Source organism: Pseudomonas sp. GM_Psu_1 (assembly GCF_026544185.1).
GTDB classification, from domain to species: domain Bacteria; phylum Pseudomonadota; class Gammaproteobacteria; order Pseudomonadales; family Pseudomonadaceae; genus Chryseomonas; species Chryseomonas oryzihabitans.
This window is the reverse complement of sequence record NZ_JALNUX010000009.1, coordinates 1-115,019: the sequence shown is the minus strand read 5'-3', so window position 1 is coordinate 115,019 and position 115,019 is coordinate 1. Positions and strand designations below refer to the sequence as shown.

General features: G+C 60.4%; 107 protein-coding genes and 3 pseudogenes (1 of these 110 running past the window's edge). 36 read left to right on the top strand and 74 right to left on the bottom strand.

Annotation, left to right across the window (positions count from 1 at the left end):
* The 8 genes from OXS31_RS16325 to OXS31_RS16290 form a co-directional block, all read right to left on the bottom strand.
* Positions 1-117, bottom strand: the 5' portion of a protein-coding gene (locus OXS31_RS16325; RefSeq protein WP_267400465.1) for a hypothetical protein. The gene continues 945 nt to the left of window position 1, outside the view; 117 of the gene's 1,062 nt are visible here — the first part of the coding sequence; its start codon is at positions 115-117; the stop codon falls past the left edge of the window.
* The gene (locus OXS31_RS16320) at positions 114-389 is read right to left on the bottom strand and encodes a hypothetical protein (RefSeq protein ID WP_267400464.1); all 276 of its coding nucleotides are present in this window, start codon (positions 387-389) and stop codon (positions 114-116) included. Before OXS31_RS16320 ends, OXS31_RS16325 begins: the two co-directional genes overlap by 4 nt.
* Complete coding sequence (locus tag OXS31_RS16315; protein WP_267400463.1) at positions 389-823, bottom strand: DotD/TraH family lipoprotein; 435 nt, start codon at positions 821-823, stop codon at positions 389-391. The genes OXS31_RS16320 and OXS31_RS16315 overlap by 1 nt, the downstream gene beginning before the upstream one ends.
* 224 nt (positions 824-1,047) lie before the next feature.
* Positions 1,048-8,721, bottom strand: coding sequence for an N-6 DNA methylase (locus OXS31_RS23470; protein ID WP_267400461.1), 7,674 nt, complete (start codon positions 8,719-8,721; stop codon positions 1,048-1,050).
* Between the two features lie 161 nt (positions 8,722-8,882).
* Positions 8,883-9,251, bottom strand: coding sequence for a hypothetical protein (locus OXS31_RS16305; protein ID WP_267400459.1), 369 nt, complete (start codon positions 9,249-9,251; stop codon positions 8,883-8,885).
* Between the two features lie 399 nt (positions 9,252-9,650).
* Positions 9,651-11,138: a hypothetical protein gene (locus OXS31_RS16300; protein WP_267400457.1), complete on the bottom strand. Its 1,488-nt coding sequence runs from the start codon at positions 11,136-11,138 to the stop codon at positions 9,651-9,653.
* A gap of 11 nt (positions 11,139-11,149) precedes the next feature.
* Positions 11,150-12,628, bottom strand: coding sequence for a YqaJ viral recombinase family protein (locus OXS31_RS16295; RefSeq protein ID WP_267400455.1), 1,479 nt, complete (start codon positions 12,626-12,628; stop codon positions 11,150-11,152).
* 92 nt (positions 12,629-12,720) lie between these two features.
* A complete protein-coding gene (locus OXS31_RS16290) occupies positions 12,721-13,320 on the bottom strand; it encodes a hypothetical protein (RefSeq protein ID WP_267400454.1) in 600 nt (199 codons plus the stop codon).
* Between the two features lie 76 nt (positions 13,321-13,396).
* Here OXS31_RS16290 and OXS31_RS16285 point away from each other — a divergent pair, with 76 nt between their 5' ends.
* Together OXS31_RS16285 and OXS31_RS16280 are read left to right on the top strand one after the other, a co-directional pair.
* Entirely contained in the window at positions 13,397-14,074 is a 678-nt protein-coding gene (locus OXS31_RS16285; RefSeq protein WP_267400453.1) for a hypothetical protein, read from the top strand.
* Positions 13,986-14,891: a DNA replication terminus site-binding protein gene (locus OXS31_RS16280; protein WP_267400452.1), complete on the top strand. Its 906-nt coding sequence runs from the start codon at positions 13,986-13,988 to the stop codon at positions 14,889-14,891. Before OXS31_RS16285 ends, OXS31_RS16280 begins: the two co-directional genes overlap by 89 nt.
* 12 nt (positions 14,892-14,903) lie before the next feature.
* On the opposite strand, the gene OXS31_RS16275 is transcribed toward OXS31_RS16280, so the two are convergent.
* The 11 genes from OXS31_RS16275 to OXS31_RS16225 all read right to left on the bottom strand — a co-directional run bounded on the left by OXS31_RS16275 (position 14,904) and on the right by OXS31_RS16225 (position 28,557).
* Positions 14,904-15,194 (bottom strand): hypothetical protein, encoded by a 291-nt coding sequence (locus tag OXS31_RS16275; protein ID WP_267400451.1) that lies wholly within the window; start codon positions 15,192-15,194, stop codon positions 14,904-14,906.
* Between the two features lie 482 nt (positions 15,195-15,676).
* Positions 15,677-18,808 (bottom strand): hypothetical protein, encoded by a 3,132-nt coding sequence (locus OXS31_RS16270; RefSeq protein ID WP_267400448.1) that lies wholly within the window; start codon positions 18,806-18,808, stop codon positions 15,677-15,679.
* Complete coding sequence (locus OXS31_RS16265) at positions 18,808-20,880, bottom strand: ATP-dependent helicase (protein WP_267400446.1); 2,073 nt, start codon at positions 20,878-20,880, stop codon at positions 18,808-18,810. The genes OXS31_RS16270 and OXS31_RS16265 overlap by 1 nt, the downstream gene beginning before the upstream one ends.
* A gap of 12 nt (positions 20,881-20,892) precedes the next feature.
* Complete coding sequence (locus tag OXS31_RS16260) at positions 20,893-22,230, bottom strand: hypothetical protein (protein WP_267400444.1); 1,338 nt, start codon at positions 22,228-22,230, stop codon at positions 20,893-20,895.
* Entirely contained in the window at positions 22,227-22,937 is a 711-nt protein-coding gene (locus tag OXS31_RS16255; protein ID WP_267400442.1) for a hypothetical protein, read from the bottom strand. Before OXS31_RS16255 ends, OXS31_RS16260 begins: the two co-directional genes overlap by 4 nt.
* 9 nt (positions 22,938-22,946) lie before the next feature.
* Complete coding sequence (locus OXS31_RS16250) at positions 22,947-23,360, bottom strand: hypothetical protein (RefSeq protein WP_267400440.1); 414 nt, start codon at positions 23,358-23,360, stop codon at positions 22,947-22,949.
* Positions 23,361-23,372: 12 nt separating this feature from the next.
* Positions 23,373-23,915 (bottom strand): hypothetical protein, encoded by a 543-nt coding sequence (locus OXS31_RS16245; protein ID WP_267400438.1) that lies wholly within the window; start codon positions 23,913-23,915, stop codon positions 23,373-23,375.
* A 110-nt stretch (positions 23,916-24,025) separates the two neighbouring features.
* Entirely contained in the window at positions 24,026-25,531 is a 1,506-nt protein-coding gene (locus tag OXS31_RS16240) for a hypothetical protein (RefSeq protein WP_267400436.1), read from the bottom strand.
* Positions 25,532-25,538: 7 nt separating this feature from the next.
* Positions 25,539-26,813: a DotG/IcmE/VirB10 family protein gene (locus tag OXS31_RS16235; protein ID WP_267400434.1), complete on the bottom strand. Its 1,275-nt coding sequence runs from the start codon at positions 26,811-26,813 to the stop codon at positions 25,539-25,541.
* 5 nt (positions 26,814-26,818) lie between these two features.
* Positions 26,819-27,805: a DotH/IcmK family type IV secretion protein gene (locus OXS31_RS16230; RefSeq protein ID WP_267400432.1), complete on the bottom strand. Its 987-nt coding sequence runs from the start codon at positions 27,803-27,805 to the stop codon at positions 26,819-26,821.
* A complete protein-coding gene (locus OXS31_RS16225; protein ID WP_267400430.1) occupies positions 27,802-28,557 on the bottom strand; it encodes a DotI/IcmL family type IV secretion protein in 756 nt (251 codons plus the stop codon). The genes OXS31_RS16230 and OXS31_RS16225 overlap by 4 nt, the downstream gene beginning before the upstream one ends.
* A 372-nt stretch (positions 28,558-28,929) precedes the next feature.
* Here OXS31_RS16225 and OXS31_RS16220 point away from each other — a divergent pair, with 372 nt between their 5' ends.
* Positions 28,930-30,189: a hypothetical protein gene (locus OXS31_RS16220; RefSeq protein WP_267400428.1), complete on the top strand. Its 1,260-nt coding sequence runs from the start codon at positions 28,930-28,932 to the stop codon at positions 30,187-30,189.
* A gap of 20 nt (positions 30,190-30,209) precedes the next feature.
* On the opposite strand, the gene OXS31_RS16215 is transcribed toward OXS31_RS16220, so the two are convergent.
* Genes OXS31_RS16215 through OXS31_RS16195 form a run of 5 tightly spaced genes read right to left on the bottom strand, consistent with a single transcriptional unit; the run spans position 30,210 to position 38,293 of the window.
* Positions 30,210-34,694 carry an LPD1 domain-containing protein gene (locus OXS31_RS16215; RefSeq protein ID WP_267400426.1) on the bottom strand — a complete coding sequence of 1,495 codons (4,485 nt, stop codon included), beginning with the start codon at positions 34,692-34,694 and terminating at the stop codon, positions 30,210-30,212.
* A 19-nt stretch (positions 34,695-34,713) separates the two neighbouring features.
* Positions 34,714-36,147 (bottom strand): hypothetical protein, encoded by a 1,434-nt coding sequence (locus OXS31_RS16210; RefSeq protein ID WP_267400424.1) that lies wholly within the window; start codon positions 36,145-36,147, stop codon positions 34,714-34,716.
* A gap of 11 nt (positions 36,148-36,158) precedes the next feature.
* A complete protein-coding gene (locus tag OXS31_RS16205) occupies positions 36,159-37,220 on the bottom strand; it encodes a hypothetical protein (protein WP_267400422.1) in 1,062 nt (353 codons plus the stop codon).
* Entirely contained in the window at positions 37,210-37,821 is a 612-nt protein-coding gene (locus OXS31_RS16200) for a hypothetical protein (protein ID WP_267400420.1), read from the bottom strand. The genes OXS31_RS16205 and OXS31_RS16200 overlap by 11 nt, the downstream gene beginning before the upstream one ends.
* On the bottom strand, positions 37,811-38,293 hold the full coding sequence (locus OXS31_RS16195) for a hypothetical protein (RefSeq protein WP_267400418.1): 483 nt from the start codon (positions 38,291-38,293) through the stop codon (positions 37,811-37,813). The genes OXS31_RS16200 and OXS31_RS16195 overlap by 11 nt, the downstream gene beginning before the upstream one ends.
* A 76-nt stretch (positions 38,294-38,369) precedes the next feature.
* Here OXS31_RS16195 and OXS31_RS16190 point away from each other — a divergent pair, with 76 nt between their 5' ends.
* The gene (locus tag OXS31_RS16190; protein ID WP_267400416.1) at positions 38,370-38,831 is read left to right on the top strand and encodes a hypothetical protein; all 462 of its coding nucleotides are present in this window, start codon (positions 38,370-38,372) and stop codon (positions 38,829-38,831) included.
* A gap of 10 nt (positions 38,832-38,841) precedes the next feature.
* Entirely contained in the window at positions 38,842-41,148 is a 2,307-nt protein-coding gene (locus OXS31_RS16185) for a DotA/TraY family protein (RefSeq protein WP_267400414.1), read from the top strand.
* A gap of 58 nt (positions 41,149-41,206) precedes the next feature.
* On the opposite strand, the gene OXS31_RS16180 is transcribed toward OXS31_RS16185, so the two are convergent.
* On the bottom strand, positions 41,207-42,067 hold the full coding sequence (locus OXS31_RS16180) for a hypothetical protein (protein WP_267400413.1): 861 nt from the start codon (positions 42,065-42,067) through the stop codon (positions 41,207-41,209).
* A 119-nt stretch (positions 42,068-42,186) separates the two neighbouring features.
* Between OXS31_RS16180 and OXS31_RS16175 the strand changes: the two genes are divergently transcribed.
* Positions 42,187-42,618: a hypothetical protein gene (locus tag OXS31_RS16175; RefSeq protein ID WP_267400412.1), complete on the top strand. Its 432-nt coding sequence runs from the start codon at positions 42,187-42,189 to the stop codon at positions 42,616-42,618.
* A gap of 608 nt (positions 42,619-43,226) precedes the next feature.
* On the opposite strand, the gene OXS31_RS16170 is transcribed toward OXS31_RS16175, so the two are convergent.
* From OXS31_RS16170 to OXS31_RS16155, 4 genes are read right to left on the bottom strand one after another with little or no spacing between them, the layout of a single operon-like run.
* Positions 43,227-44,273, bottom strand: coding sequence for a ParM/StbA family protein (locus OXS31_RS16170; RefSeq protein ID WP_267400411.1), 1,047 nt, complete (start codon positions 44,271-44,273; stop codon positions 43,227-43,229).
* Positions 44,274-44,284: 11 nt separating this feature from the next.
* On the bottom strand, positions 44,285-44,590 hold the full coding sequence (locus tag OXS31_RS16165; RefSeq protein ID WP_145156336.1) for a hypothetical protein: 306 nt from the start codon (positions 44,588-44,590) through the stop codon (positions 44,285-44,287).
* On the bottom strand, positions 44,574-45,782 hold the full coding sequence (locus tag OXS31_RS16160) for an ATPase, T2SS/T4P/T4SS family (protein ID WP_267400408.1): 1,209 nt from the start codon (positions 45,780-45,782) through the stop codon (positions 44,574-44,576). Before OXS31_RS16160 ends, OXS31_RS16165 begins: the two co-directional genes overlap by 17 nt.
* The gene (locus tag OXS31_RS16155) at positions 45,770-46,534 is read right to left on the bottom strand and encodes a type IV secretory system conjugative DNA transfer family protein (protein ID WP_267400406.1); all 765 of its coding nucleotides are present in this window, start codon (positions 46,532-46,534) and stop codon (positions 45,770-45,772) included. The genes OXS31_RS16160 and OXS31_RS16155 overlap by 13 nt, the downstream gene beginning before the upstream one ends.
* 631 nt (positions 46,535-47,165) lie before the next feature.
* Here OXS31_RS16155 and OXS31_RS16150 point away from each other — a divergent pair.
* The 16 genes from OXS31_RS16150 (at position 47,166) to OXS31_RS16075 (ending at position 65,950) form a co-directional block, all read left to right on the top strand.
* Positions 47,166-48,629 (top strand): hypothetical protein, encoded by a 1,464-nt coding sequence (locus tag OXS31_RS16150; protein ID WP_267400404.1) that lies wholly within the window; start codon positions 47,166-47,168, stop codon positions 48,627-48,629.
* 3,091 nt (positions 48,630-51,720) lie between these two features.
* Positions 51,721-51,939 (top strand): hypothetical protein, encoded by a 219-nt coding sequence (locus OXS31_RS16145; protein WP_145156332.1) that lies wholly within the window; start codon positions 51,721-51,723, stop codon positions 51,937-51,939.
* On the top strand, positions 51,936-52,856 hold the full coding sequence (locus OXS31_RS16140) for a Fic family protein (protein WP_267400402.1): 921 nt from the start codon (positions 51,936-51,938) through the stop codon (positions 52,854-52,856). Before OXS31_RS16145 ends, OXS31_RS16140 begins: the two co-directional genes overlap by 4 nt.
* Positions 52,857-54,664: 1,808 nt before the next feature.
* Positions 54,665-55,216, top strand: coding sequence for a hypothetical protein (locus OXS31_RS16135; RefSeq protein WP_267400400.1), 552 nt, complete (start codon positions 54,665-54,667; stop codon positions 55,214-55,216).
* 205 nt (positions 55,217-55,421) lie between these two features.
* A complete protein-coding gene (locus OXS31_RS16130) occupies positions 55,422-56,474 on the top strand; it encodes a hypothetical protein (protein WP_267400398.1) in 1,053 nt (350 codons plus the stop codon).
* Entirely contained in the window at positions 56,471-56,782 is a 312-nt protein-coding gene (locus OXS31_RS16125) for a hypothetical protein (protein WP_145156327.1), read from the top strand. Before OXS31_RS16130 ends, OXS31_RS16125 begins: the two co-directional genes overlap by 4 nt.
* A 230-nt stretch (positions 56,783-57,012) precedes the next feature.
* Positions 57,013-57,315: a hypothetical protein gene (locus tag OXS31_RS16120; protein ID WP_267400388.1), complete on the top strand. Its 303-nt coding sequence runs from the start codon at positions 57,013-57,015 to the stop codon at positions 57,313-57,315.
* Positions 57,316-57,495: 180 nt separating this feature from the next.
* Entirely contained in the window at positions 57,496-59,247 is a 1,752-nt protein-coding gene (locus OXS31_RS16115) for a DNA cytosine methyltransferase (RefSeq protein WP_267400696.1), read from the top strand.
* Between the two features lie 60 nt (positions 59,248-59,307).
* Positions 59,308-60,318, top strand: a complete 1,011-nt coding sequence (locus OXS31_RS16110; protein WP_267400386.1) for a hypothetical protein — start codon at positions 59,308-59,310, stop codon at positions 60,316-60,318.
* A 292-nt stretch (positions 60,319-60,610) separates the two neighbouring features.
* Positions 60,611-61,270, top strand: coding sequence for a hypothetical protein (locus tag OXS31_RS16105; RefSeq protein ID WP_267400384.1), 660 nt, complete (start codon positions 60,611-60,613; stop codon positions 61,268-61,270).
* Between the two features lie 422 nt (positions 61,271-61,692).
* Positions 61,693-62,253 carry a hypothetical protein gene (locus tag OXS31_RS16100; RefSeq protein WP_267400382.1) on the top strand — a complete coding sequence of 187 codons (561 nt, stop codon included), beginning with the start codon at positions 61,693-61,695 and terminating at the stop codon, positions 62,251-62,253.
* A 12-nt stretch (positions 62,254-62,265) separates the two neighbouring features.
* Positions 62,266-62,595 (top strand): hypothetical protein, encoded by a 330-nt coding sequence (locus OXS31_RS16095; RefSeq protein ID WP_267400381.1) that lies wholly within the window; start codon positions 62,266-62,268, stop codon positions 62,593-62,595.
* 118 nt (positions 62,596-62,713) lie between these two features.
* Positions 62,714-64,855: a hypothetical protein gene (locus OXS31_RS16090; protein WP_267400380.1), complete on the top strand. Its 2,142-nt coding sequence runs from the start codon at positions 62,714-62,716 to the stop codon at positions 64,853-64,855.
* 56 nt (positions 64,856-64,911) lie between these two features.
* Positions 64,912-65,385 (top strand): hypothetical protein, encoded by a 474-nt coding sequence (locus OXS31_RS16085; protein WP_267400379.1) that lies wholly within the window; start codon positions 64,912-64,914, stop codon positions 65,383-65,385.
* A 10-nt stretch (positions 65,386-65,395) separates the two neighbouring features.
* Positions 65,396-65,617 carry a hypothetical protein gene (locus tag OXS31_RS16080; RefSeq protein WP_267400378.1) on the top strand — a complete coding sequence of 74 codons (222 nt, stop codon included), beginning with the start codon at positions 65,396-65,398 and terminating at the stop codon, positions 65,615-65,617.
* Between the two features lie 36 nt (positions 65,618-65,653).
* Positions 65,654-65,950, top strand: coding sequence for a hypothetical protein (locus OXS31_RS16075; RefSeq protein WP_267400377.1), 297 nt, complete (start codon positions 65,654-65,656; stop codon positions 65,948-65,950).
* Between the two features lie 258 nt (positions 65,951-66,208).
* Here the strand turns inward: OXS31_RS16075 and OXS31_RS16070 are convergent, their stop codons facing one another.
* The 19 genes from OXS31_RS16070 to OXS31_RS15980 all read right to left on the bottom strand — a co-directional run bounded on the left by OXS31_RS16070 (position 66,209) and on the right by OXS31_RS15980 (position 76,895).
* Complete coding sequence (locus OXS31_RS16070) at positions 66,209-66,469, bottom strand: hypothetical protein (RefSeq protein ID WP_267400376.1); 261 nt, start codon at positions 66,467-66,469, stop codon at positions 66,209-66,211.
* A gap of 115 nt (positions 66,470-66,584) precedes the next feature.
* Positions 66,585-67,037, bottom strand: a complete 453-nt coding sequence (locus tag OXS31_RS16065; RefSeq protein ID WP_267400375.1) for a hypothetical protein — start codon at positions 67,035-67,037, stop codon at positions 66,585-66,587.
* A 229-nt stretch (positions 67,038-67,266) separates the two neighbouring features.
* Positions 67,267-67,452: a hypothetical protein gene (locus OXS31_RS16060; protein ID WP_267400374.1), complete on the bottom strand. Its 186-nt coding sequence runs from the start codon at positions 67,450-67,452 to the stop codon at positions 67,267-67,269.
* A gap of 161 nt (positions 67,453-67,613) precedes the next feature.
* Entirely contained in the window at positions 67,614-68,057 is a 444-nt protein-coding gene (locus OXS31_RS16055) for a hypothetical protein (protein WP_267400373.1), read from the bottom strand.
* Entirely contained in the window at positions 68,050-68,730 is a 681-nt protein-coding gene (locus tag OXS31_RS16050) for a hypothetical protein (RefSeq protein ID WP_267400372.1), read from the bottom strand. Before OXS31_RS16050 ends, OXS31_RS16055 begins: the two co-directional genes overlap by 8 nt.
* A gap of 500 nt (positions 68,731-69,230) precedes the next feature.
* A complete protein-coding gene (locus OXS31_RS16045) occupies positions 69,231-69,509 on the bottom strand; it encodes a hypothetical protein (RefSeq protein ID WP_267400370.1) in 279 nt (92 codons plus the stop codon).
* Between the two features lie 82 nt (positions 69,510-69,591).
* Positions 69,592-69,789: a hypothetical protein gene (locus OXS31_RS16040; protein WP_267400368.1), complete on the bottom strand. Its 198-nt coding sequence runs from the start codon at positions 69,787-69,789 to the stop codon at positions 69,592-69,594.
* Positions 69,790-69,850: 61 nt separating this feature from the next.
* Positions 69,851-70,108: an antirestriction protein ArdR gene (locus OXS31_RS16035; RefSeq protein ID WP_267400366.1), complete on the bottom strand. Its 258-nt coding sequence runs from the start codon at positions 70,106-70,108 to the stop codon at positions 69,851-69,853.
* A gap of 184 nt (positions 70,109-70,292) precedes the next feature.
* Positions 70,293-70,469 carry a hypothetical protein gene (locus OXS31_RS16030; protein WP_267400363.1) on the bottom strand — a complete coding sequence of 59 codons (177 nt, stop codon included), beginning with the start codon at positions 70,467-70,469 and terminating at the stop codon, positions 70,293-70,295.
* On the bottom strand, positions 70,470-70,796 hold the full coding sequence (locus OXS31_RS16025) for a HigA family addiction module antitoxin (protein ID WP_267400361.1): 327 nt from the start codon (positions 70,794-70,796) through the stop codon (positions 70,470-70,472). It lies immediately after the preceding gene.
* A 214-nt stretch (positions 70,797-71,010) separates the two neighbouring features.
* On the bottom strand, positions 71,011-71,307 hold the full coding sequence (locus OXS31_RS16020; RefSeq protein ID WP_267400358.1) for a hypothetical protein: 297 nt from the start codon (positions 71,305-71,307) through the stop codon (positions 71,011-71,013).
* 301 nt (positions 71,308-71,608) lie between these two features.
* Positions 71,609-72,187, bottom strand: a complete 579-nt coding sequence (locus OXS31_RS16015; protein WP_267400355.1) for a hypothetical protein — start codon at positions 72,185-72,187, stop codon at positions 71,609-71,611.
* 123 nt (positions 72,188-72,310) lie between these two features.
* Entirely contained in the window at positions 72,311-72,616 is a 306-nt protein-coding gene (locus OXS31_RS16010; protein ID WP_267400352.1) for a hypothetical protein, read from the bottom strand.
* A 24-nt stretch (positions 72,617-72,640) separates the two neighbouring features.
* Positions 72,641-73,783: a phosphoadenosine phosphosulfate reductase family protein gene (locus OXS31_RS16005; protein WP_267400349.1), complete on the bottom strand. Its 1,143-nt coding sequence runs from the start codon at positions 73,781-73,783 to the stop codon at positions 72,641-72,643.
* A 320-nt stretch (positions 73,784-74,103) separates the two neighbouring features.
* Positions 74,104-74,286, bottom strand: a complete 183-nt coding sequence (locus OXS31_RS16000) for a hypothetical protein (protein ID WP_267400347.1) — start codon at positions 74,284-74,286, stop codon at positions 74,104-74,106.
* A gap of 291 nt (positions 74,287-74,577) precedes the next feature.
* Complete coding sequence (locus OXS31_RS15995) at positions 74,578-75,057, bottom strand: hypothetical protein (RefSeq protein ID WP_267400346.1); 480 nt, start codon at positions 75,055-75,057, stop codon at positions 74,578-74,580.
* 150 nt (positions 75,058-75,207) lie between these two features.
* Positions 75,208-75,426 (bottom strand): hypothetical protein, encoded by a 219-nt coding sequence (locus OXS31_RS15990; protein ID WP_267400343.1) that lies wholly within the window; start codon positions 75,424-75,426, stop codon positions 75,208-75,210.
* 159 nt (positions 75,427-75,585) lie between these two features.
* A complete protein-coding gene (locus OXS31_RS15985; protein WP_267400341.1) occupies positions 75,586-76,479 on the bottom strand; it encodes a DUF6685 family protein in 894 nt (297 codons plus the stop codon).
* Positions 76,480-76,574: 95 nt separating this feature from the next.
* Positions 76,575-76,895: a hypothetical protein gene (locus OXS31_RS15980; protein WP_267400340.1), complete on the bottom strand. Its 321-nt coding sequence runs from the start codon at positions 76,893-76,895 to the stop codon at positions 76,575-76,577.
* Positions 76,896-77,132: 237 nt separating this feature from the next.
* On the opposite strand from OXS31_RS15980, the gene OXS31_RS15975 reads away from it, so the two are divergent.
* From OXS31_RS15975 to OXS31_RS15960, 4 genes are all read left to right on the top strand, one after another.
* Entirely contained in the window at positions 77,133-77,378 is a 246-nt protein-coding gene (locus OXS31_RS15975; protein WP_267400339.1) for a hypothetical protein, read from the top strand.
* A 31-nt stretch (positions 77,379-77,409) separates the two neighbouring features.
* Positions 77,410-79,230 carry a phosphoadenosine phosphosulfate reductase family protein gene (locus OXS31_RS15970; protein ID WP_267400338.1) on the top strand — a complete coding sequence of 607 codons (1,821 nt, stop codon included), beginning with the start codon at positions 77,410-77,412 and terminating at the stop codon, positions 79,228-79,230.
* A gap of 262 nt (positions 79,231-79,492) precedes the next feature.
* Positions 79,493-79,846, top strand: coding sequence for a hypothetical protein (locus tag OXS31_RS15965; RefSeq protein ID WP_267400337.1), 354 nt, complete (start codon positions 79,493-79,495; stop codon positions 79,844-79,846).
* 115 nt (positions 79,847-79,961) lie between these two features.
* The gene (locus OXS31_RS15960; RefSeq protein WP_267400336.1) at positions 79,962-81,122 is read left to right on the top strand and encodes a hypothetical protein; all 1,161 of its coding nucleotides are present in this window, start codon (positions 79,962-79,964) and stop codon (positions 81,120-81,122) included.
* A gap of 575 nt (positions 81,123-81,697) precedes the next feature.
* On the opposite strand, the gene OXS31_RS15955 is transcribed toward OXS31_RS15960, so the two are convergent.
* The 8 genes from OXS31_RS15955 to OXS31_RS15920 form a co-directional block, all read right to left on the bottom strand.
* The gene (locus OXS31_RS15955) at positions 81,698-82,087 is read right to left on the bottom strand and encodes a hypothetical protein (RefSeq protein ID WP_267400334.1); all 390 of its coding nucleotides are present in this window, start codon (positions 82,085-82,087) and stop codon (positions 81,698-81,700) included.
* A gap of 507 nt (positions 82,088-82,594) precedes the next feature.
* Positions 82,595-82,993: a hypothetical protein gene (locus OXS31_RS15950; RefSeq protein WP_267400332.1), complete on the bottom strand. Its 399-nt coding sequence runs from the start codon at positions 82,991-82,993 to the stop codon at positions 82,595-82,597.
* A 15-nt stretch (positions 82,994-83,008) separates the two neighbouring features.
* Entirely contained in the window at positions 83,009-83,233 is a 225-nt protein-coding gene (locus tag OXS31_RS15945; RefSeq protein ID WP_267400330.1) for a hypothetical protein, read from the bottom strand.
* A complete protein-coding gene (locus tag OXS31_RS15940; RefSeq protein ID WP_267400328.1) occupies positions 83,233-83,613 on the bottom strand; it encodes a hypothetical protein in 381 nt (126 codons plus the stop codon). The genes OXS31_RS15945 and OXS31_RS15940 overlap by 1 nt, the downstream gene beginning before the upstream one ends.
* A gap of 223 nt (positions 83,614-83,836) precedes the next feature.
* A complete protein-coding gene (locus OXS31_RS15935; protein ID WP_267400326.1) occupies positions 83,837-84,079 on the bottom strand; it encodes a hypothetical protein in 243 nt (80 codons plus the stop codon).
* Positions 84,080-84,191: 112 nt separating this feature from the next.
* Positions 84,192-84,566, bottom strand: coding sequence for a hypothetical protein (locus tag OXS31_RS15930; RefSeq protein ID WP_267400324.1), 375 nt, complete (start codon positions 84,564-84,566; stop codon positions 84,192-84,194).
* Between the two features lie 99 nt (positions 84,567-84,665).
* Positions 84,666-84,878 (bottom strand): hypothetical protein, encoded by a 213-nt coding sequence (locus tag OXS31_RS15925; RefSeq protein WP_267400322.1) that lies wholly within the window; start codon positions 84,876-84,878, stop codon positions 84,666-84,668.
* 31 nt (positions 84,879-84,909) lie between these two features.
* Entirely contained in the window at positions 84,910-86,013 is a 1,104-nt protein-coding gene (locus OXS31_RS15920) for a hypothetical protein (protein WP_267400319.1), read from the bottom strand.
* A 201-nt stretch (positions 86,014-86,214) separates the two neighbouring features.
* Here OXS31_RS15920 and OXS31_RS15915 point away from each other — a divergent pair, with 201 nt between their 5' ends.
* The 4 genes from OXS31_RS15915 to OXS31_RS15900 all read left to right on the top strand — a co-directional run bounded on the left by OXS31_RS15915 (position 86,215) and on the right by OXS31_RS15900 (position 89,158).
* The gene (locus tag OXS31_RS15915; protein WP_267400317.1) at positions 86,215-87,042 is read left to right on the top strand and encodes a class I SAM-dependent methyltransferase; all 828 of its coding nucleotides are present in this window, start codon (positions 86,215-86,217) and stop codon (positions 87,040-87,042) included.
* A 141-nt stretch (positions 87,043-87,183) separates the two neighbouring features.
* The gene (gene yejK, locus OXS31_RS15910; RefSeq protein WP_267400314.1) at positions 87,184-88,188 is read left to right on the top strand and encodes a nucleoid-associated protein YejK; all 1,005 of its coding nucleotides are present in this window, start codon (positions 87,184-87,186) and stop codon (positions 88,186-88,188) included.
* 21 nt (positions 88,189-88,209) lie between these two features.
* Positions 88,210-88,419, top strand: coding sequence for a hypothetical protein (locus OXS31_RS15905; protein ID WP_267400312.1), 210 nt, complete (start codon positions 88,210-88,212; stop codon positions 88,417-88,419).
* 607 nt (positions 88,420-89,026) lie between these two features.
* Entirely contained in the window at positions 89,027-89,158 is a 132-nt protein-coding gene (locus OXS31_RS15900) for a hypothetical protein (protein WP_267400310.1), read from the top strand.
* A 749-nt stretch (positions 89,159-89,907) separates the two neighbouring features.
* On the opposite strand, the gene OXS31_RS15895 is transcribed toward OXS31_RS15900, so the two are convergent.
* The 3 genes from OXS31_RS15895 to OXS31_RS15885 all read right to left on the bottom strand — a co-directional run bounded on the left by OXS31_RS15895 (position 89,908) and on the right by OXS31_RS15885 (position 92,045).
* A complete protein-coding gene (locus tag OXS31_RS15895) occupies positions 89,908-90,159 on the bottom strand; it encodes a PapB/FocB family fimbrial expression transcriptional regulator (protein ID WP_267400308.1) in 252 nt (83 codons plus the stop codon).
* Between the two features lie 108 nt (positions 90,160-90,267).
* Complete coding sequence (locus OXS31_RS15890; protein ID WP_145156281.1) at positions 90,268-90,576, bottom strand: hypothetical protein; 309 nt, start codon at positions 90,574-90,576, stop codon at positions 90,268-90,270.
* A gap of 866 nt (positions 90,577-91,442) precedes the next feature.
* A complete protein-coding gene (locus OXS31_RS15885) occupies positions 91,443-92,045 on the bottom strand; it encodes a hypothetical protein (RefSeq protein ID WP_267400301.1) in 603 nt (200 codons plus the stop codon).
* Positions 92,046-92,172: 127 nt separating this feature from the next.
* Here OXS31_RS15885 and OXS31_RS15880 point away from each other — a divergent pair, with 127 nt between their 5' ends.
* The 4 genes and pseudogenes from OXS31_RS15880 to OXS31_RS15865 form a co-directional block, all read left to right on the top strand.
* The gene (locus tag OXS31_RS15880; RefSeq protein WP_267400300.1) at positions 92,173-92,436 is read left to right on the top strand and encodes a hypothetical protein; all 264 of its coding nucleotides are present in this window, start codon (positions 92,173-92,175) and stop codon (positions 92,434-92,436) included.
* Between the two features lie 41 nt (positions 92,437-92,477).
* Complete coding sequence (locus OXS31_RS15875) at positions 92,478-92,945, top strand: hypothetical protein (protein WP_267400299.1); 468 nt, start codon at positions 92,478-92,480, stop codon at positions 92,943-92,945.
* A 186-nt stretch (positions 92,946-93,131) separates the two neighbouring features.
* A pseudogene (locus OXS31_RS23465) lies at positions 93,132-94,064 on the top strand (DUF4145 domain-containing protein); the annotation flags it as partial.
* Positions 94,065-94,742: 678 nt separating this feature from the next.
* A pseudogene (locus tag OXS31_RS15865) lies at positions 94,743-94,823 on the top strand (SEC-C metal-binding domain-containing protein); the annotation flags it as partial.
* A 55-nt stretch (positions 94,824-94,878) separates the two neighbouring features.
* Here the strand turns inward: OXS31_RS15865 and OXS31_RS15860 are convergent.
* The 8 genes from OXS31_RS15860 to OXS31_RS15825 form a co-directional block, all read right to left on the bottom strand.
* Entirely contained in the window at positions 94,879-95,094 is a 216-nt protein-coding gene (locus OXS31_RS15860; RefSeq protein WP_267400298.1) for a hypothetical protein, read from the bottom strand.
* 157 nt (positions 95,095-95,251) lie between these two features.
* Positions 95,252-95,821, bottom strand: a complete 570-nt coding sequence (locus tag OXS31_RS15855; protein WP_267400297.1) for a hypothetical protein — start codon at positions 95,819-95,821, stop codon at positions 95,252-95,254.
* A gap of 186 nt (positions 95,822-96,007) precedes the next feature.
* A complete protein-coding gene (locus OXS31_RS15850; protein WP_267400296.1) occupies positions 96,008-96,655 on the bottom strand; it encodes a hypothetical protein in 648 nt (215 codons plus the stop codon).
* A 184-nt stretch (positions 96,656-96,839) separates the two neighbouring features.
* Positions 96,840-97,865, bottom strand: a complete 1,026-nt coding sequence (locus OXS31_RS15845) for a hypothetical protein (RefSeq protein WP_267400295.1) — start codon at positions 97,863-97,865, stop codon at positions 96,840-96,842.
* A 242-nt stretch (positions 97,866-98,107) separates the two neighbouring features.
* On the bottom strand, positions 98,108-101,203 hold the full coding sequence (locus tag OXS31_RS15840) for an error-prone DNA polymerase (RefSeq protein ID WP_267400294.1): 3,096 nt from the start codon (positions 101,201-101,203) through the stop codon (positions 98,108-98,110).
* Positions 101,179-102,594 (bottom strand): DNA polymerase Y family protein, encoded by a 1,416-nt coding sequence (locus OXS31_RS15835; protein WP_267400293.1) that lies wholly within the window; start codon positions 102,592-102,594, stop codon positions 101,179-101,181. The genes OXS31_RS15840 and OXS31_RS15835 overlap by 25 nt, the downstream gene beginning before the upstream one ends.
* Before the next feature lie 12 nt (positions 102,595-102,606).
* Positions 102,607-103,239, bottom strand: a complete 633-nt coding sequence (gene imuA, locus OXS31_RS15830; RefSeq protein ID WP_007162493.1) for a translesion DNA synthesis-associated protein ImuA — start codon at positions 103,237-103,239, stop codon at positions 102,607-102,609.
* On the bottom strand, positions 103,232-103,687 hold the full coding sequence (locus OXS31_RS15825; protein WP_267400292.1) for a hypothetical protein: 456 nt from the start codon (positions 103,685-103,687) through the stop codon (positions 103,232-103,234). Before OXS31_RS15825 ends, imuA begins: the two co-directional genes overlap by 8 nt.
* Before the next feature lie 367 nt (positions 103,688-104,054).
* On the opposite strand from OXS31_RS15825, the gene OXS31_RS15820 reads away from it, so the two are divergent.
* Positions 104,055-104,456 carry a hypothetical protein gene (locus OXS31_RS15820; protein ID WP_267400291.1) on the top strand — a complete coding sequence of 134 codons (402 nt, stop codon included), beginning with the start codon at positions 104,055-104,057 and terminating at the stop codon, positions 104,454-104,456.
* Between the two features lie 307 nt (positions 104,457-104,763).
* Here the strand turns inward: OXS31_RS15820 and OXS31_RS15815 are convergent, their stop codons facing one another.
* The 7 genes and pseudogenes from OXS31_RS15815 to OXS31_RS15785 form a co-directional block, all read right to left on the bottom strand.
* A complete protein-coding gene (locus tag OXS31_RS15815; RefSeq protein ID WP_267400290.1) occupies positions 104,764-106,008 on the bottom strand; it encodes a site-specific DNA-methyltransferase in 1,245 nt (414 codons plus the stop codon).
* Between the two features lie 1,263 nt (positions 106,009-107,271).
* Positions 107,272-107,577 (bottom strand): hypothetical protein, encoded by a 306-nt coding sequence (locus OXS31_RS15810; protein ID WP_267400289.1) that lies wholly within the window; start codon positions 107,575-107,577, stop codon positions 107,272-107,274.
* 143 nt (positions 107,578-107,720) lie between these two features.
* Positions 107,721-108,620, bottom strand: coding sequence for a phosphoribosyltransferase (locus tag OXS31_RS15805; protein ID WP_267400288.1), 900 nt, complete (start codon positions 108,618-108,620; stop codon positions 107,721-107,723).
* Between the two features lie 77 nt (positions 108,621-108,697).
* Positions 108,698-109,699: a hypothetical protein gene (locus tag OXS31_RS15800; RefSeq protein ID WP_267400287.1), complete on the bottom strand. Its 1,002-nt coding sequence runs from the start codon at positions 109,697-109,699 to the stop codon at positions 108,698-108,700.
* A gap of 861 nt (positions 109,700-110,560) precedes the next feature.
* The gene (locus OXS31_RS15795) at positions 110,561-111,100 is read right to left on the bottom strand and encodes a hypothetical protein (RefSeq protein ID WP_267400286.1); all 540 of its coding nucleotides are present in this window, start codon (positions 111,098-111,100) and stop codon (positions 110,561-110,563) included.
* A gap of 1,394 nt (positions 111,101-112,494) precedes the next feature.
* Positions 112,495-112,692: pseudogene (locus OXS31_RS15790) on the bottom strand (shufflon system plasmid conjugative transfer pilus tip adhesin PilV); the annotation flags it as partial.
* Between the two features lie 362 nt (positions 112,693-113,054).
* Complete coding sequence (locus OXS31_RS15785; RefSeq protein WP_267400285.1) at positions 113,055-114,212, bottom strand: site-specific integrase; 1,158 nt, start codon at positions 114,210-114,212, stop codon at positions 113,055-113,057.
* Positions 114,213-114,509: 297 nt separating this feature from the next.
* Here OXS31_RS15785 and OXS31_RS15780 point away from each other — a divergent pair, with 297 nt between their 5' ends.
* The gene (locus OXS31_RS15780) at positions 114,510-114,899 is read left to right on the top strand and encodes a hypothetical protein (protein WP_267400284.1); all 390 of its coding nucleotides are present in this window, start codon (positions 114,510-114,512) and stop codon (positions 114,897-114,899) included.
* Positions 114,900-115,019 lie beyond the last annotated feature (120 nt).

Genomic DNA, 115,019 nt, shown 5'->3' with positions numbered 1-115,019 from the left:
GCGCTCACTGGAAACCATGGGTGATCCCTCCAGTGAGAAGCCTGCGTGGGCAGCTCCGGTGCCGAGCAGCATCACGGCGGTTACCGCCGGCAGGACCGGTCGGATACGGCGGCTCATAGCTGCGCCTCTTCAGCGCGCCGCGCCTTTACCCAGGCCTCGAGGGCGTCGAGCAAGCGTGGATCACGCAACGGTGCCCGGCTTTCGGAGAACTGAGCGATCGCTCTGGCGACGTATTCGTTGCGCGCAGCGGAACGGAAGAACTCCTGCGACCGGTTCATGCCCGGGGCATCGAGCTCCTCCAGATAGGCGACCAGCGCCTGATCGCATTCGTCGATCAGCGGTATGCGGACGGATTTGCGATAGAGCGAGGCGGGTTGGATTCGAGACATCAATGAGCGCTCCGGACGTCCCGATAGCGGACGACGATCTGGCGAAGAGAACTGTTCACCGTGACGTCTGCCTGGGCGCCGGCCTGATAGCCAGCGTCGGCGATCCAGAGAATCGGCGGTCGGCGCTGCTCGGTGAAAGACACGATCACGGGCGAGGACGGCGCAGTGCCGAGGAAAACAGGCGCTGGCCAGCCGACGGCGTCGGCGATGGAGCGTAGGAAAGCCTCGAGGTCACCGTTAAAGCCCCGTTCCAGCAGCAGTGGCTGGCGCATTTCCGGCGGCACCCGGTTGAGGTCGATCTGGAAGTCCTGCGTCACCCCTGATCGCCTGGTATTGGCGCTGATGGCCAACGCAGCCTGCTCGGAGGCCCTGGCGACACGCATAGCCGCTTCGTTCAGCGTGCGAACTGCCGGATCGGATTCCGTCATGGTCATCTGCGCAGGCTTCTGGGCGCACCCTGTTGCGAGCGCCGCCATGACGAGAAGAGGTATCAGCCGAGCTTTCACTGCTTTGCCCTGAAAATATACGGTAGAGAATTATTCTATCGTATATGTGTCGCTGTCAACGTAAAGCCTGTCGTCAGCGACAATCGCACTGTCGCTGGCGACAGCAGGGCAATAAAAAGCCCCGCTAGTGCGGGGCGTTAGGAGTAAACCGGTTAGCCAACGGCTGGAAAACGCATATCAGGATAGTGCGATTCACTATCACGCGGTGGTGCTTCTTCGAAGTCGACCAGTATGTCGCTCTGGGCCGGCTCCATTTCATCGAGCACGTCGGTATCCACGCGCTCGTAGCCATCATGCGGCGCGAGCGCATGGCGCATGGCGTACGCCGCCACCATCGCCGGGAACGGATCCTCTTTCGGAAGGCCCGCCTCGCCCTGGCTCATGAACCAGGCGTCCAGCTCACGCTTGCGCGAACGCGCGTCGTCCAGCTCAGCCTGGCGCTCCCAAACAGCGTTCTCTGCAACAGGGCCAATCATCTTGATCTGGTGTCGCAAGCGGTCCAGATCCGCTCGGATTTCGTTGATATGGCCGGCTGCTCCAAACAGCATCTTGGTGACTTGATACCCCATGTTCACGGGCGATTTGCAAGCAACAACCGTGTAGCCGCGCATTACCTCACCGTTCACATAGGCGCGTATCTCGTCCTCTGCCTTGAACGAATTACGGACATACCTCAGCTCGACGCCACCTACGAAAGCGTTCAGAGATTCGGAGTCCGACCGTTCCCGGCCCATGGCGACTTCTGCCTTTACCAACCGAGCTTTAAGTGCCTCCCCGATCTCAGTCGATCGTAGCCAGGTCGTCGATCCATCCTGCAGGTTGGCGATGGCACCTCTGACCTCGACACACTGGTACGTCGCCTTGGGCAGCGCTTCAAGGACTTGCTGAGACGCCTGAATGAAGCGCTGGCGATCCTGCACGTCCTTGTTGAGGGACCTGAGCGCCATCCGCTTGTGGGCGCCATCGCTCAGCCAGGCGCGGTACCGCCGCTCCAGCTTGACCACCTCATCGTCTACCTCGACCTTCTCGCGGATCATGGGGTTACCGGTCGTTACAGCCATGACTGCGGCGTAGCCAAGATCCATTTCCTCGGAGATCTCCCGGCCGGCGGCATCCGGTTCCGAAAGCGCCTGGTTCATGAATCGGGCCTTGCGCTGATTGGTCTCCCACATGAACAGGTCAAAGCTGTCCTTGGTGGTATAGCGATACTCCTTGACCTTGTCGAAGTGCAGGTTTCCCTGGCGCTCGATCCGTCCCTTTCGCTGCTCGATGTCTGCCGGCCGCCATGGGCAGTCGGCATGGTGGATGGCGCACAGGCGCTCTTGGACGTTGGTGCCAACGCCCATCTTCTCGGTCGAGCCGAGCAGCACCCGTTTAGCGCCAGACCGCACCTGGGTGAAGAGCGCCTCCTTCTCGTCATCCGTCTTCGCGTCGTGAATGAAGGCGATCTCGTCGGCCGGCATTCCGCGACCAGCCAGAAGCTCTTTGAGCGCCTCATAGGTCGAGAATGGTTTGCCCTCCCCCGGCGTTCCCAGGTCCATGAAAACGAGCTGGGTGCCCTTTACGCCGGCATGCTGCAGGTATTCCGCGTAGACGTTGTCTGCCACGGCTGCAAGCTTCAGCGACGCCTCAGCGGGTAACTCGGGCACCACAAGGCGCAAGTCCAGCGCGGCCTTACGTCCGGCGGTCGCGATTGCCAGCATGTTGTCATCGCGAGGGTCTACCCGGGCACCGGTGCTCCCACGGATCGCTTGCGCGCGGATGGAAAGGTGCGCCATGAAGGCTTTCTGCAGATCGCTCTGCTCGACGCTTTCCACGAGGGTCTCGACCTCAGGCGTCGGAAGCTGCAGGTTCTCGCGCGTCTGCACATCCACAAAGGAGCGAAACAGCTTGAGCATCTCAGGGACATTCACGAACTTCGCGAAGCGCTCGTTGACGCGGAAACCGCCGCCCTCCGGGAGCGCCTCGAGGCCGGTGACGACATCGCCGAAGCGCGACGCCCAGTCGTCGAAGCTGTAGATCCCTACCTCCTCCATGAGGTCTGGACGGAAAACCTTGTTGTGTACGAAAGCTTCGGCCATTGAGTTGGAGATGATCGTACCGGTTGCACCGATCAGCCCGAACGACTTGCCATGCAGCTCGCGCAGGTACTCCGCCAGCCCGTCCAGATTCGCGGCACGGGCCGAACCTGCCGTTGGAATGCCGAGCAAGTTCATGCTGGTGGCCAACTCCAGGTTCTTGTAGTTGTGCAGCTCATCCACCAGCAAACCATCTACGCCAAGCTGGTCGATGGTAAGCACCGGGCCCTTTTTCTCCTGAGTCTCGAACCGTCGCTCCAAATCCGAGCGTTTGGCCTGGACGGTCTTCAGTTTGGCGGCAAGCCGGCGCTTGCTCCGCTCGTTGTCGGACGTGTCGATCGCAGCCTCCAGCTGCATCGTCAGCACGTCGAAGCGGGCACGCTGCGTGTCCAGGGGCGCCTGAATCTGATTAAGCATCGAGTGGGTACATACCACGACGTCCCAGTCGTTGTTGCGCGCGATCGCAAGGAAGCGTTTCCGGGCGTTGCCCCTGAGGTCGTCCTTGCTGACCATCAGCACGCGCGCGCCGGGGAACATCTGTTTGGTCTCCCGCGCGATCTGGCCAAGCATGTGGTTTGGCACTGCAATCATGGGCTTGGTCCACATGCCCAGCTGCTTCAGCTTGATCGCGATCGCTACCATCTCGAACGTTTTGCCAGCGCCAACGCAGTGCGCGGCTACGCAGTTGTAGCCGAGCAATGCGGTACCGACCATGTTCAGCTGGTGAGATCTCGGCTTCCATGAAGACGACATCCCCGGGAAGGTCAGGTGAGAGCCGTCGATCTTCGGTAGCACGAAGACGTTCGTGGATTCGTTGTACAGGCGAGCGTACCGCTCAGCGCGCTCACCGTCGCCGGCCACCCAGGCCTGGAAGCGCTCTTCGATTAGGTCCTGCTTGCTGCGCGAATTGAGCGTCGCCTCGTCATCGACGATTTTGCGCCCGTCCACCTCGTGATAGTGAGTCGGACGCTGATTGTTCAGTAGCTTCTCGAGCAGTTGCTCGAAGCCCATCAGCTCCGTCCCGTAGAGGGTTTTGCGCGCAGCCTCGTGCTCGGACTTGAACCGGTTGGACGCGTCGACGACCCAGCTTCCCAGAGTCCGGTGATACTGAACGTCGAAGTCCGCCACGGGTATGAACTTCGTGTCAAAGAGGTCGAGCGTAAACTCCCGGATATCGGCCTCCGGCACCCAATTGGCACCGATCTTGATGGTGATGTCCGCAAAGGAAATCGGCGCAGGCTGTACGACGCGTAGCGCCTGCACATTCCCCTCCCAGGCCTCGTCGAGCTCTGCGGCCTGCTCGGCAATCAGCAGCTTCTTGCGTACGTTGCCGCTGAGGTACTGATACGCCGGCTCAGGCTGGCCCGACTCGGGGTTGATGAACACCAATGTGCCCAAGAGGGCCTGGCGCACCTCGTCTTCGGGCTGGCCCACCAGGGCCGCCATCTCTGCAAAGTCGACCTTTCCACTACGGTCCATCACGACGTAGAACGCATCCTCGGCGCTGGCGACGGATACCGCTGCCTCACCAAGCACCACGCGACGCACCAGGGCGTCCGCTGTGCGCTCAAGCCGATCCTCAAGATCGTTCCACACTTCCAGCGCCAGAACCTCGGCGCTGCCGGCATCCTCGGCAAAGGCGCGTTGGTTTTCGGCCTTGTTCAGTGCGCCAAAGCGATCGGAGAATTCGGTGTAGAGACTCTGCACCTGCTGCTGGATCGCTGCGAGCTCGGCATCGCTGCCTCGCAACTGCATAGCCATCAATTCACGCGTGGCGTCTCGCAAGGGAATGTAGGCTCTGACCACCTCCTCGTTGCGCTTACCCTTAAGCGCGAGCGGCACGACGACGTGACGGGAGCCCGTGAGTACACCGTCGGCGTCGAAGGTGTTCTCGATGTCGAGTACCTCTGAGAGACGGCCGTCCAGGATGAACCAGTCGCCAACAAAGCCTTGGTAGTCGGACAGGAATTCCGAGTCCGCCGGCCGGGGCTCGCGATCAAATGCCGGTACCTGGCTATCCTTGGCCTGCGGCCTCCACTGTGTCCGGCTGACCAACTGCGCCGGAAGCTCCTTGGCGAGCTCGGAGAGATCGGCGCTGATTTCCATGAGCTTCTGGGTATGCAGCAAGTCGTGACGCGAAGGCGTGGCCGCAACATGGAGCTTCGGACCGAACGCGGACGAGCGCACTTCCCAGGCGCCTATCACGTGACGGCGGTTGTCGTGCCAGTAACGGTTGACGTTGAAGGTCTGGCCGTCGACAACAAATGGAACACTCTCACTGAAGTCGACGTCAGGTGCGGTCCCATCCGGGCGGCGCTGCAGGATCAAGATATCGGTGGTGACGGTTGCGCCGAGCTGGCTGAAGACGTCCTGAGGCAGCCGATAGGCCGCCACGAGGTTCGCACGCGACATGATCTGCTCGCGGACCCGCGAATCGACCTTGTCCATCGTGCCGCTGGAGGTGATGACCGCCATCACGCCACCAGCAGCCAGCTGGTCCAGGCTGCGGACGATGAAGTAGTCGTGAATGTGGCTAGCGTTCGGGTAGCGGCTGTCGGTAATGACGGTCTCGCCAAACGGTACGTTACCCATCACGACATCGAAGTTCTTATCGAGCACAGCCTGCTCATAGGGCAGGTTGACGATCTTCGCATCGGGACACGTGACCTTGGCCAGGCGCACGGCAATCGGGTCGACCTCGACGCCTACCATGCGAGCATGCTGCTGGAATTCGGATGGGGCGCCAATGAAGAAGCCCGCTGTTCCGCACCCAGCATCCAGGACCTTCGCGGAAGCGGGGACACCGAGCTGCTGCACCATCTCCCACATGGGTTTGATGATAGCCGCGGGCGTGTAGTAACTCTCCAACCGATGGGTAAGCAGGTGCCGATTGAATTCGGCGGCCGTCATGTCCAGAAGACGCGCCACACTCAAGCCCATTGTGTTTGCACTGGATTTGGAGTGGTCCACGCGCAAACCTTGCGCCGCGGCACCCCAGCCCATGAAGCGCAGGAGCTCACGCTGCTGCATCATCGGGAGTACCGTGATTCCTTCGCGTTCGGCGCGGATCAGATTTTCTAGAGAGATCTGCGCGCCCCGGCTGCCGACGTTTCCAAAGCCATCATGGTGCGCCGCCCAAAGGTCGTTTGCGGTAAAACCGCGCCACTGCCGGTCGACGCCGGCGGGCACTTCAGCAGTAACGTCGGGCGGCACTGCCGCCGGCGTTACCAGGCCGGGCGCGTCAGCGCCCTTGGTATCTTCCAGGGCCTGCTGCTGCTGAGCGTTCGCGCGCTCGGCCTGGGTGACCTGGCGGGCCGCGAATTGGACCAGCTCCTCGGCGAAGGCCGCGGTGGAAGTGGTGAGCGAATAGTCTTTGTGGTCCAGCGGACCCAAGGTTTGGGACCGTATGTGGAAACGGATCGCGTACTGCTGAACCTCTGCATCGACTTGAAGGGCGAGCGTTGCGTGTTGCGGTATCACCTCATCCAAGGATTCGGTGAACTGCCGGATGACCTCCTCGCTTTGCGTGCTTGCCCAACGCTCACCCTCGCCGCCGAGACTGGGTATACCGTATTGGGCAAGTCCAGAGATGGCACCTACGGAAAGCCCGGAGAGGAACAGCTCCGCACGTTGGCCGGCAGACAGAACGTTCTGCACGGTCGGTCCGCCAACGCGCGCGGCGCGATCGCGCTTGAACGCTTCGAGGCTGTTGATCACCGCGTCCGGACCGGTGTGATACAGCTCGAACGCTTCCGCGTACTCGCGGCGCTCGAAGACAGCCTGCACCTCGTGATCCCACTTCGCTGGAGACCACAGTTTGCGCGCGGCTCTGATCATGATCGGATGGTTGGACGGACCTACAAGCCAATCGGCTGGAGCGTCGTCCAGGGCGGGTCTCTGAACCAACGCCAGCCCAGCGTCAATCTCGGCCTCGCCGAAGCGTTTGCTATCCTCCAACGATACGATGTGGACTTCACCGTCGTCAGGCACCAGCAACGCCGCCGGCCGAGATTCCACGCTCACAAGCGCAGCGAGGGATCGTCCACGTAAAGCACGTAGCTCACCAACCGATAACGTGATGAGCTTCGGGATCGGTTCCACCGCCTCATACAGCTCCTTGCCTTCAAAGCGCTCTAGGTAGCGCTCGCGGTACTCGTTATCCGCGAGTGCCAGGCGCAGTTGCTCGTCCTTCGACATGACGATCACCGCACGGGCGGCGAGATCTCTGTTCATCTTCAGGTAGCGCTGCGCCATCGACGACGTTGGATCGATCGCCGCATAGAAGCGCCCGGCAAGCCAGGGCCCGTTCTCAAGGGTCTGATCGCCCAAGAGCGGCCGTGCTGCATTGAGTACGAGCCAGTGAGACGGGACGTCGAGCGGAGCGTCTTCCGTAATGCGCAGCTCCATCTCGTCGTAGTCGGACATTACCGCTTGGTAGGCCTGACGCTCGGCCGGCGTGAGAATCTCCGGATAACCGAGCAGCGCAGTGCGCACATCGCGAAAATCGAGATGCTTACTCACTTCGTCGAACGACGGACTACCGGCGAGGGGATGCTCGAGGAGTCGCTCGACCAGCGCTGCGTCTGTCGTCTCAACCTCTGAAATAACGCGCCGGCGATCCTGCTCGCTGTCGTCGGCGCCCGCGGCCGGCTGCTGTCCCGAAAGGCTGAGGAAGGCGGCAAGCACCGGTTCAATATCGTCCGGGTGCTCCCCCCACAACGCCTTGCGCTTGAACTCAGCCGACTGACGCTCGCCGGCGAGGCCTGCGCGAGCATAGAGCTTGTGCACCTGCTCATCATCCAGGGCACGCAAGGCTTCATCGATCTTGGCGTGCCGCTCATCAAGCGACTGTTCAGTAGGTGACCCTGCTGCAACGGCCAGCGTAGATCCGGTACCACGACGAAGCAGCACGTCGACGGCGGTCTCAGTTCTACCGATGAGCCACTCGGTGAGCCCCGCTGCGGTAACGGCATCCTGCAGGGTGCCACCGGCTTGACTGAACGTGTCCTGAATACGCTGCGTCAGGTTGCCCAGGGTCGGGGCCGATAGACCGGGGGCGCTGGTCGGCATTCCGTTGAGACTAATCGCTCCGGCGCGATCAACCTGGATACCGATCGGATCTGCATCCGGCCGGCGAAGCACAGTCGCTTCGACACCATCGCTGTCTTCCCAGGCATCGACCTCTGCGCCGGCTACCATTGCCGCTCGCGCGACCAGGTCCTTGGCGACGGTAGTCGGCGTAGCCTCACTAGCGGCCTGGGCAAGTTCCGTGTCCAGCTCGCGCCACACCGCCTTCAACGAATAGCTGCCGTGGCCATCGACGCTAAACAGGTGGGAGTTCTGTTTGTTGATGCGGCTTTGAAAGACCCGATTGCCGTAGACGCCAGGCATCACATCTTCCATGCGCGCAATGCCTTCGCTGCGGCGCCAACGCACGTAATCCTTGAACGCCTCGCGATAGGACGGTGCGGCGTTCGCTGGCATCAGGTCAGCCGACTCTTCCGTAGCGGCAGCACCGGTGTCCAGTAGGAACCCATCGCCGTTCTCGGGCTCTTCCTCAGGACTGTTGTCTGGCTCTGGCTCGGCAATAGCCTGCGGCGCAGGATCTGCAGGCTCGGGCTGCTGACTTTCAGACCCAGGCGCGGCTTTAAGCGCAGGCAGTGCTTTGGCAACGGCGGCACTCACCTGCTCAATCGTGGTGATGAAACCGCCGTCAGGCGCGTGGGCGCTACCGCCCACGTTGATCACGCCACCACTGCTCACCCCAACGTGGATCGTTTTGCCGCCGCGGCTGAAGGGCGCGCGGAGCCAACCGCCGAGTTGGGTTCCGGGGGTCCACGCCGGCTCTGGAAATCCGTACTCGGCGGCGAACTGCGATACAAGTGCTTGGCCAGCGAGCTGCGAAGCGCTTACGGAGTCGCTGTCGTCATCAGATCCTGCGACAGCTGCTCCCTCAGTACTTCCCGTGCGTACACCTGGGCGTCCCGATTCCGTTGAGCGCTCTCTTGCATCTGCGCGGTCGGCGGCAGGGGATTCTTCAGCTTCCACTCTCGCTCGAGCTTGCGAGCTCGCTCGGTCAGCTCCGCGTCCTGCTTCTCCAGGTACGCCATCAGTTGCCCCTGGGCCTCCAACTCGTTGATCAGGCCGGGATTGAGCTCCATCAACATCTCGTGCACCGCTCGTCCCCAGAACGGAAGCTGCTGGAGCTCCGGAAGAAGCATCGCGTGAAGGTCCATTTCCAGCAGCGCTGCCGGATGGTTGTTCGTTGGGCTCTGCATTCGGTGTGTCCTCAGGGGTGACGTTGGAGCGAGGCGCCGTGGCCTCGCGTTTCTTAGCCTGGCTGACCATCGAGTTCCAGCTAGGCATGATGACTTCGATCGGGGTTTCTTCCACGGTCGCCTGGGCAAAGGCCTCGGCGATCACCCTGTTGGAGATTCCCTGCAAGGGGCGAGTCCAGTACTCGTTCTTGAGCTGAGCGCCAGATTCGCGAGCGAACCCGAGCTGCTGCAGCGCGTCGGCGTGCTCACCGACCCGGGGCCCCCCTGCCACGAGCTTGTGGTCGAGCGACGATCCTGCCGCCCGAATGAGAAATATGCGGAACCCATAAACGCTCGTATTGACCCAGAGCTTCTTCATCTTGCCTACCTATCCTTCCGGTACTTCAGGCGGAAAAAAACCTAGCCACCCATACGAGGGAGCATGCCGCGACGAGCGGCGCGCGCGTCGACCTCCGCGAAAAGCTCTTCCATTTCATCGTCGGTAACCGCCTCGGGTTCGCTATTCATCATCTCGATCGCCTTGAGGTCGTGAGATAGGTCCTCGCCCATGAAGGCAAGGTCGTCCCAGCTTTCAGCGTCGTCAGGCTCCGCCTGGCTTTCGGCGGTGCCGGCCGGCCGAGTGGCGAGGGCCTGGTCCGAGGTACGGGCTGGGGACTGCGCCGACGCCGCAGGTTTCTGAGCCTGGGCCGTGCGAGGCTTCTGGCCTTCAGGCGCGACGGGCGTGCGCTGGGCCGCGTTAGGCTCTGCCGCCGGTGCAGGACTTGGGCGCGCAGGAGCGCTCAGCTGCTGCTGCGCCTGGAGTGCCTTCTCGGCCGCCTGGCGAAGCTCGACCTCAGGGCGCGTCTCTGGGATAGATTTCGTCAAGCCGCCAAAGAGGTTGTTGGGGCGCACGTCGGTAACGATCAGCCGGCCGTTGGGAGACATCTGAACGTGCACCCAAGCGCCTTTGAAGCCGCGCGTGACTGCGGGAGGCTGCCCGCCCGCTGCACCGCCTGGAGCTACGGTCTTGTAGTCGAACGCATCGCGAATCTGCAGGTAGCTTTCGTTGGCCAAGCTGTCCCGTCCGACACTGAAAGCGGTCGCAGGAATGAGCACGACCTTGTACTTGCCCAGGTCTTCGGGGTGGTTCGTGGCGACGGCCGCCAGGGCTTGCTTGAATTGGCTTAGGCTCATGTTTTTCTGAATGTAGGCCCGGATCTCTTCGGGATTCGGGCGACGGGATGTCCCATCTTGGAGCGCCACCGCCCCTATCCCGCTGACCCACCGCGATGTCTCCATCCCGGGAACGCGCAAAATCACCTTTGGTACCGCGCCTTTAGTCGTACCGTCTGCACTCCACACCGGGGTGCCCTGCGCGTCGTGGGTAATCGAGCTCTTGTTCCTAAATGCCCAGGGCTGGAGGAGCATGACCAGGTAATCGTCGATGCGCGCCGCTGCATCAGCCATGCTGATCGCCGTCACATTGACCTCAGTGTCGACGGCAGTCACCTCGGCGGTGATCATGGTGCTATTCGGGATTGTGCGAACAGGCGATGGCCGAACGATCGCCTGCATGCACAGATCACCGGCTGAGTACGCGTGGAAGTACTCCGCGTTGTAGATCGGAACGTCCGGGTAACGCTCGCTCTTCGCTGCGTGTGCGCTGGCCTTGTCCGCGCGGATGACTCCGCCCTCCTCCGGGAGACGCTGGCCGGCAGAGGCCTTTTTGCTGACGAGGAAAACCTGCTGCCCGGTATCGAGGCGGCGGCCGAGCAGCTTGAAGCGCTCCTTGCTCTTCGGATCGACCGCTACGCGCTCAACCTGGACTAGGAAGTGCCGGGCTTCATCAGCCTTTTTGGCGGCTTGAAGTGAGGAGCCGAAGGTCTCCAGAAAGTTGTTTTGAGACACAGCAAATCTCCTTACCGTGGGCCTGCAGATGGTTTGGGTAACGGCATAGCGTCTTGGGCTTGCAGCGCGGTGTCGTGCTCGAGGAAAGCGTCGAGATCGGCGAACGAGTCGTTCTGCTCGTCCAAGAGTGCGGCTAGTTGCTCAGGCGCATCGAACTCAGCCTCGGTGGCGGGGCACAGCTCGGCCATCCAGCCCCCGTAGACACGCTCCGCGCTCGCCTTCATCTCTTTGATCGCAGCCTTGGCCTCGCCTTTGCGCGAGATACCAACGCTGAGGCTGAGCTTCTCGAACTCTTTCAGGTCTCGGCCCTGAGCCGCGAGGTAGCCTTCGGCCTTTTCGGCGCTGTAGGTACGCTCGAACAAGTGCTCGGCGTTCGGATTGCCTTTCAAGGCCTCGATCTCGCGAAGCAATGCGGGAACGTTGTAGGTGGACGGCTCGGCCAGGAGCTCAGCTTCAGTAGCACCAAGCGCACGCGCCTCGGCGATGATGCGATCGGGATCCAGCGTCTTTTTCTGAGAGACGTTCGTTACGGTGACCGGGAGGCTGTATTTGCTGACGTCGACGCCGTCGAGCATCTTGGTGATCTTGCCGGACAGGTCCTTCTTGACGTCCTCCAAGTGCCCCAGCCCGGCATGGGCTATCGCGTACTGCTGCTGATAGCGCCCCAAGTCTTCGAGCTGAGCGGGATTGAGCTCAATCCTTGGAAGCGGTGCCATGTCAGGCACCTGGCCGGCCAGCACATAGTCATTCCAGTAGGTTCGGCCCACATCCAGGATGTCAGCTTTCAGAGAGCGAACCTGCTCGACAACGTGCGCGACAATCCGAAGGCCTGGAACGTCGGTATCGGCAATCATCTTCGCCACCGCGCGCACATCCTCCAGCGGCGCGTTGCGCAACTTTGTCATCAGGCTTTCCTGAAGCTCGGGCGCAAGATCCAGCTTCGCAAGCACGAGACCGTCCAGAGGTATGTGTCTGAGCTGCGCACCCAGGGCGTAGTGATGGAGTTGGGCGGTGTAGTCGTAGTCGATGCCTTCCGAATAGGTCGCCGGCACCTTGTAGTCGGGGAGAAACCGCTTTCCGCCGATCTTCAAAATATCGTCTGGATTCCCCACCAGCCATTCGTAGCCCGGACGCTGGTGTGGCTTCGCCATAGCCGCCAGGGCTTCTTGATCCTGCTCGGCACCATAACGATAGGCGAAGGCAAGCCGGGCAAGATGTTCAAGCTCATTGCCGCGGCGCATATGGTGCGTTTCGCGCTCTGGCAACCGCCGGCAGAGCTTCTGCTCGATTACTCGCTGGGCGTTCCCAAAGCCGGATTCGGATAGGTTGAGCTCGTGGCGCAGGAGCGCGCCGATCTCAGATCCACCAAACCCCTGGAGCCGTTGGACGTGCCACTCCGCACGGTCACCGTGATATCTGACGATTCCATCCAACCAGCGCTGCCGAGCCTCAGGGCTGATCACAGCGCGCTGAGGCAGCGCATCGATCATTTTAGATAAATGCATCATATAATATCACTGTACCGTATAGCTTAGGGGCCCAAAAAAAGTGGGCATCGCTGCCCACTCTCTAATCGGTGATGCTATACCTCGAAGGTCACGCCCTGCAAGTCGGCGCCGCCTTCAACCGCCATGATGGCGTCGAGGTCAAACACAGTTGCGGCCTGGAACTGCCCCTGCAGCTCTTCGCTGTAAACGTGATAGGAAATCACTGCCAGGTGCCTAAATTCAGGCAGCTCTATCACTTGATCGAGCAAGTGCGGATGCTTCGTGGCACCTCGCAAGGTGTCATCCTTGGGCAATCCAGCCTGCGCCAGCGCTTCCTTCCACTTCTCGTCCAGGCGCTCCAACAGGCCGACCTTGGCCCGGGGCACCGACATGAATCGGGTGTGCTTGATGCCGCTCTCCGGGTCGTCGGAAATATCGACCTTCTGCCGCAGCCAAACGCCGATCTCAACTTCTACGTCGACGACAGCACGATGCAGCCGCGCCCCGGCGTGAGCTTTTAGCAGGTAAGGAAGGGCTGGGTTGCGGTGTCCGTAGAGAAACGTCCGGCCCTTGGAGGGAAACGTCAGGGACGGAAACAGCTTGTCGATACCCTCTAGCGCGAGCGTAGAGGACGTCGGACGAAGCTGCTCATCCCCTTTGTAGAGCAGAACGGTATTGAGGTTGACCCGCGACATAAATTAGCCCAAACACGTCCATATGATGATATTGTAAGGCATAGATTTCAGCACAACAATTCGCTTGTAGGTGAACATGACGACGAAAAGCCCATTAGAAATGAAACTGGCGCCGGAGTCATCAAAAATGGGGCAACCCGTTGCCCTCAGCGGCCGTGACATTGACATCTTCTCCGAACTGCACGATCTGCAGCTCGCTGAGCTTTGCAATGCTTTCGGCGTGAACTCCTCTGCGCTCTACACGCAGCGATCCAGCAATAAGACGCTCAATCCCAGCGTCGCTATGTTGCTGCGCCTCTTCTCGGCTTTCCCAGAATGCATTCCACGCATAGACACGCCGGATCCGGAAGTGTTGCTTGCCAAAATTAAGAGCATCGACCCGAAATTTCGTAAAAGTCACTTCGGACCACTGCTCGGTATGGCCAAGAACAGCAGTTTCCGCCTGAGCAAATCTGAACAACCCGGCAATCAGAAAGCCAATCAGCCGGTGCGCATTTTGATGTGGCTGATCGACAAGCTGATTGATGCAGATCCGAAAAACTGGTTTGTGATCAAGGATACCGTTCTGATCGAAGCGAAGGCCCAGGGCGTCCAGGATCATCAAAGGATCTTCACCGATGGCCGCTGGCCAGGCGTGGGCCGGGGCAAGACAGGAGGTGCTGGCGATGACGACGAACAGCCTGAAGAGCCGCAACCGCAACGAGGAAACCTTGTTCGGCGCAAAGATCGGCGAGATGCAAACGTCGCAGACTGACCTTAACGAAACCTTAGTGCCCGTGCTGCAGCGCATGGGCGCACTCGTCGCCGATATGCGGGAGTCGATGCTCGCCGGCGGCGAGATAGATCGTTCTGTATTCTTCTGCGGTGAGACGGGCGATGAGCTCGATGTTGATCCAGCCGCGCATCTCGCTCAGGCGATAGGCGATTGGAATTGCCTGGATGATGAAGCCGCCGGCGCAGTTGCCCGTTACCCCGGCGTCGTCGAGGTTAGCCCCGCGCTCTTCCAGACCGTGCAAGAACTAAACGCCGAGAAAGGCCGGCTGGAGATGCTGGTGACCAGCCTCAACGTTGGCCAGTCCCGCTTCGCCGCGCTGCGCCGCGCCTATGCTCTTGCCGGCTATCCCAGGCTCCATCCACTGATGGCCTGGAGGCGGGTGTTTGTCATGGATGCACCGGTATTAAGCGCCGGCTTCACCGTCGCAACCAAGGGCGCAAGCTCCGAAGTTCTCACCCGAGAAGATGTACTCACGCGCCTGAATGATGCCAACGCATCAGACCTTGCGGCGGAAGTGAGCGGCTTCGGTGACGGCTGTCAGTACCGGTGGCATGAGCCGGTTAAGCGCCATCTGCGCTGCAATCTTTCGTGGGGCGCTGACGGCGAGGTGATTAGACGGCAGATGCCGGCCAACCTACCCTTCGTGGTACTCAAAGGGTGTTGGCCGTCGAAGAGGATCAGATTCAACCCTGGTCGCTCGCATCAGGAGCGGAGCGACAAGATCAGGGGTATCCGACTTGCTTTGCCTTTCCGCGACGGTGGCTATCTGAGCGTGACCGACGCGACACTGCCGTAGCAGCTCGAGGTATCAGACCAGCCGCGGCCCGCGCTTGGCGGATACGGTGTCACCGTTGCCAACGCTCTGCACCTTGTCATGCAGCTCTTGGAACAGCTGCTGCATAGATGCCCGCGGCGAGGGGATGAGGTCGAATAGCTTGTCATTGCGCATGTCGACGCAGGGGCGGCCAGCCAGGACGTCCGTCCAATCCACTTCCTTCTGGCGGATGTCGATCTGAGCACCATTAACGCTGATCAGCGAAGCGGCTTTCGGCCCGCGCCGCTCGAAGGTCCTGCAACGATCGATAGTTTCTTGTGCCATTGCTGCAATACTCTTGAACCCAACTACACTCATTTTGGCCCCGCTTACAGGTTATGACTCAGACGCTTGAGTCCTGTACAGGTTCACGTTCCGTGACGCAATTATTACCGGAAACGTGCTGACGCGGCCTTCCATAGCTAACTGCACTCAGGCTCCATGCCGTGCAAGTTTAGTTGGGGCGATACGAGCCATGACCCGGCTCTTGTCACTGCAGTCAACAACAGGGATCGCAGTACCGCCCTGGAGTAATTCGATCACATCCGCGGGCAAGTCGGGGAAGCACAGCCACTCCGCCGGGCCATTGTCTTCATCGAGAAACTCGAGCACCAAGTCCTGCCTTGCGACTTTGGGCAACAGTTCGGCACTGCCAACTTTGCAATCACGGGGCAACACAGATTGCACAATCAGGCATGGTACGTCTGTGGCGTCCTCGGGGCCGGACCGGCCAACGAGATATTCTGTCACTAGCATCTTCGTGTCCTTTACGCCGAACGTTTGACGGCTTTTCCTTCGAGCAAGTCTTTGGCAAGCTCCCGAACCAGGTCAGCTTCCGGTTTGTGTTCGTTACCCGGTTGCTCTCGCCGGTACGCGAGCGTTTGGTGCAGATCGGACACATTGTCCGCCAACGCTTTGCGTGCCCAGCGAGTACTCGGACCTTTCTCGTAGAGATAGCGCCGTAGAGCCCGCTCGTTGCCGCCGGTGGCGTAGGCCCAGAGCTTGATCCGCCCGATGTTCGAGTGGAGCTTGAGACGCTGGGTACCGGAGTCGACCTTGTGAATCACGAAGACTTCAGCACCCTTTCGGGGGTCTGGTTTTGTGATGTCGAGCACAATTTGCCGTTCGTCGTCCGACAGGTCAAACAGATTCTGCAATACGGTCGCATTTTCTGATGATTGACCGGCGCCGTACATGAAGACGCTTGTTGCAAGCTGTAAGAGGGCGGCAGGAATGTGCTGGGGCAACTGGGTGCCGAGCATCAAACCTACAACATACTTTCGTGCTTCGAGCGCCAGACTCTCAAGTATTGACAAAGCCCCTTCCACAACTCCTAGGCGATGTAGCTCATCGGCCCAGAACAGCTTTGTGATCTGATCTTGGCGCTCCAAGTAGCTGGCATACCACTTCAGCATCCTGTCGGAGATGCCCAGTTTCTGCTGATGCTCTCGGAGCTCCTGGCCGGTTTCGATCGCTTTGATGAATAGGTCTTCGGTAAGAAGGCGTAGCGCAACAGCAAAGTAAACGGCGCGCTCCCAGTCCGCCAAGGGCCCTACGCCACGCCCGAATACCGAACTCATGTCGTACACACAAACCCGAGACTCCGAGATATCGGTATTCGTAATCCCGTTGAAACATTTGAACATCTGAAACGCGTTGGTAAGCGAGTTGGTGATCGCTCTCACAAGCGGTATGCCGTTCAACTCAGGGGCATCTTTGAACTGGCTTTCCAGGGCAGCGACTGCCGCTACCAGATCCGCACCATCCGGTACGGCGTGGCGCTGCACCAGGCGAGCGGCATGCATGAGCGACTCGTCGTTGGTGTCAAGCGACCGCTCAATGAGCGCATCGACTACCTCCCAATAGGTGCTGTGCTCGTCCAAAACAACCTCGGCCCGGTCGACGGCCGCTTGGACATCGGGCCCCATCAGTGCCGATAGGTAGCGCTTAAAGGTACTGCCAGGATTGCGGGCGTCGCACGAGTAGTAAGCCCGATCGATGCCGGCGGCGATGATGGGAGCAATCGCACTAGCGCCCGCTTCCTTGACCAGGTCTTCGCAAAGCAGCATGAAGACGTTCTTCAGAAATGCCCGGTGATCAGCGAGCGGATACCGGCACCCGGGTCGGGTATCCATCAGGTTTTTGACGATACGACCGTCGTTGTCAAAGTCTTCAAAGACAGCCTGGTGGCGCTGCTCAGGCGGCAACGAGGAACGAATGATATCGATCACGCCAGAGGAGCTTGCGCCGAAGTCGATGCCGCGAATGTACGGCATCTCTGCAAGGTTTGGGTTATTTGCGCAGTAGAAGATCGTGTCACTGATGTCAGCCGACTTACCGTAGCCCATGCTCCCCAAGATGATTTTGATCATGGAAGATTGGCGGCTAGACATCGGGGTGTAGGGCGTGAGGATGCCGTCGGATGTTCGCATCCAGATGGCTTCCCTCGGGTCCCATAGCTTGGCGGGCCGCATCAAAGGCAGCTGGGTACACGCATCACGCTCGGTCTGAGGCGCGAGCGGCGATGCCGGCGGAATCATGTAGCCGGGCGTGGCGCTGAACAGCGATTCGACCCCATCACCGTAGACGGAGGTCAGCTGCTGGCCACCCCACTGTTGCAGTAGGACCTCTACGTCGCTCGCACGCTGCTGAATGTGCTCGACCTTGTAGGCAGCAGCTCCATCTTGGTCGTAGGTCACCTCCGTAGCCGCCCAGGTCACTGCGGCAACACCGAACCCAACGGTCGCACCGTCGTGGGCTCGCCATTGCTCCAGCCCCTTATCTGCCAGGTTCATCTGCTTGTTCGTTTGGGACATGAACGAAAAAGCGTTTGCGAAGAAACGGTTCCAGTAGTTGGCCTGTTTGTGGTTCGCCGTAAGGCTAAAGACCATCCTGACTGGCAGTCGCCGCTGGTAAAGCATGGCCAGCAAGTTCTCGATAGGCTCTGGATCCGTCGCCAGCTCGTCGACGAATAGAGGTGCGTATGTACGCTCGCCCACCACAACAAACTTGCCCAGGTCGATAACACCGTCCGGCACCATCTGTTTGAAGATCGGCGGGGGCATACAGACGCTCCAGTCAGCCGGCTTCAACCGGCTTTCCACCCGAAGTCTTTCTGCAGCGCTCACGGTCTCGGTGGACCGCATTTTCGTGTCCTTCATCGTCAACCGAGCGCGCCACCCGCGTTTGGTCGTCGCCGGAAGGAGATGGTGCCGCATCGAGAAGAGCGCATCGTAGGCGTTAAGCCGGGAGAAGTCGTAGTGCTGTCCAGCCTTGCCCAAATGCGTCAGGACCTTCATCACGTGCTGCTCATGAGTCACGTCCAAGGCGCGAAAACCTACGCCGGTCCGTGCTGCATTCGAACCCTTGATCCGCCTGGCACGATCCTTTTTCGCATCGCCTTTTGCCTTGCTGTGGCTGGCTTTCGGCAGAGAATCGATGTGCGTCACGACCATGAGCAGCTGCGTTTCGCGTGCGCAGATCGAGCCATATAGCTCAGCCTCCTCGTCGAGAATGTCGCTGATATCGAGTCCGCGGCGCTCAGCCGCACGCTTCATGGGCACCCGCTGTTCGCGGGTGAAGTCTTTCATGCCATCCGGATCGTACTCGTAGGACCAGAAGAGATCGAAACCCGCGCTGGTCTTGTCTTTCGCATTGATCTGGAAGAAGCGCTCCCACTCTTTACGTAAATTGACGAAGTCCGATTTGAAGTATTGGCCGAGATAGCCATTGATCTTGATCACGCTCAGCAGGGACCCGTTGTGCAAGGCGAGCACATTCGCGTTGTGGGCGCATACGATCGGCCAGAACTGCGTGTGGTCCCGCTTGGTCCAGCCGCGGACGCCCCGAACGAATTCATCCACGCCGTCCATGAAGCGATCGATCTTGGTGTACTGCATCAGCTCATCCTTAGCGCGGACGGGAACATCGCGCGAAATTCGTCTGCAAACTCGTCGTCGGTGGAGTCGTCCGAGTAAGCGGTATTGAGGGTGCTGGCCAACGCTGGCTGAAGGCCGAGCTCGGCTATGAAGCGGGAAGGCGCGTAGGTGCGCGCATCATTGCCGCCGGGAAAGAAGTAGCGATCGGCGTGATACAGCGTGCATCGCTGCTTTGCCCGGGTTACGCCAACGAAAGCGAGTCGCCGCTCCTCCTCGACTTGCTGGGCCCCGACGTCGTCGTCCAGGGTCTCGCCGCCCGCCTCAAGAGGAAGGAGCCCCTCGCTGACGCCGGCGATGTGCACCTCGCCGTACTCGAGTCCTTTGGCGCGGTGCAGCGTGCTCAGGGTGATCTGTGGCCGACCCGCCTCGGTCTGCCTGGCGTCACGGAGCGCGACCTCCATAAGGATGTCCTGCCACGTCAGCTGCGGCTCCACTTGCCGGCGTTCTGCGAGCTCAGCGGAAAGGTCTTCAACGAGAGCCTCCAGCCGCTGCGCTTTACGCTCGCGCAGCTGCTCGTCCTTCTCCCGATCAAGGAGGGCCATTGGCCCGCTCACGCACCAGCGGACAAAGTCTTCAACCGTGTCATTGAGCACGACCTCGTCGTGGATCTGTTCGAGGAAAAACTGGAGTGCGGTGTAGGCCTTCCTTGTCATGCTGCCACCGGGCAACGTTTCCGGCCGGTGCAGATCGATGGTGGGATTTGTGCTCATCACATCGGCGACCTGGTGGTAGCTGCTTTCGCCAAACGCGTCGATGTAGGGGACCAGATTGTGCAGTGCGAAGACGTCCTTACCGTTGCGCGCCAGCCGCAAGGCAGAGGTGACGGCAACGATCTCCGAATGGGCGAATAGAGACATGCCCCCTACCACGTGATAATCAACGCCGGCGCGCCGTAGGTTCGACTCCAGCACCTGCGCCATTCTGTTGGTCCGGTAGAGCACGGCGATCTCACTGGCCGGCGTCCCGGCCGCCAGGCTTTGCTTCACGCGCTGCGTGATCTGATCAGCCATCGCCCGGCTGTCGTCCGCTTCCAGAAACTCTGGCTTACAGCCGTCAGCGCCGTTCGAAAAAGGGGTTTTGTCCAACCGGTCCTGGTTGTTGTCGATCAGCCGGTTGGCGGCCGCCACTATCTCTCGGGTCGAGCGATAGTTCTCCTCCAGCCGTAGCTCGATCGCGCTGAAGTCTCGGATGAAGCGGCGAAGGTTGGAAACTTCAGCTCCTCGCCACGAGTAGATCGACTGATCGTCATCGCCGACCAGGGTGACACCGCAGTGGCCCAGTGCGAGCCGCTTGCAGAGCTCGTACTGGATCCTATTTGTGTCCTGAGCCTCGTCCACGATGATGGCGCCTATGCCAGCGCGCAGCTGATCCCGGTAAGCCTCATCGTGCGCCACGCGAAACAAGGGCAGGAAAAGTAGGTCGTCGAAGTCAATGGCGTTTGCCCGACGTTTCTCCACCTCGTAGGCCAGCAGCGTGGATAGCGCGATCCCCTCCTCCTCGTTGCTCAGCGAGTGTGCAGCCGCAAGCCGACCCGCCAGCGCCGCGCGATTCTGGACATTCATGACGTTGTAACCGGCCTGCTTGGCCAAGCTCCACGTCTGATACCAGTTCATCGGATTCAGCCGCCGGCGATCTCCAGCCGCGATGTCTTTCGGAAGCCCCGCAGCCCTGGCGCTCGCACGGATCGAGCGCTTGACGTCGCTGTCATTCAGCAGCGTGAAGCCCTCGTGCAAGTCATAGCCCTGAGGGTCCTGCTTGAGCAGCTTCATGCCAAAGCTATGAAATGTGTCGAACCGCAGGGCCTCGATGTCCCTGGCCGCGCCGAGGCGCTTTACGCGCGCCTTCATCTCGGCCGCGGCCTTGTTGCTGAAGGTCAGCATCTGCAGCACGGTGCCTGGCTGGAGACGGGCAAGCAGCTCAAGAGCGCGATGGGCGATCACCGTCGTTTTTCCAGACCCGGGGCCTGCCATCACGATTCCGGACATTTCGATCGGAAGTTTTACGGCAGCGTCTTGCTGAGGGTTGAGCGCCATAGCGGGTGTCCCTTAAGCGAATTCTTTGCGAGCCTGCTCGAGGCCCTGGAGCACCAGCGCGTTCGCCCGGCTCATGTTGCTGTAGTCGTGCCGCGTGAGTAGCTGCTGGGCAACATCCAGCGGTGACCGGCGATCGAAGGTCGGCAGGGGCAGGTCCTGCAGGCGAGCCGGGTACAACAGGTTGTTCTGTTGCGCGACGGTTGGAATGAGGTTTCGCACTGACGGCGCACAGGTCACCTGGATACGGCCGTAGCCGAAGCTGAAAACGTCAAAGCCCTCGGCGTCGAGAATCTCGGCAATGCGCAGACAGCGCATGCGGTCCAGCGCCTGGATCCAGGCTGATCCGAGAGAGGCACCGGTTCCGTATCCATTGCGCGGGCTGCGCGTAAGGCCCACCCAGAGGTTTTCCGCCACGATCCCGTAGGAGTGGGAGATCTGGCTGAGCTTGGTCTCGTACAGGTTGAGTCCTGACCTCAACCACCCAGAAGCGATAGCGACGCGCTCCAGCCGGACATCACCTGCGGCGGCAAGGACCTTGAGCTCAGGCAACGCGCACCACTCGCGCATGTTCCTGGCGTCGTAACCAGCATTCAGGGTGTCCGCCCCTGAACCGTAATTCAGCAGCTTGCCCGTCTTCTGCTCCAGTCTCTCGACGGATATCTGAGCGAACAGCGGGAGCCGCTCTTCCTCAGCCCAGCAAGCCACTTCGAGGGCATCCCTACCGCTTCCTGGAAGCCGGTGAAGCGCAACCTCTGAGATGTCGTCACTGGCCGGCAACGGCAGGTTCAGCAGTGACCGAGCAAAGTCGAACCGAGGGATCCAGAAGGTGAGTCGCTCGACACCCTGCTGCAGGTCGCGGTCCCGGGCGCAGGCTGTGTACCGCTGCGCGGATGCTTTCGCTATCTGGTGCATGCGGGACTCGGCCGGCGGCTCCTGAAGGCCATATCGCTGGCCAACTGCGTTGGCTATCCCGAAGGTCGGATGCTGGGTGAGGCCGAGCTGAACCTTCGCCATCGCCGACGCGGTACCTAGCATGTCGGCTAGCAGGCGCGCCTGGTGCTCAAGATCCAATTCACCGATGCCGAGCTCGAACCCTAGCTGGCTGAGCTTGGTGCGAAAAAAGCCCTCGTGCGCGATGTTCGGCTTTCGGTGAAGGCCGGCGTCTCCTATGAGGCCGTAGTCGGCATTGGTGACCCAGAGCGTGTCGCCCGGAAGGTCACTCGCCGATTTGAAGGCGAACGGGCTGCCCTGATACTCACAGGCCCAGTTGCCATCGTTGCTGAACGGTGATGCTCGATCGAACAGCGCGACGCCCAGCTTTCCGTGAAACTTCCGCGCTGAGTCCATCACAGGTCCTCCAGCAACGCCGCGTATTCACGATGCACGGACGCGAACGAGGCCTGCATCCAGTACGCGCCGTGAGCCTCCCAATACGCGAGCGCTGGCCAGAACCGCACGTGTTTGATGAGCTGAGCCCGCTGTTTGTAAAGCGGCTCCGGCAACATGGATAGCGCACGAGCAAACTCGCTGTCCTTACCGCGGTAGATCGGCAGCGTTGCGCCCAGGGAATGGTTCAGTCCCTGGACAGAGGCGTCGAAATCCCGGGCAGCCGCGTCGAGCGCACTGGATTGGCCAATCTTGCGAGAGGCGTTGATTGAAATGGCGTGCAGCCCAAGCAAGGAGACTTGCGCCTGAGTGAGCCACGGGCAATAGATCAGCATGCCAGGTGCGCGTGCCGCCTTTCCCTTCTCGCCGCGGGGATCCACTGACCAGTTGATGGAGAGGCTTGAAGCACAAACCGGACAGAGGCAAACCGATTGCTCCACATCCAGTGGTAGCAGACCCGGATGGTCAACCCATACCGGGACCATATAGCCGCTGGGCACCTGCTTGGATGCCCGGCTCTGGAACCCACAACCTCGGCACCGGTACTGGTCGCGCTTGAGCACCTTGTGCCCGAGCGCCGCCAGCTTGTCGTTGGATGCCCATCCTCCCAGGATCAGCCGTCCAGCCAACTCAGCGTTTTTGACAGTGCCGATATCGAGGTCGAGGCTCATGACATGCCCTTACTGACTGATGCCCAAATCGTTGAAGGTCTGAGCAGCGCCACCAGCACCGCCGGAGATCGAACCTGCTACTGCCAGCATGATCAGTGGCGCGATCAAGATAACGCCCCCGATTACCATGCCCCACATCTGCCACTTGGCGGGTTCCTGATTTTTCTTCGCGATCATGAATGACACCAGTGAGAACACCCCGATAAGAATGCCGGCCGCGGACGCAAGAAGCAGCCCGAACTTCATTCCGGCACTGAGTTCCGACGTCATGTTATTGAAGAAGGTGGAAAGCTGTACTGCGTGAGCCGAAGGCGATGCAGCAATAAACACCACCGGCAGAAGCGCCTTGAATTTCATTAGGAAACGACCAAATAACCGGAGGCTGGACTTCTGGCTGTCCATTTTTTGCTTCTTGATAAACATCGTTACTACTCCTTAGTTGGGCAGCCAGTTGAAGCTGGCAGAGTTATCAAACAATTTTGCTACATGGAAGGATGAAATCATTAGTGAGCCCGCGATAATCCGCGATATCACGTTCCATCCCAGGGTACTGCGGTCCCTCCCAGACACTGTCCCTATCTGCGCGGCGGACATATAGGCGCGCCCCATCGTTATTACGCCCGCGATGACGATGATACCGAGTGCCGCCATTAACGCTGCTTGGCCGTAATCGCCTCCGCCACTAGCGACATAGGATTCCATCCCGATGTCGCTCTTGTTCATCCAGAGCGTATCCGACCAAACACTGCACCACAGAGAAAGATCAATTAGGGATGCGCCGCCGAACAGCTTCCAGAGAACTTTCTTGACTGATACCGGCTCTTCACCACTATTCCGATTGCCTATCCCGAACAGTTGAAAAAGCCCTATCACGCCAATGGCCACGCCGATCGCCCCGAAAACGACGTATATAAACTGGAGCATCGCGGGATATTCGCTGCTCAAGCTGATGAACAGATCGGCGATGCTCTTGCTCACGCCGACCATTCCATCCAGGCCAGATAGCCCATCAGCGTTGGCGAACTCACTGGACCCTGCGAGAAACAGGAATAGCGCATTACGGCTATAGCTAGGCATCTATCAGGCCCTCAACGCGGTACAGTGCCGTCAGTTGTGCAAACGGAACGAGTTTGCGGATCAAAGCCTGTTACCGTGCCGAAGCCGCTTACTGGAGTGCCTTTGCGTACATACAAGCCCGTGCCATCGGTACGCACCAAGTACGCCGAAGTTTCATTGACGCCCTTCACCCTCCAGTTTGCGGACACAGAGCGGCTACCAGCGGCGCAGCCAACTGCGCGGGGCGCCTCAACTGCTGCCGGTTGCACTGGCTGAGCAACTTCACGCTCTTGGAAGCGCGGCTGGATGGGATCGATAGCCGGTGCAGGTCCAGTGGCGGCGAGCGGTCTTGGCGCAGGCTTGGGAGCGACCGGCGCGGGGGCTACGTCAGCGATCGCTGTACTGTTGGCCTGGTGCGCAGTGGGTGCAGGCGCTTGACGCCGTGCGGCCATGCGCTCGCGTACTGCCGCGCGGTCCGAGGCTTGCAGCTCTTTAAGCTCAGCGCCGTAGCCTTTGAGGGCATTACGCACCTCTTCAACGTCTTTACTCTGCCTGGCCTGGCTCGCGTTCTGCTCCTTCAGGGCAGCGGTAAGGTTGTTGACCGACTGCTGGAGTTCCTTCTGCGCGTTGTCACGTTCGCCGATTGCTGCGCCCAAGGTTCCTATCTGATCTTTGAGCGAACCGACTACCTGGCGGATCTGATTCAGATCGCCGCGAGTTGCGTCCACGGTGGCCCGCAGCTCTTTCATGTCGTTCTCGCGCGCTTGCTCCCTGACCACGCCGGTATCGATTTTGATGGCTGCAGCGGGGACATTCGTGTCCTTAAGGGAGTTGAGGGCTTGGTCATAGATCTGCTCCTCGCTGTCAGGCTGCGCCGATACCGGAGCCGCGGAGGATGCGGATCTGTCTGCTCCATAGGTGACGACCAGGTCGGTCGGACGGCTGGCTGCCGGAGCAGGTGCGCGATCCTGAGCGACAGCACCTTGGCTGGCAGCTACCCCGCCCTTGCCAGCTGCCGCGTCGGCGACCGGCTCGGTCACCGGGGTGCCGTTGGCCTGCCTGCTGCTGCCGACTTGGTTTGCATTGAAGTTGGCCAGAGCCCCGTCGATGGAACCTTCGTTATGAATGTCGCTGGCACTCATCGGCGCCATTCCTTGTCCGGTCGCCTTCTCCGGAAAGACTACCGTGTAGGCGAAAACGCCCAAGCCCCCGAACATGAGCACTGCCAGGGCGACACCACCACCGATGAGCTTCCAATCCAGACCGGATTTCGCTACGGGTTGCCCGGCAGGCTCTTGGTCGTCCACCTCGAGATCCAGGGTATCGAGCGCATCCATCTCGTCCTGGGTGTCATCGTCGGAATAGCGATGTGCTTCTGCTACCGGCTCCGCCGCAGGCGTACGAGAAGCGGAAGGGGCTTCGCGCTCGTTCGACGCACCTTCAAGCTGGTGCAGATCAGACGGAGGGATATCGGGAAGCTCATCGAAAAAATCGAAGTCCTCTTTCGGACGGGTTTGCTCTTGTGTATGTGCGTTCATGGGCTACCTACCGGCTTTTGACTTTGCGCGAGCAAACGTCATCCAGGAAAAAGATTCCGACTTGATCAGTCTTTTTGAGCGATACCGTAATGGGGCGCTTAAGGCGCTCCTGAAATGCACTGCCCATATCGTTGCCTAACGATCCCAAGGCCATCTTCATTTCACGAGCAGTGTCTTGAGCCGTAGTTGTTACAACCGCGCCGTCCGCAATGATCACGCTTTGATTGCCATTGCTTCGCGCTGCTTCGCCAATCGCTTTGAGTACGGTACCGACACCCCACCAGCCGTAGCGGTAAAGAATATGGCTGTCCAAATCGCCCTCTACCGCACTCATGCTGGTGTTGATATCGAGCGCAATAGCATGGGTCTTAAGGGTCTCGGTCTTAGTTACCATCTTGTCCAGCTGAATGCGCAACCAAACGTCTTTGCGCTCGAACTTGCCCATGAGCTGACTGTTGGCATTAGGACCGGAACGGATCGTGAAAGAGACATCGCCGCCGATATCGCTATTTACCGCAAAATCAGGTGTTGCGAACTCGGTCTGCCCGGCGCGCTGCACCACCGTACATTTGGGCTCGGTAGTGTCCGCGTTTTCTGCTCCGTCGGACCCAACACCATCGCCACTGTTTTTCTGCACTTTGCCGTCGCGATCCGCACTGGCGTAGTTCCAATCAACCTTAAGTGCCTTGGGCTTTTCATCCTCATTGTCAACCAGCTTTTGAATCAAGTCGTCAGTTGCTTTGTAATCGACAGGCTGTTTGTTAGCCGCTTTGACGGTACTTGGCTGCCCGTGCTGAGTGGTTCCGATCTCAGAGACTTTCTCCGGGCTCTTGAAGTCGCTTTTCGGTTCATACGGGTTTTCATTTATCTGGCGATCGGGCGTGGGCTCAGTCACCATCATGGGATGCGCGGCCGGATTGAGCCGTTGCTCTTCCGGAAGCACCCGATTGTTGTAGTCCTGAGCCGTCTCTTGCTGCTGGAGCGACGCGGCACCGTTCTGTGCGGTTGCAGGCATACGGCCAGCACGCGTGACACCCGCTTGACCACCTTGCGGCGCATCGGTGGTATTGACGTCATAGACGGCCCAGATTGCGGCGCCTATTAACAACAGCCCGGCGAAGATAGAGAAACCCAACCGCTTCCGATTGGACTTTGCAAATATCTGCTTTGCCGCATTCAATCCGCGCGGTGCGCCGACATGGGCAGTATCACCCCCAATCCGATCCCGCCCGTCAGTATCCAAGCGAAAGCCGTCATCAAACTCGTCGTCTTTAATATCCATTCGGCTTACTTCGTGACGTTACTGCTTAGAATGTCTGCGCCGGTCGGTCGGGCGATGCGCAGCGTTATGGTGCGACCTTCGTCGTTGGTGGCCATGACCACTGACGATGGGACGAGCTTGTAGGCGTGGTACCTGCCATTGCCGGGAGACGTCCGCAGGATCTGGGGCGAGAAGACAGCCAGAGGGGTCTGCAGGTACAACGCGTCCTTGGTGCTCCAGGCACGGCCCTCTCCACCCTCGACGACCATCAGCTCCGCACCGTCCGGGGATACCCCGTAAAGGGCATGATTGAGGCCTTCATCTGCCTCTGTGCCCAACGTGATGCCGCTGTCCCGGAAGAGATCCGCTTTGCTCGTCTGCGGGCCAGGCGCACCGACTCGCATCGTGGCCAAGCGGTGGTACATCGCCGGCTTGGTCACCAGGGTGATGCTGATAGGGGTGGGGTTGTTCACCAGGAAGACGGTGAAGTTGCCGACGAAGCCCTGCTGCAGTGCTGTGACCGTGATCGAACCCGCCTGGGGGTCGTTGATATCGATCCCACCGGTGGAACCTGCGTCGTCTTTACCCTTCGCCTTCTCGCCTTCTGGGACGGCCTTCTCGATCAGCACCTTGCCGTCCAGAAAGCTGCCAATGTGTCGGATCGGCCAAGGCTTGCCGTAGGCGTCGACGAACGAGATGGCCGTGCTCTGCCATTTGCTGATGAACACCTGCGGCGGCCGGGCGTCGGGCTCGAGCTTGATATCGAAGAGGTCCTCAATGCTCAGGACATTCTGGTCGATGGCCTCGTCGTAATCGTGCTGGACAGGCGCGGCCTTCGCGGCTTGCCGATCCTGAAACTTCCCTCGGATCCGCAGCACTTCTGCCGGGCTTGCCATCAGCATTTCGTCCGCGCGCTCAGAAACCTGGCCCCGGTCTGCTGCTGCAGGTTGATCTTCGGCGAAGACAGAGTGGGCCGCGATCGCGAGCACCGCGGTTAGCAGAATCCGGCTCATCGGGACAGCATCCCTGGGACGATCGTGTAGGTCTCGATCCAGACGCCCTTTTCACGCACGTTCAAGCTGACGCGGCGGATCTTCATGATCATGGTCAGCTCGAGCGCGCCGGTGCGCTTTCCGTCAATCGAGAGGCGATACGGCACGGCCAGGATCCACTGGTAGTAGCCGTCCTTGTTCCGCTCGTGACTGCGCAGAATGGTCCGGCGTGGCGACGCGCTGAGCACGCCCTGGTACTCGGTACTGAGGTAGCTCAATACGCCGATCTGTTTGAGGGAGTCGGTGAAGCCCTTGCGCGAGACGTCGGAAAGACACAGCGTCCTTTCGCTCTGCAGATGAGCTGCCCAGTTCGTATAGGCCAGGTCGTACATGTCCACGACGCAGCGCTCCGCCCAGGAGATCACCTCTGGCGTCGTCATCAGCGGCTGGTCCAGGGTGGGAAGCTCCCGAATCCTTCCGTCCACTGTCTCCGATATCACCTTGGGCTCAGGCCGGAACTGGTATTGGACGATGTTTCCTATCACGCAGGCGGTGAGCAGCACGACCAGCACCACGATCAGCCGATGCTTTCGCGTCAGCTCTTCGCGAGCGACTGCAGCAAGCCTCAGCATGTACTCAAAGCCGTAGATATTGACGAGTCGGTCGATAAGGGCCTGCATCTCGGCATCGCCTGCACCAGCCTTAGCTGCTGCAGCAGATGCCTTTTCCGATGTCGGCTTTTGCCCGTCTTGCTTTGCCGCCTGCTTACTCATCCTGCTGCTACCTCTACCGGCCAAACTTCTGGCCTTAAGTCCTGCCTGCTCACCTGGTGTCCAGTTGCCCGCTCCGTGATCTGGATGCTCTGCAGATCAGAGGGGTGACGCCTACTCATGCGCCGAACCTTCTCCGCGTCCCAGTCCGCGGGCGGCGGGTCGTTCTCCCACTTGCGGATGAGCGCGACCGATTTCCCGTGCGCTTTCGCCAGCTCCACCCGGAAGCGCTGTCGCTCTCCGTGGGGCAGCGAGGCAACAAAAGTCCCTAGATGCATGACCGGCCTCATTGATTTGCTACACATCGTAGCAGCGAATTTCTATTCGGTGTAGTATTTTTCTACCGTGTACTTTTGCAATCAAAGGAGGCCTTCGATGGCTGCAGGTAGTGGAGAAGACAAGCGTCCAGAGTCGGACGGTGCAGGCGTAAGGTCCGGGTACCTGAAGCCATTGGCCTTTGGGGTGCTCATAGGCGTTGGCGTGTGCTTTTCGGTGGGCGGCATCGGCTACCTGATCGGCCGGCATGAGACGCCGCCAACTGCGCTAAACCTCGCAGAAGGCCTCCCGGCCCTGGTGGCCAAAGATTCCCCGGCTCACCCTCGGATCGTGCAGGTTCAGAGGCCGACAGAAGCAGACGGCGCGATCGAGACGGTCAAAGGCGGATCCGCAGAATCCAGCTGTGATTTCATCGCCGACCAGGCGGAAGCAGAAGCACTGCTTAAAAGGCTGTTGCCCAAGATGAAGGTCATCGACGCGACGTCTGAATATCCGCTCGACGCCGGCGTGTGCCTGCGCGAGGTCGAGCTGTTTGCCGATGAGGCTCAGCCTGCTTCCCGTGGCTTCGTCTACGTCCTGCCCGACGGCCAACATTTTCTAAATGGCCCCCTCATGGACAAGCGCAGCAAGATCGGCGTCGAGGCCATGGATGACGTCCAGGCCGCGCTGCAGGCGCAACGCGAGCAATTGCAGGCGAGTGGGCTTCTGCCGAAGCAAGACAGCGCCGTACCAATGCCGCCGCGCCAGCAGCAATCTGACAATACGCGGGTAGTCCCCCGTCAACCGCTGGCGCAGACCTCGCCACCGCCAGCCGCCGCACCGACGACCACAGCCCCTGTGGATCAGCGCGAGCAGCTGATCGCGGATATGGAACAGCTGCCGGCTATCACAGAGAAGGCGCCTGGCAAGCAGGTGAATGTGCTGCTGGATCCCAACTGCCCGAGGTGCCGCGAGCTGTACGCGAAGCGGGAGACGCTGGCGCAAGCCTACGGGATCCGCTTCAACTGGATTCCGCTCTATACCCGTGAGGAGACATGGCCAATCGTGGCGTTGATCCTAAAAGCCCAGCAAAGCGACCCGGCACAGGCGGCTGTACTGCTCGACCAGGCCATGACGGGCAAACTCGCCGGGATCGATCATGCTGAGGCGCTCAAGGCCCTGACCCCAGACGACTATGCCCGCGCCAAGAAGGCGTTGCTCCTCTATCACCAGGTGAGCAGCTCCAACCCGGGCCTCGGCACTCCTCTCGTTACCTTCCGCAAGCCGGATACGAAGGTTGAGGTGATTGCTGGACTTCCCATCGGGGAAGACTGGGATCAGCTCGGCAGCACGTCGGTACTGCCGAAGATCGTTCAGTAGCCACCGACGTAGCCTGGTGGCTACCGTAGCCCTGGGCCTTCATGACGTGTTGATGTGGGTAGGTCCCATACCAACACGTCGGCGGCATCCCACTCCATATCTACCAGGGGCGCCATAGCTGGCGCGGATGCGGCGGCCGCACCGTCCCGTACCTTCAGCTCCCCTTCCGCAAAGCGCTTGAACAGTTCCTCCGCGGCTTGTTCTCCGCCCAGCAAATCGACTACGTCCGCGCAGCCGGCGATAAAAGCATCCACCTTCTCGAAGGATTGGCCCTGCTTCGCCCGGTCGAAATGGAAGTGCCCTGCCTTCCAAAGCTGGAAGGCGTAGGCCTGGACATCGCGTGTGTCTTCCAAGCCAGCCAGAGCTTGGGATTGCCCATGCTCGACCATCAGGCTGGCCACTCTGGACGCGAGCTTGCCGGAGGGTGCGAATAGCTTCGCCAGGAGCTGCTGCTCTGATGAGGTCAGGAGCACGTCGTGCGCCGCGTGCCAGGCCTCGTGATAGAACGTGTCCCTATCCGCGCAGGCTGAGTTCAGCTCGATGAGATGCCGCCCCAGATGGTACGCGCCGGCGGTGCCGCTGGTGGTCACGCGGAAGTCTGGTGCCCGCTCGCCGAAAAGACGCTCCAATTCCACCGCGGCGAAGTCACGCAGGTCTGCCGGTGCCATTGGCGTGCGGCTTTGCCATTCAGAATTGAGGATGGGCATGCTGAGCTCACCCAGGAATGGGTGCTGGATCAGTCGGTGCTCAGTCTGGATGGCCGTTACCCAAGCCTGGATGTAGGGCTCGAGGACCTCGAGGTGCTCCCGCGAGGGGTATACCCCGCCTGGGGATTTGGAAGCGGAAACAAGGTAGTCGTTGCGCTCGCTCTTGTTCGCCACCGTCTCCTTGAACCAAGTCTCCATTGTCCGTGCGAACAATTCGGCCGGCTGAGCCCAATAGTCTTTACCTGGACCATCGACCTCTTTCGAAGCGGACAGCAGCGCGCTTTGCTCCGTAAAGCTTCCGATACTGCTCGCATCAGCGCCTGGCGCAGGCGAGCGCATGATCGCCACCAGGAGCTGATGAAACGCCTTGAGTACAGGCTCCCGCAGCGCCAGCGTAGTCGGAACCTTCGGCACCGCGCCTTCTTTACGCAGGCTGTAGCCGAAGGTGTCCATGATGTCTTGCGGGGTGCCTGTCGCCAATCGGCCAAAGTGGTTGGCGACTGCATGGATGTACTCGTGGACCAGAAATCCATCACCGCGCATACGTGTCAGATTGATCGCCTGGTTGACGGTCTCGAAGTGAGCATTGGCAGGGTTTGCCCCGCCTTTGCCCCGGGAGCCGATGCACAGCCCGAGCCGGCCTCCGAGGCTGAGCGCAAGGGGATCCCAATCCATGACCCTTGCGAAATCCATCATCGAGTCGTAGGCCAGGTTGAGGTGGCGCTCTCTCTCCTTCTGGGTCGTCCAGTTGCCATACTCCACACCGGAGAATCCGAACGTCCTGATGAAATCCTCGCCGGTGACCGACTTTCCGGCGCGATAGTCCGGGCCGACGCGCACCACCTCATCTTTCTGCACGCGGCTTGCCGGCGTTCTGGATGCCACACGGGCGGGCGTCTTGATCAGGTCAGCCCAATCCAGCTTTTTCAGGTCGCGGAACAACCTGGAGTCCATCTCAGGGACGAAGTTGCTGAGCCACAGGCCGTACCGGCCGACGCGCACGTCCCGCACTGAGTAAGCCTGGCCGACGGAAGATCCCTGATTGAACGCCAGCTCACCAGCTTTCTTGATCACGTGCAGGAAGGTCCCACTTCCGGTGTGGATTCCAAGCGGCAGGTCGAGCGACGCAGTGAGTTCTTCACGGAACGTCGTCACAAGGTGCACAAACGCCTCAACGTGCAGCCAGCTGACTGACTTCGGGGCTTTCGGCAGTGCTTTCCACACTAAGTCGTAGAGGTACGCGACGCCGATTTCGACGCCATTCTCTCGGAGCTCTGCCATCGCCTTGCGCGGCCAGATGAGATCTTTCGACACGTACTTCAGCCGTTGCTGATCGTTCATCGCCGACGCTTTGTCGAGCAGCTCGTGACGTTTGAACCCCCTAATGTCCTTGGCCGCCAGGCCCGCCACGTCGCCGGTGTCCTGGTAATCGCCCGTTCGACCCGGCCGCGGACCTTCCGGCGATTTGAAAGTAATGGGATCAGCGTCCAGCCGGGCTACGAGCTGCGGTTGTGCGATCGCTATGCCGTCGATGAAGCAGTAGGTGCCCCGCTTGCGCTGGCCGCTCTTGAAGGTGGCCAGGGCAGAACCCATGACCGCCAGGCGACTCGACGATGCAATGGACGGGTCGATCCGCACCGGCCTCATGTAATAGCGATTGGTTGTCATCAGGATCACGGCACCCTGAACGCCATCTACCGTGATTTCCTTTGCGATCGCCGCTGCGATCCGGCCCTGGAAGGCGATCGAGAATTTGGAGAATCGGGGCCCCTGGCGAGAGAGCTCCGCCGCGACGCGCTCCTCGAGCTCCATGCGCGGAATAGCGCGCAGAATTTCCGGAGACTTGGCAGCTTCGTCGTAGAGATCGCGCCCGGAAACCGCCTGCACGGCGAATTTGATAACGTTCTGGGCAGCCGGGGTCGCCAACGGCCGGAGGCCTTCCAAAGCTTTCACGTAAGCAATCTGGGCCTCGCCCTCCGAATCGAGCAACGCTCGGGTCTGCAGCTGGTTGTAGGTACGATCCTCGAAACGCAGCGAGACACCTGCGAGCGCTGGCATAGCTCCAGGATGGAGCGTCGCCGGGCACACCACTTGAACCTCATGACGCGATGCTGCGGTGCGGGAAATCGCTCTAGCGTCCTCGCCCTGAAGCGATCGGCCCGCCGCCGAATGCGCAACAACTTCGTCGAGATCAATTAGCTGAACCTTGAGCGCATGAATCGCGACGTCGACGTTGTGGATTAGACCTGCAGCCTGGACCTGCACGGACTGGAAGAAGTCGCTGCGCATACCTCGTACGGAAAGCTGAGCGGTCAGATCCGGCGTTCCCCTCAGCTTGATCGAAAGCGCCTGCAGCATTGCCTCCCGCGTCAGCTGCCCGCCAGTGGCGCGCTCGAACGGTGCCCAGAAACGATCTCCATCGACCGTCAGCTCTCGATCCGGGACCATGATCCCCTGCTTACCCGCGATCCTCGCCAGCTCGCGGGCGCTGGACTCGATGGCCTGCTGTCGCTCAGCACGAAGCGCTTCCGCTGCATCCGCGGCGCCAACGATATCCAGCGCGCGGCCGAGCTGGCCGCCCGGCGCTGGTGAATGGTCCATTTCCGCGGGCGCTGCCAGGTCCGGTGAGAAGGCGGTCATCCCAACAGACTTGAGCTCAATCATAGGCGCGACGAAGTAGCGAATGGCGAGCGCACCGTCGGCGGTCTCGACATGCCGGCCGATCAAGCCAAAGCCGATTGGCCCGGGCCCGTACACCTTCTGGCTCAGGGTCGAAAGGTCATCTTCAAGCTGGTTGACCCACGCGACCAGGTCGCCGAGCGGTTCCCCACCCTGGTCCAGGCGCAAGCGCTCGACTATGGCGTTGTTGCCACGATTCCAGTGGTCGAAAGACAAGTGCTTGCTGGCGCTCTGAAGCGCCAGCTGCTCGAGCAGACGGAAATGGGTGGGCCCGCCCACGACAGGAGCTGCAAGGCTCCGGTCCGGGTCGACTGGAAGCTGTTCTTGTTCCACAGTGCGGGGCGTTTGGGTGTCATAGCCAGGATGGATCACAGCGCTGAGTGGTACCCAGATCGGCACTGAGAGCGGGTATCCACCTACCCAGTTGACGGCATCGCTGTGCACCCACATCCCGCCGGCTGCCGCGGTCTTGGCTGAGGAGGCGACACGGCCCTCTCGGGTTTCAGTACCCACGGTCCATCGAATTCGCGCGCCTGGTGCCGGCCCTGGTGTTTCGGTCGGCGACTCTACGCGAAGGGAAGCCACCTCAGCAGTCAGCCCAATTTTGAAAAAGAACTGGTCAGCGGGTGGCGAGTAGGCATTTGCTCGACGAAGGTCGGCTTGCGCGAGGCCGTAGATCGTCTCAGTTTCCGGCGTGGCAGCGCCCTCCAACGCGGCTTCCATCACCGACCAGGCTTCTGCACGACTGAAGGTTCGGCCGTGCTCCATCGATAACAGCCTGCTGACTGGAGCGTCGGCACGCTGCCAAAGACGCAACAGAGAATCTTGCACGTCGTATGGCACGCTCTGGTACCCCGGCGATACGGTGGCCATTTCCTCTAACTGCTCGGTGCGGAAGCCGATCAGTTGAATGTCCGGAGACAGATACTCGTAATCTGCTTGGCCGAGCACGCCCTTGCGCGCCCAGCCATTCTGCAGGCGTCGGAACTCGAGCGCTGCCAACCGAGGTTCCCAGCCGGCGGGCGCGTCCGCCACCAGAGTGATAAAGGTATTACGCACCAGAAAGGCATCAAAACGTGCTTCTCGGTGCGTCCCCCATAGTGACGGAAGCTGGCTCATCGCCCTGCCCTTCTATTGATCAGTGAGGCGCAGGGCCGGTAGCGACATCAACGGCTTTCTGCTGCGGCATAGAGTCCTGGATCATTCGAGCAATGCGAGTCAGGCCGCTACCCAGCACCTTGAAGATGTTGTTGACCATGCTGTCGAAACGTTCGAGAAGGGTCTTGCCGTTGTGATCGATCGCTTCCAGAAGCTGGCGATTGCGTTCGGTGAGATCGGCAATCCGCGAGGCGGTCATGCCGAAGATTTCGTCTTCATCTTTTCCGCTATTAATCCCCGCCCGTGTCAGCGCGCGCGCTGCTTGCTCGAGATCATTCGACGCGAGCACCAGCTGCTGCAGGCGCGCCTGACCATCCTCGCCGGCGAGGTAGCCTTGAAGCCCTTGCTTCCGTTGCGCCAGATCATCGGTAGGCACGACGCTGTCCCTGGTAGCGTCGTTGATAGCGAGCAACGCTGCCTCGACCTTCTCGAACGTGTCGTTGAACGCTGTTGCCTGCTTTTGAAAGCGATGCGCATGTACTCGCTCAATGAGAGCGTCGGAACCCGTCTTGGTGAGGTTCGCCAGGTTGTACAGCGTCTTCGCACCGAGGGTCGCGATGCCACTGATGAGCGACATCGGCTGCAAGTCCTGTTGCGTTTGGGGCGGCACGCTCGCCCCATGCGACGGCGCAATCGCCGCATGGGGAATTGCTCCCCGCAGTGACTGCGCAGGGTGACTGGGGAAGTCAGCATCGGAAAGCGGTGCATGGCTCGCCGCCAGTGTCTCGTGCATTTCTTTGAAAGATGATCCCGACTTCGCGAACTCTCGCGCTGTGGCGTATCCGCCGAACCCGCTCAACAATGCCTGCAGGTTGGCATGATCTGCCGCGGCTTCCGCTTGCGCCGGCGCGCCCTGGTCCGCTTCATCGGCCAGCAGGGCGTCGAACTCGTCAGTGGTTGGCCCGATATCGGCAGTGTGCTCCAGGCCCATCTCGTCATCGGGACCACCCTGCTCCCCCGTCTCCTGACGAAAGAGTGCCTGAATCGCCGCAACGTCATACTCGGCGTCGGCGTCACCCAAACCGAGATCAAAGTCGTTATCCATGACAGCGAGAGCTTCCTCTGGAGTGAGCACTTCCAGGAGCTCACGTGCCAGCGCCTCGACGCGATCCTCAACCAGGGGGGCGTCAGGCACCAGTGCAGGCGTATCCTGCAAGGCCTCTACCTGCTCCTCCTTGGGCTGCGTTTGAAGAGACTCCGTCGGGTTCGTAGCCAGCTGCTCATCGATGAAAGCGTATTCGGCTTCCAGGTCATGGAGTTCGGGCCCTGGCTCGCTAGCGGGATGATTCACAGGAAGTTCGGTTATCTCCGGGTCCGGCTGAATGTGGGCCTGGGCGTCTTCCTCCATCAGCATCTGCTCCAGCTCCACCAGACTTTGTTGGAATGGCGCCTCAGTCTCGGCTCGCGCGTTCATACGATCTCCCATCATTGGCTAGTCAATCCGGCCTGCGACGCCGTTCGTCCTTCGGTCATCGACAGCATTCGCAAGATGTCATCGAGCAGTCGTTTGCTTTGGAACGTTTGGTTCAGTTGCTCCGCCGCGATCAGCATCGACTCCTTGGCCACCGCCTCAGGCGAAGGGGTAGCAGTCATCGCCTTGGTCCACCGGGGCGAGCGAACGCGGTAAGTGGCGAGGAGTTCATCGAGCTGATTAGGCGAGATTTTGCCGGCCAGCTTGGCCTTGTCCTCGTCGCTGAGGTACGGCTTGATGTCCTCGATGAGGTACTGGATACCTTCCGGCGTGATGCGCTGCGTGTTCGCTTCGAACGCACGCATGATTGGGTATTGAGCGACCTGCTGGCGCTTTACCAAGGCGATCTGGCGCGCCAGGCTTTCACGTTCGCCCTGGGAGCCACTCTTCTTGATACGCTCGATCTGTTCAGCCGAGGGCATCTCGACCGGGAATGGGTTGGTGGCCATCAGCGTGTCAGTTAGCTGCTGCTGGTAGCCTGATGCGTTGGCCGCGCTGATCGGCTCGTTCTGCATGACAAGCTTCGCAGCGTCGTAGGTAGGTTGATCCATCCGCTCCATGATGTTGCGGATCACGTATTCGCGCCGGGACTCCGTGGGCGCCAGGCCGCGCGTTTGGTTGTTGTAGCCAGCTGCGGCTTTGTTCAGCAGCGCTACCGTTTTCGAGCTCGCACTGGCCGTAGCACTACGCAGGCCGGCCGCGGCGCTCTGGCCGCACGCCGATCGGGGCTTAGCTCCAAGACTGGGCTCAAGCGCCTTTGCGTTTGCGATCTTCTGGTCGGCTTGCTTGCTGATCATGTCGAGGGTCTTCTCGGTACGCATGACGTAGTCCATCCCGTTAAGGAGGGCCTCCGTCTGGCTCCGGATAGCATCGATGATCGAGTGCGCCGCGTTGAAGCTGGCATCCTGGCAGTTGTAGCAATAGACCGGGATGCCGGTGGCAGCTGCTGGCGCGGCCTGATAGGCCGCGGCAATGCCGATGGCAAGCGCCCAACCGCGAGCGCGATTAAAGGCCATTGACCACCCCCTGCACGGCATCATTCACCGTGTTCTCGATTCGGGGGTTTCGGTTCGTGGGACCCTTGGGTAACTGGTTGAGGATGTCGTTGGCCGCACCAGAGCTGGCGTTGCGCCCGGCATTTTCGACAGCCTTCCCGATCACCTCGGTGACGTCATAGGTTTCGATGCCGGAATTCTGTCCGCCCGTAGCACCCACCTGAACGCCGACAATACCGAAGGGGTCGCTCACGTTGGCGGTTGCGCGCTGCGCAAGGCTGGCGAGGAATCCGTTGGCCGTCTTACAAGCCATATCGCGGATCTTGGCCATGAGTCCGCCGATGATCGAGCCGGTGGACGGGATCCGCATCCGAATCAACGTGTCCAGGGTGTCCAGCATCGGCAGACAAGACGCTTCTTTTACGGTCGGGGCGCTGCTGATGGCGGAGCCCACCGCCTTCTCGTAAACGGCGGTCGTCATCTTGTCCATGCTGATCCGGTTGCTGGTCATCATGGCGTCGATGTCGCACTCGGAATCGTCGGCCTGCGCGATGCCGGCGCTGAGCAAAAGTCCGGCAGCGATGGCGAAAGCCAAGCGCTTACGCTTCAGATCAAACCTCATGACTCAACGCCTCCAGGTCGACCCGGATACGCTCCGCGCGCTTTGCACTGAAAATCTGTCCCAGCAGCTCGCCACGCATCACCACGGCGAGCCGCTCGTAGAAAAGGTTTGCTTCGACCGCGAGCGTGCCCCCCACCGAACTCATCTGCATAACGAGCTTCGATACCAGCCCCGGGCGACGGCGATCGGCCATCTCCAGGACGCGCATGAACCGGCTGGTTGATAGCAGCGCCAGCGTCTGCGTGAGCAAACCAATTTTCTGAGGGCTAAGGACGCGCTGCGCGAACTGCTGATCCTCGAGCAGCTCCAGCAGCTGGGAAAGCAAAGCCAGTACCTCGGTCTCCGGCTCAGCGACCCAGTCCTCACGCGAGTCCATCAAGCGAAGGAGCCTCGATAGCGCCTCGCTAACGGATTGCCAGTGCGCGTCGATCGCAGCTTGGCTCAGGCGATCTGCCACATTCACACCGTCCACATCGATTCCCTCGCGCTACGCCATCAGAAAGACTACGATACAGTACCACTATACCAGATAGTCTATGGAGCGCGTCATGTCCACCAACCAGGACACACAGGGATCTAGCCAGGCACCGGCACGACCTTTCCACCGAACCCGGAAGGTCGTTCGCTTCCTCTCGGCAGTCGATTACTGGAAACGGCGCGGCGGGGATCTCAAGTACCGAGCTTCGTTCCCTCTGCTCCGCAAGGTCCTGCGAGATGAATGGCAAGCATCCCGGCAGTTCCCGGCGCTTGCACAATTCACCAGCGATGAGTTGGAGCGGAGCATCTTCCTCCACTGGCTTCTGATCGTCCTGATGGTGCCGGTGGCGCTATGGGCCCTGATCTGCACGGTGAAGGGCGTGACGGTCCTGGTGCGCTTCGATTACTGGCACGTTTGGCTGCTGTTTGGTGTTCCCCTGCTGGTCTACTCGTGCGCGCGCATCTTCCTGAGCTGGAAGTCCATCAAGGCACAGTCCGCGTTTCTCGCCGCGCCCAGTGCTGAGCGGAAGTGAGAGGCAATCCATGAAGCGTTCCTCTGCGTTCTTGTGGGCCCTCGCTCTCTTTGTCGCAACCCATGCGGCGTCAACTTATGCCGTGGATGCAGCTCCGGCGGTTAACCAGAACTCGGACATCGGGAAGCAGCTACTCAATTGGGTGGCCTATGGAACAACAGCGCCTACCTTCGGCGCGGTAACCCTGCTATCAACTGTCTCGGCCGTACTCAACGTTCTGGCCTTGGTGGTGATGGCAGGATTGGCCGTCATGGGTGGTGCCACTTATGTCATCCAGACCGCCAACAAGGGGACTCCGGGAGGCGAAGTTATCTCGTCGTTCTGGATGCCGATCCGTATCGTTGTCGCCACGATCTTGCTCATCCCACTGACTAGCGGGTACAGCACTCTTCAGTATGGCGTGATAAAAATTGCTGAGAAAGGCAACAGCCACGCAAACTATTTAGTCGGTAAAACAGTAGACTATCTTTACGCATACGGTATCTACCGAAGCCCGGCGCTTGAAGATGGGCGTAGCGTCATCCTCAACTGGGTGAGCAATGAGGTATGCCGACAATACATAAATTCCTATACCGGTCAAAACACCATCTCGGTAAATACAACGCAGACCTCGAGCGTGGCTTTTTACCGCAAAGTTTTATCCTACAACTATAACGAAGTTAAGGGGACCGCGCGCGAGAATAACCCTCGTATCGGTTACTGCGGCTCTGTTAGTGTTTCAATACCAATGCAGAATGCCGACGCCCAGCAAGGCTCCCTTATGAAGGGGCTATTCGATCGCGTCTCAAGCGATTCGCAAAAGCCGTCGGCTATTACGCAGGCCATGGGCAAAGTCCTTAGTGATACGCAAGTTAAAGTCGCAGCAATAGCAACAAAGTTGCTTCAGGACGAAGCCTATCTAAAACAAATGCAAGCAAATGGTGCATCTCAGCAAGGAAACTTTGAGAGAGCTGCATCGCAGGTAACAGACAACATTGCTGGCGGCACAGACGACTTGGAAGCCGCAATTACATTCTACAATACTTCTGTAAGGGCAATCGTCACAGGTGCAGTAAATGCTGCCAATGGTGAAACGACTGAAAACAATTGGGCCAACCAAGTCAAACAGGCGGGTTGGCCTGCTTACGGCACCGTCTATTGGATAGTAAATAAGCGTCAATCCGAGATAAATAAGCTGGCCGCGGCACTGACGCTAACTGTGACGCTTCCGGATATAGACGAAGAATGGGACAAAGATCCTCGCTTCGCAGACGTGTACTCGCGTGTAGGCGCAATCACGAAATCGTACTATTCGGCCAATAGAGGCAACCTTGACGCTACCTTTGACCTTGCCGCAATCGCATCTGTCGCCGTTAGCGAAGGGGGATGGACAAGCGCGGTAAAGAAAGCTGTCTATGACGTTTTTTCCTCTATCTTGAAGGCAGGTCTTTTCCGCAACGGTGAAGATGATCTAATCATCAATATTCAATACTTTGGATCAGCAATAGGCACCTTCGCTGAAGCTTTGTTTTGGAACAAGATGTTCGGCATAGCTCTCGGCAAGGGCATTGCCTTACAGGCCAGTGACGAAAGCAACAACGTTGCTAATGCTGGGGCGGGGTTAGGAAATGTCCTTAAATTTGCAACTGCACCTGCCGGAGCAGCAGGGAAATCCATCGCTTTCTTCTTCGATGAGTTGAGCCCTTTCCTAAATTACCTCCTGATCATAATGATCATAGTCGGTTTTACTCTCGGTATTGTGCTTCCAAGCATCCCTGTTGTGCTGTGGTTGATGGGGGTCTTGTCTTGGCTGCTTTTCTTTATCGAGTGTCTACTCGTTTCGCCCTTTTGGATGGCGGCTCACGGTACAGCGGAAAAAGAGGGTTGGGGCAGCGAGCATTCACGCCAAGGCTATATGCTCATGATCGGGCTCTATCTCAATCCCATTCTTAGAGTCGCAGGTTTTTCAGCTATCTTTTTGGTATTGAAGCCAGCCGGCATCCTTACAATGATTTTGATGGACTACATCAGTGGTGTGATTACCAGCGGGTTCGCTCTCCTTTTTAACAACATGGGGGCAATGGTATTGCTATCCATATTCCTCTATACCGCCCTAGTTCGGATATTTTCCTTGCCCGCTGAGCTCTTCGAGAAAGGTCTGCGCTGGGTCAATGGTGGTCAGGAAGTGACAGGTGATAGCCGTAGCGAAGAGCAGGCCCGGCATAACGTGACCGTTTTTGCTGGTGAAGGTAAGACAGCCGCTAGCATGGCAAACAAAAGTCGTCCTGGCGCGTTTCCCACCACGCCGAAATCCGAGGGCGATCCGAAGAAATCCTAGATTTGTGGCTCCAACTTTACATTCTGCGCAAAATAAAAAAGGCCCTTTCGGGCCTTTTTTATTTCCACCACATCGGCCAAGTAGCCAATATCAAAGCAGCACACCAGTAGACCAGTAAAGCCATCCCGCGCCCTATTTGTGCCGGCTGCTCAACTACACTCGCAACACCGCTGTGGTACAGGGATTGAGTAACCGGGGAGTTGTGACCGAGCTCGAACACTCTCGACACAGCGATTTTGTTGCCGATTACGCCGAGTAAACCCCAACATATAAATCCGACGACAACCACCAGCCCGTAGGCAAGCACTACATCGCCGATCAACTGCCCAACGATGTATTGGGTGTTCGCATCCTCCCAGCGGTTCCCCCTGACCATAGCGGTAAACAGAGGTACACGGCTCCCCCCGCCTGATATGCCCGAATAGCCAGCGATAGCAGACCCGATACCGGCAGCAGTCATCAACACGTTCACGACTCCGGTCGGACCAGCGAAGCCCTTGTGAACGTTGGCCAGGGCGCTGTGAAAGTTCTGGTAGAACGCTCTAGGAGCAAACGCTATCAGTGCAAGCAGACCGCTCACGAGCGCCAACCACGCCCCGCCGTAGCTGAGGTGGGCGTACTTGTTCCCATAGCAGAGACCAACCACGATGGGCGCGGCGATCAGCGCTGCCTTCCATACGCTCATGACCTCGAAGAACCAGTTGCCCGCATGATTCTGGCCATAGTAGATCCGGAAGCGGCCACCCTTCGTTGCCACACCCAGCGAGCGGGTTGCAGCGGCAGAGATCAAGCTCAGCCGGCCAAGGGCATTCAGGGTATGGCCTTTGATCCAGGGCACCACCACTACCTGATCGGCCGGAGCAGTCATGCACACGCGGAACGCATCTTCCACGACTTCGTTGCACGGCTTGTAGCTCATTTCGTTCTCCTACGGGTCTCCAATGACCCTATGCCTACATCATGCGCCTAAACAGCTAGCTTGTAAATACCGTATTCATAAATTAATATGCGTGCATTCTCTAGAGCCGGTGGTCCCCAATGTCCAAAGCAGTCGGTCGCCAACGCGTCTACACCGATGAAGGAATCACGATCCGGTTCAATCCCTCTGCACTCTCGACATTGGAAGAAGGCACGCACGCGCTTTCCCGGCGAAATGGGTTAGCACCGAGCCGCGCAGCTTGGTTCCGATACCTGCTCGACGAATGCTTCCAGCACGTCGCACCTTCCATGCTGATTGCAGCTGAGGACCTGGCTACGACCTGGACGGATGACTGGTTGAATGAGGGGCCAGTGCAAAAGGTGGTGCTACGGATCTCGACTGAACAGCGCATCTACCTGCGTCAGTGGGAATGCCACGTACAGTCGCTCGACTGGACGCGGATACTCGAAAGAAACGAGACCGTGCAGATCCTGGTAGCCGCTCAGGGACCGATCGTGAATAGGCTGCTGGGAATGGGGAGCGAACGCTGAATCCGTTGCGGATCTCAGGGTAGTCTGCGACCGGCGCTTGATCGCCAGCTTTACAGGCCGCTAGCGCGTATGGCCTGTACCTCTCTACGGCCTCACCCGGGGATGAGGCCGCAGCAATAGGCCGCCGTTGCTACATGACTTGAAGCGATGACAGTTTGCCGAGTCTGGGCGCACTGGCCGCCGGCGGCGGCGAGTCAATCTCAGATAGCTTCTCTGCCCGCCCTTCCGTTTCGACCCCCCCCTCCTCCGCGGGGATCACAGTTGCTACGTTCTGCTCTTGGACCTCACGCGTAGGTACGGTGACCCGTTTCTCAGCCATCCCAGCTACCACGGGAGCCGGATCAGGCTGTTCCGGCTGATGCGCAACCGGTTGACCAGCCTTCGCCAAGCCGGACGCATCGAGAGACGCGCCAGCCTGGTCCCGCGTGAACTTCTCGAGGATCGCAGTCATCACGAAGTCTCGGATAATCCCGAGACTGCGCTTCTCCTCGAGCAAGGCCACCAGGTTGCGCATCGCGATGTCGGCGTCCGTGGCACCGTCGAAAGCGTCTACCCGGATTTGCAACCTGTCGCTGAAACGGCTGTGCAGTTTCCGCCTTGCCATAGGATCACGCCCCGGAGGCTACGTAGCGCAGGTATTTAGCAGCACCCTTCGCGTTAGCCCACTCGTCGCCGAACTCTGCGTGGGGCAGTAGGGCTTGCAGGGGGTCCTTGTAGACCACCGCGCCACCGCCGACGACCAAGATCAAACCATAGTTGCCCAGGGAGCCCAGCGTCTCGGAGATATAGTCGTTCAGCTTGCGCGAGTGGGCTGACAGCACTTGGTCACGGATGTCTTTCATCTCCCATTTTCGCCCTGCGAAATTGCACGCGCCGCGCTGCAGCAGCTGCTCGCCAGCCAAGGTGGGAAGCTCGTCCATCGACTCGACTCGTCCTCCCTCTTCCCGAATACGATTCAGCGCGTGGGTTTTGACCTCGCGCAGGGCATCCAGGACGCCGATCCGCTTGGTGCCGGACGACTTGTTGTCGATGACCAGCCGGCCCTCGTGGTAGGAGACACTCAAGATGTCCGTGGTCTCACCGCCAATGTCGACGATCGCCATAGCGCCGATCTCCTCGATCTCGTCCTTCAGATCGCCCGTATCAGTCAGCGCCCAATCAAACCAGGCGCTCATGCACTCAGCCAGTACTGCCACGCTTTCGATTTCCGGCTGCGCTTCTTTGCCGACCACCTTGACGGGCACATTGAGGTAGTTGTCGCGCACGTCGTCTTTGCGAGCAGCATTGATCTGGCCATTGGCCTGGTAGAAGTCTCGCAGCGGCAGCGTAACGGCCAGCTGAACCGGAACGCCCAGCAGGCCACATTCGGACAACCCATGAGCCACCAACACGCGATTGGCGTCGGACAGTGGATAGTCCGCGTTTCGCACGTTGATCGGCTTCGTAGCAGCTGGCGTGCAGCTATAGGTCGACCCTGCCGTTTCATAACGCCACATGACGTTACCTTCAGCGTCCGAAAAACCATCCGCGCCTTGTTCCACTACCGATCGAAATTTCTTGGTCAGGAGGGTGCCGTCCTGGGCGAACCAGGCGAACTTATGGAAGGCGTAGCCGTTGTCATCTGCAACGACGGTCTTTTGTGCTTTGGTGGCCATCTGCGTAACTCCTACTTATTCAGTTTCATGCGGCGCTCGAGCGTGCGGCGCGTATGGATGTGGCGAGTCTTTCCGGCCATGCGCGATCGGAATCGCCTGGCGGCGAGGGCGACGGTCCAACCGCGCCGCTCGAGTAAAATCAAGGCGATGATGCAGGTCAGAGCGATCTTGAACGTCGTCGGGAAGGGAGCCAGCGGGCATGCCAGCAGCGGCAGCATCACCGAGGTATGAACCTCCATGAATTTGAAGCTGATCTTGCTCTTCTTGCTCGCATGACTGGTGTAGGCCGCTTTTCCGTCCTCAAGCCTGATGAACATCTTCAGCCTCCCCTTCAAGCTCCCGGCGCAGGGCATCCATAGCCAAGGGACAGATCAAGCCCTGCTCGAACTTGGCTTCGGCATCGGTCAGCAGGTCAGTCTTCGCTGCATTGACCATCCTCAGGATCGTGTAAGCCAGCTTGTCGAAGTCGCTACGCATGAGCTCTTTTCGGATATCCGCATCGAAAACGAACCAGGACCTGATAGCTGTTCGCCCGACCCCGCTTGGGGTAGGCAATAGGCGTTGGTGCACCACCAGACGCATGTTCTCGATCAGCCCGGTGATCATCTGCGTCCGGGTTGCGCCGCTGAACTCATCGGCCAGCCGCGTGATGGCCATGTGCACGCTATTGGTGTGCGTCGTGCTGTAGATGACGTGACCGGTCTTGGAGCCGTGGACCAGGCCTTGGATGGTCTCTTTGTCCCGGGCTTCCGTGTACAGCAGAACGTGAGGGTGGCGTCGCAGCATGTTGCGCGTGGCTGCCTCCCATGACTCAAGCATTCCGCCGTATGCGGTAGGCCCGATGTCCGTCTGGCAGATGATGGCCGTCCTATCCGGGATGACATTGAGGTCTGTTTCGATGGGGCCTCCGTACACGATGATGTGCTGACCCTGCGGGCGCGTGGCCTGGGCGTGCATCATCCCGTCCAAAAGGGTCGACTTACCCGAGCCTGTAGGTCCAACTACCAACACGATGCCAGAGCTGGGCATACAGTTTTCTTGGATGGCGGCCGGTACTCCCAGCTCCTTCATCGTCGGAACGACGTCGTTGGTCTTCCGAATAGTGATTGCCATGCCGAAGCCGCCATAGGCGCCGAGGATTCGCGTGGCGTTGCAGCGGAAGCGAGTTGGCCGGGCACCGCGTTCTGTGCCCCTGGTGGTATAGATGAAGTCCAGATCGCCGCCGCGCAGCAAGCTCATGGAAGCGGTCTGGTTCTGGGTGATCTTGTCCAGAAGGGCTTTGAGCTCTTCAATCGCCAAGGGACGGTTGCCGATCTTATGGACAGAGCCCGACCAGATGATGGACCAGGGGTTATCCGTCACGAGGAGCAGATCCTCACCGCGGTTTTCATCCAAATACCGCAGCATGTGCTTCAGATCGTCTTCGCCCATCAGGAGCCCGACATGGAAGTCGACCGGGGTCAGTTTGCGATCCGCACCGATCTGGGCCCGGGGATTCACTTGCTCCACGTGGGCCTCCAGTTGCGGCTGTTGGTGTAGTTGGCCTGGTCGCCGATGGCGTAGATCGTTTCGCCGATATTCATGGTGCGGCCGTTGAACGTGACCTTGTTGGAGACGACACGAAGAGCAGCCGGTGTGAACACCTTTTGCTGCTCGAGGGTGATGTACAGGGACCGTCCTTCCACAGCCATTGTGAGCCGGTTCACTCGATCGTCGAAGATGCCGTCCGCCTGGGCGTACCCGGCCTTCCAACCAGCGTCCACGGCGTCTTGCCAGGCCTTCACCTCTGCGGGAGTCGATGGAAGGAGGCTGGGATGGGGCGGATCTGGATAGGCGTATTCCTGCCAGAGGTAGTCGCGCCAGGTTGGTACAACGGACACGATCCTCGCCTCGTCGCCAACCGTGATCGCGTTTTTGATCTCGGTAGCCTTCCCTGTTTGGGGATCGAGCTTGAACTGGTTAGGCGTTTCGACGACTGCGGGGATTAGCATCCGGCCATCCCGGACGAACCTTGCGAAGCCAAACGTTACGTCCAGATCGGTCTGGCGCGCTTCCAGGTACTTCATGATCTGTCCGTAGCGCGTCGATAAGCCGGCCTGGGCTCCCACGCGCAGACCTTCTTGACGAATTGCCTTGAACTTCAGGCCGTCCGCCTCCTCTTCCTTCGTCGCACTGGTACCACCTCGGAGCTCACGAAGCTCCAGCAAAGGCGCTGGGCGTTCAATCGCCGATGCGCTGATCTGCGCTGCCGGGTAATCCATAAAACACCTCGTACAGTGTTATTAAATCGCACCTTTATCTTAGCACCGCTGTAGCTGTGTTTGGTACTGGTGCCGAGGCAAAACCGCCTCATAAGGCAAAAATGGCAAAAATGGCGGAAATGGCATTTCGGGCAGAATTGCCGAGAGCGGCATTCCAGGCATGTATGGCGTTTATGGTAAGAACGGCAGAACTGCCGAAACGGCCATGCTGGGCAAAATTGGCGTATACGGCGCGTGAATAAACGGGCGTTCGCTGATACGTGAACCTGGCGAGCCGATCGGATCTCCTTCACTCCATTACGGCTGTGTGAGGCCTTTCAACCAGCCGACCTCGAGGGTCTCGGGCTCGGTACGGATTGCCTGGTCGCCAAATACAAGGCCTTTGTTCGAGAGGAACGTATATACGTTACCAATCGGTAAAATATGTCCAGGTGGGTATTTTTTGCTGTATCAGATGCGGTGCGGGTTTATCATGGCGGCCGATTACGTCGCTGTATCACACGGCGCGTGGCCGCAAAGGCACGTTGTTTCTATTACGGCTGTAGGAATTGGGGTGATACACCCCGATGGATGCAGCCGGCGCGACCGATCTGCTTGTGCGGTCTCCATACCTGAATCTGGGTCACGATCTATGGCTACCGACGACCAACGATTTCCCATCGCTATCAGCCTTTTGCGGGCGTTCACCCTTCAAACTGGCGCTACCGACCTCTCCAGTGACGGTGGTGAACTCCTCACCTGGTTGGATCGAAAGATCGAGGCGGATCCTGCGGCTGCTGCTTTGGCCGATCGCTATCGTGAGTGGCTAGCGGATTACCTCAGGGCTATCGCTCATCCGGCGGCGTTGGCCATCGCTCAGTGGCGAAAGCACCCTGTGGATCAGGGGAAGGCGCCTGTAGCTAGCGGTGACGATGGAATAGCAAGCGGCAACCAGAGCGGCCCCCATATGCGGTGTGAGGGGATGCTGCGAACCTTCACGTCAGAGACAGGCCAATCGGACATTGGCGGCCAAGGCGAGCTGCTGCTGGAGTGGTTGAGCCAAAAGGTGCTGAACGCTGAGCTAAGCCAGGGTAGCGCCAAGTGCTATCGCAGGTGGTTTGGATCCTATTACGAACGACTGGCCCATCCGGCGGCAACCACGATCCGTTCATGGGTCATCCCCCCTGTACCTAGGGATCCCGCTAGTCCGCTAAGCGAGGCCCGCCAGATCGAAGTGCTTGAGGTGGCCGCATCTGACACCAATACGCAGAACTGGGTGTACGCCGACGCGACTCTGCTCAAGCTGCTGATGCAGCAGCTGGTCGACACGACGGAGTCATCTGGGCAAATGCGGTACCAGGACGGGGACATCACTGCCCTGCTCCTCCGAACAACCGCCATGACGGGCCTGCGTCCTGTCGAGTGGGCATCCGCCAAGCTGCTCACCACCTATCACGATCACGACTCTGGCCAGACCCTGGGCCCGGTTCTGGAGGTGCACACGGCCAAGCAGAGCAACCGACGGGAAGACAACCCTCTGAAGCCCAAGCGCCATCTGCTCCTGGATCAGTGGCCAGCGGACCAGATCCGCCAGCTCGAGGTAATGCTCGAGTACGTCGATACCGTGGTTTCCAAGGAGGGTGATGAAGCGTGGACGCGCTACATGAGGCGGATTCGCGAGCAGCTTTCACGCGCTTGGCCGCGGCTGGTAAAGCGTCTCCAGGGAAAGGGCGCTGGCGCGATCGAGGGCTTTCACATACATCCCGCACCTGGGCGCGAACTGAGCGGGTCCAGTTTCACCCTTTACACCTGCCGGCATATTTTTGCGGAGGAGGTCAGACGTAGCGGTGCGTTCGACCGGTACGAACTGGCTGCACTGCTTGGCCATTCGCTGATCACGAACAGCGTTTATTACGGGCCTCGATCAAAGGGAGTCGGACGTGGGCACCAGTTCGTCCTACCGCGTCCTTGGCCAGGGGATGCTGATGAGATCTTGAAATGGGACCACCAGGTGAACCCGCTCAGCGCGGCCAGGCGCAGAGGTGGTATCTGTGATGAGCCAGGGGTCGGCGCTTTGCATCTAACCGATGGAGAGCAACGCCTGCTGGCGTGGTGATACCGCCCCGGTTAGATAAGCCGGTCGGCTTCCTTCCACACCTATCACCAGACCCATTGCCTGCCGGCGCTGGCGGAGCAGTTCTGAAAACGCAGGCGGCTAGGTACGCGCCATACCCTCGGGCTAGCCGGCGCAATGTGCCAACTGAAAGTCCAGTTTCGCACTGCGAAAAGTAGATCCACACGCGTCCCGAGTTTGATCGCCGGTAAAGGTGTAGGTCCTGCTGCAGTGCGAGGCGCTAGCTACCAGCTCCGAAGCTGCGCCAGCTACCACGGCATTTTTCCGGAATGCTTCCCCGCGTGCAGCTGCGTGACGTTTGTTTCTCGCCGTGGCTCAGTCCCGCCCTCGCCCGCCAAGCACGACTTCCGAATGCGGCCTCCAGAGCTTTGCCCGTGTACTGCTCGCGTGCCCGAGGGCTTTGTTCACGCCCCTCTGTTCTCAAGCCTTCTGTGGCGGACGGTTTTAGTCGCCAAGGAAACGGCTGCCGAGCAATCCCGCCCTACCCTCGTCTGCCTGGAGCTCACCAGCACCCTACCGGGCTGCGATCAGAATGCGGCTTGCCCGCTCGGTGCGCACCTCCGGCGATGGACATACGTCAGGGGGTCTATCTGCCGCGGGTAACGCGCGCCATGTAGGCACTCTCGTATGGGATTGAAGTCCCCATCCGGAAACCTAGAGGACGAACAGGCAGCATTGGCTGCGAGCGTCGGTCGAGGGGGTTGGGGCCATTAGACCCTTGCTCCTCCCTACTGGCGGATCCTGCCGCGCGATGGGTGCATCGCCCTACCTGGGCCTCCTCTCTCGAGGTGGCTATGGGAAACGTTCGAATGTCGGGACCGTATGGCGTAGCGGCACTTCACTCTGTGTCCAGGTTGACGATCGGCCCGGCAGCCGAGACCGACACCCCACTGGCGGTGACCCTGAGCTTATGCGCCCTGGCACCTCCTGCAGGAACAGCGTCGCCTCATGGTCCATGGTGCCCGGGGCACCCTACGCCTCGGCGGTTATCGGATTAGCGCTTCAGGGCGCAAAGGTCGGCATCAGTCCACCTCACGGTGGCGAAGCCTTACCCACAGCTGCGCCAGGCAGGTACTGAGCGGTGTTCACCCGCCGTATTGGCCAAACGGGAAAGAGGTATGCGAGCGACCTGCACGGACGGCAGGCACTACGCCTTTTCTCGGCCCCGCGGCGAACGTAGTCGCTATCGGCGTGTGCAGTAGCCGGTTGCCTATCACTGATCGCCACCCACTGGTACCGGTGATGCGCCGCCCCTATGTCCGATGCCATGTCCGGACATCCTTTCGAGCAGCAGTGGCTCATAGCTAATGCGGAGTGTTCTGGCGCAGACGTTGGCTAGCCCGGCACAGAGCCCGAGCGCACCAGTCATCCCTAGGTGCTCCCGGAACAGCGCCTGCCACCCACGCGGGCCCCTGGGCTCCCTGCTCATCCAGGGTGGCCTAGCGTCGATACGTTACTCCCAGGGCTTAGCTTTGTTGGCAGAGGGGAACCGGGGACGTGGGGTGATCGATGGGCGTTACTAGATCCTAAGGAGATCATCCGTTCCGCGTCGCTTCGATGATAGCTGCCGATTCACGTGCCTTAAGGGCAGCTCCTTCCTTTGGGGCTCCTACGCGGCCCTACAAGCGTCGATCTCCCCCTCCCCCTAGTCAGGTGGACCCGCTGCCATCTCAGGCCCGTAGGCGAGCCTGTAGGGTCCTGTCGGACTCCACCAGGCTGCGAGCGGTAGTCGACGATCGCGCTGGCTGCCTTTATTGGCTCTGCTGGCTGGCCGCATATCAGAGGGTCGTCATGGCATCCCTGGCAGCACTTCCGGATCGCCGGCCTGACATCGGCCAATACCCTTCGTAGTGCAGACCTGGTCTGGAAGTCGCTGCCTTCCGAGACCTGGCCGCCGGGCTCCGCGTCTTCCACTGTTGGCGCGACGATAACGCCAGCCACGGAAACAAGAGCGGCGGTATTTCGGTGGTGAGGCGGTGGGCTTGGACACTGAGCCCCAAGGGTATCGGGCGACGGCCTGTTTGAATTAAGACTTCCGGGACATTGCCCGCAGCAGGTCGAGGAATCGACACCAGGGGGCCAGAGGGGTTACCGCGTAGTGGCGCTGGCCAGACGGTTTAGGGGTACCACGGAAGGTAGGTGTGCGATAGCCATGTAGCTGTGCCCTCCGCGTGGGAGAGCGGCTGGGCACCGCGTAGGAAGGAAAGGAGGAACTGGACGCGGGCCTGAGAGCATCAACTCTGGCCTTTTGGTTTGTACAAACCAAAACGTCCTTATTCTCTGCAGGACAGGCGGAATTGATATTGCCCTTGACCGGTGACCTTGTCCAGCTGTACGGCGCTAAATAGCATGGTACAGTATTCTTCCATCGAACTATTGCCCGGCGCTTTGGGTTTCAGGACCGGCGGGAGCCAAACCATGTTCCGTCGCCCAATCGCTCATCGAGCTGACGTCTCTAGCTACACGCTACGAAGGTCCTGGGGCATGCCCCTCATTTTCGCACTGCGAAAGCAGGTACCGGTCATTACGGTGGATGGTGCCGGAGTGTGCCGCGTTACGAAAAGCGGAAAGGCGCGGCGGTCGCTCATTCGGTGCCTGGTTGAAAAGACGGCCAGGCCACGACTAACCCTTTCCAGCCTCACTGGCTGCGGCATGCATGGTCGACCATTGACGCGTTCCATTTCCGTTCAACCAGGTCGCCTCAATCGCGCAACGGTTCGGCGAATCACCCTGGCCCCGCGTAGGGCATTACCGGCTTTCGCAGTGCGAAAAATAGGCCCGGTCACCGGATTGGCCGTCTCGAAGCTTTCCGTCCGCTGCCACTTCATTTCCCACCTTGGCCCTGCGAGACCGCACGACGGTCGTTGCGGACCGTTTTTGGTAGCGAGTACCCGTATGCGTTGGTCGGCATCGACTGCTCCGTGCGGTAACAGCGGACCCCTAGGACCTATGGTCGTTGATGAAGACACTCTGATATTTCGCACTGCGAAATATTCACCTCTGGCGATTTGCTCAGTCGGCACAAAGATCGCCAGCCCCAGGCAAATCGAAGCCCATCGAACCAAGGAGCAACATGATGAATACGCAGCAGAACAAAGCTGTTGAGCGAGTGGCGCGCCTCGAACGTGCAATTGGTAGCCAGGCCCTGTCGGGAGTCACCCTGGAGTCCCAGCGCGCAAAGAGCGCGATGGCCTCACTGCTCATGCAGGCCACCTCCCCTGACTTTGATCCGGCCATAGCCCGACAGTCCATCATCGCAGCAATGGGCCTGGAGAAAGGTACCGGGCAATGAGCGGGCTCAATCCGTTCCGCAAGGTACAACTGATCAACAACTTCGGCATCACCGATGAGGCGGTAATCAGCGAGGCGGAGTCCATGTTCACGAACCTGGCCGCGCTGCAGGGCATGCCTGACGGAAACTTTGATTGCGAGCATTTGCAGCGCGTACACGCTCACCTCCTTGGTGACATGTATCCCTGGGCCGGAGATTTTCGCACTGCGGAAATTCAAGTCGGCAACGGCGTGGCGAAGTCGGTTGCGCCGGCGGCCCTCGTATCCCTGGAGGTTGACAGGATCCTGTCCGATCTACGCAAGGTGCAGCCGAGCGAGCTCAATCGCCTTGAACTGGCTGATCGCCTAGCTTCCACCTATAGCCGCCTATATGCCGTTAGCCCGTTCCCAGATGGCAACGCCAGGACAGCGCGCTTCTTCCTGGACAAGTACGCTGAGTCACACGATCTCCAGCTCAACTGGGAGGACGTTCCGGTCGATGCGTTCAAGGCTGCAGAGGTCCAGGCTGTAAAGGGAAACACTGCTGGGATGCGTCACCTCTTCCGCGCTGTGCTCAAGCCGATCGATCTCTATGAGCAGTTTTCCGCCGACGCCATGGGTAATCGAGTAAAGGCAGTGGCTGAACGCGTTGGCATCACTGCCGAGGTAGCACCGCTGAGCGCCATGATCGGTCTTTCACAATCACAGGTGATCGCCGCGGTCCACAGAAGCATCAATGAGTTGAAAGCAGATCTGTCAGCTTTCGGCCAAGGCCAACCTACGGTGAGGGATTGGGCGAGTACCAGCATTGCGCACGAGGCGAAATCGGGAGTGAAGGATTTCGCTGCGCATAGCGCCGTTCTGAATACAACTCTTGAGCGTCTGCGAGGAATCAGTAGCGATCCTGCCCCAGGGATCCGTTCGCCTGGCACCAGCTGATTGAGGCCGCAGTGAACAAGGGAGCCATGGCTCCCTTTTTTTTCGCGCTGCGAAAAGTGGTCTGACGCTTGAGGTGCTCCCAGTGATGTAGGGACCTTTCCTACCTGTAGGTCTGCAACGTCCGGGTACCGCAACCTTGCGTGAGTGTGCTGGTCATCTAGATGAGCTCAAGTCGCGTGATCGGTCCTTACCAGCCTTGCGCCTGCTTTTCTGTTTTCGCTCTTCTTGCTGCAAACAGCAGATGTTCAAGGAACAGATTCTTTTTCTTTTAGAGACTATGGGTGACAGATATCCGGGGGAGGCCCTGACAGTATTTTATCTGCCGCTTGTGGGTAAATTGGCTATGAGCTCTCCAGATAAGCGCTTCAGGCTGATTTGTCACGGGTTTGCGCAGGCGTGGAAAGCAATTTGCGTATCCGCAAGCCCATTTCCTGCGTGCGTAACTCGTCGGGCCAACGAAGAGGCAATAGGGTGCCCAACCCACTAAAAGTGGGAGCTGCTGAACAGGGGAAAAAACGCGGCGCTAGGAGCCGGGCGGCGGCCTTCGTCGCGGTCGTAGCTGGGCGAGGGCCGCCTGGGCGATTGCCCGGCTCTCGTCAGTGGGTAGACCCTCGCGGAGCTTCACGCTTTCTTCAGAGGGTTTTTCGCGGTGCGAAAACTGCGGGGTACTCGTAAGTGCGGGTTGGCCCACTCGGACTCGCTGATTGCCCTGCGCACCTTTTCCAGTGCGCGATTTGGCTTTCTCAAGTCCCTTCAGCTTGCGGATCAACCGACCCAGGAACACATCTACGTTCAGATCCCGGAATAGCGAATGGGACAAGAGCATCGTCGCGCCTTGCTTCGTCGCAGTGCGCATGAGGTACCTGGATCGCTCCAGGCTGCCAAGTACACGACTGACAGTCCTGCTACAGACGCCACTCAGCCGAGAAAGCTCCGGTACATACATATTCCTTCGTATCTTGTACTTCGGATTGACGTACAGCACCCTCAACGACTGCAGATCCATACGCTGAATCAGCACCTGGAGAACGGCGATGCAGCTATCCCTGTGCTGGGAGTGCATCAGGTGAGGCTTACGTTTTCGCAGTGCGAAAGGACCGGAGCTCACGGCGGACGACATTCCGCTTGGCTGAGCAGCTGCATAGCGCGCATACGCGAGCGCTGGCAGAGCCTTCGCATTGCTGCGAAACTCCTCCAGGCGCTCGATCGCGCGCTTTTGCCAATCTGCAATTCCAGCCATGTTGGGTGCCCGAAAAGGGGCCCAAGCCCGCGCGGCGCCTGGCTGTAGAGAGGAGGGGAGGGGGCGCTGCGAAAAAAGACCGTGCTCATTTCGCAGTTTGTGCGAAAAACCCATTGACGGGATTTCGCAGTGGTGGGAATATGGCCTTGCTAAATAGCGCACGGTCCTAACAGACCAAGTGCCATCTCCCCGGTTATGTTTGTGCCCCCCGAGCCGCCTTCCACAGCACTCAGGTACATGCGAGCCGGGTTTCTTTTTGCCCGGGCGTTAGCTCCTGTACATTTATCCAGTATTCGCGCAGGCGTTCGCCACCTTCGGGATGAGCGAAGGCAGCACGAGGCGCCCCGGCCTAAGGCGGGGTAGCGAACGACTGAGATGTAATGCGGCGCAAGGTGGCCGCGGGTGAAGCACAAGCGCTTCGAGAAGGACTGATCTGCCCGCCAGGTGGTCCCAGCTGATCCAGAGTCGTCAACGTGCTACGGGGAGATTCACCCCGCTATTGCTAAATAGCGCACGGTGCAGTGTTATCATACCGAGTAGGTTGATAACGCCTTTGGTATTGCTGAACATGCAATCACATCTTGATACTGATGACAAGCCTGACGTCAGCTTTCCGACGCAGCGCTTGCCCTGCGCCAATACTGGCTCCCGGCTATCGCGCTGGCTCTACAAGTCCACTGAACGGCTTCATTCCGCCCCGGCCAATGCAAAGTTCGAAACCTCATCTCGCGTAGAGCGATTCACGCTCTTCACAACGCGCCGGCTGGGCGTGCAGCTGTGCCGGCTCGTCTCCCAAGAGCAAGATCCGTCCTGGTACGACCTTCCGTGGCGTACCGTAGCCGTCCGCCTCACGGGCCGCTATGGCGTGTGCGCCTATTCAGATCGCGCCAGCGCCAACTGGCAATCGCGGCGACGCATTACCTGGCATGCCGCCGAAGCGCTGCGCCGTATCGCCGATGTCCAGCCCGAAAGCTGGATGCTCGTGATCCATGGCCGCCGGCGCAATGAGCTGTCTGGATCCTTTTCCCATGAGGTTGGTGGCCAGGCCTCCGTCTTCCCTACACACCGGGTCCCTGACGAACCCGATCCCGAGGCGTCTCCCAATGTGCACGTTGTGTAGCGTGGGAGTAGGGGAGGGCCGCCTTAGCTCATTGCCGATGTCTGCACCGCGACAGGCCTGGAACGCAGCGAGGTAGCAGCCATGCACATTCAGCCTCCCCGCGGCTGCAGTCGGCCAAAACCCGCTCTGTATCTGAGTATCACCCGCGTTTTCACTTTGGAATCGTATATACGAAATGCGGCCTCGCGCCGCGAGGAGAGCGCGCATGGACGCATCCAGCGCCGAAGTTAATCCTACGCAAGACACCTATCCTGAGCTCGAAAGCGCCTACGACCACTTCAACAGGGAGCTGTGGAAGGGAGAGCTGCCCCACTGCCTCCTGACGCTGCAGCGGCACTCCGATAGCGACGGGTACTTCAACGCCGACCGTTTCATGCACTCGAACCAGGACGGCGTGCGTTCGCATGAGATTGCCCTGAATCCGAGCCACTTCGTCGTGAACCCTCTGCAGTACACGTTGAGCATCATCGTGCGCGAGATGGTGAGTCTCAGGCAGCACCTGACCGGGACGCCTGGCCGCCGGCGGTACCGCAACACCGAGTGGGCTGAGTGGATGCAGGAGGTCGGGCTGATGCCGACGATCACCGGCGAGCCTGGCGGCAGGATGACCGGCGAAAAGGTGCGCCACTACATCATCGAGGATGGACCGTTCGATCGGGCCTGCGCCACGTTGTTGGCCAATGGCTTTAGCCTGAGTTGGGTCGACCGCGTACCGCCTTCGCAGATCGACTTTCTAACCGGTGACCCCAAGGAAGACCCGGGCGCGCCCGGGCCGACTCTCGTCTCGGCTGCCGCCCGTGAGGCGGGTACCGCCGCGGAAGGCTTGTCTGCAGCTGCTGGCGCGGAGCATGCGCTGTTGTCTGTACCGGAAGGGGCGTCCGAAGCACCCGGCTTGAGGGAAACGCTCAGCGACCTGGTGCCGGCCGGTCTCGGCGAGGGCCTGGGCGAGGCTATCGCAGAACTGGGCGGCATTGAGCCCTCAGGCGGCTTGCCTGGGCCGGAAGCGACACCACCGACCCAACAGGGGCCGAAAAAAAAGCAGCTCGCCGCGCCAGACCGTAATGCGCTTGAAGCGATGGGGATCGATCTCAGCCAGGCGGTGAAACCCAAGACCCGGTTTCGCTTCCAGTGCCCTACCTGTGGTGACAAGGCTTGGGGCAAGAAGGCGTTGATGATCGGCTGCTTGAAGCCAGGCTGTGACAACGTCCGCATGGTTGCCGCTGATGATGACGCCCCGGTGAAGGTGGCTAAGCCATGAAGCTCAAGTCCAGATGGTTGATGGTCCTGCTGTGGCTGATCCTGACCGGCGTTGTCGCCTACATGGTCCTCCAGGACCTGTGGCCACTGTGGGTGACCGATCTCTCTGTGTCCGACTACCTGCGCGAGGCCTGGGCGGACTTGGTGCTGAGTGGCGTGATGGTGATCGCCTACCTCGGGCTGATCATCGACACGCTTCGCCGCGTCCGCCGGCGCTCGGCCGAAAGCCCGGCGACCATCATCCACAAGAACTCGATCAGCACTGTCCGCTTATCGCGCCGTAGCGCGTCTGGCAGGGCGCGCCGGTGACAGCCCAGTTGGAAGCGGTTGGTAGCCTGCAGCACGCAGCATGCGACGCGCCGCCGACGGATTGGGCCGCCAGGGTGCATCCGGCGAAGGTGACCCAGGAGGACGCCTACGGCTGCGGTGCCGCGTGTCTTGCGATGGTAGCGGGGGTTTCCTACGACAGGGCCCGCGCGCATTTCGTAACGCTGGGCCTTGGCGAGCGCCGCTGTGGTCGGCCACCCCTCTCGACCAACATGACCGAACTGGCCTGGGCGATCGCGTCGAAAGGCTTGCTCGTTGAGCAACGCCGCTGGCGCGGGTGGGATGCGCTGGAAGGCCTGGCCGTTGTGAAGGTGCGGGACGACTGGCGCGGTGCGAAGAATCGCTGGCACTGGGCAGTGGCAGTGCGTCATCCCGACTACGACGTTGTCGTGCTCGATCCTCACGGGAATCTCCCCGCATTTCGCCGACCGCCGCTCGACGTCTTGGCCAATAGCTTCGAGCGCTACTCGATCCGCGGCCGCTTTCTGCAGGTGGAGCAGGGCAGGGGCCCGTAAGAGCTCCTGATCACCACGCCAGACGAATTACCCAGCTTGTAAATTCTGTTTAACAGAATTAATATTAGGCCTTGAGGGTCGTGGGTGTGCGGAACGAGGGCACCTGCGGGCCGGTAGAGGCCCCGTCGCGGGCCCCTTGCAGCCGCTGCTGATCGCGAAAGGAGTTCGATCTTGACTGCCATGTTGAAAGCCCGTGTCCCGGCTACTGCCCCGGAGTTCAAGACCCAATACGCGCTGCCGCTCAGCGCCGGCGACGACGCCATCATCGTCGACCTGTTCGCCGGGGGCGGTGGCGCCAGTACCGGGATCGAAATGGGTCTGGGCCGCAAGGTCGCGTTGGCCATCAATCATGACCCGGCGGCGATCAGCATGCATCAAGCCAACCACCCTGGTGCGCTGCACCTGCGCAACAACGTCTGGGCCATCGATCCGCTGGTTGCAGTCATGAAGCGCGTAGTGGGGTGGCTGCACGCCTCGCCGGACTGCACGCACCACAGCCAGGCTGCCGGCGGCCAGCCGCGCAAGAAAGAGATCCGCGACCTTGCTTGGGTCGTGATCAAGTGGGCTGGCGTGCTGCGCAAGCGCGGCCAGGGGCCTTGGGTCATCAGCATGGAGAACGTGCGGCAGATGGCCCTCTGGGGCCGCCTGATCGCCAAGCGCGACAAGGCTACCGGTCGTGTGGTGAAGCTCGATGGCTCCGTAGCCGAGCCCGGCGAGCGCGTGCCGCGCCATGAGCAGTTCCTCATTCCTGATCCGGCTCACAAGGGCCGCACGTGGAAGCGGTTCATCCGGGCCCTGGAAGGCCTTGGCTATCAAGTCAGCTGGTGGATCGAGCGCAACTGCGACTATGGCGATCCGACCACGCGCGAGCGCCTGTACCTCATTGCGACGGCAGACGGTCATGCGCCAGTGGCGCCCCAAAAGACCCATGCGGCGGTACCGACCAAGGGCATGGCCCCTTATCGGACCGCCGCGGAGTGCATCGACTGGAGTGACCTGGGCACTTCGTTGCGCACCCGCAAGCGCCCGCTGGCGGACGCCACGCATCGCCGGGTCGCCAAAGGCATCCAGAAGGAGTCCCTGCAGCGCGCCAGGCCCTTTATCGTTCCGCTGACCCATCAGGGCGGCGACCGACTGCACAGCCTGACCGAACCGTGTCGCACGATCACCGCGGCCAATCGTGGCGAACTGGCACTCGCGGTGCCGACCTTCGTGCAGGTTGGGTACGGAGAGCGGCAAGGCCAGCAACCTCGGGTGCTGGATCTGCAGAAACCGCTGGGCACGGTCGTCGCCGGCGGGACGAAGCATGCGCTGGCCACCGCGTTCCTGGCCCAGGCCAACGGCGGTTACAACACCACCCACAGCCGCGCGGCTGATTCCCCGATCAGCACGATCACCAACCGCGGCAGCCAGCAGCAGCTGGTAACCGCCAACTTGGTCACGCTGCGCAAAGGATCGGCCGCGGGCGTGATTGATCGCCCGCTCGGTACCCAGACCTGTGGCGATCACCATGCGCTGGTGACGGCGGAAACGGTCTGGGGCGCGTTGAGCGATGACGAGCTGGCCGGCGCGTTGTGGTGCGCGGACTTCCTGACCCACTACCTCGCCGATGGCGAGGCTTGGGCACTGGGCAGCGAGTTCGGCCCGGTGCTGTTCACCGCCGATGGGCGCCCTCTGGTTACCGTCTGGGTGGACGGCAATCCCTGCGTGATCGTCGACATCCGCTTGCGGATGCTCAAGCCACGCGAGCTCTACCGGGCTCAGGGTTTTCCGGACACCTACATCATCGATCGGGGCCATGACGGCAAGCCGCTCACGCTCACTCAGCAGATCCACATGTGTGGCAACAGCGTGAGCCCGGGCACGATGGCCGCATTCGCCCGAGCGAATGACCCCTGGAAGCGATTGGCCCAGGAGCGGCGCGCCGCATGACAAGCAAAGTACGAACTGGCGCAGTAACGCTGCGCCACGGCAAGGACCAGGAGATTCGCCATGAAGACGCTTGAGGCACTGCGGACGCTCGACCACATCATGCACGTTGACGATGAGCGAGAGCTGGGCAACAGCATCATTGTGACGCTCGCCGAAGGCTGGTTCTTTGCCGACGAACCCGACTGCGGTGTGCAGGGGTTCGACACGGTTACCGATGCCCGTCGCGGCTGTTCGCGCAAGAAGGTCGTCTACGACCCGGAGCTGTACGCGCGCCTGAACGCCGCTCCGGTCCCGGTGATTGCCCAACAGCCGCAATCTGTAGTCGATGCCGCTGAAGTGGCCGCGTACGAAGCGGCACATGCCAGGATTGTCAGCGGCGAGATCTCATCCACGTCGGCGGTCTTCGGCCTGGGCTGGCGCGCCGCGTTGGCCGCCAGTTCGATGGCAGCAGCGCCAGGTTGGCCGGTGCAATCTCCAGCCGGCGGTGCGCGGTCGGCAACTGCCATGCCGATCGGCTACGCCAACCCCAAGCACCTGGCGCGTATGGCTGAAGGCTCCATGGGTTCGCTCTCTGTGGTGGCCGAGCTATCTCCAGATGAGCTGCATACCGCGCCGGTCTATAGCGAGCCGCTTCCCCTCCCGCTACAGGCTGAGCGATCTGCAGGCGTCACCCTGGACGTTCTGGCTCCCTTTCTTGCCGTCGTTGACGCATACGACCCCGCAGAGGACGACACCTGGGAGCCCTGGAAGGACGGCCCCGTGGATCCAGACCTGCGCCTGACCCTCGGCCATTTCCGGGCGCTACGGGCCGCGGTCAGTGAAGGGGGCCACCTGCCGTTGGAGGAGATTCGTCGGCTGCAGGCCGAGAATGCGGCGCTGCGCGAGGACAAGGCGCGGCTGGATCGTGGCTACATCATGACCGGCGTGCCAGGCGGGAGCGGGTGTGAGCACCGCGGTCTCGATCTGCGCGCCAGCATCGACCGGGTTACCCAGCTCGATGGGATCCGCGCCCAGCGAGCTGGGAATGACGTGGCCACGCCGATTAAGTCAGAGGGCCCTGATCATGAGTGAGCACACGCGGACAGTCGTGGTGACCTTATTCATCTGCGATGAGTGCGGTGCTGAGTGCGGGACCGGCTTCCGTACCCTCAGGATGGCGAGCGGGCCTGACATGCATGCCTGTAGCAAGCCGTGCGAGGCTGCGCAGGACGAGAAGGTCATGGCTGAGGTTCTGGCAGTCCGGCGGGCCATGCGCGAACAGGAGGCCAGCAGTGACTAGGCATTGTTCAGGAGCTCTGGCAAACACGGTTTTCGAATGATCGACGACCGAACTAAGCAACCAAGCAACAACGGAGTGTTGAGCATGAACGAGCAAGATGGAGCCCCGGACGAGGCTCAAGCTGGACCCGCGCGCGGGACCCTGGGGGAGTCGAGCCAGGAGCTCGGTGAGCAACAGCTCCGGGTGGCGTTCGAGGCCTGGGTGACCAGTAGCGACCACGAGGGCGTAGGCCGGGTGGACGGTGAACGCCTGGCGCGCGCCAGCGATGGCCACTACCTGGATCCCTTTGTGCAAGGCCTGTGGGTAGGCAATCGGCGCGGCGCGTTTCTCTGCCCTGTCGTTGTGCCAGCGGCCGAGCCTGACAATCTGCGTTCGCACCGGGGCAGTTGGATATCGGCGCTGGAGCGTCTGGTGGAGTTGGAGCCGCGGCAGGCATCTCCGGACGCTGAGGATACGCGCGCCTACTGGCAGCACGAACTCAGGGCCCTGACGGCAATGTACGCAGACCTCGACGCGTGCGATGCGAAGCGAGAAGCATGCCGTGAGCTCCTGGAGCAGGAGATGGACGGGATCCTGCGGGATGTTCTGACGGCGGGATGGCGCGTGGCCGAGAAGTATTTCGGCAGTGAGCCCTATGGTGATGTCGATGAGGCTCGCCGCCTGCAGGAGGAGCAAGTACAGCATGCGATTAAGCGACTGTGGGTGCTGTGCTCGGGGCAGTGTTCTCAGCCGGCGCGCCGGTGAACAAGGTCAATTTGTCTGGCGCTAAGGAGCCTCAAAGTGATTCGAACAGAGCTGATGTTTTTTCTAATGATTCCAGTAGTGCTGCTGTTCTTGATAATCAGTAGCTGCTCGAAAAGCTCTGACCGGGCAGACAGACAAGCCCTGGTCGATCTGGTTCGTGCGGATGCAGTGTGTAGCGCTCTGCTCGAACGGAAACTGGAGGCGCCAGAAGCGTGCTCGGAGCAGAACCAAGCGACTCGAAAAGAGGATTTGCTGATGCACAAGCGCATGTTTGGGGTGAAGTAATAAGCGCGCGAGGAATAGCAGGCATACGAAGGAATGACGCTATATTCGAGCTGCCGAGTGACGGAGATAACGAAGTTGACTGTACGTCTCTAGAGGCGTACATTTAAAGCATCAACTCCGCTCAGAGTACTCCGCTGATGACTACCCAACTCGCCAGTATCACTACCACCGAATCCACCGCGCCTGGTCTCCACATCCTCGTTCCTATGGTCATCGGCAAGAACCGCCTGCGTGGCAACGCCATCGGGGCGATGGTCGACGATGAGTGCGGTGAGGATAACCTCGGTTCCCTGCGCGCTGCTTTGCGACAGGAGGCTCGCCTCGCCGATGTCGAGCCTACCGCCGATTGGTTGGCCAACTCAGTCAAGGCAGTCCTGGAGATGTATGAGGACGCTCACCGCGACTGGCTGGCAACCAAGGGCTCGGATGAAAGCGTTGGCCACGTCTTCGAGGCTGCGCTGCCATCCGGTACCTCTCTGGTGTTGGGCGATCGGCGCGCGTTGGCCCGTATTGCGAACACCACCGCGCCGGCGGCCATGTCCCGTGATCAGGCCGAAAGCATCGTCGCCGCCGTAGAAACGGCTCGCGACAGCATCGAGTACAGCAGCGCCTATACAGCCTGCAAAGCAGCACGGGTTCCGGTAGAGGAATACCGGAACGCTCGCATGATGGTGTACGGCCCGAACACTTCGGTCTGAGGTAGCCGGCACATGAATATCCAGATAACCGCTCGGGTTGAACGCCGCACCTGGTGGGTCGATGGCCAGTACGCCGGCGATCGCTCTTCCTTTGTGCCTGACACCGGTGAAACGGCACGTGATTTGACTGGCGACCGCTACGGCGAGTGGCAAGGTACCCGGCATTTCGACGGCGAGGCGATCCTGCAGGCGGACATCCGCCGCGCCATTGAGGCGAGGGGCCTGCTCCTGCGCAACCATCCGGATAGCCCGCTTGGCGATGCGTCAGGCCATCCGTGGCCCATCCTCGACTGCGGCGAGTATAGGGTCATCACAACTGCAGTTGTCGTCGGTGACGAGTGATGTCGGACACATGCCCTGGTTACCGGATGCTGGTAGCGCCCGCGGTGACCGAATGCGCGCCGCGCACGGCACGTGGTGAAGGCGTAGTCCTCCATAGACACAGTAGGGAGCCGTTGCTGTGAGCGAAAACCAAGGTATTGGCGGCCAGGCCGTGCAGATGTGGGAGGCGCTGACCGGGAAGCCGGTGGACAGCCGTTCGTACACCTTCACCGTGGGGGGCCAGTCTTTCAACCTCTACGATGCGAACGAGCGCGTCAAACAGGCGAAGGCAGTCGGTGATGAGCTCACCGTAGCTCTGGTCGTTAAAGTGTTGTCCGAGCAGTATGCCGAGGCTGAGACCTTTACCCTGGCCGAATACCTGAACGGTAGTGAGCGGTTGCGCGCTCGCCTGGACCTGGTAGGGCGGATGGCCGAGCTCTTCGCTAGCGACGCGCTATCGACACGTTTTGAGGGGTTCTTTCGCTATTGTGCAGGGGCGCTCGCGTACTACCGCGATCTCACTCCTGAAACCTTGACCGAGCAGACCATGGCATTGGTGCGCCAAAGCGGCTGCTTCATTGGCTTGGATGCGTTTCACGGCATAGACCGCCTGACACGCCTGATGGTCCGCGATGGCCCGGTGGGCGATGCCTCGATCGCAAAGGTCAGCCGCCTGGTCTTCACGTTCGACTCGATTGACGAACTGATCACCCACGCCAAACGCATTCCGGTCGGCTATTCCCTGTGCCTGATTGCGGCTGAGCACGTGAGTGACAGCTACTTTGTGATGGTCGTCAATACGGGCGGGCGGATCCTGGCGCTCACCGACAAGGGTAATTACTCGCACCCGCTGCAAGAAGCGCGCATGCGCAGCCGCAATGACCGGTACAACCAACGGCGGATCGGCGACAGCCATTTTCCGTATGGCCTGCTCGACATCCAGTGGGCGGATAACGGGCGAATGGCGATTCCTGGGGAAGCCCGGACAGAGCTCGCTGCTCCAGACACCGATCTGCGCGTCTTGGGATCGCTCGCTGACCTGGACGATTGGGATCTGCTGTGGCTGCATCTGTTCATCGACCAATGCCGGGCGCGCTACTTCGAGCAACGCATTGCCGAGCCCCTGCTTGCAACTGGCTCCATGGTTCGTCTTCCGCACATCTGGGCGCCGGCCCAGGAACAGCTGCCGGTACCGGCAGAATTCGAACTCCGGTTGGAAACCCGGTCTAGCGTTGATCTGAATACCACCTTCCTGCACAGCATCGAGCCGGAGTGGGCGGGGCGCTACAACCCGAACCTTTGGATGGAAGAGCGCTTCGCCGCCAGCGTGCCGGACGAGTGCCTATACCTGCCGGCTAATGCCCTGAACGGCGAAACGCCTCTGTTGGAGCGTCACAACGCAGGGCATAGGCTGACTCGGCGGGACCTGGGTGGACTTCATGAGTGGGATCTACGGCTTCTGCCGACGGTACGCCTGGAAGGTCTGTCCGCAACCGCTCTATCCACGCCCGATCGCGTCATTCGTGATTGCCACTTCCTGGCGCGCCACAACCAGGCGGAGGTCATTCGCCGGCTGGTGAGCGGGGACTACAAGGCAAGGAAGAACGCACTCCAGCGCTGGTTCTATGAAGCAGCCGCGCGGCATGTACCCGACTTGATCGAGGATCTTCTCGCGCTTGATCACGAACGTATAGCCGTCAATTCCCCGCGCCATCAGGCAGCGCTGCAGTCGCTTGGCCAGGGCAAGCTAATCAAAGGTAAGGGCGGGTTCGTCGCTTTCGTCACCGACTACCGTGAGATCGGGTTTCGGTACCGGCTTCCGCGTATGCATCACATACCGTGGCGGGATCGTGATCAGCCATCGTTGGCGCTAGCCTTGGATCTGACCGATTTCGATGCTGCTTGCTACCGGTGCGCGGTGAACCCTGAAGAACAGGCTCAGCTCTTCATCGTGCTGGATGTGTCTTCGGTCTTTGACTTGATGACTGTCACCGGCTTGCAGCTGGACGATATCCCCCCTGAGCTGCGGCACCGCGGGGTTGACGTCTATACGGGTAACTCCATCCTCAGCCGCATCGATCCACTGAGCAGGCTCAGCAATCCCTGGGACGAGCTCGTTCTAGAATACGTCCTGCCCGTGAGTCTCAAGGCGTTCAAGGCGTTGCGCCGCCGCAAGGGGCTACCGATCCCGAGGGCAACAGAGATCGAGGCGTTCGCGGAACAGCAGGCAAAAGAATTCCACAAGCGGGCTGCGGTGAGCAGGGGAAGCGTTGAAGGATGACCTGCACGATAGACACAACTCAACGAACCGGGGCGATGTTGATGACGCAGCACTATATGGACGATCTGATCGCACAACAGGACCTGGCGGGCGAAGCCCTCTGGGCAGGGGTAGGCCAAACGATAAAAGCGTTTCGCCGGGGTATCGATGAGTTGGCCGCCGAGGGCAACCTGCCTGGGGCGCTTACGAGCTTCCCCCATGGCTGCTGTGGGGTAACGTCGACTATCCTGGGCGTCTATCTGAACGCTCGATACGGATTGGGGATTGAGCAGGTTTGGGCTGATCGCGATGGGAAATCACATGCCTGGCTGGAGATCAGCGGGTTGGCCATCGACGTAACTGGTGACCAGTTTGAAGGACGGCCTCCGGTGTTTTTCGGGGAGCGGGATGAGTGGTTAGCGTCGTGGGAGGAAGACCGCGATCTACGCGACGTTGCGACTCTCGCACTGGGCCAGCCCACCTATGCAGACGAGATCGACGCGCTGCAGCAAGTCATCCATCGCAGCGGCCTTAAAGAGATTGATCAATAGGAGGTACGCAATGCCATTTTGGAAGTTGATGCTCGCAGTCGCCTTGGGCGTGGCAATTGGCAAAGGTACTTTTCAGAACGATGCCGTGGGCGAGTGGGTTGTCTCACAATACCTGGCGCTGTCAGAAATCGCAGGCGCTTATGGAGACACGATCCTGAAGCTCTTCGCGATGGTCGTGATCCCCGTCGTCATCTTCGGAGGGCGTGCTGTGTATGCCAGGCGCAATGGTTGATGATATCGGCCAATTCGCCTGGTCGTGAGGCATGCGATGAATACGGTGCAAGCGGCGCTCAACCCGGAGGGTCCCGGCCAGCAGGACGAACTCACTCAGTGGCTACGTGAAAGCGCCGGATTCAAGGGCGCGAAGCGTCTACCCGATGGTAGCTACGCCGGGGTAATCTCGCTCATCACCACCTATGCGATCTGTCTGCAGGTGGACGGTGGTGGCTATAGCCGGCGCTTCTGCTTCAGGGATCTGTCGGTATGCTTGAGCGAATACGAGAGGCTATCGTCCGCGTACGACACGCCTCAGGGCTGGGTCGCGAGGCGGCCTGAAGAGCTGTGAAGCGTTGATGATCCGTTGCGCTATCCCGAGGTAGTCTATCTCCTGGCGGTGACAGCGAGGGGCGGCGCTACTTGCCAGTTGTAGCGAAGAACGCAACGACAGTGATCACAACGCACCCGACGATGTTGATGCAGCCGCGAAGTTTCGGGAATCTCGCCACCACCCCAGCCGGCAGTTTTTCCCCAATCGCCATAATGATCAAAAAGACCAGACAGCCAAGCTTGATCTCGTCACTACTCATACGATCATGACCCAGGGCTAGTCCGGTACCCATTCCTTGATTTCGGCCCGTAGGGCGGCGTCTTGTCGGCGCTGAACCCTCTCCTTGTGTTCCCGATTCGCCAGTGCTTGCTGTGCATCCCACCACTTCCATTTAAGGTCGCTCAGCTTGCGCTCCTCCAGCTCGATCTCCCGCTTCTTCTGCTCAATCGTCGCCTCGATGGCAAGCATTTCTTCGCGAACAGATCGCACGGCCCAGTAGAGTCGATCAAATTCAGAACTGGCGGCTTCATCGGTCATAACAGAGATGGACTGGCGAATGTAGGTCGTGATTATGCTGCCTTTGACGCCTGCAGGCGAAGCCGCTATCTGAAGTTGCCCCAGGCTGGCGACCGGGCGAGCCACTAGCCTGGCATCACCGCCTATTGGCCCGGTCGCGCTCGATAGCCTGCTGCATCCAATCCTGCAGGCCCGGCAAGTTTTCCTCGATGGCGTACAGCTCCCGCTTATAGCCAGGTACCTGCACGCGACCATAGACCTTGAAGCCTCTCGGCGCTTTCAGCGGGTTCTCGATAGTTGACCAGCCGGTAACGCGGACCCGTAGTGGCTGCCGCTCCTCTACACACTCTTCTGACCTCGTGAGGATGCGAATAGCGTTGCCAAAGTATTGGCTGAACACCTGATCGCCAAGTGTTTTAGTAGCCAGATAGGCGCCTTCGTACAAGAGGAAAAGTGACTCTGGCGATCTGCAAAGAATCACGTCCCCCTTCATTTTCGATTCAATCGGCTGCGGCAGGTTGTAGCTCTGAGCCACCGCGGCGAAAGGGAGAAGCGTCAGCGTGAGCGCGAGTCGGGAGAGGCTTTTCAAGATAGAAATCCATTGGTATTGGGTTTTAGCATCGATACCGTATCCATGTACCGAGCACTGCCCGCCTAGCGTACCGCCTTTGCAGCAGGGATCAACTGCTGCAGAGGCAAGTTCGCTCACAAGACTGGACATGGACCGCTGGGTTGCACCAAGACCTGAGCCGCTGAGTGACGCAACGCCAGTACGGCACCAGTTAGGTGCCGTGGGCTAGCGTGTTGAAGGCTTTAGGTCAGCGCCTGCGGATGATCAGGTGGGGTGCCTCCGAGGACTGAATTACCTGGCTGGCCTGGATCACCACGACGATAGCCGGCGGTGAAACAGGTGCAGGAGATACAGGTGGCGCGTAGTACTGCAGGACGGCGAAAACTACGCCGATTGTCAGGCAGATGCGGTCGTAACAGGCTGAGAAGGTCATGGGATGAGTCCCTATTTCTGATGGGACTCGTATTTAGTAATCACGACCAAAAGCGTTGTGGACGAGAGTTTCCGATCCATAGCTGGATGACGCCCCCAGGCCGGCGGCGAGGTATCACGACTTGGGCTGATGCAAGCGCCAGCCCTGACCGAGCGTGCCGGTCAGGGCTGCTGATCGCTACGGCTGACAGCCAGGGCGCATGATGCCCAGCGACTCTCCCCGCTCCTCTTACTCGTCGCAGTCCAGGTTGTGCTCCAACCACTCCCAGTACCCAGCGTCGGTATCGCCCTCTGCAACCCCTCCTGCCAGTACTCGCGGGAATGACTGGGGTGTTCGCCCTGACCGAGCGCACCCTGATACTTACGCTGCAGCCCTGCGGCATCGAGTTGTCCATCAGGTCTGAACAGGTCCAGATCCAGGCGCTCGCACTTCTGGTCGATGCACTCCAGGGTTTCCGCACTCCACCGCGCGGTATCGCTGAGCAATCCGTGCGTGAAGCTGGCGAGCTGGAGGTAGCGTGCGACTTCTTCGCCCTGAGCGATGTCCAGTTGTCCCTTTCGAGCAAGCTCGATGGCGGCTTGAATACCCTGCTGGATGCTATTCATGGTTGGCCACCATGTTGGAGACCCACTCCCAGTACCCGCCCTGGGTGTCGCCGTTGGCAACCTCGGTTTGCCAATCCTCCCGCGGATACTTCGGGTGCTCGCCCCAGGCATGCCCGGCGCTGTACTTGTCGTTGAGGCCCTCAGCTTCGAGCTCGTGATCCATTTGCAACAGGCCGACGCCGTGCTGCTCAAGTACCCCGCCGACAGCATCCCAGAGATCGGAGCATCCCTCTTCATCACTGAGCATGCCGTGGATCTCGCTCATCGCCGAGATCACCTCGGCGGACCGCTCCCGCACGTCTTGGCCAGGCCGACTGCAGTCGCGCAGCGTCTCGATCAGCGTGTGCAGATCCTGCTGGATGCGGTTCATAGGCGGGCGCTTCGGCTTCGCGGCCTGGCGCGCCCGAGCGCCTTTTGTGCAGCCTTTGTACTGGTCGAAAAACCAATCGACCGTTGCAGCATCCTCGGTTGGGTATTCGCTGCCATCCATCCAGAGAGCGACCGGCTTGCCGGAGGGATCTGTGAAGCCCTGGCCGTGCTCGGCGACGTCCTTGTGCGAATAGCTGAAAAACACGACTTCTACCGGGTGGTCGCTGAAGACAGCGTGAATGTTCCCGTCCGTCATGTTCACAACGACGCGCAGAGGGGAGGCGGGTGGGTTGTTCTGTAGCATGAGTGTGCTCCTGGAGACGCGGATCGATCCGGTATGGCCACTGCCGTCGGTACCGGACCTTGGAAGAGGACTGGAGTTGGCCGGGGTCTATGCGCCGGCTCCGTACGCCAGCAAGGGGCGCTGGCGCTCTTCACTCACCGCGGTAATCGCTCCCGGAGCGCAAACCGCTTATGGCAGCGCGGCTGAGCCTGGAATGGGTTGTCCGTCCCCGTCATTGAATCGTGTTCCTGTGCGAGCTTGCGGGTGTTTACCAATCGCCACCAAGCACCGGTGGGGCTGAAGGCGGAAGGCTATGAGCGCGGGATGTTTCCGTGCGCAAGATGGGGTCAGTGTACGTCTATAGAAGCGTACATGCAATGGGCGGGCAATGTGGGGGATGACTGACTCAGTGCTTCGGACGGAGAGGGGAGGGCGTAGAGAACGCGGCCCGCGAGGTGTTCCTGGATAGCCGGAGCGTGACGGTAGCTGTACGTGCTATTACGGGGCCCGACTGGGGGAAGCTACTCCTGCAGCTTCTGCTGCAGCGACGAAGGGAGGTCGTCGATACGCACAGAGTCTTTGACCATCTGGTCGGTCCATTCGGGGCTCTCCGCATCTGGTGCTGCCCGCGCTTCGTTGAGTCTGCGCGCCCTGGCCACTTCCTTGGTCACCTGCTCCATGAACGCGAGATCATTAGGGTCCATCGCTCGTGCTGCATCCAGAAAGAGCGCTATGTCTTCCTCGGTTTGGAGGTAATCGGCGACGTCCCAATCGCTGGTTGAAAGCTTAGAGTTCTCCATCACAGCAGACCTCGGATTTAGAGCCGGCCAGGGCCGCCAAGACATTGATCGGATCGTTTTTTAGGCGGGAAGCGCAGCCCTTTCAGGCGCTAACCTGGACCAGCTGCCAGGCCAAGTTCTCCGCGGCGTCCGACAGTTCGCGCAAGGCGTCTATTCGGCGTCCGGTGGGCAGGGCGTCCATCTCTGCGATGTTCTGCAACAGCGCGCGTGCCTCGCTGGTAGCAGAGAACAGTTGCTGGAGATCGTCAACGTCAGCGTTCGGGGCTGTAGTGGTGGACATGGTTGAATCCTTGCCGGCGGTGCCGGGGCTTGGCGGAGAGTAGAAAGGGCTCAGGTCAAGATCACGCAGACGTGGCCGGCTCTAGCTGGGCGACCCAGGCTTTAGCGCCGTTGTAAGCATCGCCGCCCTCGGCCATGAAGACGTGGCCGTCTAAGTCCACAGCATAGGCGCCTGGCTGCTCGTGCGAGGCATCGTGCAGGCAATTCTTCCAGCCATAGGCATTGCCCTGCCATATAAGGACGACGCCGCCTTCGCGCTGAGGATTGGCATTGCGATACTGGCGGGCAACGTCCCGCACCTTGCTCAGTTTATCGGTCATCGGGTGTCTCCGGTAGATAGACGGACGAGGTCCAAGTTGCTACCTCTCGGAGGGCGGCGGCGCGGCAGCATCGCGCCGCAGCGCTTCCAGTTCGGCTTCTGCCTGCGCGATTACGGCGGCAGCGCTTTGCGCTCTTTCAGGTGTGCTCATAGGACTATTCCTTATTGTTCGGCTTCGCCCGCCTCTATGCGTCGTGCAGGTACTGCAGCAGCCGCATCGCAACCGTGTGCCCGTCTTCCCATTCAATGGCGTCGACGGTGAAGCCTGGGTAGGGGCACTGATCACCCAAGCCGATCATCGCAGCCAGGTAGCCGGCACGCCAGGCAGGCGAGCCGCCGAGCTGTTGCCGGATCGGTCCCACCTAGGCTCCCGATCCGGAGCTGCCGTCAGACGAAGCTTCACCACCGGTGCTGGCTTTGCGCTCTTCGTAGGTCGACTGCAACCGATTCCAGAAGTCCGCTGACGTCTTCAGCACGCCGGCGAGGTGCTGCGCAAGATCCGGCGTTACACCGCAGCGCTCCTCAACGACATCGGCAATGAGCTGCTCCGATACTCCCAGGATGTCGGCCAGGTCCTTCGGGCCCAGCGCCGCGGGAACCATGAACTCTTCGCGCAGGACCTCGCCAGGGTGAATGTACGGCATTCCGTTTTGGGGCAGGCCCTGGTCCACTCGCTGTGTTGAGCTCATACGCCTGGTACCCATGCGTGGGCGGCTACGAGGTGGGCCTGCTGCGATGCGGGGCTGTCTGCAGCAACCACGAGGTTCCGCAGGGCCGCATTGTGTTGGCCGGCTGGGGGAGGGGCGGATTCCGTGAGGGTTCGCAGCAGGGTGCTGGCCTCGCGCGCGCTCACGTGAAGTGCGGCTGTCGCAGCAGTGTCCATCATGCGCGATGGGTTCCCGGTCATTGGTCCATCCTGCTGGTAGAGGGCGCTTGAGCAGGCGCTCTATCTGCGCCAGGCCGGGCAGCTCCGAACGATGCCTCGCCGTGGGCATCGAGCGCCATTGCAACGCGGATGAGTGCGGCGCAGCCGGCGGACAGCTTGTGCCGCGCAGTTTCCAGGTAGAAATCTTGACCATTGGCAGGGTCCAGGCAGGCCCGAACCTGGGCTGCCAGGTCCTCGACGCGCGCTGCAGTCTTGCGCAGTGCGTCGGCATGCACTCGAAGCGCGTCGTACTCGGCCTGTTGTTCGTCGGTCATGGGGACTCTGTCTGGCACTGCCGGCAGGTTGGAGAGGGCAGCTTGCACCACCAGCGCCGCACCTGCCAAGGCTAGTCGAGCTCGGCAGCGATGCGTAGCGCGGCTTTGACCACTGCCCGGCGTTTGGTTGCCCCCTGAGCTTTCCAGCTCTTCTGCACCACGCTTCGGACAGCACTCAGCGCGGCCTCTAGCTCCGCCCCACCGTCTGATGCCTCGTGCAGGGCGGTAAGGATTCCTCAGGCGTCCCCTAGTGCCTCGACCTCAGAAGCGGTGACGTAGATCGACGCTCCGGGCTCGCTTGTCATCGCCCGGCACCCTGGCCTGCGTTAGCGACCGCCGCCATCGCCACCCCTGACGTTGGATTTGCGTCCACCAGCGCCAGCAGCAGCCTCATTGCCTCCGCTGCTGCCGAGTCGTATGCCGCTTTATGGCGAGCATCCTCGTCCTGGTACCGATCGAACCGTTCCCGCTTCTGCTGTGCGTCCAGCGCCAGATAGTCCGTGTCCGCCTGAGCCGTATTGGCCAGCGCCTGCCGCGCTTGCTCGACGAAGGGCAGCAGCGCTGTGACGTCCAGGACGGTTCGCCGCCCGTTGCTCTCGTGAGCGGAAGGGGTTTCGTCCGGTATCTGCTGTATGGGATTCGACGAAGGCACCGGCTGCGCCAGGGAACGGAGGTAGTCGAGCACCGCAGCCTCTCGAACGCGCGATAGGTCAGGGTACTGACGCAAGCGACCGCCATCATTCGGCTGGTAGTTCCACCAGCTGACCGGCGAGCACTTCGCGAAGCTTGCGTGCCCCATGACGACGCCACAGACGCTGACCGGGCGGTTGTAGCCGTGGGCGGTGCGGCCGACTTTGGCGGTGGGTTGCGATTTGTTCATGAGGTCCTCAGGAAGCGTATTGGGTGCGATCGGCGGCAGCAAATGGGGAGGCCAGCGGCAGTGACATGAATGCCAGAAGGGCGCTCGTGCCCGGGCAAGGTCCGCTTATGCCCGGAGAGCGCTCTACGAGCTCGCCTGCAGAGCGGCGAACGCATTCAGCAGCTGCGGATCGACCACGCGCCATACCGGCGCTTGGAGGTGCCCTGCAGCCTCAATCCTGCCGGTGTCTTCGAACCTGCCCGACACTAGCTGCAGCTGAAGCTCTTCGGAGGAGATTTGCCAGACCGGGACACAGAACTCATGCGGCTCCAGCGCAACATTCGGAAGATTCACCGAGAGCATCGACCACGGCTCGCCGGCCTCGGTGACCACCTGCAGCGCAATGCGCCGATTGGCATACATCGCGACCTCAGTCAGGAGCTTTTCCATACGTGAGCCCTCCTTTGGCGTCGGTCAGAAACCAAACGCCAGCTGGTCGCGGGCGGGTGCCGCGATGAGTTGAACGGGAACCGCGGGCGCCTTGGCCGCCTTGAGCGTCAGCAGCTCGTCATACCGCTGCATGACGGCATCACCGGACAGAAAGTGCGACCCAAGGCCTACGGCCTGGGATACCTGGGCCCGAACGTCGGCAATGATTGAGGCCTCGCTCGCGCTGGGGCGGCGGGTTGGCCAGCCGTCCTGGTACTCAAGGCCAACCGGGATACGGGCCTCGGCCATCTCGCGCGCCCGGCACGCCGCTTTGGCCAGCGCCAGGCGATCGGCGAGTTCGCTGTCCAGCAGGTGGGGCGCGACGTCGCCGAGCCAATTCTTGGACTGAAACGCGAAGGTCGACGTGGCTTCGAGCTCGACCATCGTGCGGTAGATGTCGTGGTTGTCGGGGCAGGTTGTTGAGGCGATGAGGTCCGCGGCCGAGGACATGATGCAGAAGACACAGGACACGCGGGTCATGCCGTAGCGGGTGTAGGCTTCGTGCAGCTCAAGGCCGCGCCGGGCGATCGCCGCCTTCACTTCGCCGATGGTCCAGTCGATGACCGGGTTCCAGGTGATGCCCGTGGCATTCCGCTGCTTCAGCCGGGGATCCACCTTGGCCACGTCAGCACGGTTGCGGCTGGCGCTCTCTTCCCGGCGAATGCCGGTGACATTGATGATCTCCTGCCCTTTGAAACGCTTCTTCAGCTCGCTTGCGATCACCGCGGCCTTCAGCTCCGACGTGCAGAAGCGCATGCTCGGTGTGCTCCACGGAAGGATCAGCTTCACACAGGAGAGGTCCTCGTAACGCTCGACGTTGTTCGCCCAACGCGTCTGCCAGCGTTGCATCATGCCGCCGGCCTTGCGGCTGACGGTTACCAGCTCCCAGCCCAGGGTCTCGGCCAGCGTCTGGCACTTGGTGTGGCTCTGACGCCACTCCACCGAGCCGAGGTCGGCGTGCACCAGAATACGAGGGCCGGTGTGACCGATCTTGGTCAGGTACTCATCGGTTGCGACCGCGCACGCATCGCTGTCCTTGCCACCGCTAACCCCCACGGCTACCACGGCGTTGCGCGACAGCATTTCGTCGACCAGGGGGGTGGTAGCTACTGGGGGAGAGATGATCATCTTCTGGGACTCTTGGTGCAGATCGGATAAGCAAAGTGTACGCCTCTATAGGCGTACATATCAAGCTGTTTTTGCTGATCCTGTACCAACAAAGCCGCCAATTTTTCCGGCCCAGAACTGCGCTACCTATGATCGAGCCGTTGGAATTGCACCCACAAAAAAGCCCGCATTAAGCGGGCATTCAAGGAGTAAGTTTGGGTGCCGGCCTCTCGGTGACAGGCCTACCAAGCGTCGCAAAGCTCTTCACTTCAGTGACGATGACTGTAGCAAGCCGCTTGGCCAGCTTAGCCGCCTCTCAGCCGCCGCGTTCTTCTGGGCAGTCACTTCAGTGCGAAATGACGCTTCAACTCGTTGATGCGTGTAGCCCGCTGGCGATGTGCAGATGCCGTGCGCTGGTCAGCCTGGATCACCCCATGCGCGACCGCGGCGGTGTACTGCTCGTCCTGCACGACGAGATCCAGCAGCTCCTGCAGCTGGACTCGCATGTCGTCGTAAATGGCCATCCTGCTCACCTATCGCAGTATTGCGTGAGTTACCAGTCCCTATTCTTCTGGGCCCTCAGTTCGAAGAACCCCCACAGGGAAAAGACCACGCCGATGATCACGCCTGGTATTAGCGGCATGGTGAATTCGGTGCGCAGATCAGGGCCCGAAAAAGGCATTGTCCAGATGGCTACCGCCACTGCCACAGACAGGAGCAAGCAGAATAGCCCACCCCAAACAAGGGCGACGTTTGTGCGCCGATTGACTTCTTTCAGGTTATTCATCACGACCCCTCAATATGCCCGTCCTAGATCATATGCTCTGATTACCCGCGAGGGGACCAGGTGGCGTACCTACCCAGTCGCCGGTTGCCACAAGTAGCGCGTCGCATGTGCCGACCTGGTGCTCGCTGATCGGCCCAAGCGCTGCAAGTTGCGAAAGCAGGAGCTCGTAGAATTCATCGACCTCCTGGTACGGGACTTCGAACTGGAGTCCGATGAATTCCGCCCCGCCCTCGCCATTTGGTGCAAGCCAGTGAAGAGACATCGGATCGGTAGTGAACAGGGTACCCTGGAACACGCCGATCTCTGTGTGCTTGTGATTCGGGAGCAGCTGAGCGTAACGATGGTCCGCCCGCACTGCTAGCGTTATGAAAATGAATCCCTCGAAGTCAGGATCAACATGGGGCCAGGCTTGGTTGCAATAAACCCAGCAGTTGGCCTTGTTGAATGGCGCTGGGAGATCAGTGATGCCTTCCGTGCAGATCTCGACGTCGCGGGCGGCACCGGCCAAGACTTCAGCCGGTATCTTCAATCCATGAAACCCACTCCACCGCATCTTTGCGGCTCGTGGTGGAGGGCAAGGTTTCATCGGCAAATGCACCGAACACGGGGAGCTCGCGACGGGGTGGTTTGCAGGGCTGGTCATTGGGCTGTTCCACTGTCAATCAGTGATAGGACGCAGGCGGCGATCCTGGTCGGACAGGCGACCGTGGATATCGCCGCAAGGCTTGAAAGTACCGCCGGGTTCGCAAACCACTCGGCCAGATGGCGTCCGCTTCGCCACCCTGGTTTTGAACAGCAATCGCGACCCTGTGTAGACCCCGACCTCATCGCCTGCCTTGAGCGTTGACATCCAGTGTTCGACTTCGGCTTTTTGCATGGTGTAGCACTCTCTATCCAAATGGTCGGGGCCCAGGCCAGGACGTCACATCGACGACTATTCCCGCCACCGCCTCATTGTGCCTGCTGAGGCAGGCCTCTGGCTCGACCAAGGACGCCGCCTTGGCCAGGACCCTCTAGGTGGTCGGGGGTTACCACGTTATGCAGCAGGGGCCGGCGGTAGGCGCTGGCTGCGCGCCAGCTCAACCAGGTGCTCTGACACGCTCGGCACTCCGGCGCGCCGTAGGACTGCGGAGACCGCAGAGGAGCGTGCGCAGGACTTTGGAAGGAACGCAGCCCAGCCCCGGTAGAGGCCAGGCAGATGCATGCGCAGGTAAGTTGCCGAGAAGCGCTTCATGTGGTCGCGGAATGCTATTTCCCACGTAGCGTCGTTGCCGAAGGCGTAGACGTCGTATTGATCAGCGAGCGCCTCCACTGCCTCGCAGTTGAGTCGGTAGGTGACCAGCCGCCCTTTGAGGGGGATGGGTGTCTCGAGGGTCTTCGCTAGGTAGCGCGCGGCGGCGAAGTGGTGGCTGCCGCCGTTGTTGCTCAGGAAGATTCGGCCGTCCCAGCCCCAGGTGATGAAGTGATCCGACGTTGAGCTTTTCACGATCCGAACCTCTGGCCAGTCGAGGTTCATCTGCAGCGTCTCAGGCGTTGCCGGCGCAATCAGGCCGGAGCAGCGCGCGAGGGCAAACGCGTCCAGAGTCGGGTATAGCGCCAGATTGCTTTTGGAGGCGCACACCGCATCCACGTCGCGGATGTCGCCCTGCCAGGTGCCGTTCGTGTCGAAGTCGCACAAGCGCAGGAGGGCAGGGATTTGGTGGCGGAAGCTATCGTATTCGTCGTCAGCCCACCTCCAGCCAATCAGTCCGTCTTCGTGGTCCGGCGTCCAGTCTTGCCAGTTGTGGATGTCTTCCGTCGCTAGGGATACGCCCTTGGGTGCGAGTTCAACGTGAGGCCAGTGATGGGTCTTGATGTGATGCTCGAGTGTGCGGGGTACGCCGCAGCTGTCCAGGAACGAGCGAGCAGCCTTTGCCAGTAGAGCTTGCATGAGGTGGTCCTTAAAGGGCGGGGGGCCGGTCGGCATCGCCGCGCGGTCCGGATCCCGCCAGGTGGCGGGACTGTCGAAGGTGAACGGCTGGGCGCTTAATCGCGGTAGCCGGATTCGGCTCTCATCGTGGCCAGGTCGTGGCGGGCTTCCTGGTCGTTGAACTCAGCCTCGCGCTGCGCCAGCACCAGTTGCCGCTTTTCACCAAAGGTGAGTGCGGCGACGTTAGGCACGCAGACCTTGCCAGAGCCGGCGCAACGACCACAGGGGACGTTGTACCCGCCGGTCATATACGTCTGCTGGAATTCCTCGCCCGCGTCCTGCCACTCGCTGGAGGTGAATCCGTTCGAGAACGCTGGATTCTCTACGGTACCGTCCCCCGCGCAGTCACCGCAGATGATCCATTTGGTTTTGTGCATGTTGCATCTCCCTTAGAACGCTATTTGGGCGGCTTGTATTAGCCGCTGCCAGTATCCGGTGTGCGCGACTGTCCGCGAGCTCTATTCACCCCTTCCGAGGGCGTTCAATCGCCTACAAGAGCAGCGCCATGAGTCAGTAATGTACGCTTATAGAAAAGTACATTCAAGCGCTAAATGTACTTGTCTAGAAGCGTACATATAGATAAGCTAAGCTCTCTTTCGATAGGAGCTACAGCAATGCACGAGCAGACCAAAACCAGCAATCCAGACACCTACGGCCGCTGGGAAGAGGAGGTTGTCGAGCTGATCTCGATCGCCCTGGAAATCTCGTATTCAGACGCGTCGGGTGTGGTTGAGGCCCAGCCCTTCTATATGGCCCAGGCATGGGCTCAGGAGCGCACCCCGGCAGAAGTCGCCGGCAAGGTCTTGGCCGCCAGCGGCGTCGCCCTGGAGCCGGTCCAAGCCACCCCGGTTACTCACTGATCATCGCAACGCGGACAAGGAATCCATGGCCATGGGCATGCAAGCCACTCTCGCTCTCTTCGACGTCACCCCGTTGGCGCAGGCTATTGAGCTGCCGCCGGTAGCGGCTAAGCCGCTCACGATGCTGGAGAAGGTCGCCGTTGCGGTGAGCGCGATCAAGGCTCAGGTCCTGGCCGGGCGCCATCTCTCGGTAGCCTGGAGTGGCGGCAAGGACTCCAGCGTCACGCTGTCGATCGCACTGATGGCGATGCGCGAGCTGATCGCCGAGGGAGTGCGTGTTCCCACTCTTCACGTGTGCCATTCCGATACACGAATGGAGAACCCCGTGGTCACCGCCTACAACCAGCAGATGATCAAGCGCATGCGCGCCTATGCGAAGGTGAGCGGCATCCCCATGCGTGTCTGGGTGGCCTCTCCTGGCCTGAGCATGGACTACCTCGTATCGGTGATCGGTGGCCGGACGATCATGAGCGTGGGCAACAACACGAAGTGCCAGCAGATGACCAAGGCTTACCCGTTGAACCAGCTCAAGCGCCAGCTACGCAAGCGGATCGCTGCTGAGTCAGGACAAAGTCCGAAGGCCGTCCAGATCGTCTCGCTGATCGGCACGCGCTTCGACGAATCCACCGCCCGCGGCCGGGCGATGGCTGAGCGAGGCGAAAGCGCCGTGGACGCCGTCGATGTCATGGAAGACGGTCAATTGGTCCTGAGCCCGATCGCCGACTTCACCCAGTTCGACGTATTCGAGTTCATCGGCAACGTCCGGTCCGAGAAGATCGAGACCTACGACGACTTCACCCAGCTGGTCGAGCTCTACCGCGACATGAATGGCGGGGACTGCATGGTCAACGCCTACGTCGCCGGCAAGGACCAGAACAAGGCACCGTGCAACGCGCGCACCGGCTGCTGGACGTGCGCCCGGGTCTCGCGCGACACCAGCGCCGAGTCGTTGATCGCCACCGAGGGCGGCCGGTACGACTGGATGAAGCCACTCAATGCGCTGCGCGCCTTCATGATCCGCATGCACTTCAACCCCGCCGGCCGCGCCTGGCTGGCGCGCGATGTCGGCAGTGACGGCTGGATCTCGATTACGCCCAATGCCTACAGCCCCGACTACACGCGTCAGCTCCTGGGCATCATGCTCAGCATCCAGGCGGATGAAGAGGCCGAGGCGCGCCGCTTGAAGATCGAGCCGCGCTTTCAGCTGCTTTCTCTCAAGCAGGTGATGGCCATCGAGCTGAACTGGGGCCGCTACGGCTACCAGCCGGCCTGGACGGCGATGAGGATCTACCGCTCCGTCTATGAGCGAGGCGAGCGCTTCACCATCCCGCCGCTGGACTCCCTCCCGGAGTGTACCGAGGCGGACGTGGCCTTCCGCGGTCGCGTGCCCTTTGCTGATGGCCAGTACAACGGCCTCTACAGCGGGCTGCGCGATGTCAGTGCGGGGGCGGCCGACTGCGAGACCCTGACCCTCACCCGTGATGGCGTGTATGTCACCGAGGTCCAGGTGGGCAATGAGTACGACATCGACGACGAGGGGCTCGAGCTTTTCATGGCGTTCGAGTTCGATCGGGTGCTCGATAGCGAGCGCTTGAACACCACGCCGAGCGCGGCGATCCATTACCTGCTGGGCTTGGGTACCGTGCAGCTGTACAAAGGCTCCCACAGCGACTGGGACCGCATGCTCCGGGTAAGCAACCAGCTGACGCGCCATGAGCTGCAACCAGTACTCCACGATCCTCATGCGATCCTTGAGCGCCTGGGTGCCAAGCTCGAAGCGGTCCGTGCTCGCGAAGCTGCCGTGGCAAAGGGTAAAGAGCGCCAGGCCTCGCTGTTCGACAGCGAGCGCTGATCGAACGCACCCGCACCCGCGCCATCGCTGTGCGGAGCGTGATCGCCCACGGCCGCTTTGGATACGCTTTGGATGATCATTGGGGGCGGTTTGGGTGATCATTGGCTGGAGGCGTGCCGATCAATCATCCAGTCGTGTGGATCTACCTGTTCGCCCGGGGCGCCGCGGCTGGCTGGGCGTGTGCGGTTGGCCCGCGTTTGATCACCGAGAGGACCGGATGAGCTGGCGAGTGATCCCAACCGTAGTGCTGGAAAAGCCAACCATGGGCAAGCCCTGCAATAGCTGCGGCCTGTGCTGCATCGCGGAGGTCTGCGACCTTGGCAAAGAGCTCGGCGATGAGGTGCGCTGCCGCGCGCTTCTCGCTCACGCGGATGGGACGTTCACCTGCGGCCTGGTTGCTGACCCCTACAGCGTGTTGCCGGATGACCGGCTCGCGCCTTGGCGCGCGCTTGATAACTTGGCCGGTGAGTCGCACGGAGAAGTGGCCTTGAAAGCGCATTTCGCCGGACTCCTCGGGGCTGGGCGGGGCTGCGATAGCGAAGACGACGTGGCCACCGAGTTCCTGGAAGAACAGAAGCAAAATTGCCAGCTCAGTCTAGAGCTGGCAGGGGGTTAGTAGGCCAGCACCGACGGTCTACCGACTGGCCGCAGATCGAATAGGATTAGCAATATACCGCTGGTATCTAGACTGGTATACTTTACCTATCAAAGGATACCCGAGGTGTACCGACATGGCCGTTACTCGTCCACTCTTTAAGCGCCAAGCCCTAGCTGAAGGCCTGATTCGCGAGCTCGCTGGCGAAGCATTCGTCGATCACAGTTCCGGCTTGTTCCTGGCCGGTCCGCGCCGTACCGGGAAGAGTACCTTTCTGAAGGTCGATCTGATCCCTGCATGTCAGGCGCGCGGGTGGCAGACGGTCTACGTCGATCTGTGGGCGAACAAGCGTGTTGATCCGGCTGAACTACTGTCTGGCGCTATCGGCGCTGCGCTCGCGGAATACGAGTCCGCCTTCGCCAAGGCCGCGAAGAAGGTGGGCGTCGAAAAGCTAAGCCTGCTGCGCACGCTCAGTTGGGACTTCACCAAGCCGCAGCTGCCGGCGGGAACGACCCTGACCATGGCGCTGGACGTCCTGCACTCCGTCTCTGGAAAGATGATCGTGCTGATCATCGACGAAGCCCAGCACGCCTTGAATAGTGCAGCTGGAGAAGAAGCCATGTTCGCGCTGAAGGCTGCGCGTGATCACCTCAACAGCGGAGTAGGGCCTGATGGCATCCGTATGGTGTTCACCGGCTCCAGTCGCGACAAACTTGCAAACCTGGTGCTCAAGAACAAACAGCCCTTCTACGGCGCGCGCATCACTGAGTTTCCACGCCTGGGCCGGGATTACGTGGAGTTCGTTACCAACCTGTGGAACAGCAACCTCTCCGCAGCGAACCAATTCGCCGTCGAGGACGTTGAATATGCGTTCGAGCGGGTTGGCCGTCGGCCTGAGATGCTCACCGCATTGATGTCTGACCTTCGTGTCATCCTCGGCGAGGCCGGGAACCTCGGTGAGCTGTTGCGGGCCGGGGCACTTGCGCGCGAGCAGGGCGCCTGGAGCGAGTACGAAAGCGCCTGCAATGACCTGTCGCCGCTCCAGCGTGCGGTGCTCGATCAGATCGCCGAGCGCGCGGTGAGCAAGCAACCTTTCGCGCCGTTTGCCTCGCACACCTTGGAGGCATTGAATCGACGGTTGGAGCTGGCGCAGCACCCTGCTAATGCAAGTAAGCCCAACGTGCAAAAGGCGCTGGAAACTCTGCGCGAGCGAGAGCTGATCTGGAAGGCCAACCAAGGCGAATACGCCCTGGAAGACGGCGCAATGGCCGAGTGGCTGGTCAACCATGGACGGTAGCCGGCGATAGCCTCTTGCCGGTAGCGGTCGCAGGCACGCCGCCGGCTGGAGGTAGCACCCATCTTCCGCGCGCTAGTGGGTTTGATGCGCGAGAGCCGCGGGTAGGCAGTAACTGCATCGAGTTCGGCTGAAAAGGAAAGCCCATCTGGATAGCCTCGTTTCAAACACACCACCAGAGGCTGTATGCACATGAGGCTGATTCTCGCCTTCCCCCTATTGTTCACAAGCGCCGGCGCGACTGCGGTACCGTCGTTGCCTCCATTCGATCAACCCGTGATGACCGTGGCCGATGAATGCCTTCAACTTATTCGTAATGATGCGGAGCGGGACGCCAGGACCGGGGGCTTTCAAATCGTACGCATGGTCGCCGCAAAGGGCCGAGAGGTGGCCATGGGGGTCTATTACTGCAGTGCTCAATTCGAGCGTTGGGGTGGCGGGGCCGGCTTGAGCCTCGGGCCCAGGTATGAGCTATATCGCCTGGTTGAAGGGAATTAAACGATCCGTGCTACGGGCTCCCTGAGTCAGCACTCCGCCTGCAATCGGCCAGGCGGAATGGAGCTGAGCGCTAAACGCCATCACTTCGCAGCAACGATGTAGCTGCCATCAGGTCGCCGTAGCATCGTCTTGCTGCCGTCGTGATCGACGAGCCATGTTTCCGGCTGCGGTATGGCGCCGCCCCCGACCAGCACGGTGACCGTCTTGGTTTCCGGTCCCACTACCACGCACGTGCGATTTCCCTCATCCGGCCCTGGGCCGAAGAGCGTGAGCGTGAGCTCGCCAGCTGGAGGGCATGCACTGGTTCCGTAAATTGGGACAGCCTTCCCATCAATCTGAACCTGGTAGCCCGCGCGGATGGCGAGAGTGGTCGGTTTCCCGTCACCCGCTACCTTGGCCGCCAGCTCCCTCGCGCCGTCGCATCCGGTGAGGAGGGCTAAAACCGCGACCGTGAAAAATGTACCTTTCATGCGCTTCCTGTGACGCAGAATGGTAGGTGTAGCGAACAGTCCTGCAGAAACGGGACGTTGGCGATCGAATCTTGCTGCCGTCGTGATCGACGAAGCAATATCTCTAGAATTACCCTGGATCCGCCGCGTCGGCAGGGCGGCTTTTCCTTGATGGCGTGAAAACTACCATTAGCAGCATAAACGGCACCGTCACCCCCAGGCCTGCCATAGCCATTATCCAAAATGGATACTGCTCCATCGCTGGCAGTGCCGTTTGCCAAATATGATCGGCTGTCGCTTGCCCGAGGTGGGCGGCAAAGAAAACGAAGACTATCCAGAAGGGTAACAGGATCGCCGCCACTAAGATCCGATATGAGCTTTTCATATTTTTGCCGTTGGATAGACTGTAACCAAGTGTGAGTTATTAAGTATCGCTATAACGAAGCGATACTGGATTATCCCCACATGGGTAGATATTAGGAAGCCCTCAACCTAACGGTGACCGTCGGCCATGGGCTGTAGCGCTCGCTACTGCACGGTGGCCAAGTCCCGGATTACTCTGGACCTCAACAACGCGTCGGCAAACTGTTGGCCTATTGGCTCCGGCTCGCCGCCAATGGCGACCAAGAATATCTTGTCGAGCTCGTTTTTCTGCACTGTCCGCGAGAGGAGGTCCTCTCGAATGATCACAGCCTGCACGTTGCAGACTAGCGCCCGATCGCCAATAGGCTTGGCATCGTACGATTTGACCGTGGCAGTCAGCCGGACAGCCGGGTCTGCGTGGGTCTGCAGCACAGCGATTACCTTCGGGCCGGCGCACAGCACGTCCCGCACAAGAGGGTCAACCAGCTGGGGGGTTACGGTGGGAAGAGCGTGCGTGGTCCCAATCCAGCCGGCGCACAGCGCCACGGCGAAAGCCTTTTTCATACCATCCTTCCTTGATCAGTCGCTCATCAGGCCTATCTGCGGATGATCTGCAGATATGCGCTCGAACGCGGCCTGGGTGACCGCGTAGACGTTATAGGGCTTGCTGTCGGCCTCGGCGTGATGCTGGGTGATGCCGCGCCCGGTGAGCGTTATCCCCCGGGTGCGCAGCACGTATTTCCCGAGCACTGAGCTGTAGCTGTACTCGATGCTGGTCGGTGCCCCGCCGGCTGCGAGCGCCATCACAGACCCAACCACACACGTTTGGTGTCGGCCCAGTCATAGAGCTGGCCAAGCATGCCGTTCAGGTCAGCGATCGGAGTCATCTCCTCGTCGCCGTCGTAGCTGTCCGGCTTAAGCGCTTCCATGCCCTCAACAATGTCGAGAAGGTCCTCGTCGAAGGCCGGGGAGTTGTAATCCAGCCACGCCGCCGGTACCCGACTACGAATCAAGTCGCCGATCCGATTGGCGACTGCGGCTGCATGTTCGTTGGAGGTATTGCCCGGGTCTTCGCGCAGGATGCCCTTAATATCGATGTTGCGGTCCCAGATGGGTTTTCCAGCAGCGCGTCGGGCCGAGGCGACGCGGTGATTTTCGACTATCGACTCGATGGTGCGATGCATGACTGTAGCCTCGTAAGCGGCAAGCTTGAGTCCAAATTGTACGCCTGTAGGGGCGTACACACAAGCCGTCATTGCCTGTTCTTCTCTTGTCCATTCTAGTCCCGGGATGTGAAGGGGACCCCCGCGGCTGTCAGGCATGGGCGTCTCTCATTCACTCTCCCGCCGCCAGTAGCAGCGCCTCGAATTTGTCTCCGCACCTGGCCAAGGCTGGGAGATCACGCTTCTACTCGGCCAGCGCCGCGCAGCTGCGGACGAAGTGGTGCGCGTCGTTGAGTAGCGAGCGGCGGGCGGAGTCATCGCAAAGGCGCCAGTGATCGTTGGCAATCCGGCACTTACCGAGGTGATCCAGATGGGCCAGGTCTGCCTCGCCGATCTGATCCTTTTTGCTCAGCTCGGCAACATCTGCGTCGCGTTTAGCGTAGAGAATTTCGAGCTCTTTAGGGCTGCGTCCTTTGTTTTTGCTCACGTGGTTCCTCCTTGGGAACGGGTAAGGGATTGGATCGTCAGGGCTTTGAAATGACGCGAGTTCCAGCGGGAGCTGGCGTACTCCGGGACACGGGCAGCAGTCCGCCGACAGCTCAGAAGTACCCGCGGCGCATTGCTGAGCGGGCCGCGCGGCCCAACCGAACCGCGCGCGCCGCTGATTTGTTGTAGCCACCCGCACGCGACTGCCCTTTGCTTCGCGCACCGGCTGCCGGCGTGCCGATCGACTGTCGGTGTTCCGCCGGCATCGAAACCTGGTTGATCAGGTCAGTGAGGGCGGAGCAAGCTGCTTGATGGCTGTCCAGGTCCCGCTGCGTGGCTCGTGGGCACTTCGCCGCCTCGATCAACGCACAGTCTCGTGACGCGCGGCCAACCCAAAGCAGGCGCTCCCCGGCATCGACACAGGCATCCAGGTCCACCACCAACTGGCGGGCGCGGGAGGTCAGATCGCGGAAATCTTGGACTTTCATAGCAGGTCCTATTCGGCCACTTGGCCAATAGCTGATGGTGGAGAAGACGCGTCGCGCGCCTTCGTTGCCCAGGGCGGCCCGTGCCGCCTGCCTTAGGCGCTAGGTCTCGAACTCGAACAGGCTTTCGCCTTCGTCATCGATGACATGAGCACGGATGTGCGTGCAGACGTCGAACGCCTTCACAGGACTGGTCGGGCCCTCAAGGCGCAGGAGCACGTTCTCTTTGTTGCAGGCCGGGCAGGTCACCTTGGCGGTGAGGTAAGGCCCCAGCATGTCGATGGCGCTGGAGGGGGTGACGGTATGGATAGTCATGACGGTGAGCCTTCTGTGAGTGGGGGCGGACTTAGGCGCAGCAGTCCAAACGGACTTCATCCAGAGTCATGCCTGCGGGATTGAACAGGTCCGGCTGACCGTCGGCGCGGCGCAGCGCACCGTCGAGGCGCGGCAGGCTCTTGGAAAACCGGGTGGCGCTGGTGCCGTCCACCGAGTTGACGCCGGCCGCTGCGCACAGGGCGATGCGCTTGGCGCTGTTCACTCGCCCGACATGCAGGTGGCAGTGGCGACGCCGCGCAAGCTGACCCCAAGAGTTCACAGTTGCCAGCTTCCACTCGGTATCGCCGCCCACGAAGATGCCGACCGCCGGGGACAGGTACTCGCGGACATCGTCCAGCTCCATGCCGTTCTGTACGGCCAAGAGAAGCTTCGTAGGGATACCCTTCAGGCGCTCCAGCCAGCGCAGCGACAGCTCCAGCGATTCGAGGCCGCCGGCGACAATATCCGGCAGCACGATCCAGTCAGCGTTCTCGCCGAGACGGTCCACCGCACGGCCGAATGCCTTCTCATCGAACTGCCGCCCCTGCTGGAAGGCCGTCCAGGCGCCGTTATCGAGCGCGTAGCGCATCCCTTCCGTTCGCAGCGCCCCAGTCGCAGAAACCAGCAGACGCCAGTTGGCTTGACGCAAGGCCTCCAGGTTCCGGCGTGTCCCCGTGCGGCTGGCGTAGGAGATCATCGGGCGCGGCATGATGGACACGCGCTCCTCGAGCTCCGTGTCCAGATCGCCCTCGCCGTCAACACCGTAGTAGGCAGCGTATGCCATCACGCCCTGGGAATACCCAATCGCCTGACCCGTCGTGTACTTGGCCATCCAGCGGGGAAGGGCAGATGAAGCGATCGTCCGGGCCCACGCTGCGACTGGAAAGCCGTGAGCATCTGCGACGTCGACCGCATCGCGCACCTGCTCAAGGGTCAACCCGGCGCTTTTGATCAGGGCATCGGCATCGCCTACGGCTCCGTGAAACTCACCCAGGGCAACAGTTACGGCAACCGGCCAGGACCAGGCCAGGCCGACCACGCCTTCGCTAACGACAACCAGCGTCGCGCCTTTTGCAACTGCTGCATCACCTTGCGCGGCACTGTAAGCGGCGGCTGTCGACGGGAAGAGCTTCATGGTGGGTACTCGCATCTGTGTGAGCCGACAGGTTACCAAAAAAGGTAACCTATGCAAGTTTTATTTACGGCGCTAGCGGTGGAGGCGGGTGTAGGCTAGAACCGCCCTATAAAGGGACTCTAAGAGCTTTCCGTGGGTTGTTGACATTCTGATAAACAGAATTCTACCATTTGGGCTCTTTCACCACTCGGAATACGAAACATGAGTGAGGCCACGGAAAGCCGCACCGTTATGCTGAGCCAGTACCCGACGCCCGCTTGGGCGGCTCAGGCGATCGTGAGAACCCACTTCGCGCATTTGAATGCCGAGAGCTTCGTCGTCGAACCGACCTGTGGCCCTGGCCGGTTCCTGCAGGCGCTGCCAGAGCACGTACCGGTGGTCGGCGTTGAGGTCGATCCCGTCCTGGCGGCGCAGGCTCGGGAGCTGACTGGACGTACAGTGATCAACGCGGATTTCTTCAGCGTGGAGATCGAGCAGCCGGTCTCGCTCTTCCTGGGTAATCCGCCTTTCGAGACCAAGTTCATCGAGCGCCTGCTGGATCGCGCGCACGGTTTGCTGATCGATGAGGGCCAAGCTGCCTTCGTGCTGCCCTGCTTCTTCCTGCAAACGGCTGAGCGAGTCTGCAGGTACAACGAGCGCTGGGCGATCCAGCAGGAGATGTTGCCGCGCAACCTCTATCCGGGCCTCAAGCACCCGCTCGCATTCGTCAGGTTCACGAAGGATCAGCAACGGCTGATGGTTGGTTTTGGCCTGTACCACGAGTTGGCCTACTTGCAGCGCATGCCCCGGGATGTACAGCAGGCGATGGCCGAGGGGCCGGCTACCTGGCGCGCGGTGGTTGGCCAGGCGCTGGCGCTCTTCGACGGCGAGGCGACTCTCGCGCAAATCTACGATTTCGTGGCTGAGCGTCGGCCTACGGCAAACCCTCACTGGCGCCAGCAGGTGCGCAAGGTCTGTCAGCAGACCGCCTGCCGTACCGGAAGAGGGCGTTATGCCCTAGCGGTGCAGGCTGATCTGTTCGCTGCCTGAGGGCGTCGCTGTTCCCGGCGCGCGGTTGAGCTGGTGGCGACAGCACGCCAAATCGTCGAACCCGACAGCTTCATCAACCGGCCAATACACCCACGTGCGGGCCTGCGATGCCCGCGTATTACGTAAGCAAGGAAGGAACATATGCCGATCCGTCACGCCATCGTCCATCTGATCGACAAGAAGCCCGACGGCCAGCCCGCGACCCTGCACGCGCGAGACGCCGAACTGGCCGACTCCCAGGCCATCGAGAATCTGCTGGCCGATCTCAACGACAGTTACAACGCCAAACCCAACAAGGCCTGGGGCCTGTTCCACGAGCAGTCTGGCGCCTACCCCTTCAGCGGCTGGCTCCGTGCCTACCTGGAAGGCGAACAGGACTTCGTCGCCTTTAGTCGCCAGGCATTGGAGCACCTCAAGGGGCTGATGGAGAGCAGCAACCTTTCCACCGGCGGCCATGTGCTGTTCGCTCAGTACCAGCAGGGCATGACCGATTACCTGAGCATTGCCCTGCTGCACCATAGCGAGGGTGTGACGGTCACCGAGGGTCTCGAAGTGGCCCCGGCCAAGCACTTGGACCTGGGCCAGCTGCACCTGGCGGCACGGATCAACCTCTCGGAGTGGCGCAACAACAAGCAGTCGCGCCAGTACATCTCGTTTATCCGCGGCAAGGGCGGCAAGAAGGTCTCGGACTACTTCCGCGACTTCATCGGTTGCCAGGAAGGCGTCGACGCCAAGGGCGAGACCCGCACCCTGCTCAAGGCCTTCAGCGACTATGTGGAAAGCGAAGACCTGCCTGAGGAAGCCGCCAAGGAAAAGACCGCCACCCTAGTGGACTACGCCAGCAGCCAGGCCAAGCGCGGCGAGCCTATTGCATTGGATGCCCTATCCGAACTGATGGACGACGAGGCACCGCGCGCCTTCTACGACTACATCCGCCACAAGGACTACGGCCTGGCACCCGAGATACCGGCGGACAAGCGCACCCTCAACCAATTTCGCCGCTTCACCGGCCGCGCCGAGGGGCTGTCGATCAGTTTCGAGGCGCACCTGCTGGGCTCGCGCATCAACTTCGATGAAGAGCGCGGCGTGCTGGTGATCAACGAGCTGCCGGCCCAGCTGCGGGAGCAGCTGCGCGGCCACTCATAACGGCGGCAGGGAGATACCGACATGGTCTTCCTTTTCATCCCCCTGATCGTGCTGAGCCTCGTTGCCTACTGCGTGATGCATGGGCTCACCTTCAGCCAGTTCGTCGACCGGCTATGGGACGGTACCTGGGCAGCGCAGCCAATCATCATCAGCGTACTGATTGCGTTGTGGCTCCTTACCGCCAGTCTGCGCCTTCGATCTGACGACCCATCGCGTAAGGACGACGCTTAACAACCGCGCGAAGACGACGACCGACTGTGAAGGCTATTTTTCGAACCTCAGTAGGTACGGGCACTGGTGAGGGACGTTTTACTACTCGAGAGTGATAGCTTGCGCGGTTGAATGTACGTCCCTAGGGGCGTACAATAGACGGACCGCACAGGCAGTGCTTCCATCAGTAGGAGAGCGTTATGGGAAGTCTTCAAGACCGCTACAACATCTATGCCGAACAGGCGCGCCAGCTGGGCTGGCCCGTCAAAAGCTTCGAGGAATGGTTGCGCTCGTAAGCCTCGTTCGCCCCGGCCCGCGTTAGGCGGGCTGAGGCAAAGAAAGGGATAATGCAGGGGTGGTTGAACCTATGGCTATTCGCCGGTGTGCGATGTCACCGTTGAACGCTGAATTCTCGCTATGCGGCGACGCATACGACGGATTCGATTCCGGGGATCTTCCGGAGCCCTTCGTCTTCGCTGAAGAGGACCAGTCGATTAACTGTCCCAACTGCTGCGAGGCCATCCGCGCGATCAAGGCAATTCGCAACCCACTACGACCTCGTAAACCTGGGCTGCATGATTGAAGTTATCTCGTCACAGCCGCGCCTTCCAATAATGGGTCGAGCAAGATGACCATCGAAGATCAAACGCCGAAGCGTCCTCCGCTGCCCCAGCTGGTGGTAGACCAGCTCGTCAGCCTGATGGAGGTTGCTGGCGAGCAGCAGCTCTGGCGTCGGAACCTGGTCAATGCCCTCGAGTAGATAGCCGCTTCGGACGATCTCGAGCTGTTACGTGCACTGCAAGGTGCTGATCAGTTTGAAGCCAAGTTCATTGAGTACGTTGGCCGCTACCCAAGAACGGAGATCGATTTCGGGCCGGCGGGGGCTGGCCTGTACAGCGCTGCGCTGCGACTGCTCGCCTGGGATCGGGCGAAGCGTAGCGAGGTGCTGCTTGGGTTCGCTGCGAAGCTGGAGGCCGCTGACGAATGAGCATGCTCAAAGACGCTACTCCAGGTGCGTCCGCAAAGGCGGTGGCCAATCCATTCGAGCACAACCTCCGCTTGAAACGTCCGTGCTCCAACTGTCCTTTTCTGAAGCAGGGTGCTCTGGTACTTGCGCCAGGTCGCCTGGAAGGAATCATCAGCGGGCTGCTGGAAGACGATCAGGCCCCTTTTCCGTGCCACAAGACGGTCCACTCATCCCGTGGAGGAGCGTGGGACGATGACGGCCGCTACACCCCTCTGGGCACGAGGCGATGTGTGCGGGCGCGGCCGCGTACCTGGTGAAGCACAAGCGGCCGACCGTCAGTATGCGGGTGGCATTTGCCATGGGCGTGGCCGCACCGACCGAATGGGACGAAGCCCAGGCGCTAACCATTGCCTGAGGCTGTCTCGCCCCAGGATGCCTCATCTTATGCAGTCAGCGGTCGTCTGGGTATCACGGCAGGTGCGACGTTTGCGACGTGGTGGCACCAGATTCGGTGGGCAGCAGCGATGCGCCGTCGCAGACGCTCAGCGGGGCGTGTAAAAGACGCTCAGACTCTTGGCGCGAGCGCTTTCGGCCTGCAAGACGCTAAGACGGCGGGAGAACTGACTCTTGTTGACGCCGTGTTTCGTCCACGCCTCCGTCCAGGTCACGCCATTTACGAGGTGATCCCGTAACGCGGCGATCACCTCGGCGCCGCGAATAGAGGTGCCGGCTAAGAGCAGGTCAAACTGGGCGGAGGGGACTTGGCCTGGTACCAAGTCGTGATCGGCTGACATCGGGCTCACTGTCCGTTCAAGCAGCGATACCAGGCCGGTGACCGCTGTAGACGGTCAGTGGGCGGCCGATAGCTGGCGTGTTGACTCATCCCCGTGGGTTTGGAGCACCTACCAGTCGTAGACCGGCAGCCCTTCCACTGGGTCAGCGTCGCATTCTAGGCGAACCCAGCAGCTGTTATCGAGCCTGCCCTCGAGTTGCAACCGCTTGCGCCAATCGCGAATGTCCAAGAGGCACTGTGGCACCGGGTCGCATTCCGTTCCGTGGGGTTCGTCCAGGTACAGGAAAAAGCCGCAGCCCACGTAATCCGCACAAGCGCACCACTGGCCCGATCCATCGGAAAGACGCCTGCTCACCTCCTCGGTGATGTGGGCGGTGCTGATCACGGGGATCGTGTGAATTTCCAAGGTCTGGGTCATCTACTACTCCTGATGCATTAGGTCAGGTTACCAAAAAAGGTAACCTAGGTCCTAATGATCCGGCTCGCGAAGCGCCAAGTCAAGTCTTGTTTGTACGCGCCATGAGGCGTACATTCTGTGTGGTGACTCGAGCCGTTTGAGTCGAGGCCAGCTGGGCATGAGTCGATCGAATGTCATTGCTGAGATGGTTGGTCAGTAGGCTGCTCTGCCTATAGAAAACGGCAGTATCATCTCGCGCCTCTGATCATCGTTATGTCGGCGCGGGTGGAGCGTATAGGTGGGGTAGGGGATGCGGAAAACGATCGAGTGCCCTTGGGGGTAGATGCGGGATGACTCCGATAGGGCCTGCGCGCGTCGGACAGGTGCGGTGTGCTAGCCACCGCCGGTGAAACCGCAGGCAAGCATCTACCCCCAAGAGCGCTAACCCACCAGATAGCAGATTGACCCAGTCCCGGCGTATGGAGGGTGACCTTCAACCACGATATCGCTCCTGGCGGTCAGTGATCGGGGATTTGGACGCCGCGCGGAATCCGCAATATGGTTTCCCAGCAAAACAGGTCGTCGCACCTCGAATGCGGCCGACAACGCAAAGTGCATTTTGGAGATTGAACATGCGGATGAAACTGGCCGTTTTTGAGGCCCTCTCCACGCTTCTGCGAGGGGACCCAGAGAGCCCGGCCAATCGAGCAGCCAGGCGAGTTTTAGTGGACGGTATCTCTCAGGCTGACGCTATGCGAGAGACGGGCGCGACCCGGTCCTCGGTCTCGGACGCGGTACGCCGCTTCGAGAAGACTGATACGCTCGTTCGCGACGCCTACGGCCTGAAGTCTCGCACCAAGCCCTAATCGAAAGAGGTGTCCGCCACGCTACGTGCCAGCCTTTTGCCTTGGGCCCTTATAGGCCGGTACTGAATGTTGTAGGCGGAGCAGCCGAATCTTGCTGTAGTGCCACCCGAACCGCAGTGCGAGGGCACGATCGCTGACCGTCCCCAGGGCCTCGAGTAGGCCATGCGGTATCGGATCCTCAGACTTGGCCGCCGGTATCTTGCGCGATCTGCGAGCCTGAAACACGACATCGGCAGGTATGCCAAACCGGGCAGCGAGCGCCGAGTCGCTGCACGTGCCTAGGAGCGGGATTGCGTCGATGGGCAGTCGGTTGACGCGAGGTGCGCGCTGCCTCGGTGCCTTGATCTTCAGTGACTTCCGCTTGATGTAAACGGCCTGGCGACTAATGCCCAGTGACTGGGCGATCAGCAGGTCTGGCTCTTTCCCAAGCCGTGCAACGGATTGTGGCGTCCACTTGAACAATGACTGGTATCGCACCCCGCTGGCACGCCATTCGTAGATCGGTATCTCCAGCTCGTTCCGCTTGCGCGCGACGGTCATGTTGGAAATACCGAACCGCTCAGCCAGGGCGTGGTCGGTGTCCTTCCCCAAGAGGGAAAGCATCTCTTCAGTCCAGACGATCATCCCGCGCGAATGTCCTCAGTTGGCGCTACCAGTCGGTATCGTAACAGGTGCGGGCTGGAGCCCGATTTGTGCCAACCTGCTGAGCCCTTCGGGCTATGATCTGTGCCCAGCAACAGGAGCACGCAAGATGCTAGTCATCCATCGAGATAAGGGCCACGCATTCAATCTTGAGCGCCAGGTCGGAACGGTCAACGGCTATGCCATTTGGGAGTACCACCGCAGCCAAAGCTCAACTATGTGGGTGCCGGACTACACTCCGTACCGGCACATGGCAGTGAAGCCAGGAGAGCCTACCCAAGGGCAGCGGGTCACGGTCGCGATCTGCAAGCTAGGGGCTCCGGAGTCCGAGTGGAAGGGCTTCATGAGCGGTTGGGCTGGTTACGACGGCTGACCGGCCTCATAGCACCCTTAGTTTCCACCAGAGGTAGATGCATGTCTTCGAGAAACATCGATCGCTTCAACGAGATCACCGGCCTGATCTTCGGCCAACTCTACGAGGCCTTCCCCATCCCGATCGGCCTTCGACCCAGGCTTGTTGGGATTGAGGAGCGCGAGGGCGCAGTGGAAGGCGCAGCGGCGGCTGAGGCGCTAGGCCTGGAAATGCAGTCGGACGACGAGATTCTGTTTAAGCACAGTGTCACCTGGCTGATACAGGCAGAGTACCTGGTGTCAGGCGATCACCAGTACGGTAGTACCTACTTCGAAAGCGCCCGGCTTACAGCGAAGGGCCTAGAGGTCCTAAACGCTATTCCCACCGCGTTGACCAAGCGCGAGCCCCTGGGCGAACAGCTGGTGGCCGCATCAAAAAGTGGGGGCAAGGAGCTGGTCCGGTCTATCACGACGGAAGCCTTGGGCTTTGGTGCTCGACTGGGCATGAAAGCGTTCGGCATGGACGTCTGAGGACGCACCACTACCCGCCTGCTTCCGGAAACAGATGGTGCGATCGTTCCCTTCTGATGCTATCGCGTTCTCCACTCTAGCCGATCAACACGCATCGCAAGCTTGCTCGCGTAGTCCGCGCCAGTGCAGTAGCCCAGCTTCCGTGGCGCCCGCGCCATGACTAAATTGATCCCTTAGGCTCACCTCATGGACGACATCCAGTTCGCTCGCAGCGTGTCTGAAAAGATCGGCACGCTGTATCAAAACGCCAAGACTTTCAGCGGTCAGGCGCCTGCGCTTTGCCTCACTTACCTCAGGGGATTGGCCTACGCGGTCTGCGAGAGCCTGGATCGGGGAGCTGGTCCCGATGTCTTCTTGGCTGACCGTATCAGGAGCTTGGAAAGTACGGGAATCCTGGGTGCCGCTGCCATCCGTCATCTGCGCTTGCTCCTCCGGCACGGCAACGTCGTAGCCCACCCGGAATCCTTCAGCCATGAGGATCACGACTTCGCTGCCATGGCGGTCAGCGGGTTGGACGCGGCGCGCGAGTTGCTCGAGAGGATCGTCCTGATTCGTGGCGATTCGGTGCCGGCCTACTCGATAACGCCGGCGGAGGATTCAAGCCTGCGTGACCTCTGCTACCGGGCGATGGTTGTCGGTGAGCTTGAAGCGATGCATCAGGTGGCTCTGTACTTCAAGGCCCAGGCAGACCAGCTCTCCTCCTGGGAAGGTGGTGCTTTCACCAACGACGGGTACAGCCTGGATGCAGGAGAGCAGATAGAACAGGCCATGTTCTGGTTCAAAAAGGGGGCGGAGCTGAGTGACCCGGACTGCATGTTTCAGTACGGCGCCTATTACTTTTACACGCGGGGTGTAGCGGACGATCAGCTGGCGCAGGCTCGATCCTATCTATGGCGTGCAGCAGACGCACGTCACCCAGAAGCGATGGCGTTGATCGCGGATTGCTGCCTTGCGGGACAAAAAGGGTTTGACCAAGACGTGGGCTACGCGCGCGAGCTGTATGAGCAGGCCGCTGAGCACAATCATCCCCGGGCGCTCGCCCAGCTCGGCGCAATTTACGCCGAGGGAGTGGGGTGTGAGGTCGATCTAGAGCGCGCTGCCAAGTACTCGATCCGCTCAGCGCAAGCTGGCTTTCCGCAAGGCCAGTTCAATCTCTACCTGCACTACTCGCGGGGAGTGGGTGTAGAGATGGATTTGGCTAAAGCGCACGCATGGGTGGAAGAGGCTGCGGCGCAGGATTACCCCGCGGCAATCTACGAATTGGCTCAATTGATTCGGCGCGGAAGTGTTTCCGGCAGATACCTTTCGGAGGTGCCGAGCCTATACCACCGGCTGGCCAGCTCCGTCCAATACCGTGCCCATGGCGCGCTTGGCCTAGCGGAGGTGACCCTCGAACTGGACGATACGGCGGACGGTTGGATGAATGCCGCGCGCTTCGCACAGCACTGCTACGAGCAGCTGGTGAAGGAAGGTGATCCTGATGAGCTTATGGAGCGCTGTCTTGCGGTTGCGAAGGTGGCTATCGGAAAGGTTCGACGTCATATCGAGGCCAATGGGCCCGATCTTCAAAAGCGGCTGAACGACGTTCTACTGTGCACCCTGTTCGATAGAAGTGGGCGGCCGGTAGAAAACTATTTCGAACGAATGGGCGAGTTCAGCGAGCTGTTGCACGGCATTGGCCCTGGCGCTCCTCGAGATCCAGAGCAAGTTACGCAGGCATTGTTACGGGCGGCATGTATGTCGACGCCGGCGAAACGTCAGAGACCGGTTGTTGACCGGCAGCGATCACCTGCACTGTCGGCCTTCCCGAACGTCGGCCGAAACGATCCGTGTCCCTGTGGATCAGGCCTCAAGTTCAAGAAGTGCCATGGGGCCTGATAGAAAACCAGGCCCTGCGAGAGGCACCTGCGGTGAGGTCGGCACTGGACGGATCTCAGCGCCGCAATAGGTCCGCCTGCAGCGGCGCAAGCAGCGCCGTTTCCGCCACAAGGTCTGCCACCCGCCCGTTTAAATCGTGCACCGCCTGGAGTACAGCGCGGGCGCTAGGATCGTCGCATTGCAGATCAGCCAGCTGGTTCGCGTTTTCTTGGAGCTGCCGATGCAGGCCAAGGAGCGCTTCACGGGCTTGGCTTGTGGCGTGGTCATGCATGATCAATACTCGACTGTTGTTCGCGGGCGTATGGCAGCGAGCTACTATCGTCGAGTCGATTTGCTATCGCAATAATGGAATGCTTGCGTCACCGGTAACCAGACGACCGGCTCCCGTCCATGAGAGCTGCAGGGTACGGTTGCAGACTCTGTTGAAGCTAATCGCGGTGCTGTAGACCAACTGCAGACCGGCAGTTGCGGCGCTCCAGGCTCCCGGCCTTGTATGGCCAGCAGGCCCGATCCTTCATACTCGGCGTCTCGGATACCACTGTTACCTTCATTGGCTGAGGTGGCGCCGGTTCGAGCGCCTGGCCGCGAGGTGCTTCGGTGAAGCGCACCACGTTAGCAGCGCCGCGCGGCGTCCAGTTCTGGTCCGTGAACACCGTTTGCTTGCTGGTGGGCGTTGCCGGCTGATGGATGTTCTGAGGTGAATTAGCCTCGATCGCCGGCAGTATCTCCGTGGCGGCAGGCACAGCGCGGCGTACCGTTCCGCGGGCGGTATCGACACTCGCCACGTCAGAGGGATGGGGCGCGTCGAGGCGAGGAGCAGGGCCTTCGGCATTCAGGGACGCCACGGGGCCGGGCATTGCCCGGCCGCCGAGTTCGAGGGCGGCGAGTGTCGCCAGGCTTCCGATCGCCAGGCAGACGGCAAGGGCGATCGGCCGCGCCCTGCGTGGCTTCTGCACGAGCCATTCCGGCGCGTCATCTGGCTCGGCACTTATGGCCATGTTCAAATTCCTTTTCTTCGTGTCCAGAGAGATCCGGCAACGGACGTGCCGGTGACCGATCTATAAGTACCAGGGTAAACGTGACCACCGCCGAGAGCTGGCTCTTCTCGATGTGCGGCCATCAGCAAACGATAAGGCGCTGAGCGTTTGCAAGACCAACACCAAGCGATTGCCGCTGCCGCTAGGTCAGGGGTTGCCCTGCAGTGTGCAGCCAACGTCTAGGGCGCTCCTACCGGCGGCGGCTTTCTTAACGTTGGGTCGCTTATACGCGGGAATATTGCGCGACAACCGTAGCCGCCTGACTCTGCTGCAGGGCACCCCGTGCTTCAGGCCAATCGCTCGATCGCTATCGGTGCCAAGCTCAGCCAGTAGTGCCTCATTAAGTGGCTCTTCGATCTTCAGCTTCGGGATGTTGCGCCGCTTTCGTTCGCGGTATACCAAGTCGTCGGGGATGCCAAACCGGTGGGCCAATTCGGAATCCCGCAGCTCACCCAGTAACGGTATGGCTTCCGGGGGCAAGGTGTGTACCCTTGGTGCACGTTTGGCAGGCGCCCGCCCCTGGTTCAGGCGCATTTTATAAACTGCGCGCCGGTTGATCCCTAGCCTCTTTGCGACGGTGGCGTCGGGCTCCTCTCCGATGAGGGCGATACTGTCCGGACTCCACCGAAACAGCGTTTCGCCATTGAATCCCCCCTGTTTAAAATCGTAGGGAGCAATTTTCAACGCTTGCCGCTTGCGCGCCACTGTCATGCGCGACATGGCCCAGCGGTCGCCGAAGGCGGTATCGCTCTCGGTGCCTAGCTGGGCAAGCATCTCGTCGGTCCAAGTCTTCATCACAACTCACGGCAGCTGTATCGCCATTCAGTCTAACGGCATGGCGCCTGATGGACCACGGTAGGCCTTGGGTTCTACGGGTCGATGAGAGGGCAAAGTATCGACTAAAGAAGGTGCGTAGATGATATCGGAGAGATAACATAACTCGCAGCATATATTTTTTAAGGCAAACCCTCCTGTGGAGCTATTCTATTCTGTGAAGATCATACGTCCTAATAAGTTGCCCAAACGGGCATAAATATTCGTCTAAGCCGCGCGCTATTGCGTTGTTATAGCAGTTGTCATCTATCAGGTCGGGATTGCGAGCCTCGCAAACGGATATTAACGGGCAGGTATTCCCCGTGTGGCTTACGAATTCCAGAAGTTTCTGAGCTGCATAAAACTGGAAGAATTGAGATGGTTCGTATTTTTCAGGCAATATCGACACAGCTTCGTCGCTCTGGTTGAATACAAGCGGCATGCCAAACGTTTTTAGAATGTCGGATATTTTGGTTTTGAATTCTAATTCGTCCAGTCGGTATAGTTTGCTGAAAAAAAGAGCTCCATGGAAATCTCTTTTAATAACGTTAGTCACATCTTCGACCCATAATGCGACGCTTTCAAAATTATTTTCGCGGTAACGCTTGCGTAGCTCTTCGATTAGCTGGTTGAGTCGACGACTGGATTTGGTGGAAATGGTTTCCGAAGGAACGCCGTTTGGATGCCACGTTATTCCTTCGAGTACGGAATCAATTCTTTCTGAATCTAAAAGGAGATTTCGATGTTCTCCGACAAAAATCGTGTTCAGAGCTACCATTAGCTGATTAAAAGGGTGATCGTTGTGAAGGCAAAATTCGACGAGGGCAATACGGCAATCGTCTGGCATTTCTGATAGGTTCAGGTGATCAAGAACTTTATCGATGGTTCGATAAGGGAATGCTGGCGCGCTGGTTTGCCAATGCTTAGATTCTATCTTATGAGCAATGTATTCCAGCATATCATTGGCACCAATGACGTATGGCTCGCCGGAACTAAGTGTTGCCGTGTGTTTAAAGACTCTAGCTCCAGTAGCAGGCACTACCCAAGAGGTACTATCTATTCTTTCGATGGTTAGCTCGTCTCCTTCGAGATGTCTAATTTGTCCCCAAGTGTCAGCTACTTGGTGCTCGACAAGCTCCGCATCAATCCCCCATTGGTTAAATGGCCTGATGATCCCCTCTGAGCTAGCCATGCTTGCAACCAAGTTGAAACGATGTATCTGACCTATGTTTATTCTGATGTTGTAAGATAGAAGTAAGTCTTGTAGAAAGTGTATGTACTCATGCACGAAGGTTTGATCGTGATTTGATAGAAGTGATTCCAAGTCGTCATGTGTTTCTATTTTCATAAAGAAATATGATGTAGCATAGGATCCGTCTGAAGCATTCAATCTTATTGGCATTACTTAGCTCCTAATTTCATCATTATGGATATCTATTGAAAATCTCGGCTTCGGGTATCTAACCCCTGAAGCAGGGCACTCATATCGGCGAGTCTGCCTGCAACTACATGCAGTACGCCATCTCTCGTCTCGACGGTCCCGTCCACGCGCAGTAGTTGTGACGCCACTAGCTCCTTCCGCTGGCGTTCCGCCAGGGTTCGCCAGACCACCACGTTCACCATTCCAAACTCATCTTCCAGCGTCACGAAGGTCACGCCGCTGGCGGTCCCCGGCCGCTGCCGGCCTACCACCAGGCCAGCAACCCGAGCCGGCTGACCATGGCGCCGCTCCTTCAATTCCTTCGAGCTCATCAGCCGCTGGGCCGACAGCTCCGGCCGCAGCAAGGTGAGCGGGTGCGGCCCCAGGGTGGTACCCAGGGACGCATAGTCCGAGTAGAGGTCTTCACCCACGGTCGGGGCGACCAGCTCCTGGATCTCCTCCTCAACGACCGCGCCCTCAGCGAATAGGGGCAGCTGCGGCTCGATCGCGGCCATGGCCCAGCGCGCCTGGAACCTGTGCCCAGCCAGCCCCTTCAACGCCCCGGCATCCGCCAGGCACTCCCGAGCCTTGGCATCGAGGCCTGCCCGTAGGCACAGATCGGTAACATCGCGGAATGGCCGCTGCCGGCGGGCCTGCTCAACGGCGCGCCCGGCTTTCTCGGCCAGGCCGCGCACCATCCGCAGGCCCATCCGGATCGCCGGCTGCGGGCTATCCGCGACAGCCTCGAGGCTGCAATCCCAGTCGCTGCAGGTCACGTCCACGGGTAGGGTCTGCAACCGGTGCCGCCGGGCGTCCTGCAGGATCTGGTCGGGGCTGTAGAAGCCCATGGGGTAGGAGTTGATCAGCGCCGCGGCGAAGGCCGCCGGCTCATGGCATTTGAGCCAGCAACTGGCGTAGGTGAGCAGGGCGAAGCTGGCCGCGTGGGACTCGGGAAAGCCGTAGCTGCCGAACCCCTTGATCTGTCTGAAGATGTCGGCCGCGTACTCGGCGGTATAGCCGTTGGCGAGCATGCGCGAGGTGAGCCGCTCCCGGTGCGGCTCAAGGCCCCCATGTCGCTTCCAGGCCGCCATGCTGCGCCGCAGCTGATCTGCCTCGCCCGGGGTGTAATCGGCGGCAAGGATGGCGAGTTCCATCACCTGCTCCTGGAACAGAGGCACACCCAGGGTCCTGCCGAAGACGCGCTCGAGTTCCGGCGGGTAGCTGATCTCCTCCTGACCCGTCCGCCGACGCAGGTACGGGTGGACCATCCCTCCCTGGATGGGGCCCGGCCGGACGATGGCCACCTCGATCACTAGGTCGTAAAAGGTCTGTGGCTTCAGCCGCGGCAGCATGGCCATCTGGGCGCGTGACTCGATCTGGAACACCCCGAGCGTATCGGCCCGACTGATCATGGCGTAGGTTGGCTTGTCCTCCTGGGGCACGGTGGCCAGCGTCAGCTCCTCGCCTCGGTAGCCTTTGACCAGGTCGAAGCAGCGGCGTAGGGCGCTGAGCATGCCCAGGGCGAGGATGTCGACCTTGAGCAAACCCATGGCATCGAGGTCGTCCTTGTCCCACTGGATGACTGTCCTCCCCTCCATGGCGGCGTTCTCGACCGGCACCAGGGTGTCCAGTGACTGGTCGGCGATGACGAAACCGCCCGGGTGCTGGGAGAGGTGCCGAGGAAATCCGATCAGCTCGCCGGTGAGCACCAGGATCCGGTGAAGCAGGGGGCTATCAGGGTCGAAGCCCGATTCGCGCAATCTCTCCGGTGGCGGCAGGTTGTCCGTCCAGCGGCCGCAGCAGTCGGCCAGCGCGGTGATCTGATCAGGAGGCAGACCCAGGGCCTTGGCCACGTCCCGGACGGCGCCAGCAGCGTGGTAGGTGGATACCACCGCAGTTAGCGCGGCGCGCTGTCGGCCGTAGCGACGGAAAATGTACTGGATGACCTCCTCCCGCCGGTCGTGCTCGAAATCGACGTCGATGTCCGGCGGCTCGTCCCGTTCGTGGCTGATGAAGCGCTCAAACAGCAGGTTGATCCGGGTCGGATCCAGCTCGGTGATACCCAGGGCGAAACAGACTGCAGAGTTGGCGGCCGAGCCGCGCCCCTGGCAGAGGATCCCCTGCTGCCGTGCGAAGCGGACGATGTCGTGCACGGTCAGAAAGTAGCTCTCGTACGACTTATCGGCGATCAGCTGCAGCTCCTTTTCGATCTGGGCACGCAGTCGAGCCGATAGGCCTTCAGGCCAGCGCCAGGCGCAACCCTCCTCGGTGAGAACCCGCAGCCAGCTGGTGGCCGTGTGGCCCTCTGGTACCACTTCGCTTGGATACTGGTAGCGCAGCTCAGCCAGGCTGAAGGTGCAGCGCTCGGCAATGCGGAGGGTCTCCGCCAGCAGCTCGGGCGGATAGCACCTCGCCAATGCCTCACGGGTCCGTAGGTGGCGCTCCCCGTTCGGGAAGAGCAGCTGACCGGCTTCGGCCACCGGGACGTGATGTCGGATCGCTGTGATCGTGTCCTGCAGGGCCCGGCGCCCGCGGCAGTGCATGTGCACGTCGCCGGCGGCCACCAGGGGGAGACCCAGGGCCGCACCCAGCCCCTGCAGCTGCTGCAGCCGCACCTGGTCGTCCTGATCGAAGTGGAGCTCGGCGGCGATCCACAGCCGGCCGGAGAACACCTCCAAGAGCCAGCGCGCGGACTCCGCCTCCGCGCCCCGCTCCGGTACCCAGAGTGCAGCAAGGCCAGCGACCTGGCCGAGGTCCTCGCGCAGCAGGCGGTAGCTGCCCTTTTCCGCGCGCCGGCGGGCGAGGGTGATCAGCCGGCACAGCTGTTGGTAGCCCTGCAGGTCTTCCACCAACAGCACGAGCTTGGGGCCCTGGGCGATCTGGAACTCCGCGCCGACGATCAGCCGGACGTCGTGCTTCTCCGACGCCTGCCAGGCGCGCACGATGCCGGCGAGGGTGCACTCGTCAGTGATGGCCAGCGCCTCATAGCCCATGGCTTTGGCCCGCTCGAAGAGCTGGTCAACACTGGAGGCACCGCGCTGGAAGCTGAAGTTCGACAGGCAGTGCAGCTCCGCATAGCCGGGTGTCACGCAAACCACCCCTGCACCCACCAGCCTGACCCTTCCGCCGGCGACTGGAAGGCCCAGGCCGTTCGCCCGTCGGCGAGCTCGAGCACGTAGTAGTCCCGACGGGCATCTTCACCGTCCCACCATCCGCTCTCGATACGCTCCGGCCCGCTCAGGACCCGTGACTGATCGACGTCCAGAGGTTCCGGCGCCGGCAGCAACCAGCCAGGCCGCCGATTCGGCCCTAGTGCCTGGAGCGCCAACGAAGGCGTGTCTCGCCGCCAGGCCCGCTCCGGCCGGTGATCGCCCTGGGCGCCGACCGCATAGACTGCGTCGTCGCCAAGGCGAGAACGCAGCCGCTCGCGCAGCTGCTCCCAACTCACGGTCTGTTGTGGACGGTCATCGAAGAGGCCGCGGTGCTGAGGCACGAAGGAGGGCAGTTCGTCTGCAACCAGGCCGATGGCGAGTACCGGCTCCACCACCTGCGCGGGCTCCAAGCGCCCCCGGGCAAATTCGAACAGCAGCGCCGGATCACGCTCGGGTGCCAGCAGACCTACCACGATCTCGGTCGTCGACGCCTCACGGTGTTCCAGGCGCAGAGTGAAGCGCTGAGCGCCCATGTCTCGGCCTGCGAGGTACGTGGCCAGGTCCGAAGTTAGGCGACGCAGGGGGAATAGCAGGGCCTGGGTCGACTCGACTTCGAAGTTGAGCTCGATCCGCAGCCTGAAGGTGGTTGGGGGCAGGAAAAACTCCAGGGGCAGGACCTTGCTGCCCAGCATCTGATCGAGGTGATTGAGCAGACTCAGGGGGAAGCGCCGGGCGAGCTGCGCCCGGGGCAACGCTAGCACCTGGCTGAGCTGCCGAAGCCCCATGCGGCTCAAGGCCTGGACGATCTCCGGCTCGAAGCCCAGAAGCGCCACCGGCAGCGTGCGCATAGCGCTGGCAAGGCCTGCGTCGTCCCGAACCGCCAGGCTGTCGCCGGCGTTGGCCAACACCCGGGCGGCGACTGGGTTGGGTGCAAGGGTGATCCGGTGGCCGAAGCCCAGCGCCGTGAGCTCCTGGCGCAGCCTCGCTTCAAATCTTGGCCAGGGCCCGAAGAGCGGCAGGCTCGACTGCACCTCCAGCACCAGGGCGTCGGCGAAGTGCAGGCTCACCTGGGAGCTGAACCCGTACGCCCATGCCGCCAGCAGCTCATGCTGTCGCCTCAGCGCCGCTTCGTCGTACTCCACCGTCGCAAACTGCGGGCAGATAGCCTGGGCAGCGGTGTAGGTCATCTCCGGCCGGAGGCCGAGCGCCAACGCCGCCGGGTTCGCCGCCTTGATGATCCGGCGCTGTATAGGCCCGTGGAGCAGTACCAGGGGTTCGTCCGGGTCAGGACAGTTGCGCAGCACACCGTCCAGCGCGAACTGCGGGAAAAAAATGCAGGCCCATTTCATGGCAGTCGTCCCTCAATGCCATACCCGATGAGCAAGCGCCGTTGCCGGTGGGTTGCCGCCGCGGCATTTGAGCACCCGCAATTGCTGAGGCGAACCTTCGAGCACCAGGCGTAGCGCCGCCGGTGAGGCATTGACCGCCTCTCGTTGATGGCGGAATGCGAATGCCAGGGTCTGCCCGGTCTCTGCAGCCACCTGCAGCCGGCGCAGCGCGCGATCGTCCGCGCGGCTGGGCCAGCAGAGCACCGCGCCACAGCTACCGGAGCGCAGGCACTGCTCAGCGGCCCACAGCACGTCTTTGCCCTGCACCTGGATGACGCTCAGCCGGCCGAGGTCGACGCCGGCCTGCAGCCAGGCGTGCGGGTAGAGCAGATACGGGGGAGCGATCAGCACCACGCGTTCGCCGGCGGCGGTGAGGCGCGCCAGCGTCGGCCACACGAGGGTCAGCTCACCAAGGCCCGGTCGGGCGCTCAGAATTTCGGTGAGCGCTGCATCAGGCCAACCGCCGAGGGGTAGCTGGGCGTCGAGCGCCGAGTGCCCGGTAGGCTGGGTGCTGGCGTCGTCGACGTGAGGACTCTGCCCGCGCCACACGCGCCGACTATCAAGTAGGGAGTCGAGCGCAACGACGTTCGTGGCGGCGTTATCCATGCTGCACCCCCGTCTGCACACCCGACGGTGCCGACGGCGTGCTACCACGTTCGGCCAGCAGGACCTGCAACTGCGCGCGCACCTTGAAGAGGTCCGCATGCAGGACCGAATTCATGGATTCCAGTCGCAAGATATGGCGCTGGGCACGCGAGAGCGGATCGTCGCGGTCGTCTGGGATGAGCCGATCACCACGAGGTACGTGGCGCTGATTCTCCTCTTGGACGAATTGCACGTAGCGCAGTCGGTGGCGCTGTACTTCCGCCGTCAGGACATCCCGCTCGGCGACCAGCACCCGGTTGGCCCGCTGAGCCTCGCCCAGGATGCGTCGAACCTGGTCAAGCTCTTCGGTCAGCAGATCGACCAAGTTGCGGCAGTAGGCCAGCTCGGTAGGCCGGAACAGCGACTGCTGCTGGTCGAAGCTGTCGTACTCATCACTGAGCATGTCCATAGCCGACCACCTCGATACCGTAGGTCAAAAGGTCCGAGTGCTTGGGAAAGGTACCGGGACAACCAGGGGTGCGCAGAGGATGGCGGCTGATAACGGACATGAGAGGACCTCCTATAGGGTTACTGTATAAATAGACAGTAATCATCGAAAAGGATCCCGGCAAGCTTGACAGCGACAAACGGTGAAAGCGCAACGGGGAGTCATCGGGGCGATCGCTGCGCTCATTTCGGCCAATCGCTTCGGTCGCGTGCCTTCGGTTGCCGGCTCATACAAGCAAAATCGGTAACGGCGGCTAGGATTCGATTGATTGATAATTCTGTTAAACAGAATTAATATCGCTGGAAATCATCTCCAGCGGAGCTTTGCTATGACCGACGAACGCTTTCAAGCCGCCTATGTTCCTTGCGATTTCCACTACCCAAGCCAGGGCGAGGACCCCGCTTTCCAGTCGATGCTGGCGGTCTGGAACAAGGTTGCCAAAGTGCTGGCCGCCGCGCCGGTTGGCACCGTTGCAGATCTGGGTGGGGGCGAGTATTTGCTGATGGTGATCGTGGGCGGCCAGTTGCACATGGCAATATCTCCCGACTACGAGCCGGGCAGCGCAGATATCAACGTGCACCGGCCGGAAGACTTCGACGGTATCGGTGAAGAGGAGTTTGGCGAGATCAAGGCGAAGCTCGAACAGTGGCTCGCAAATAATCGCTACGCTCCGCCGACCGATGGCAAGACGCTTGCGATGATCGCTGAGAGTAACTACTCGGTTAGCTAAGTAGTTGCAGGCTGCCTGGCGACGGTCCCCTCACTTTTTCAACCTACGCCCGCGGCGCTCACGTGCCGCGGGTGCCCTCCGCACCAGTTCCTCCCCTAAGCACCGCGGCCCGCACCTGGGCTCATGTCATCCGGTCGAGCGACAATCCCAAACATCCTACGGTGTCGACCAAACCTAACGGCCGGTTCGGGTCATCACGCCTGCCGCCTTAGTGCATCTGCATAGCGGCATTGGTGTATTGATTCGCCGGACTTCCCTTTCGCCTGTCTCCAATGGCGGGGCCGGAGGTTACCCCGGTCTTGATGTATTAGCTTCCGGGCGCGTTGAGGTCAGGATTCACCCACAGATCGTGAACGCCTCTGAACAGCATCGACGCACCCTGGACGTACTCGAGTACCGATTCGACGCAGATCCACCGGCGGCCTAGCCGCTCTGCAGCTAGCCCAGTCATGCACCGGCCCGCGAAGAGGTCTATAACCACGTCGCCGGTGTCGCTCAGGAACTGCACCAAGAACTCTGCGAGGGCCAGGGGGAACGGTGCTGAATGGGTGGGTAGGCCAGCAGCGGATAGCGCCTGCCGGTGCTGCCGGCCAATCCCGCAGGCGTGGCCGAACTGCAACACATTCTTAGGAATTGCGCCGGCGGTAGCCTGGCCATAGCTGCCTGGCCGCAGGCGGAAGGCGCCGTCACCGTAGGACGCGGTCCGCCGCTCCCCACCTTGGGTGATCAGCTGCTTGTGTCGATCGGTATGGGGCTGGAGCACGCGGCGGTTGTCTGCTTTGCACTGGCGCGGATCCTTGGCGAACCAGTACACCGGCTCCCAAGCGACGTTGAGCTGCTGGCGTGTCTTGCTGGCCCACTGCAGCGGCCCGGGCGCCTTGGAACGGTTCTCCCAGATCAGGCGGTCCATAAGCGAAAGGCCGAGACGGTCCTCGATCGCGATGACCATGCGCTCGAGGTAGGTCGAGCGAGCAGGACTCTTGGGAAGAAAGATGTCGTTCGATACGTTGAGCACTACGCTGCCTGCGGCCGACAGCTTCGGTACCAGCGGCTCAAGCACTGCGCAGATGAAGTCAGCAAATTCAGTGGCGCTTGGGTTGCCGTAGGCCCTGGGCGACTGGAGCGGGTAGGGCGGCGACGTGAGCACGCAGGTGATCGGCTCCTCGAGTCCGGCCAATGCGGTGGGCGAGGTGCCCCAAAGCGCCAAGCCCAGCGAGGTGCTAAAGCCCAACAGGGTCACACCGGGCTTCACCCTGTGGAGATCCTTGCGCGCCTTCTCGGTGAGTTGCCAGATCCCGCGCTCACCCGGCACCCGCTCGATGACATCCAGCGCCTTGAGAGTCTGCTGATGCCAGCGGATAGCCCGGGTCACGGTGCTGCGTGGGGAACCGCTACTGCCGATAGGCACAGTGGCGTGAAGAGCTGCCTGGGTGATGCCAGCGGAGCTGGCCACGGCGTCGTAGAGTTCGTTGTTCGTAAGCTGTCGCCCAGGATTCGATTTGAATACTGTCTCGACCAAGGTGAAGAGGTCGTACTGCTGTTGATTCGCCATGCTTCCACCAGGCTTAGGATCGCGGGAATAGCTCAGTTTGAAGCCTTGACTGGCGGCTTCGGAACGGCAGGAAATCTTATGGTAATTCTGTTCAACAGAATTTAAAAGACGAATTTAATCCGTCCCCAATACCAAAATCGCACCGCTATCTGCCTGATCTTTCCCTTGATTGCATTCGAAATGCCGATACTTGCGAGCTGCCACGATGCTGGCCTATAGTGCGGTGTCTAACTAACGCTGCCGGTGGTAGTGAGTACCCATGCTGTCTGAATCCCTCAACCAAAGTGATGATGCGGAGGACCTTCTAGGAGTCCTTGCGTCTAGCTGGGGGCCAGACGAGTTGGCGCGAGAAATTACGCTACTCGAGGGGATGGTTCGCCGGGATCGCCTTGAGGCAATGGTCGATGACGCTATCGATGATAGCCGTCGCCGAACCGATGGGACTGCCTATCCAGGAAGTTCGTATGTCTCAACAGAGGATGAGATAGCGAGCGGGCGCGTTGTTGTAGTTGAAGGCGTCAATCAGCTGTTTAGTGACTACGCAATCAGCGCGGCTATAAGTCGAGCTTTTTCCTTAGTCTCAGACATAGAGTTCCTTAGAGCTTCTTCAAACCGCCTTCGCTCCGCCTATGGCGGATACTTCTCCCTTGCAGCAATCCACAAGCTCGGCATTGCCACGGGCTTGCTACGGCTTGCCACTGTGCTTCGCGCGGCTTGTGCCGAGCAGCTTAAGCTTCGAACTATAGCGGACAGCGCCTGCTTCCGTGTGCCCCTCTTTTCTTACGGACCAGAGCTAAGTTGGTTCAGACATAGGTTACGGCTGACTCTCGCTTAAAACATTGATCATTCAACGTTTAACGGGATATCTGCCATGAGCAAACCTATCGTATCGTCCGCGCACTTGTGCGGTAATGAACTGCGCTGTGAACACTGCTGGGATCACCTGGCGACTCACCTTGAGCTGTCCCCTGAAGGTACTCACGACGGTGCCGAGCATTTGGTCCTGTGTCGGGAGTGTGCCTACCTGGCGGGCTTGGAGCCGCTGGAGTTGCCGGCAATGCGGGTAAGAGTTCGGTCCTATGAGTTTGACCTCACCCCTGTGATTGCCCCGGGCTGCCCGGGCAGGGTACCGCTGCGGCTGTGTCTTCAACCGGGTGAAATCCGGCTCGTAGCCCGTCCCGACCGCCGCGCAGGTTAGTGGCCTCGTCCACGCCCTATGCGTCCCTCGACGCATAGGGCGTCATCTTGAACAGCCGGTAGAAGCTAGCCAACGTCCTGCACGAACTCAGAGGTCACGAGGGTCTGCATCACGCCCTTCTTCTTGAGCACAGGGCCCCAGGATTCTATCCGGTAGCGGCCGTTTTCCTTGAGGATCTGGGTCCCGAACTCTTCGTTCAAGCGCAGCGCGTAAGTGTCGATGTTTCCTTGGGAAAGACCGGTGTATGCAGCGACGGTGACTGCAGAAGCGTGCTCGAGCTTTGCGATCGACGCGAGCACTACGAGCATTCGGCCGCTATGCCCCTTCGGATACTGAGGCACGCCGTTCTGGTTTTTGGATAACGAGGACATAGGGATCATCGCCTGTTCTGATGAACAGAACTATACCTGAAAGCCGGCGGGGATCCATCTTCCTGCAGTGGCCTGCACTCGCATGCTGGAAGGGAAGACAGCACCGATGCAGGTAGTCGGACCGCCTTGCTAATTCCGGCCGGTCATGGCCGAGGGCCGCGGTTCTGATTGGCCGGCCCGGCCGACGGATCCTGCCCTTCGCCCGGGGCGGAAAGACCTGCCACGCGATCGTGGAGCTGGTCGAAGACCGACTTCAGCGAGCCTCGTCTTGCTGCTGCTTCTGCTGCTCCTGGAGCTTCTGAAACTCTTGGCGCATGAAGTCGCTCGCTGTACGCGCGAAATGCATCATCGAGTCGTATTCGCATGGCGTCAACGGATTCTGCATGTCGTAGGTGACCTGCTTCGCCTTGGGTGAGCATGTCGATTCCATAACCAAACCTCTCTTGCCACATCTGATTCATCGCGCTGCCGTGTCTTGCATCGATCGCAGCGAGCATTTTCTGTTTCACCGGGAGCTCGAGCGCCCCGGGGTGTGCGGTCATAACGCTGATCAGCATCACATTCCCGCCGCGGTTCTCGAGGTACCCGCGAAGAGCCGCGACGGTACCACCCATGGTCAAGGTATCGTCGACCACCAGATAGTCTTGGCCAGCGGTTACATCACCCTTGAACACTGGGTTCGCCACCAGACGATAATCTGAGCCGGAATTAGTCCGGTGCACCCGATGCTTCTGGCCAATGCCCACCTCGACCTCGAGGTTAAGGTGAGACGCGATCGCCGAGGCATATGCCAAGGGGATCATGTTGATGCCGGAGGCCTCTGGCGCAATGACAGGAACCACTTTCGGCTGCCTGTCACCGATCGCCTCGCGGAGCTGTGCAATTAGCTCAGCAGTAACGAGCCGGTTGACCAGGCGAACCGCAGCAGCCGGATCTCCACCCTTCGCGCTCGCGTAATCAATGTCCTTGCCAACGGAGTTCAACTCACCGTTGCGTATTACGGCCGGAAAATCCCCCCAGGGGGCACGCTCGCTTCTGTCCATGCGACTTCACAACTGCAGGTTGACCTGTAGTGTCGCGCAAAAAATGAGACGGTGCCAAGGTAACCGCTGGTCTCGCCTCACGCCTTATTGAACAGATCGTCCTGAGTTTCGGTAGGCGGATCCGTCTCCTCTTCAGGAGTCTGGCTCGCCGACTGCTTGTCCAGGAGATCCAAGAGCTCGAGGAGCTTGCCGGCCGGCAGGCTGACCGGCACTAGCACTTCGGCCTGGCCCTGCTCCAGGGCTTGGCGATCAATTTTCTGCTCGCCCAGCGCGGTACGCAGGGAGCCAGAGATGCTGACCAGCGACGCCAGGTGAGGCGTGACATCCTTCAGCTTCAGCCTGGGAGCGGTAGCCGGCTTGGGCGCGGCATTGCGATGCTTCGGCATCGCCGACGCCTTACCCAAGGCATCGGCAGTTGCCAGCATCTTCCGAACTTCGTCGAGGTGATTGGGGCCACCCTGCTTCTCGTCCTTGATCAGGGCGATAACGGACGAGGCGCGGATTCGACCCTGACGGATCGCGTTTTTGACCTCTTGTTCGGCCTCGCAAAGGAGGAGGTTACTGGTGATGTGCTCGGCGCTCTTGCCTCGTCTGCGCGCAATGTCGGCTTTGCTATTGCCCTGGTTGAGCAACGTGCGATAAGCCTCCGCGCGCGATACCGGGTCGACATCCAACGAGTCCTGCGCCCCGAGCATGTGAAAGATGATTTCGGAGCTGTTGCCTACGAACTCGCGCAGTGCAAGGTGGAGCGTATCGGCAAGTTCGGGCTGTTCCTTGATTGCAGCTAGCGCGGCCAGCGTACGGTGATAGCCATGGACGAGGGTGATCTGACCATTCTCCATCCGCACGTCGATCGCCGGCGGCATCTCGCCCATCAAGATCCGCTCTTTGTAGCGCTGAACCACATCCCAATCGATGGGACGGATGTTCTTCGCCGTGTCGTATGAGATCTCGAGAGGGGAGGCGGTGTGCTGGCGCAGCCGGCCGAGCTTGCGGACGTCTTCGCCATTTTTCGCCTGGGTTTCCCGCAGTTCAGCCAGCGACCGAAGGGAGGTCGGTACCCGTGTCTTTCCAGTCATTGCGTCATCTCCTTGGGAATGCCCTGAAGCGTTTCGATGCTGGTAGTGTATATACGATACCAAGACGAAAACAAGAGCTTTGATGAGCGAAATTCGAATTTTTGGTTTTGGGTCCGTCAGTCAGGAAGGGGCGTCACCAGGCCGCGCTTGCGGTAGCTACCTACAGGTCAGCAGGATCCTTTGAATCGCTGTCCTGAGGGCGCTCGGGAGCATGTTCCGGAGCTGACTGCTCGATCCTAAGACGCAACCAGCGCGTTCCGCCGAGCTTGATGAATTGGGCGTGATCCTCGGCCGACAACCTAATGCTTCGGATACCAGCCGTACCCGGAACGTTCCAGCTCGCCTTAAGCTCCTGGCCTTCGACCGCTTCGCCTTGGCGTAGCTCACGCCGAAACCATGTCACTCCGCCCAGAGCGTGGAACGCCGCGTAGTGAGGATCACTCAGGCGCACCGCGCGCGGGATCGCTACCGTCTCCGCCTCCCGCGGCTTCCCACCTGACTGCCGAGGGCCACCGTGAGGAGGTAACCGCCGAGACTTGGAGGAGCTGGTGATCTTGGTCCAGTCATCATCATCGACGCCCCGCGCGAAGACCGCCCCAGGATCATCGAGCGCTACTTTTCGCTCGCTCGAGCTCGAGGTAATGCCTCCGTGTGTCTTGAGGATGTACGCAGACACGTTGAGAAGCTTGGCAGCATGGGGGTAAGACGGCGCGGCCACGATCTTGCGGATGCCTGGCAATTCCAGCGCATATACCGTGAGAGAGGTCTTAGGCATCGGCAGCGAGCCTGCGGTGCCGCACGATAGACCATCGCTCTCGGGTAGCACTGGTTCGTTCGGGCCCGGGTGTGCACACGTGGCTGCTAATCATTTTTTCGGCCGCCCATCGCGCTGTTGCTCAGGGCGTTCCAACGCTCCGCATAGAGGCTCAGTGCCTGTTCGGATGGCATTTCAAAAGAATCGCCAGCGCGCAGGAGGAATTCGCAAAAGCTGTTGACGGCGGCCAGGCGTATTTCCGCTTGAGAGGTATCGTTGGCGCTGGCCTTTCCAGGGAAGGGTCCGGATGTCCCCAGGCCAGCTGTGAGTAGCTTGGAAAGGAGGCCGAGTGGCGCGGCGGCGAAAGACGGATGCAAACGAGTGGTGACCTTCAAGACGTCCGCGACCAATGTTTCGAGGCTGCCCCGGTCCACCGGTTCCGTTGTGTTGGAAAGGCCTGGTGCAGCAGCTACTGCCGTGTCCAGCACCGCAGCGTACAGCTCCGAATTGGGCGAGCCGTTGTGCCGGAAAACAAGCTGGTCGCCGGAACGAATTTCGAAACTGCCGTCGGCCGTCGACGCATGGTGAAGTGGTGCGTGCGGCAGCGCTGACAAAGCGACCCGCAACTGGCGTAGCGACTCATCCATATAGGTGACCTCCAAGGCGTTATACAGGCAACGAGAGGCGTATCACCGCGTTCTCGCCTTGGTAATGTATATACGATACGTCGCGCGCGTCAATCGCTGTAGGGATGAAGGGCCAGACGTTTCGGGCCGTTGAGGTGAAGTGTTCGGGGCCAATCTGATGACCGGCCGGGCCGTCGCCATTGCCGTCCAAAAGCATCCGGTATAATATTTCTGTGCGGTATATAAGATTTGCGCTTTTGCGTCGGAGATCGGAATGCTACCTAGATCGCTCGTAGCGGTACTTGCGGTTGCAGCCATGCAGTGCGCGTTTGCAGGGGACTCAACCGGGAATCGGGCTCAGCCCCCTATCAACATGCCCTATGGCATCGTCGGGAACACCTGCCCCGGATTCGGAGCAACAGCCTTCGATTCCAACGGCTCAATACTTTCTTGCCAATCCGGTGTTTAAGCGAAGAGAGCCTTAGAACTACCTCTTCGCTTCTTTGCGCTTGGTTTGCAGGCGACGTTGCACCACAGCCTATCTTACCGGCGTAACCTCTTCCATGTTCTCTGATCAGGTCGCACGCAAAAAACGTCGTGCTTGTCAGGAAGTTAGCCTATCTCACAGCAACGTCGCGGTGCGCGCGCGGCCTCTGTACTATCTGATGGCGTTATTCGCAGCTACTTCGCGCAAGACACATTAATATATGTGTTGGGGTCAGACTTATACGGTTTATCTGAGTTGAAGCCCGCGCCGTATTCCGTGATATGACCAAACTTGGCATTTTTCTTTGCAGCGCAATAGCGCGACGCACACGTCAAGTTGTATTGAATTAGCGTGAAGTCATCCCCGCCTGGGCAGGAGCCATTCACGGCCGAGATCGTTATATCGAAGCTCTTGAATACCGCGAGCTGGCTCCATCGATTGCCCTGACAGCTAAGCAGTGTACCGCTAGATGCAAATGCTCTCAGGCCGTTGGCGCTACAGGGCTCGCCGACAGTAGCGATGGTTAACGAGACGGTGGGATTGGCGCGAATAGCAGTTGAGTCCGCTGCGTGGAGGTTCGCCGCGAAGAGCGGGAGAGCTAGTTTAGCAATCCGCAAAAAGTAGCGAGCGATCATTTAGAACAGCTCACTACGACGGCGGTGTTTCCAGAAGAATTATATGGCCTGTCGGTATTCCAGCCGTTTCCAGTTTCAATGATCATTCCGTACGAATAGTTTACGACTCCCTTGCAGTAACGAGCACCGCAGGTGACCCGATAAGTCATGTCACCGTAATAGGGTGGGTTGGGGTCAGCATTGGATCCTGACCCGGTACAGTTGGGATTTACTTGAGAGACAGTCGTCGAGAAAAGGGAGAAGGTCAGCGGCTGCGCCCACACACCGGATTGGCAAGATGGCCGAATCTTTGATCAGTACTTGCAACAAAAAATCGTTGCATAGTCATTCTGGCCGATGGCGATCCCGGGTGTTGAGGACCACCGCTGTCCACTACCTCCAGTATCCCATCCTACTTTGGTGTAGCCGGTGGGGCAGGCATAGGTGGTGACGTCATTCGAACTGTATCCGTTGATCGTCTGTGCCATGCAAGTTGGCGACGATGCTCCGTTCGAGCGCCACGCACCGGATTGGCAAGGTAGTCCTACTGCTGCGCGCAAGTTATCTCTAGATACCCGCCATCGTAAATTGGGTTGTTACCTAAGTCACAATAGAGGCGGGTCGTTATCCCATCAGTAACCAGCCCCTCATAGCTCCCCTGATACTGAGAGGGGCACGCTGAGCCGGTGACGGAAAGCACGAAGTCACCCTTGTCGCATGAAACAGCGACTTCGCCCTGGTCGACGCCTTTGGTGGCGCTGCGCTTGTAGGTGTTTTTGTAAGGCTGAACACCTTGATACTTCCACGCACCGGATTGGCAAGGCGAGAGCCGACTGGAGGGCTTTTCACCTTGCGACTTTCTCGCAGAAAGGTGTTAAGCCGCCGCTGATGACTCGCTGCGAGTTTCGGTCTCCAAGCTCGGGAGCATGACGATCCGTGCGTTGGCCGGCAAGGCTGTGAGGTATTCGTCCGGCTGCGGGATCGGTTGGCCCTGCATCAGCAGCGTCAGGATCCGTTTCAACAGCAGGGCCTGAGCATCCTGCAGTGCGCGATCAGGACAGTCCGAAACGACTTGGAGGTCGCCGAAGTCCGGTATCAAGACCCGATAGGTCTCATCCGGCATCGCTTCGCACGCGGCCGGGTAGGGGACTAGGAGGTCCAGCAGGGCCTGTCGACCGCGGTGCCTGGTGCCCTCCAGCTTCCGTACGAGCTTCGTTGCTCTGAGGTGGGTATATCGTTTGAGCATGCTTAAGCTCTTATGCCCGCTGATTGACGCGATCTCCATGACGTCCAGGGTCCCCAGCTCGAACAGCCTGGAGATCGCTTCATGGCGCAGGTCATGGAAGTGCAGATCCTCGATGCCGAGCTTCTTGAGCATGAACCTCCAGGTGCTCTTCAACCCGTTTGAGGTGTATCCGAACACCGGACCGTTCGCCTTCGGCTCGAGCTGCATCAGCACGTTGCGAGCTTTTACGCTCAGTGGGACGTCACGCTTGCTGCCGTTTTTCGTCTCCGCCAGGTGAATGATTCGGCTTCGGAGGTTTACTCGCTCCCACTGCAACCCAAGGAGCTCTCCCTGGCGCATCGCCGTCTCGAGCGCCAGGCGGATGATCGCGGCAAGATCTGGGTTTGGATAGCTCTCCGCATAGCGCATAAGCAACCTTTCTTCACGCGGCATGAGGCGGCGCTCACGCCCCGGAGATGGCTTGGGTTTTCGCACCTTGAGCACCGGATTTTCATCGCAGGTCCCCCATTCGATACGGGCGATATCAAACAGGTTTGAAAGGAGCGCTAGCTCAAGGCGTACGGTTGCCGGCGAGAGTGGTTGTCCGGTTTTCGCATTCTGCTGCGCAAGCCTGGTGTCCCGGTAGGTGGCTACGTCGACGGAGGTCACGTCGCGCATGTTCTTCGCGGCCAAGAATGAGCGCTTGAGCTGCTCGATCCGGTAGGTCTCTTGGGCGAATCCTTTCTTGAGGATGGACACCTTGGCCCGGTAGAGGTCCAGGGCGTCTGCCATCAGCATCTGGATCATGTGCGACTCTTGCCACCCAAAAGGGCTGGAGTCTAAAAGACGGCGCCGCCGAGGTCAGCGTCTCGGCTGAAAAAAACTCAAGTGACTTGAGTTCTGAAGGTCATCACTCGTCGCGCCTGCACGCACGTATCCCCCCTTCCTCGAACCCTATCCAAGCGTCAGCCCGCTGGGTGGAGATCTTTGCATTCTAGAGCGTATGGTCGCGAAGTGGGTTGCCTCGACAAAGGCTAGCAGTCGTTAAATATGCACGATATAGTAACCGTGTATGGTGTATTTGGCTGAGGCCGAGGTTGGACTATGAAGCATCTCGAATGGGTGGCCGCGGCTGTCTTCACGTTCGCAGTGGCCAGCAGTGCACAGGCAGACGCGGTTGGTAACGCAGTGTCCTCTGTGACGGGGACTACAGGAGCACTTCCGACAGTGACGGTGCCTGTCATCAAATCCGATTCGACGACGATGAGCCAGCCTTCGGTTGCGCTTTCTATCGTAGCGGAAGGCGGTACCTGTGGCGGTATCGGCGCGCGCGCCTACACGTCGACAGGCGCACCGGTCGAGTGCATCAACTACTCATGGGCAAAGCCGGTGCGTTGGTACAACGGCACCGTCTCGGCTGGTGCAACGTGTCAACAGATCGGTTCTGGGTCCTTGGCTTTCGATTCGAGCAAGACGCTTTATGTCTGCAAGTAGTATCCGCCGGCTGAAGTCCGTAGCAGCGGTTTCCGCGTGTCTGCTGTGGAATCCCGTCTTGGTTAAGGCTGACACCTGGGATTCTGTTCCCAGTGGAAGCGCCACGGGTAACCTTACATG

Coding starts and splice junctions, on each gene's coding strand:
- OXS31_RS16095 (WP_267400381.1), top strand. CDS start 62,266: ATGAATATCCAGATAACCGCTCGGGTTGAACGCCGCACCTGGTGGGTC.
- OXS31_RS16250 (WP_267400440.1), bottom strand. CDS start 23,360: ATGTTTATCAAGAAGCAAAAAATGGACAGCCAGAAGTCCAGCCTCCGG.
- OXS31_RS16235 (WP_267400434.1), bottom strand. CDS start 26,813: ATGGATATTAAAGACGACGAGTTTGATGACGGCTTTCGCTTGGATACT.
- OXS31_RS15900 (WP_267400310.1), top strand. CDS start 89,027: ATGACCATCGAAGATCAAACGCCGAAGCGTCCTCCGCTGCCCCAGCTG.
- OXS31_RS15815 (WP_267400290.1), bottom strand. CDS start 106,008: ATGGCGAATCAACAGCAGTACGACCTCTTCACCTTGGTCGAGACAGTA.
- OXS31_RS16140 (WP_267400402.1), top strand. CDS start 51,936: ATGAGCGGGCTCAATCCGTTCCGCAAGGTACAACTGATCAACAACTTC.
- OXS31_RS15845 (WP_267400295.1), bottom strand. CDS start 97,865: ATGGCTAGCTCAGAGGGGATCATCAGGCCATTTAACCAATGGGGGATT.
- OXS31_RS16055 (WP_267400373.1), bottom strand. CDS start 68,057: ATGAATAGCATCCAGCAGGGTATTCAAGCCGCCATCGAGCTTGCTCGA.
- OXS31_RS16175 (WP_267400412.1), top strand. CDS start 42,187: ATGTCCAAAGCAGTCGGTCGCCAACGCGTCTACACCGATGAAGGAATC.
- OXS31_RS16255 (WP_267400442.1), bottom strand. CDS start 22,937: ATGAGCCTCGACCTCGATATCGGCACTGTCAAAAACGCTGAGTTGGCT.
- OXS31_RS15780 (WP_267400284.1), top strand. CDS start 114,510: ATGAAGCATCTCGAATGGGTGGCCGCGGCTGTCTTCACGTTCGCAGTG.
- OXS31_RS16120 (WP_267400388.1), top strand. CDS start 57,013: ATGACCGAACTGGCCTGGGCGATCGCGTCGAAAGGCTTGCTCGTTGAG.
- OXS31_RS16045 (WP_267400370.1), bottom strand. CDS start 69,509: ATGGAGAACTCTAAGCTTTCAACCAGCGATTGGGACGTCGCCGATTAC.
- OXS31_RS16290 (WP_267400454.1), bottom strand. CDS start 13,320: ATGTCGCGGGTCAACCTCAATACCGTTCTGCTCTACAAAGGGGATGAG.
- OXS31_RS15970 (WP_267400338.1), top strand. CDS start 77,410: ATGGGCATGCAAGCCACTCTCGCTCTCTTCGACGTCACCCCGTTGGCG.
- OXS31_RS16080 (WP_267400378.1), top strand. CDS start 65,396: ATGCCATTTTGGAAGTTGATGCTCGCAGTCGCCTTGGGCGTGGCAATT.
- imuA (WP_007162493.1), bottom strand. CDS start 103,239: ATGGATAACGCCGCCACGAACGTCGTTGCGCTCGACTCCCTACTTGAT.
- OXS31_RS15930 (WP_267400324.1), bottom strand. CDS start 84,566: ATGAAAGTCCAAGATTTCCGCGATCTGACCTCCCGCGCCCGCCAGTTG.
- OXS31_RS16075 (WP_267400377.1), top strand. CDS start 65,654: ATGAATACGGTGCAAGCGGCGCTCAACCCGGAGGGTCCCGGCCAGCAG.
- OXS31_RS15835 (WP_267400293.1), bottom strand. CDS start 102,594: ATGAAATGGGCCTGCATTTTTTTCCCGCAGTTCGCGCTGGACGGTGTG.
- OXS31_RS15805 (WP_267400288.1), bottom strand. CDS start 108,620: ATGGACAGAAGCGAGCGTGCCCCCTGGGGGGATTTTCCGGCCGTAATA.
- OXS31_RS16305 (WP_267400459.1), bottom strand. CDS start 9,251: ATGCAGAGCCCAACGAACAACCATCCGGCAGCGCTGCTGGAAATGGAC.
- OXS31_RS16270 (WP_267400448.1), bottom strand. CDS start 18,808: ATGCAGTACACCAAGATCGATCGCTTCATGGACGGCGTGGATGAATTC.
- OXS31_RS15850 (WP_267400296.1), bottom strand. CDS start 96,655: ATGAAGACTTGGACCGACGAGATGCTTGCCCAGCTAGGCACCGAGAGC.
- OXS31_RS15795 (WP_267400286.1), bottom strand. CDS start 111,100: ATGGATGAGTCGCTACGCCAGTTGCGGGTCGCTTTGTCAGCGCTGCCG.
- OXS31_RS15985 (WP_267400341.1), bottom strand. CDS start 76,479: ATGCAAGCTCTACTGGCAAAGGCTGCTCGCTCGTTCCTGGACAGCTGC.
- OXS31_RS16070 (WP_267400376.1), bottom strand. CDS start 66,469: ATGACCGATGAAGCCGCCAGTTCTGAATTTGATCGACTCTACTGGGCC.
- OXS31_RS15880 (WP_267400300.1), top strand. CDS start 92,173: ATGCTAGTCATCCATCGAGATAAGGGCCACGCATTCAATCTTGAGCGC.
- OXS31_RS15785 (WP_267400285.1), bottom strand. CDS start 114,212: ATGATCCAGATGCTGATGGCAGACGCCCTGGACCTCTACCGGGCCAAG.
- OXS31_RS16225 (WP_267400430.1), bottom strand. CDS start 28,557: ATGAGTAAGCAGGCGGCAAAGCAAGACGGGCAAAAGCCGACATCGGAA.
- OXS31_RS15925 (WP_267400322.1), bottom strand. CDS start 84,878: ATGACTATCCATACCGTCACCCCCTCCAGCGCCATCGACATGCTGGGG.
- OXS31_RS16145 (WP_145156332.1), top strand. CDS start 51,721: ATGATGAATACGCAGCAGAACAAAGCTGTTGAGCGAGTGGCGCGCCTC.
- OXS31_RS15955 (WP_267400334.1), bottom strand. CDS start 82,087: ATGAAAGGTACATTTTTCACGGTCGCGGTTTTAGCCCTCCTCACCGGA.
- OXS31_RS16295 (WP_267400455.1), bottom strand. CDS start 12,628: ATGATCGATGCGCTGCCTCAGCGCGCTGTGATCAGCCCTGAGGCTCGG.
- OXS31_RS15960 (WP_267400336.1), top strand. CDS start 79,962: ATGGCCGTTACTCGTCCACTCTTTAAGCGCCAAGCCCTAGCTGAAGGC.
- OXS31_RS16240 (WP_267400436.1), bottom strand. CDS start 25,531: ATGAACGCACATACACAAGAGCAAACCCGTCCGAAAGAGGACTTCGAT.
- OXS31_RS16165 (WP_145156336.1), bottom strand. CDS start 44,590: ATGTTCATCAGGCTTGAGGACGGAAAAGCGGCCTACACCAGTCATGCG.
- OXS31_RS16005 (WP_267400349.1), bottom strand. CDS start 73,783: ATGATCATCTCTCCCCCAGTAGCTACCACCCCCCTGGTCGACGAAATG.
- OXS31_RS15950 (WP_267400332.1), bottom strand. CDS start 82,993: ATGAAAAAGGCTTTCGCCGTGGCGCTGTGCGCCGGCTGGATTGGGACC.
- OXS31_RS16180 (WP_267400413.1), bottom strand. CDS start 42,067: ATGAGCTACAAGCCGTGCAACGAAGTCGTGGAAGATGCGTTCCGCGTG.
- OXS31_RS15965 (WP_267400337.1), top strand. CDS start 79,493: ATGGGCAAGCCCTGCAATAGCTGCGGCCTGTGCTGCATCGCGGAGGTC.
- OXS31_RS15860 (WP_267400298.1), bottom strand. CDS start 95,094: ATGCATGACCACGCCACAAGCCAAGCCCGTGAAGCGCTCCTTGGCCTG.
- OXS31_RS16105 (WP_267400384.1), top strand. CDS start 60,611: ATGAACGAGCAAGATGGAGCCCCGGACGAGGCTCAAGCTGGACCCGCG.
- OXS31_RS16115 (WP_267400696.1), top strand. CDS start 57,496: ATGTTGAAAGCCCGTGTCCCGGCTACTGCCCCGGAGTTCAAGACCCAA.
- OXS31_RS15975 (WP_267400339.1), top strand. CDS start 77,133: ATGCACGAGCAGACCAAAACCAGCAATCCAGACACCTACGGCCGCTGG.
- OXS31_RS16010 (WP_267400352.1), bottom strand. CDS start 72,616: ATGGAAAAGCTCCTGACTGAGGTCGCGATGTATGCCAATCGGCGCATT.
- OXS31_RS16155 (WP_267400406.1), bottom strand. CDS start 46,534: ATGGATTACCCGGCAGCGCAGATCAGCGCATCGGCGATTGAACGCCCA.
- OXS31_RS15980 (WP_267400340.1), bottom strand. CDS start 76,895: ATGCACAAAACCAAATGGATCATCTGCGGTGACTGCGCGGGGGACGGT.
- OXS31_RS16265 (WP_267400446.1), bottom strand. CDS start 20,880: ATGGCGCTCAACCCTCAGCAAGACGCTGCCGTAAAACTTCCGATCGAA.
- OXS31_RS15905 (WP_267400312.1), top strand. CDS start 88,210: ATGGTCTTCCTTTTCATCCCCCTGATCGTGCTGAGCCTCGTTGCCTAC.
- OXS31_RS16110 (WP_267400386.1), top strand. CDS start 59,308: ATGAAGACGCTTGAGGCACTGCGGACGCTCGACCACATCATGCACGTT.
- OXS31_RS15885 (WP_267400301.1), bottom strand. CDS start 92,045: ATGATCGTCTGGACTGAAGAGATGCTTTCCCTCTTGGGGAAGGACACC.
- OXS31_RS16285 (WP_267400453.1), top strand. CDS start 13,397: ATGACGACGAAAAGCCCATTAGAAATGAAACTGGCGCCGGAGTCATCA.
- OXS31_RS16210 (WP_267400424.1), bottom strand. CDS start 36,147: ATGAACGCGCGAGCCGAGACTGAGGCGCCATTCCAACAAAGTCTGGTG.
- OXS31_RS16100 (WP_267400382.1), top strand. CDS start 61,693: ATGACTACCCAACTCGCCAGTATCACTACCACCGAATCCACCGCGCCT.
- OXS31_RS16320 (WP_267400464.1), bottom strand. CDS start 389: ATGTCTCGAATCCAACCCGCCTCGCTCTATCGCAAATCCGTCCGCATA.
- OXS31_RS16135 (WP_267400400.1), top strand. CDS start 54,665: ATGCAATCACATCTTGATACTGATGACAAGCCTGACGTCAGCTTTCCG.
- OXS31_RS15825 (WP_267400292.1), bottom strand. CDS start 103,687: ATGGACATGCTCAGTGATGAGTACGACAGCTTCGACCAGCAGCAGTCG.
- OXS31_RS16130 (WP_267400398.1), top strand. CDS start 55,422: ATGGACGCATCCAGCGCCGAAGTTAATCCTACGCAAGACACCTATCCT.
- OXS31_RS16170 (WP_267400411.1), bottom strand. CDS start 44,273: ATGGCCACCAAAGCACAAAAGACCGTCGTTGCAGATGACAACGGCTAC.
- OXS31_RS16215 (WP_267400426.1), bottom strand. CDS start 34,694: ATGAGCCAGCTTCCGTCACTATGGGGGACGCACCGAGAAGCACGTTTT.
- OXS31_RS16315 (WP_267400463.1), bottom strand. CDS start 823: ATGACCATGACGGAATCCGATCCGGCAGTTCGCACGCTGAACGAAGCG.
- OXS31_RS15940 (WP_267400328.1), bottom strand. CDS start 83,613: ATGCATCGCACCATCGAGTCGATAGTCGAAAATCACCGCGTCGCCTCG.
- OXS31_RS16200 (WP_267400420.1), bottom strand. CDS start 37,821: ATGAGGTTTGATCTGAAGCGTAAGCGCTTGGCTTTCGCCATCGCTGCC.
- OXS31_RS16050 (WP_267400372.1), bottom strand. CDS start 68,730: ATGCTACAGAACAACCCACCCGCCTCCCCTCTGCGCGTCGTTGTGAAC.
- OXS31_RS16000 (WP_267400347.1), bottom strand. CDS start 74,286: ATGGCCATTTACGACGACATGCGAGTCCAGCTGCAGGAGCTGCTGGAT.
- OXS31_RS16230 (WP_267400432.1), bottom strand. CDS start 27,805: ATGAGCCGGATTCTGCTAACCGCGGTGCTCGCGATCGCGGCCCACTCT.
- OXS31_RS16185 (WP_267400414.1), top strand. CDS start 38,842: ATGAAGCGTTCCTCTGCGTTCTTGTGGGCCCTCGCTCTCTTTGTCGCA.
- OXS31_RS16025 (WP_267400361.1), bottom strand. CDS start 70,796: ATGAGCTCAACACAGCGAGTGGACCAGGGCCTGCCCCAAAACGGAATG.
- OXS31_RS16190 (WP_267400416.1), top strand. CDS start 38,370: ATGTCCACCAACCAGGACACACAGGGATCTAGCCAGGCACCGGCACGA.
- OXS31_RS15810 (WP_267400289.1), bottom strand. CDS start 107,577: ATGTCCTCGTTATCCAAAAACCAGAACGGCGTGCCTCAGTATCCGAAG.
- OXS31_RS16020 (WP_267400358.1), bottom strand. CDS start 71,307: ATGACCGACGAACAACAGGCCGAGTACGACGCGCTTCGAGTGCATGCC.
- OXS31_RS16275 (WP_267400451.1), bottom strand. CDS start 15,194: ATGGCACAAGAAACTATCGATCGTTGCAGGACCTTCGAGCGGCGCGGG.
- OXS31_RS15875 (WP_267400299.1), top strand. CDS start 92,478: ATGTCTTCGAGAAACATCGATCGCTTCAACGAGATCACCGGCCTGATC.
- OXS31_RS16150 (WP_267400404.1), top strand. CDS start 47,166: ATGGCTACCGACGACCAACGATTTCCCATCGCTATCAGCCTTTTGCGG.
- OXS31_RS15920 (WP_267400319.1), bottom strand. CDS start 86,013: ATGAAGCTCTTCCCGTCGACAGCCGCCGCTTACAGTGCCGCGCAAGGT.
- OXS31_RS15895 (WP_267400308.1), bottom strand. CDS start 90,159: ATGTCAGCCGATCACGACTTGGTACCAGGCCAAGTCCCCTCCGCCCAG.
- OXS31_RS16205 (WP_267400422.1), bottom strand. CDS start 37,220: ATGGCCTTTAATCGCGCTCGCGGTTGGGCGCTTGCCATCGGCATTGCC.
- OXS31_RS16060 (WP_267400374.1), bottom strand. CDS start 67,452: ATGACCTTCTCAGCCTGTTACGACCGCATCTGCCTGACAATCGGCGTA.
- OXS31_RS15855 (WP_267400297.1), bottom strand. CDS start 95,821: ATGGCCATAAGTGCCGAGCCAGATGACGCGCCGGAATGGCTCGTGCAG.
- OXS31_RS16085 (WP_267400379.1), top strand. CDS start 64,912: ATGGACGATCTGATCGCACAACAGGACCTGGCGGGCGAAGCCCTCTGG.
- yejK (WP_267400314.1), top strand. CDS start 87,184: ATGCCGATCCGTCACGCCATCGTCCATCTGATCGACAAGAAGCCCGAC.
- OXS31_RS15820 (WP_267400291.1), top strand. CDS start 104,055: ATGACCGACGAACGCTTTCAAGCCGCCTATGTTCCTTGCGATTTCCAC.
- OXS31_RS15800 (WP_267400287.1), bottom strand. CDS start 109,699: ATGACTGGAAAGACACGGGTACCGACCTCCCTTCGGTCGCTGGCTGAA.
- OXS31_RS15915 (WP_267400317.1), top strand. CDS start 86,215: ATGAGTGAGGCCACGGAAAGCCGCACCGTTATGCTGAGCCAGTACCCG.
- OXS31_RS16015 (WP_267400355.1), bottom strand. CDS start 72,187: ATGAACAAATCGCAACCCACCGCCAAAGTCGGCCGCACCGCCCACGGC.
- OXS31_RS15890 (WP_145156281.1), bottom strand. CDS start 90,576: ATGACCCAGACCTTGGAAATTCACACGATCCCCGTGATCAGCACCGCC.
- OXS31_RS16035 (WP_267400366.1), bottom strand. CDS start 70,108: ATGACCGATAAACTGAGCAAGGTGCGGGACGTTGCCCGCCAGTATCGC.
- OXS31_RS16125 (WP_145156327.1), top strand. CDS start 56,471: ATGAAGCTCAAGTCCAGATGGTTGATGGTCCTGCTGTGGCTGATCCTG.
- OXS31_RS15945 (WP_267400330.1), bottom strand. CDS start 83,233: ATGGCGCTCGCAGCCGGCGGGGCACCGACCAGCATCGAGTACAGCTAC.
- OXS31_RS16040 (WP_267400368.1), bottom strand. CDS start 69,789: ATGTCCACCACTACAGCCCCGAACGCTGACGTTGACGATCTCCAGCAA.
- OXS31_RS16220 (WP_267400428.1), top strand. CDS start 28,930: ATGGCTGCAGGTAGTGGAGAAGACAAGCGTCCAGAGTCGGACGGTGCA.
- OXS31_RS15990 (WP_267400343.1), bottom strand. CDS start 75,426: ATGCAAAAAGCCGAAGTCGAACACTGGATGTCAACGCTCAAGGCAGGC.
- OXS31_RS16280 (WP_267400452.1), top strand. CDS start 13,986: ATGACGACGAACAGCCTGAAGAGCCGCAACCGCAACGAGGAAACCTTG.